Origin of the sequence: Veillonella absiana, from assembly GCF_032970865.1 — a bacterium.
Classification (GTDB): domain Bacteria; phylum Bacillota; class Negativicutes; order Veillonellales; family Veillonellaceae; genus Veillonella; species Veillonella absiana.
In genome coordinates, this window is record NZ_JAWJZB010000005.1 from 1 (window position 1) to 115,343 (window position 115,343).

At 39.7% G+C, this 115,343-nt stretch carries 99 protein-coding genes, 1 tRNA gene, 1 rRNA gene and 2 pseudogenes; 90 read left to right on the forward strand and 13 right to left on the reverse strand.

All coding sequences use genetic code 11. From position 1 onward, the window contains the following. Positions 1-2 precede the first annotated feature (2 nt). Positions 3-119 (forward strand): 5S ribosomal RNA (gene rrf / locus RVY80_RS04660). Between the two features lie 72 nt (positions 120-191). Here rrf and RVY80_RS10210 read toward each other — a convergent pair. Continuing rightward, a pseudogene (locus RVY80_RS10210) lies at positions 192-1,052 on the reverse strand (esterase-like activity of phytase family protein); the annotation flags it as partial. A gap of 169 nt (positions 1,053-1,221) precedes the next feature. On the opposite strand from RVY80_RS10210, the gene RVY80_RS04665 reads away from it, so the two are divergent. Both RVY80_RS04665 and RVY80_RS04670 read left to right on the forward strand, forming a co-directional pair. Then, entirely contained in the window at positions 1,222-2,106 is an 885-nt protein-coding gene (locus tag RVY80_RS04665) for a M48 family metalloprotease (protein ID WP_317329809.1), read from the forward strand. 77 nt (positions 2,107-2,183) lie between these two features. Further along, positions 2,184-2,438, forward strand: a pseudogene (locus RVY80_RS04670) (transposase); the annotation flags it as partial. Positions 2,439-2,587: 149 nt separating this feature from the next. On the opposite strand, the gene RVY80_RS04675 reads toward RVY80_RS04670, so the two are convergent. Continuing rightward, positions 2,588-2,661, reverse strand: a tRNA-Gly gene (locus RVY80_RS04675). 269 nt (positions 2,662-2,930) lie between these two features. Here RVY80_RS04675 and nhaA (RVY80_RS04680) point away from each other — a divergent pair. From nhaA (RVY80_RS04680) to RVY80_RS04790, 23 genes are all read left to right on the forward strand, one after another. Further along, positions 2,931-4,100, forward strand: a complete 1,170-nt coding sequence (gene nhaA / locus RVY80_RS04680; protein WP_295194102.1) for a Na+/H+ antiporter NhaA — start codon at positions 2,931-2,933, stop codon at positions 4,098-4,100. A gap of 151 nt (positions 4,101-4,251) precedes the next feature. After that, on the forward strand, positions 4,252-5,415 hold the full coding sequence (gene nhaA, locus RVY80_RS04685; protein WP_317329810.1) for a Na+/H+ antiporter NhaA: 1,164 nt from the start codon (positions 4,252-4,254) through the stop codon (positions 5,413-5,415). Between the two features lie 275 nt (positions 5,416-5,690). After that, positions 5,691-6,152, forward strand: coding sequence for an IS200/IS605 family transposase (gene tnpA, locus RVY80_RS04690; RefSeq protein WP_317329811.1), 462 nt, complete (start codon positions 5,691-5,693; stop codon positions 6,150-6,152). A 283-nt stretch (positions 6,153-6,435) separates the two neighbouring features. Next, a complete protein-coding gene (locus tag RVY80_RS04695) occupies positions 6,436-7,047 on the forward strand; it encodes a peptidoglycan-binding protein (RefSeq protein WP_317329812.1) in 612 nt (203 codons plus the stop codon). Positions 7,048-7,289: 242 nt separating this feature from the next. Then, positions 7,290-8,105, forward strand: coding sequence for a pur operon repressor (gene purR / locus RVY80_RS04700; protein WP_295189037.1), 816 nt, complete (start codon positions 7,290-7,292; stop codon positions 8,103-8,105). 99 nt (positions 8,106-8,204) lie between these two features. Beyond that, positions 8,205-9,581, forward strand: coding sequence for a bifunctional UDP-N-acetylglucosamine diphosphorylase/glucosamine-1-phosphate N-acetyltransferase GlmU (glmU, locus tag RVY80_RS04705; protein ID WP_317329813.1), 1,377 nt, complete (start codon positions 8,205-8,207; stop codon positions 9,579-9,581). Between the two features lie 262 nt (positions 9,582-9,843). Then, complete coding sequence (locus RVY80_RS04710) at positions 9,844-10,797, forward strand: ribose-phosphate diphosphokinase (protein WP_295189043.1); 954 nt, start codon at positions 9,844-9,846, stop codon at positions 10,795-10,797. Positions 10,798-10,807: 10 nt separating this feature from the next. After that, on the forward strand, positions 10,808-11,386 hold the full coding sequence (pth, locus tag RVY80_RS04715; RefSeq protein ID WP_295189046.1) for an aminoacyl-tRNA hydrolase: 579 nt from the start codon (positions 10,808-10,810) through the stop codon (positions 11,384-11,386). Positions 11,387-11,666: 280 nt separating this feature from the next. Next, positions 11,667-12,644 (forward strand): TAXI family TRAP transporter solute-binding subunit, encoded by a 978-nt coding sequence (locus RVY80_RS04720; protein ID WP_317329814.1) that lies wholly within the window; start codon positions 11,667-11,669, stop codon positions 12,642-12,644. Then, positions 12,634-13,152, forward strand: coding sequence for a DUF1850 domain-containing protein (locus RVY80_RS04725; RefSeq protein ID WP_295189052.1), 519 nt, complete (start codon positions 12,634-12,636; stop codon positions 13,150-13,152). The genes RVY80_RS04720 and RVY80_RS04725 overlap by 11 nt, the downstream gene beginning before the upstream one ends. A gap of 15 nt (positions 13,153-13,167) precedes the next feature. Further along, positions 13,168-15,138, forward strand: a complete 1,971-nt coding sequence (locus RVY80_RS04730) for a TRAP transporter permease (protein WP_317329815.1) — start codon at positions 13,168-13,170, stop codon at positions 15,136-15,138. Positions 15,139-15,344: 206 nt separating this feature from the next. After that, entirely contained in the window at positions 15,345-16,955 is a 1,611-nt protein-coding gene (locus RVY80_RS04735) for an aminotransferase class I/II-fold pyridoxal phosphate-dependent enzyme (RefSeq protein WP_317329816.1), read from the forward strand. Between the two features lie 103 nt (positions 16,956-17,058). Continuing rightward, positions 17,059-17,757: a dTMP kinase gene (locus RVY80_RS04740; protein WP_295189061.1), complete on the forward strand. Its 699-nt coding sequence runs from the start codon at positions 17,059-17,061 to the stop codon at positions 17,755-17,757. A 162-nt stretch (positions 17,758-17,919) separates the two neighbouring features. Beyond that, positions 17,920-18,960: a hypothetical protein gene (locus RVY80_RS04745; protein ID WP_317329817.1), complete on the forward strand. Its 1,041-nt coding sequence runs from the start codon at positions 17,920-17,922 to the stop codon at positions 18,958-18,960. Beyond that, entirely contained in the window at positions 18,961-19,806 is an 846-nt protein-coding gene (locus RVY80_RS04750) for a PSP1 domain-containing protein (RefSeq protein ID WP_295193388.1), read from the forward strand. Then, on the forward strand, positions 19,799-20,605 hold the full coding sequence (locus tag RVY80_RS04755; protein WP_317329818.1) for a tRNA1(Val) (adenine(37)-N6)-methyltransferase: 807 nt from the start codon (positions 19,799-19,801) through the stop codon (positions 20,603-20,605). The genes RVY80_RS04750 and RVY80_RS04755 overlap by 8 nt, the downstream gene beginning before the upstream one ends. After that, the gene (gene rsmI, locus RVY80_RS04760) at positions 20,595-21,449 is read left to right on the forward strand and encodes a 16S rRNA (cytidine(1402)-2'-O)-methyltransferase (protein ID WP_295189072.1); all 855 of its coding nucleotides are present in this window, start codon (positions 20,595-20,597) and stop codon (positions 21,447-21,449) included. The genes RVY80_RS04755 and rsmI overlap by 11 nt, the downstream gene beginning before the upstream one ends. Before the next feature lie 38 nt (positions 21,450-21,487). Then, positions 21,488-23,500, forward strand: a complete 2,013-nt coding sequence (gene metG, locus RVY80_RS04765) for a methionine--tRNA ligase (RefSeq protein WP_310746205.1) — start codon at positions 21,488-21,490, stop codon at positions 23,498-23,500. Beyond that, a complete protein-coding gene (locus RVY80_RS04770) occupies positions 23,501-24,271 on the forward strand; it encodes a TatD family hydrolase (RefSeq protein ID WP_295193380.1) in 771 nt (256 codons plus the stop codon). Positions 24,272-24,558: 287 nt separating this feature from the next. After that, on the forward strand, positions 24,559-26,097 hold the full coding sequence (gene ppx, locus RVY80_RS04775; protein WP_295189082.1) for an exopolyphosphatase: 1,539 nt from the start codon (positions 24,559-24,561) through the stop codon (positions 26,095-26,097). 9 nt (positions 26,098-26,106) lie between these two features. After that, on the forward strand, positions 26,107-27,675 hold the full coding sequence (locus tag RVY80_RS04780) for a Ppx/GppA phosphatase family protein (RefSeq protein ID WP_317329819.1): 1,569 nt from the start codon (positions 26,107-26,109) through the stop codon (positions 27,673-27,675). After that, complete coding sequence (locus tag RVY80_RS04785; RefSeq protein ID WP_317329820.1) at positions 27,675-29,819, forward strand: RNA degradosome polyphosphate kinase; 2,145 nt, start codon at positions 27,675-27,677, stop codon at positions 29,817-29,819. The genes RVY80_RS04780 and RVY80_RS04785 overlap by 1 nt, the downstream gene beginning before the upstream one ends. Before the next feature lie 620 nt (positions 29,820-30,439). Further along, on the forward strand, positions 30,440-31,420 hold the full coding sequence (locus tag RVY80_RS04790) for a 3D domain-containing protein (protein WP_295189091.1): 981 nt from the start codon (positions 30,440-30,442) through the stop codon (positions 31,418-31,420). A gap of 3 nt (positions 31,421-31,423) precedes the next feature. Here the strand turns inward: RVY80_RS04790 and RVY80_RS04795 are convergent, their stop codons facing one another. The 5 genes from RVY80_RS04795 to msrB all read right to left on the reverse strand — a co-directional run bounded on the left by RVY80_RS04795 (position 31,424) and on the right by msrB (position 35,360). Then, complete coding sequence (locus RVY80_RS04795; RefSeq protein ID WP_317329821.1) at positions 31,424-32,272, reverse strand: TIGR03943 family putative permease subunit; 849 nt, start codon at positions 32,270-32,272, stop codon at positions 31,424-31,426. Between the two features lie 101 nt (positions 32,273-32,373). Beyond that, the gene (locus RVY80_RS04800; protein ID WP_317329822.1) at positions 32,374-32,565 is read right to left on the reverse strand and encodes a permease; all 192 of its coding nucleotides are present in this window, start codon (positions 32,563-32,565) and stop codon (positions 32,374-32,376) included. After that, complete coding sequence (locus RVY80_RS04805) at positions 32,523-33,383, reverse strand: permease (RefSeq protein ID WP_317329823.1); 861 nt, start codon at positions 33,381-33,383, stop codon at positions 32,523-32,525. Before RVY80_RS04805 ends, RVY80_RS04800 begins: the two co-directional genes overlap by 43 nt. Next, positions 33,371-34,249 carry a CobW family GTP-binding protein gene (locus RVY80_RS04810; protein ID WP_317329824.1) on the reverse strand — a complete coding sequence of 293 codons (879 nt, stop codon included), beginning with the start codon at positions 34,247-34,249 and terminating at the stop codon, positions 33,371-33,373. Before RVY80_RS04810 ends, RVY80_RS04805 begins: the two co-directional genes overlap by 13 nt. Before the next feature lie 154 nt (positions 34,250-34,403). Further along, complete coding sequence (gene msrB / locus RVY80_RS04815; protein WP_295189105.1) at positions 34,404-35,360, reverse strand: peptide-methionine (R)-S-oxide reductase MsrB; 957 nt, start codon at positions 35,358-35,360, stop codon at positions 34,404-34,406. Between the two features lie 323 nt (positions 35,361-35,683). Between msrB and RVY80_RS04820 the strand changes: the two genes are divergently transcribed. The 5 genes from RVY80_RS04820 (at position 35,684) to ygiD (ending at position 39,726) form a co-directional block, all read left to right on the forward strand. Further along, on the forward strand, positions 35,684-36,340 hold the full coding sequence (locus RVY80_RS04820; RefSeq protein WP_317329825.1) for an ABC transporter ATP-binding protein: 657 nt from the start codon (positions 35,684-35,686) through the stop codon (positions 36,338-36,340). Further along, positions 36,340-37,104: an ABC transporter permease gene (locus tag RVY80_RS04825; RefSeq protein WP_295193363.1), complete on the forward strand. Its 765-nt coding sequence runs from the start codon at positions 36,340-36,342 to the stop codon at positions 37,102-37,104. The genes RVY80_RS04820 and RVY80_RS04825 overlap by 1 nt, the downstream gene beginning before the upstream one ends. Positions 37,105-37,187: 83 nt before the next feature. Further along, positions 37,188-37,727: a ribonuclease M5 gene (gene rnmV / locus RVY80_RS04830; protein WP_317329826.1), complete on the forward strand. Its 540-nt coding sequence runs from the start codon at positions 37,188-37,190 to the stop codon at positions 37,725-37,727. A 90-nt stretch (positions 37,728-37,817) separates the two neighbouring features. Further along, positions 37,818-38,669: a 16S rRNA (adenine(1518)-N(6)/adenine(1519)-N(6))-dimethyltransferase RsmA gene (gene rsmA, locus RVY80_RS04835; RefSeq protein ID WP_295189116.1), complete on the forward strand. Its 852-nt coding sequence runs from the start codon at positions 37,818-37,820 to the stop codon at positions 38,667-38,669. Positions 38,670-38,937: 268 nt separating this feature from the next. Then, the gene (ygiD, locus tag RVY80_RS04840) at positions 38,938-39,726 is read left to right on the forward strand and encodes a 4,5-DOPA-extradiol-dioxygenase (RefSeq protein ID WP_317329827.1); all 789 of its coding nucleotides are present in this window, start codon (positions 38,938-38,940) and stop codon (positions 39,724-39,726) included. Positions 39,727-39,845: 119 nt separating this feature from the next. On the opposite strand, the gene RVY80_RS04845 is transcribed toward ygiD, so the two are convergent. Further along, on the reverse strand, positions 39,846-41,093 hold the full coding sequence (locus RVY80_RS04845; protein WP_317329828.1) for a sodium/glutamate symporter: 1,248 nt from the start codon (positions 41,091-41,093) through the stop codon (positions 39,846-39,848). Between the two features lie 257 nt (positions 41,094-41,350). Beyond that, a complete protein-coding gene (locus RVY80_RS04850) occupies positions 41,351-42,946 on the reverse strand; it encodes a peptide chain release factor 3 (protein WP_295193353.1) in 1,596 nt (531 codons plus the stop codon). Positions 42,947-43,302: 356 nt separating this feature from the next. Here RVY80_RS04850 and RVY80_RS04855 point away from each other — a divergent pair, with 356 nt between their 5' ends. Further along, a complete protein-coding gene (locus RVY80_RS04855) occupies positions 43,303-45,681 on the forward strand; it encodes a DNA topoisomerase 3 (protein WP_317329829.1) in 2,379 nt (792 codons plus the stop codon). A gap of 179 nt (positions 45,682-45,860) precedes the next feature. On the opposite strand, the gene RVY80_RS04860 is transcribed toward RVY80_RS04855, so the two are convergent. Next, positions 45,861-47,156 (reverse strand): DEAD/DEAH box helicase, encoded by a 1,296-nt coding sequence (locus RVY80_RS04860; RefSeq protein ID WP_295189132.1) that lies wholly within the window; start codon positions 47,154-47,156, stop codon positions 45,861-45,863. A gap of 488 nt (positions 47,157-47,644) precedes the next feature. On the opposite strand from RVY80_RS04860, the gene RVY80_RS04865 reads away from it, so the two are divergent. The 37 genes from RVY80_RS04865 (at position 47,645) to nrdG (ending at position 87,114) form a co-directional block, all read left to right on the forward strand. Further along, a complete protein-coding gene (locus RVY80_RS04865) occupies positions 47,645-47,878 on the forward strand; it encodes a FeoA family protein (protein ID WP_295189948.1) in 234 nt (77 codons plus the stop codon). A gap of 12 nt (positions 47,879-47,890) precedes the next feature. Then, positions 47,891-50,260, forward strand: coding sequence for a ferrous iron transport protein B (feoB, locus tag RVY80_RS04870; RefSeq protein ID WP_317329830.1), 2,370 nt, complete (start codon positions 47,891-47,893; stop codon positions 50,258-50,260). Between the two features lie 262 nt (positions 50,261-50,522). Then, positions 50,523-50,747, forward strand: a complete 225-nt coding sequence (locus tag RVY80_RS04875; RefSeq protein ID WP_295189942.1) for a FeoB-associated Cys-rich membrane protein — start codon at positions 50,523-50,525, stop codon at positions 50,745-50,747. Between the two features lie 113 nt (positions 50,748-50,860). Then, positions 50,861-51,145: a DUF6110 family protein gene (locus tag RVY80_RS04880; protein WP_317329831.1), complete on the forward strand. Its 285-nt coding sequence runs from the start codon at positions 50,861-50,863 to the stop codon at positions 51,143-51,145. Between the two features lie 2 nt (positions 51,146-51,147). After that, a complete protein-coding gene (locus RVY80_RS04885) occupies positions 51,148-53,295 on the forward strand; it encodes a heavy metal translocating P-type ATPase (RefSeq protein WP_317329832.1) in 2,148 nt (715 codons plus the stop codon). 127 nt (positions 53,296-53,422) lie between these two features. After that, positions 53,423-53,830: a hypothetical protein gene (locus RVY80_RS04890; protein WP_317329833.1), complete on the forward strand. Its 408-nt coding sequence runs from the start codon at positions 53,423-53,425 to the stop codon at positions 53,828-53,830. Then, complete coding sequence (locus RVY80_RS04895) at positions 53,823-54,677, forward strand: hypothetical protein (protein WP_317329834.1); 855 nt, start codon at positions 53,823-53,825, stop codon at positions 54,675-54,677. The genes RVY80_RS04890 and RVY80_RS04895 overlap by 8 nt, the downstream gene beginning before the upstream one ends. A 142-nt stretch (positions 54,678-54,819) precedes the next feature. Beyond that, positions 54,820-55,452 carry an ECF transporter S component gene (locus tag RVY80_RS04900; protein ID WP_295189954.1) on the forward strand — a complete coding sequence of 211 codons (633 nt, stop codon included), beginning with the start codon at positions 54,820-54,822 and terminating at the stop codon, positions 55,450-55,452. 162 nt (positions 55,453-55,614) lie between these two features. Then, positions 55,615-55,758, forward strand: a complete 144-nt coding sequence (scfA, locus tag RVY80_RS04905; protein ID WP_004693318.1) for a six-cysteine ranthipeptide SCIFF — start codon at positions 55,615-55,617, stop codon at positions 55,756-55,758. A 266-nt stretch (positions 55,759-56,024) separates the two neighbouring features. Then, positions 56,025-57,434 carry a thioether cross-link-forming SCIFF peptide maturase gene (scfB, locus tag RVY80_RS04910; protein WP_317329835.1) on the forward strand — a complete coding sequence of 470 codons (1,410 nt, stop codon included), beginning with the start codon at positions 56,025-56,027 and terminating at the stop codon, positions 57,432-57,434. Positions 57,435-57,551: 117 nt separating this feature from the next. Further along, on the forward strand, positions 57,552-59,885 hold the full coding sequence (gene hypF / locus RVY80_RS04915; protein WP_317329836.1) for a carbamoyltransferase HypF: 2,334 nt from the start codon (positions 57,552-57,554) through the stop codon (positions 59,883-59,885). A gap of 118 nt (positions 59,886-60,003) precedes the next feature. Continuing rightward, positions 60,004-60,255 carry a HypC/HybG/HupF family hydrogenase formation chaperone gene (locus RVY80_RS04920; protein WP_295193336.1) on the forward strand — a complete coding sequence of 84 codons (252 nt, stop codon included), beginning with the start codon at positions 60,004-60,006 and terminating at the stop codon, positions 60,253-60,255. Further along, positions 60,215-61,333, forward strand: coding sequence for a hydrogenase formation protein HypD (gene hypD / locus RVY80_RS04925; RefSeq protein WP_317329837.1), 1,119 nt, complete (start codon positions 60,215-60,217; stop codon positions 61,331-61,333). The genes RVY80_RS04920 and hypD overlap by 41 nt, the downstream gene beginning before the upstream one ends. Position 61,334: 1 nt before the next feature. After that, complete coding sequence (hypE, locus tag RVY80_RS04930; protein WP_310746302.1) at positions 61,335-62,342, forward strand: hydrogenase expression/formation protein HypE; 1,008 nt, start codon at positions 61,335-61,337, stop codon at positions 62,340-62,342. Between the two features lie 166 nt (positions 62,343-62,508). Further along, positions 62,509-62,955, forward strand: a complete 447-nt coding sequence (locus RVY80_RS04935; RefSeq protein ID WP_295189914.1) for a hypothetical protein — start codon at positions 62,509-62,511, stop codon at positions 62,953-62,955. A gap of 119 nt (positions 62,956-63,074) precedes the next feature. Further along, positions 63,075-64,259: a hypothetical protein gene (locus RVY80_RS04940; protein ID WP_317329838.1), complete on the forward strand. Its 1,185-nt coding sequence runs from the start codon at positions 63,075-63,077 to the stop codon at positions 64,257-64,259. A gap of 27 nt (positions 64,260-64,286) precedes the next feature. Then, positions 64,287-65,891, forward strand: a complete 1,605-nt coding sequence (locus RVY80_RS04945) for an LptA/OstA family protein (RefSeq protein ID WP_317329839.1) — start codon at positions 64,287-64,289, stop codon at positions 65,889-65,891. Positions 65,892-66,167: 276 nt separating this feature from the next. Beyond that, a complete protein-coding gene (locus RVY80_RS04950) occupies positions 66,168-66,725 on the forward strand; it encodes a hotdog family protein (protein WP_295193329.1) in 558 nt (185 codons plus the stop codon). Beyond that, complete coding sequence (locus tag RVY80_RS04955; RefSeq protein ID WP_295189902.1) at positions 66,718-67,233, forward strand: biotin transporter BioY; 516 nt, start codon at positions 66,718-66,720, stop codon at positions 67,231-67,233. The genes RVY80_RS04950 and RVY80_RS04955 overlap by 8 nt, the downstream gene beginning before the upstream one ends. An 81-nt stretch (positions 67,234-67,314) precedes the next feature. Further along, positions 67,315-68,472 (forward strand): acetyl-CoA C-acyltransferase, encoded by a 1,158-nt coding sequence (locus RVY80_RS04960; protein ID WP_295189900.1) that lies wholly within the window; start codon positions 67,315-67,317, stop codon positions 68,470-68,472. Further along, the gene (locus tag RVY80_RS04965; protein ID WP_295189898.1) at positions 68,456-69,811 is read left to right on the forward strand and encodes an AMP-binding protein; all 1,356 of its coding nucleotides are present in this window, start codon (positions 68,456-68,458) and stop codon (positions 69,809-69,811) included. The genes RVY80_RS04960 and RVY80_RS04965 overlap by 17 nt, the downstream gene beginning before the upstream one ends. 79 nt (positions 69,812-69,890) lie before the next feature. Continuing rightward, positions 69,891-70,889, forward strand: coding sequence for a nucleoid-associated protein (locus RVY80_RS04970; protein WP_317329840.1), 999 nt, complete (start codon positions 69,891-69,893; stop codon positions 70,887-70,889). Between the two features lie 67 nt (positions 70,890-70,956). Continuing rightward, the gene (ybaK, locus tag RVY80_RS04975; RefSeq protein ID WP_317329878.1) at positions 70,957-71,448 is read left to right on the forward strand and encodes a Cys-tRNA(Pro) deacylase; all 492 of its coding nucleotides are present in this window, start codon (positions 70,957-70,959) and stop codon (positions 71,446-71,448) included. A gap of 100 nt (positions 71,449-71,548) precedes the next feature. Then, on the forward strand, positions 71,549-72,265 hold the full coding sequence (locus tag RVY80_RS04980) for a ribonuclease H family protein (protein ID WP_317329841.1): 717 nt from the start codon (positions 71,549-71,551) through the stop codon (positions 72,263-72,265). Between the two features lie 152 nt (positions 72,266-72,417). After that, on the forward strand, positions 72,418-73,347 hold the full coding sequence (locus RVY80_RS04985; RefSeq protein WP_317329842.1) for an NAD-dependent epimerase/dehydratase family protein: 930 nt from the start codon (positions 72,418-72,420) through the stop codon (positions 73,345-73,347). Then, on the forward strand, positions 73,348-73,620 hold the full coding sequence (locus tag RVY80_RS04990) for a DUF1294 domain-containing protein (RefSeq protein WP_317329843.1): 273 nt from the start codon (positions 73,348-73,350) through the stop codon (positions 73,618-73,620). It begins immediately after the preceding gene. A gap of 13 nt (positions 73,621-73,633) precedes the next feature. Further along, complete coding sequence (gene galE / locus RVY80_RS04995) at positions 73,634-74,626, forward strand: UDP-glucose 4-epimerase GalE (protein WP_295194025.1); 993 nt, start codon at positions 73,634-73,636, stop codon at positions 74,624-74,626. Positions 74,627-75,079: 453 nt separating this feature from the next. Continuing rightward, positions 75,080-75,685: a hypothetical protein gene (locus RVY80_RS05000; RefSeq protein WP_317329844.1), complete on the forward strand. Its 606-nt coding sequence runs from the start codon at positions 75,080-75,082 to the stop codon at positions 75,683-75,685. A 158-nt stretch (positions 75,686-75,843) separates the two neighbouring features. Further along, positions 75,844-76,914, forward strand: coding sequence for a type II secretion system protein GspD (locus tag RVY80_RS05005; protein WP_295189878.1), 1,071 nt, complete (start codon positions 75,844-75,846; stop codon positions 76,912-76,914). A gap of 30 nt (positions 76,915-76,944) precedes the next feature. Then, positions 76,945-78,927: an ABC-F family ATP-binding cassette domain-containing protein gene (locus RVY80_RS05010; RefSeq protein WP_317329845.1), complete on the forward strand. Its 1,983-nt coding sequence runs from the start codon at positions 76,945-76,947 to the stop codon at positions 78,925-78,927. Between the two features lie 325 nt (positions 78,928-79,252). Next, entirely contained in the window at positions 79,253-80,404 is a 1,152-nt protein-coding gene (locus tag RVY80_RS05015; RefSeq protein ID WP_310746200.1) for an ABC transporter substrate-binding protein, read from the forward strand. A 20-nt stretch (positions 80,405-80,424) separates the two neighbouring features. Then, complete coding sequence (locus RVY80_RS05020; RefSeq protein ID WP_317329846.1) at positions 80,425-81,306, forward strand: branched-chain amino acid ABC transporter permease; 882 nt, start codon at positions 80,425-80,427, stop codon at positions 81,304-81,306. After that, entirely contained in the window at positions 81,306-82,325 is a 1,020-nt protein-coding gene (locus tag RVY80_RS05025; RefSeq protein WP_317329847.1) for a branched-chain amino acid ABC transporter permease, read from the forward strand. The genes RVY80_RS05020 and RVY80_RS05025 overlap by 1 nt, the downstream gene beginning before the upstream one ends. A 10-nt stretch (positions 82,326-82,335) precedes the next feature. Beyond that, complete coding sequence (locus RVY80_RS05030) at positions 82,336-83,097, forward strand: ABC transporter ATP-binding protein (RefSeq protein WP_317329848.1); 762 nt, start codon at positions 82,336-82,338, stop codon at positions 83,095-83,097. Between the two features lies 1 nt (position 83,098). After that, on the forward strand, positions 83,099-83,809 hold the full coding sequence (locus RVY80_RS05035) for an ABC transporter ATP-binding protein (RefSeq protein WP_317329849.1): 711 nt from the start codon (positions 83,099-83,101) through the stop codon (positions 83,807-83,809). Positions 83,810-84,448: 639 nt separating this feature from the next. Further along, positions 84,449-86,599, forward strand: coding sequence for an anaerobic ribonucleoside-triphosphate reductase (nrdD, locus tag RVY80_RS05040; RefSeq protein WP_317329879.1), 2,151 nt, complete (start codon positions 84,449-84,451; stop codon positions 86,597-86,599). 17 nt (positions 86,600-86,616) lie between these two features. Then, positions 86,617-87,114 carry an anaerobic ribonucleoside-triphosphate reductase activating protein gene (nrdG, locus tag RVY80_RS05045; protein ID WP_295189662.1) on the forward strand — a complete coding sequence of 166 codons (498 nt, stop codon included), beginning with the start codon at positions 86,617-86,619 and terminating at the stop codon, positions 87,112-87,114. A gap of 130 nt (positions 87,115-87,244) precedes the next feature. Here the strand turns inward: nrdG and RVY80_RS05050 are convergent, their stop codons facing one another. Together RVY80_RS05050 and RVY80_RS05055 are read right to left on the reverse strand one after the other, a co-directional pair. Continuing rightward, positions 87,245-87,793, reverse strand: a complete 549-nt coding sequence (locus tag RVY80_RS05050) for a gamma carbonic anhydrase family protein (RefSeq protein WP_295189665.1) — start codon at positions 87,791-87,793, stop codon at positions 87,245-87,247. Positions 87,794-87,810: 17 nt separating this feature from the next. Next, positions 87,811-88,755, reverse strand: coding sequence for an NAD(P)H-dependent flavin oxidoreductase (locus RVY80_RS05055; RefSeq protein WP_317329850.1), 945 nt, complete (start codon positions 88,753-88,755; stop codon positions 87,811-87,813). 343 nt (positions 88,756-89,098) lie between these two features. Between RVY80_RS05055 and RVY80_RS05060 the strand changes: the two genes are divergently transcribed. The 20 genes from RVY80_RS05060 (at position 89,099) to uvrC (ending at position 112,404) form a co-directional block, all read left to right on the forward strand. Next, positions 89,099-89,233, forward strand: coding sequence for a rubredoxin (locus RVY80_RS05060; RefSeq protein WP_295189671.1), 135 nt, complete (start codon positions 89,099-89,101; stop codon positions 89,231-89,233). Between the two features lie 98 nt (positions 89,234-89,331). Further along, positions 89,332-89,859: a YceD family protein gene (locus RVY80_RS05065; RefSeq protein ID WP_295189674.1), complete on the forward strand. Its 528-nt coding sequence runs from the start codon at positions 89,332-89,334 to the stop codon at positions 89,857-89,859. Between the two features lie 25 nt (positions 89,860-89,884). Next, the gene (gene rpmF / locus RVY80_RS05070) at positions 89,885-90,061 is read left to right on the forward strand and encodes a 50S ribosomal protein L32 (RefSeq protein ID WP_005376859.1); all 177 of its coding nucleotides are present in this window, start codon (positions 89,885-89,887) and stop codon (positions 90,059-90,061) included. Positions 90,062-90,395: 334 nt separating this feature from the next. Beyond that, positions 90,396-90,956: a transcription factor FapR gene (fapR, locus tag RVY80_RS05075; RefSeq protein WP_317329851.1), complete on the forward strand. Its 561-nt coding sequence runs from the start codon at positions 90,396-90,398 to the stop codon at positions 90,954-90,956. A 3-nt stretch (positions 90,957-90,959) separates the two neighbouring features. Beyond that, positions 90,960-91,988 (forward strand): phosphate acyltransferase PlsX, encoded by a 1,029-nt coding sequence (gene plsX / locus RVY80_RS05080; RefSeq protein WP_317329852.1) that lies wholly within the window; start codon positions 90,960-90,962, stop codon positions 91,986-91,988. Further along, positions 91,972-92,967, forward strand: coding sequence for a beta-ketoacyl-ACP synthase III (locus tag RVY80_RS05085; RefSeq protein WP_317329853.1), 996 nt, complete (start codon positions 91,972-91,974; stop codon positions 92,965-92,967). Before plsX ends, RVY80_RS05085 begins: the two co-directional genes overlap by 17 nt. 14 nt (positions 92,968-92,981) lie before the next feature. After that, positions 92,982-93,926: an enoyl-[acyl-carrier-protein] reductase FabK gene (fabK, locus tag RVY80_RS05090; protein WP_317329854.1), complete on the forward strand. Its 945-nt coding sequence runs from the start codon at positions 92,982-92,984 to the stop codon at positions 93,924-93,926. A gap of 9 nt (positions 93,927-93,935) precedes the next feature. Next, positions 93,936-94,877, forward strand: coding sequence for an ACP S-malonyltransferase (gene fabD / locus RVY80_RS05095; protein ID WP_317329855.1), 942 nt, complete (start codon positions 93,936-93,938; stop codon positions 94,875-94,877). Between the two features lies 1 nt (position 94,878). Continuing rightward, positions 94,879-95,622, forward strand: a complete 744-nt coding sequence (gene fabG / locus RVY80_RS05100) for a 3-oxoacyl-[acyl-carrier-protein] reductase (protein ID WP_317329856.1) — start codon at positions 94,879-94,881, stop codon at positions 95,620-95,622. A 49-nt stretch (positions 95,623-95,671) separates the two neighbouring features. After that, the gene (locus RVY80_RS05105; protein ID WP_295189699.1) at positions 95,672-95,902 is read left to right on the forward strand and encodes an acyl carrier protein; all 231 of its coding nucleotides are present in this window, start codon (positions 95,672-95,674) and stop codon (positions 95,900-95,902) included. 77 nt (positions 95,903-95,979) lie between these two features. Next, positions 95,980-96,936 carry an NAD(P)H-dependent flavin oxidoreductase gene (locus RVY80_RS05110; protein ID WP_310746073.1) on the forward strand — a complete coding sequence of 319 codons (957 nt, stop codon included), beginning with the start codon at positions 95,980-95,982 and terminating at the stop codon, positions 96,934-96,936. A 36-nt stretch (positions 96,937-96,972) separates the two neighbouring features. Further along, positions 96,973-98,217, forward strand: a complete 1,245-nt coding sequence (fabF, locus tag RVY80_RS05115; RefSeq protein WP_295189702.1) for a beta-ketoacyl-ACP synthase II — start codon at positions 96,973-96,975, stop codon at positions 98,215-98,217. After that, on the forward strand, positions 98,217-98,960 hold the full coding sequence (gene rnc / locus RVY80_RS05120) for a ribonuclease III (protein WP_295189704.1): 744 nt from the start codon (positions 98,217-98,219) through the stop codon (positions 98,958-98,960). The genes fabF and rnc overlap by 1 nt, the downstream gene beginning before the upstream one ends. 52 nt (positions 98,961-99,012) lie before the next feature. Next, positions 99,013-100,296 carry an elongator complex protein 3 gene (locus RVY80_RS05125; protein WP_310746074.1) on the forward strand — a complete coding sequence of 428 codons (1,284 nt, stop codon included), beginning with the start codon at positions 99,013-99,015 and terminating at the stop codon, positions 100,294-100,296. 139 nt (positions 100,297-100,435) lie between these two features. Then, positions 100,436-103,990: a chromosome segregation protein SMC gene (gene smc, locus RVY80_RS05130; RefSeq protein WP_317329857.1), complete on the forward strand. Its 3,555-nt coding sequence runs from the start codon at positions 100,436-100,438 to the stop codon at positions 103,988-103,990. Then, complete coding sequence (gene ftsY / locus RVY80_RS05135; protein ID WP_295189713.1) at positions 103,990-104,925, forward strand: signal recognition particle-docking protein FtsY; 936 nt, start codon at positions 103,990-103,992, stop codon at positions 104,923-104,925. Before smc ends, ftsY begins: the two co-directional genes overlap by 1 nt. Next, a complete protein-coding gene (locus RVY80_RS05140; RefSeq protein ID WP_295189716.1) occupies positions 104,912-105,298 on the forward strand; it encodes a hypothetical protein in 387 nt (128 codons plus the stop codon). Before ftsY ends, RVY80_RS05140 begins: the two co-directional genes overlap by 14 nt. 11 nt (positions 105,299-105,309) lie before the next feature. Continuing rightward, entirely contained in the window at positions 105,310-107,604 is a 2,295-nt protein-coding gene (gene uvrB, locus RVY80_RS05145; RefSeq protein WP_295189719.1) for an excinuclease ABC subunit UvrB, read from the forward strand. A 108-nt stretch (positions 107,605-107,712) separates the two neighbouring features. Continuing rightward, a complete protein-coding gene (gene uvrA, locus RVY80_RS05150; protein WP_317329858.1) occupies positions 107,713-110,562 on the forward strand; it encodes an excinuclease ABC subunit UvrA in 2,850 nt (949 codons plus the stop codon). 12 nt (positions 110,563-110,574) lie between these two features. Then, the gene (gene uvrC / locus RVY80_RS05155; RefSeq protein ID WP_317329859.1) at positions 110,575-112,404 is read left to right on the forward strand and encodes an excinuclease ABC subunit UvrC; all 1,830 of its coding nucleotides are present in this window, start codon (positions 110,575-110,577) and stop codon (positions 112,402-112,404) included. A 310-nt stretch (positions 112,405-112,714) separates the two neighbouring features. Here uvrC and RVY80_RS05160 read toward each other — a convergent pair whose 3' ends face one another. Next, entirely contained in the window at positions 112,715-114,055 is a 1,341-nt protein-coding gene (locus tag RVY80_RS05160; protein ID WP_295189728.1) for an MATE family efflux transporter, read from the reverse strand. A gap of 373 nt (positions 114,056-114,428) precedes the next feature. Between RVY80_RS05160 and RVY80_RS05165 the strand changes: the two genes are divergently transcribed. Beyond that, positions 114,429-115,139 (forward strand): YjbE family putative metal transport protein, encoded by a 711-nt coding sequence (locus tag RVY80_RS05165; RefSeq protein WP_317329860.1) that lies wholly within the window; start codon positions 114,429-114,431, stop codon positions 115,137-115,139. Positions 115,140-115,343: the final 204 nt, after the last annotated feature.

Here is a 115,343-nt window from a genome sequence, read left to right on the forward strand (position 1 = left end):
GATTCAGTGGCGATAGCTACGAGGCTCCACCTGTTCCCATCTCGAACACAGTAGTTAAGCTCGTAAACGCCGAAAGTACTTGGCTGGCGACGGCCTGGGAGGATAGGAAGCTGCTGATTGAAGAAATAAAAAAGCTCACCCTTATGGGTGGGCTTTTTTATTTTCCTGCTCGGCAGTTTCCTATCGAGCAGGTGTACCTCACCTAATTTAGCGTCATTATTTTTCTTGTATGTTGCTTCAATAGGGTATGCATAGGTTGTATATTGTTGTGTCTTAGGATTCCAGTCAAATACGCGGCAGATGGTTGCAGTTTTTTTAGTTTCGTTGTTAAGGTTCAAAATACTTTGAATGAAGAACACTACATGACCATTAGGTAATACTGTCACGCCTTCAGCACCACGGTTAGGTGTACGTTGGCTAGCGATTTTTGGTAGACCATTAGCAGGACTGAATTTTTCTATGATTTTACCGGATTTGTCTACTTTTATAATGAAAGGACCGTATTCATCACTAAGCCAGAAGTTGCCATCAGCATCAGGGGCGATACCCTCTGGATCAAGGCCATTTTCATCGTAACCAATCACTGTAATGTCAGTAGTGAGGGCTTTTTCATTGCTGCTACCTACTTGACCGGATGGGATAGGTAGACCAGTAACAGCAGTACCGTTTGGATTAAGGATTGGTTTAGAGGAAACAACAACGGCTTTGTTGTCTTTCAAAACGATAGTGGCAATTTGAGGTTTAAAATCAGGAGCTGGGAATATTTTGGACGGATATGTTTTATTGTTGTCCTTCACATTGAGACCGTCCAAATTTGGACCGCGGTCTGTTACCGACACCAAACGAATGGAACCATCCTTTTCATAGCCATCAAATGCCAGACCTGAACCGTAAGCTGTGTTCATTCCTTGCGGGAATTGAGATTTGTCGAGACTAGCATTTTGAATGTACTGCTCTGCACCCATAGTCAGTGGATACATTTGATAATTTGTTACAGTATTAGCACTGCCAAAACCTACACATAGAGTACCGATGATAGCGGATAGCAACATTTGTTTAGGTTTAATATTTGATGGGACTGAGAAATCTTTGGTAGATGGCGATGTAATGTATGATAAAATAGTAGTAATATTGTTTTGAAATTATGCATCAAATAGATGCCTAGTAGAAATGCTAGTCCTGTTTAGAAAGATAACCTTCCCCGTGGAGGTAGAGGCGATTATGTTTGTTACATTTCTTACCTTTATAGTGAATTTTGTGGTAGTGACGTGGATTTTACTATGGACCCAAACTGTATATCCATTTAAATTCCCTGAGTTGCTACAATTTATGCAATGGGCAGATATTCCTTATAATATTGGTAACACCAGCATGATTGTGGCAACGGTGATTTTGATGGTGCCCTTTATGTTGTCGCATACGAGACTTATGCAATATGTACTCGTTAAAACATTAGGGTGCCGCACGCCGAGCGCTGATGAACGTCAATATTTGGAACAAATTGTGGAGTTTCTTTGTCAGCGTTCTGGTGAAAGCCCCAATAAATACCATCTCTACGTCAAACGCGATGATACATTAAACGCTTTTGCGGTAGGACGAGATAATATCTGTGTTCACACAGGTCTACTAAACGTGATGAATGCACCACAAGTAGCAGCCATCGTGGCTCATGAAATGGGGCATATTCAAAATAATGATACCATCTACGGTGTTGGCTGTGGCGCTATCGCTTGGGCAGGGAATGGAGTGGTGCAACTGTATGTGACATTCATTCGAATTTTGAGTATCTTTGCATCCCTTCCCATTATTGGATGGCTCATCGCTATCATTATTCTCTTCGTGAATTTGCAATTGTGGGTGATGCAGTTCTTCCTCAATTTGCCACTGCAATTGATTGATATGTTCTCTAGTCGTCAAAACGAATATGCGGCCGATCGCTATGCCTGTGAAATTGGGCTAGGTCGTGAACTTTATGAGGGCCTAGCCATTTTGATGAAATTCTCTGGTGAAAGTAAAATGGGTTTCTTCTCTAATTTGATGAGCACTCATCCAGCAACACCAAAACGATTGGCTAGAATACAGGAGTATTTAAATGGGACTGTTTGATATATACTTTAAAAATAAATACGAAGTAGAAACAGAACTTTCCGTAGAAGAAATGAATGAGTTACTCACACAGGAAGTCGAGTTTTATGGGATATTTGAAGGGTAAAAGTGATCTGATGATATTTGATAAGCACGCCAATTTAAAGTATAAATATGGAAATAGACACTTTTGGGCTGAGGGATACTTTTGGGCTGAGGGATATTATGTATCAACAGTAGGACTAAATGAGGCTACAGTTAAAAAGTATATCGCTGAGCAGGAAATACATGGCAAGATGTCGGATAAAATTAGTATTAAAGAATATGAGGACCCTTTTAAGGGTGGCAAGTAGACAATATGCCCTTTAGGGTTTAGCTAAAGTGGCAAGGGCAATGTGGCTTGAACGAAGTGAAAGCCAGCGTCTTAAGGCGCTGGCCGGTAACTCAGGCTTATAGCCTGTGAGCAAACCACCCGTTAGACGGGTGGTCATGATTTTATCTATGGAGCGGGCGAAGGGAATCGAACCCTCCTCTCAAGCTTGGGAAGCTCGCATTCTACCGATGAACTACGCCCGCATAACGTGTTTATTTTATCATAGTTTTACTAGGATTTCTAGAGTGATAGGAAAAAGTTATTCGGAATGTGTAGAAAAAGTTACATAAATATTAGTCAAATAGATAAAATTCGATGTATAATATAGGTATCGGATAGAAACATTTGTGTATACATAGTGGATTTATTGGAAAAACACAAATTGATATGATAAAATAAATGTATAATAAATCTGAGAATTCAGCATATTTATCAAATGATTGTATGTATAGTTATGTAGGGGACATGAAATATGAACAGAGTAGTCCGAATTATTCATTCCGATTCTGCAGGTGGGATTTGTTTGCTCATTACTGCAATACTCGGGGTAATAGCAGCAAATTCTCCATTTGCACATCAGTATTTTGAATTATTAGAATTCCACATAGGGCCAATGCCACTGCTAGAGTGGGTAAATGATGCCCTGATGGCGATATTCTTCCTATTTGTGGGTATTGAAATTAAACGCGAAATGATTTGTGGTGAACTTAATACGAATGCAAAACGGTTTTTACCAGTGATTGCCGCTTGTGCTGGGGTATTAACACCAGCAGCAGTGTATTATTTGATTGCAGGTCATGATCCTGCATTTGTTCATGGTTGGGGGATTCCAACAGCCACTGATATTGCCTTTGCCATTGGCGTTATGACCATGCTAGGTGACAAAGTACCATCTGCTATGAAGGCATTTCTGTCAGCGTTAGCCGTAATTGATGACTTAATTGCCATTATTGTTATAGCTATTTTTTACGGTGGTGGCGTATCATTTCAGTTCTTATTGTATGCGGCCATCGTTACCGCCGTATTGGTATACTTAAATAAAAATGGTTATGTACGACCTGTTCCATATGCTGTATTAGGCTTTGTACTTTGGTATTGCGTATTAAAATCTGGTATACATGCTACCATTGCTGGTGTAATTCTTGCGATGACATTACCTGCTACTGGGGTACATCAAGGCAAGGAGGTAACACCTATGGCTGATTGGGATCATGCATTGGATAAATGGGTTACATTCCTTATTATTCCATTATTTGCCTTCTTTAATACGGGCGTATCCTTTGGTGATTTCACCGTGCAGGATTTATTCCATCCTGTAGTATTTGGTGTTATATTTGGTTTGTTGATTGGTAAACAATTGGGTATCTTCACAACTGTCTATGCTTTGGTAAAAGCTGGCGCTATCAAAATGCCAAACAATACAAAATGGATTCATGTATATGGTACATCCCTTGTATGTGGTATTGGTTTTACTATGAGTTTATTCGTAGCAGCTTTAGCTTTTGATCCTGGTATCGTTCAAGAACGAGCCAAAGTTGGTATTTTTATTGGCTCAATTCTATCTGGGGTAATAGGATATGCAGTTCTCGAGTTAGCTCATAAATTCCGTCATAAACATGATAAATTGGAACTTTCAAATTAGGATGACAAAGTTTTTACAATAGTAAAATTTATAGTAATTACCTATTGTAATATAATACATATGTGGCTTACACATTTGGTAAGATTTTTGATACTTGTTGGTAAGTTTAGAAAATACTATTTAATAATAATAGAATAGAGAAAGGAATTTGATGGAACGAATTTTTGTTTTTCTAAAATCTCCGTCAGCTGGTAGCGCTATTTTACTTGGTGCTACATTGATCGGTGTGTTGCTTGCTAATACAGCATTAGCAGCTCAATACTTTTCATTAATCCATATTCAGTTAGGGCCATTATCGGCTATTGAATGGGTAAATGATGCATTAATGGCAATCTTCTTCTTGTTTGTGGGGTTAGAAGTAAAACGTGAACTCGTAAGTGGAGAACTCAATACAAATGCTAAACGTATCATGCCTGGGATTGCAGCCCTTATGGGGGTTATTGTGCCAGCTGTTATTTATGCAATCATTGCTGGTGGGTCTGAGGAATATGCAAAAGGTTGGGCTATTCCAACAGCTACAGATATTGCCTTTGCCATTGGTGTTATTACATCATTGGGGTCTAAAGTACCAGTTGCTATGAAAGTATTCCTTACAGCGCTTGCGGTTATTGATGACTTGATGGCTATTGTTGTGATTGCTATATTCTATGCATCAGGCATTAATTTTTTGTTTTTATTTTTTGCAGCGGTAATTACTTGTTTATTGGTTTTAATTAATAAACAAGGCTATGTACGCCCTATGCCATATGCAATTTTAGGTGTGGTATTGTGGATATGTGTCCTAAAATCCGGTTTACATGCTACCATGGCTGGTGTTGTGCTCGCTATGACTATTCCTGAACAAGGTTTATTTGAAGGTAAAACAGTACGACCTATGACCCAATGGGAACATGGTTTATCTAACTGGGTAAGTTTCCTCATTGTACCAACATTTGCATTCTTTAATGCAGGCGTATCTTTTGCAGCCATTTCTATTGGAGATCTTACAAACCCTGTTGTAATTGGCGTTGCCACAGGCCTCGTAATTGGTAAACAAGTTGGCATATTTGGGGCTGTATTGTTAATGGTTAAAACTGGCCTTGTACCAATGCCTAGAAATACATCTTGGCTTCAAGTATATGGTACGGCGATTCTTTGTGGTATTGGTTTTACCATGAGTATCTTTGTATCTATTTTGGCATTTCCTCCAGGACAAGCCCAAGAAATGGCTAAGGCCGGTGTATTTATTGGGTCTTTAGTGTCTGCCCTTATTGGTTACATTATTTTGCGTGTTACTGGTAAATGGACTGAGTTAGGCGAAGAATTTGAAAGATAATAACTCTTTGAATTATGCTATATCTACAGTTTGTGGATAGGATAGCTAAAAAATTAGTACAGTCTGTTATATAAATAGTGCATAATACCCCTTACCATATATGGTAGGGGGTATTCGTATTATTGTCTTTAGACTGGTTCGCGATGTAATCGCGAATCATAAAACCACCCGCTATGCGGGTGCGGAAACGATAGTTATACTAAAAAATCACCTCTGAATCGTTATATAATGAAGGTGTTCAAGCCGCATTATATGCAAATAAAGAGGTGATTTCTATGGCGACAAAGGCACAAAGCCTAGCGCACACGAGATGGTTATGTAAATACCATATCGTATTTACTCCTAAGTATAGACGTAAAGCTATATTTAATCAATATCGAGAAAGTATTGGAGAAATACTTTCTCGATTATGTGAATACAAAGGAGTTAATATAATTGAAGGACATCTAATGATCGACCATGTTCATATGTTAGTGACGATTCCACCAAAAATATCAGTGTCGAGTTTTATGGGATATTTGAAGGGTAAAAGTGCTCTGATGATATTTGATAAGCACCCCAATTTAAAGTATAAATATGGAAATAGACACTTTGGGGCTGAGGGATATTATATATCAACAGTAGGACTAAATGAGGCTACAATTAAAAAGTATATCACTGAGCAGGAAATACATGACAAGATGTCGGATAAAATTAGTATTAAAGAATATGAGGACCCTTTTAAGGGTGGCAAGTAGACAATATGCCCTTTAGGGTTTAGCTAAAGTGGCAAGGGCAATGTGGCTTGAACGAAGTGAAAGCCAGCGTCTTAAGGCGCTGGCCGGTAACTCAGGCTTTATAGCCTGTGAGCAAACCACTCGTTAGACGGGTGGTCATGATTTTAATACAATCAATCAATATGTGGGAGAATAATTGCTAAAATTGAATGAAAGTGGTGCCAAAGCGCAACCTAAGGGGCCTAAATTTTGACTATTTCCCTAAAATAGTGTAAAATGACCCTATGAAAGGTATGAGGTGCTTATGTTGAAAAAATACTTATTAGCATTAGCCTTATGTATTCTCTGTGTTGGTATAACTACAACAGCTATGGCGGAAACCTTAGATAGAGGAAAAAGAGGCGATCAAGTACGTTATGTACAAGACCTATTAGTTACGCAAGGATATTTAGTTGATGAAGCAGATGGCGTGTTTGGTAATAATACTGAATATGCAGTGCGTGTATTCCAAAAAGAAAAGGGCTTAGATGTAGATGGACGTGTTGGTCCAGCAACTCTAGCTGCATTAGAAAAAAATCATAATAAATTTGCTAAGGAAGGCAAGAAAATTAAAAAGAGCGCAGGAGCACCTGATAGGTACTCCAAAGTATTAACCATGGAAGCTAGTGCATATAGCGCATATAATCCAGGTAATTCTTATTATACTGCTCGTGGCAATTTACTTTGTCGTGGGCTTGTATCTGTTGATCCAGATGTAATTTCATTAGGTACAGAATTATACATCGAAGGCTATGGTTATGCTGTAGCAGATGATACTGGCGGGGCCATTCGTGGTCACAAAATCGATTTAGCTGTGGATTCTTATGATGAAGCAATCCAATTTGGCCGTCGCGATGTAACAGTGTATGTATTGTAATAGGTAAAGTATTTGCGTAAACAATAGAATAAACCCCATTATCTCAATACTATGTTGAGATGGTGGGGTTTTTATATATCTGAACATTATCGATAAATTAATACATATCATTCATATTTTAATGGATAGTTAGCATTCATAGATGATATAATAAGACAGGATAAATAAGGTATATATATTATGATGTAGACTACATATATTTATTGGTATGTAGTTTTAGTGATGTGGAATAGAGGGCATGTATGGAAAAAGTACGTCGCGTAGAACGCATGGTAGCAATGACAAAACTTTTAGTGGACTCACCACAAAAATTAATTCCATTAAATTACTTTTGTGATTTCTTCGGCATTGCTAAATCGACCGTTAGCGAGGATTTAACTTGTGTACGTCAATCTATGGAACACTTCCAATTGGGTACATTAGAAACCGTTGCAGGAGCAACAGGAGGGGTACGTTTTATTCCTCATCGCAAAGGGCCACAGGCCAATGATATCTTGCAGGAGGTTCGCGAACGATTGACCGAACCCGATAGAATTATTCCTGGCGGATTTATTTATATGTCTGACATTTTATATGATTGGCATGTAATGACACGATTGGGCGAAATTATTATGACCCGGTTTATGAATCGTAAACCAGATTATATTTTGACCGTCGAAACAAAGGGAATTCCTCTAGCGGTTATGGTTGCCCGAGCTTTCAATAAACCCCTAGTTATTGCACGACGAGATAGCAAAGTAACTGAAGGGTCAGCGATTAGTATTAATTATGTCACCGGCTCATCGGGACGTATTCAAACGATGACATTGACGAAACGAGCAATTCCGGCTAATTCGAGAGTCCTTATTGTGGACGATTTTATGAAAGCTGGCGGTACGGCCAAGGGATTGATGGAACTAGTTGCTGAGATGAATGGTATCGTTGTAGGCACTGGTGTGTTGGTGGCCACAGAGCTACCAAATCCCAAACTCATTGATGATTATGAAGCGTTATTTACATTCCGTGGCATTAATGAAACTACAAAGGAAATTAACATTGAACCAGTATATGATTCCTAATTCTGTGGTTTAATCTATTTATATTATATAATAATGAAGATTATCAGGCTTATGATCAGGATACTAGAGACAAAGGTATGTTTATATAGGAGAGATACTATGAAACAATTAGCCGCATTAGTGTTGGCAGCCGGAAAAGGCACACGAATGAAATCTAAGTTACCAAAAGTACTACACAAAGTAGGTGGCAAAGCTATGGTGGAACGTGTCCTTGATACGGTACAAGATCTAGGAGTAGAACGTAATGTTGTCATCATTGGCTTCGGAGGCGAAGCTGTTCAAACCTATTTAGGTGAACGTGCAGAATTTGTAGTGCAAGCAGAGCAAAATGGTACAGGTCATGCTGTTAAAATGGTACAACCTGTATTGGGGCAATACGAAGGTACAGTATTATTGCTTTGTGGTGATACACCACTAGTGACAAAAGCTAGTTTAGAGGCTCTACTTGCAGAGCACGAATCTACTGGAGCAGCTGCAACGATTTTAACAGCCCATATGCCAGATCCAACTGGGTATGGTCGTATCATCCGTAATGCAGAAGGTCAAGTAGAACGAATTGTGGAACAAAAAGATGGCAAACCAGAGGAACTTGTGGTACAAGAAGTCAATACTGGTATGTACGCATTTGATAGTAAAAAATTATGGCCCTGCCTTGATCAATTATCCGCGGATAATGCACAAGGCGAATTGTATATTACAGATGTAGTAGGAATTCTAGTAAATGGAGGAGAGCGGGTGAGCGCGTATATGACTAAAGATTTTGAAGAGTCCCTTGGTGTTAACTCTCGTGTACAGTTAGCAGAGGCAGAATCTATTTTACGTCGTCGTAAAAATAAAGAATTGATGGATGCTGGTGTAACTATCATCGATCCTAATAATACCTATGTGGCACCAGAGGTTACGGTGGGGCCAGATACAATTTTACATCCTGGTACAGTACTTGAAGGTACTACTGTTATTGGCTCTAATTGTGAAATTGGACCACATACACGTTTAACAAATGTAATTGTTGGTGATGACAATGTAATTCACTTTACCTATGGACATGATTGTGAAATCAAAAATGGCGTAGATATTGGTCCATATGTACATTTAAGACCAAACACTGTTGTGGGGGACCAAGTACATATTGGTAACTTCGTAGAGGTGAAAAATAGTAATATTGGTACTGGTACAAAATTCCCACATCTTTCTTATATTGGCGATAGTGATGTTGGACCTGGTGTAAACATTGGTTGTGGTACTATCACTGTTAATTATGACGGTAAAGTAAAACATCGTACAACAATTAGTGAAGGCGCTTTTGTAGGCTGTAATAGTAACTTAGTGGCACCAGTAACCATCGGTAAATACAGCTATGTTGGTGCAGGATCTACGATTACTAAGGATGTTCCTGATCGTGCATTAGCCGTAGGTCGCGCTAAACAAATGGTGAAAGAAAATTGGGTTACTGACGAGACTTTCAAAAAGAAATAGGTCTCTGGAGCTAGTTTTCATTAATTAGCGGTACAATATATAGTTTTTGTACTTTCAGATTCATTTATAACAGTAGTTCATATTTCGTGTGATAAAGAGTTATAGGAAATTGGTCATTCCTTGCGATTTTTTGTAAAAATTTCCACACAAGATAGTAAAAATAGTATACAATAATAGAGCAATGAGGTGTTGTTGTATCATTTAGAGATAAGGTTATAGTCATAAATAACCGGTATGAGTACATGTATGAAAGGGTATCAAAATGGCATTTGAAGATGGCAAAAAGCTTAAGATTTTCACAGGTAATGCGAATCCAGCATTAGCAAAAGAAATTTGTGACTATTTAGGATTGCCTTTGGGTGAAGCATTTGTAGGTCGTTTCAATAATGGCGAAGTACAAATCATGATTGATGAAAGTGTACGTGGTAAAGATGTATTTATCATTCAGCCAACAAGTTACCCTGTAAATGATAATTTAATGGAATTGATGATCATGGCTGATGCATTACGTCGTGCGTCTGCTCGTCACATCACAGCTGTAGTTCCTTACTATGGTTATGCTCGTCAAGACCGTAAAACACGTGGTCGTGAACCAATTACTGCAAAATTAATTGCTAACTTATTACAAACATCTGGTATTACTCGTTTGGTAACAATCGATTTACATGCTGGTCAAATTCAAGGTTTCTTTGATGTACCAGTAGACCATTTGTTCGGTGCGTCCATTATCGCTAAATATATTAACGATAAAAAAATGGAAGATACTATTGTAGTATCCCCAGACTTGGGTGGCGTTACTCGTGCTCGTGATTTGGCTGACCGCATCGGTGCGCCTATCGCTATTATCGAGAAAAAACGTCCTGAACCAGGCGTGGCTAAAGTAATGAATTTGATTGGTAATGTAGAAGGTAAAAATTGCATTATCATCGACGATATCGTGGACACTGCAGGCTCCTTGGTAGAAGGTGCGAAAGCGTTGGAAGAATTTGGTGCAAAATCTGTTACTGCTTGTGTAACACATGCAGTATTAACAGATCCAGCAAGCGAACGTATTAGAAATTCTAACATCAAAGAGTTGATTGTTACTAATACAATTCCATTGCCAGAAAACTGCAATATTCCAAATATTACACAATTGTCTGTAGCTCCATTGTTGGGCGAAGCAATTATGCGTATCTTCCACGAAGTTTCTGTAAGCAACTTGTTCGATAAATAATAGGTGCGTTTTGAAATTAGTAGTAGGACTAGGTAATCCTGGTAGACAATATGAAGCAACAAAACATAATATCGGTTTTATGGTTATCGATGCTATTGCAGAGGCGGTAACGCATACTCCATGGCGCGAAGAACAAAAGGCCGAGGTATGTAGCTTTACATTAGATGGTGAAAAGATTTTGTTGGTGAAACCACAAACATTTATGAATGCTAGTGGTGAAGCTGTAGGACCGTTGATGCGGTATTATAAAATTGATCCATCCGATGTGTATTGTATCTATGATGATATGGATTTGCCAGTCGGTAAATTGCGCATTAGACCTAATGGTAGTTCTGGTGGTCATAATGGTATTAAATCTTTGATCGCTCATTTAGGAACGGAAAATTTTCCTCGGTTCCGTGTTGGCATCGGTCGACCATTACCACAATGGACAGTGGTCGATCACGTATTAGCACCATTTGGTGAAGATGTACAAGACAAGGTGGTAAAGGGAATCAAAGATACCACAAAGGCGCTGTTAGGGACCTTAGAGGTAGGAATCGATAAAGGAATGAATTTATATAATCCTAAAAAGAAACCTCGGCATTAATTGTATATAGAACATGTTAAAAGCATGAGTTCGAATATGAGCTCATGCTTTTTGTATTGGTATGTTAATATATTTCATTTGTGGTGGTACTTATACTAATACATTTGATTATGTATACAAGATACTTTTACAAAACTATTGAAATTATATAGATAAATATAGTATAGTATATTTATTAAGATTTAATTCTATAGAATATAGATTTAATGGTGACATTATTGTATTGTATATTTTAATACATCTGATCAAGAGCAGATGGTAAAGAAAGTGGGGGAGCCATATGAAGTTATTTAGCAAAAAAGCACTAGTTGTTGTATCTATGTGTATTGCTACAGCAATTGGTGTTGCTGGTTGTGGTGGTAGCGGCGGAAGCTCTGACAGTGGGACTAAAAAATTTGTAAATATTGCCACAGGTGGTACAGCGGGTACTTATTATCCTTTAGGTGGTGCGATTGCTGAAATTTTAAATAAAGCTATTCCAAATATGAATGCAAGTGCACAAAGTACTGGTGCTACTGTTGCCAATATTAATATGTTAAAAGATGGTTCTGTGGATATGGCTATCGTACAGAATGATATTGTATATTATGCAGCAAATGGTTTAGAAATGTTCAAAGATAAGAAGGTAACTAATCTTAGAGGTATTGCATCCTTATATCCTGAAACAGTTCAAATCGTTACATTGGCAGGTAGCAATATTACCTCTGTTGATCAACTCCGCGGTAAACGTGTAGCTGTAGGCGCTGCAGGTAGTGGTGCAGAAGCAAATGCACGTCAAATCTTAGAAGCCTATGGATTAACATACAATGATATTAATCCACAATATTTATCTTTCGGCGAAGCTGCTAGTGCTTTAAAAGATAATAATATTGATGTCGCTTTTGTAACAGCTGGTGCTCCTACTGCAGCTATCCAAGATATTGCAGCATCCAATAAAGTAGCGTTAGTTCCATTGGCTGGTGATAAAGTTGATCAATTGATTCAAAAATACCCTTACTATGCCAAACAAACAATTCCTGCAGGTACATATGCTGGTATCGATAATCCAATCGATGGTGTAGCTGTTAAAGCTGTTCTTGTTGTAAGCGATAAAGTAGATGATAGCCTTGGCTATGAAATTACTAAATCCATCTTCAGTAATTTGGATCGTTTGACTGCAGCTCATGCAGTAGGCAAATTAATCCAAAAAGCAACTGCTACAGAAGCAATGCCAATTCCTCTAAACCCAGGGGCTGAAAAATTCTACAATGAAAAATAATTTTGGCCAAAGTGTAGGTAAAGGCCGACTCCTTATTGGAGTCGGCCTTATCCTTCTTATTACAGGTTTGTTAGCAAGTATTATATGGTTTTTGTTGCGACCATGCCTATATATTACTTCTGATAAACATGTATTTTATAATCAACCTGTAACAACAGGCAAGACCTTTTCTACCCAATTTATTCATTCTGTGCAGAAGACCCCAGTATTGGAAAACTTTGTGGTAGATGTGGAACATAAAGAGATTATTTTAGACTCTACAAAATATAAATCATTTGCTGTAGGATTGCCTTTTTTAAAAAGTGATGGAGCATTTCAGCTGAATGATGGCTATTTTTTAATGGAACATATGGATCGACATTTTCCATCTATAACTATGCGGACTGGAATAGGTACAAAATTAACATTGTTTATTGATGGTGAAGAAATTCGTTTTTATGAAGCTATACCTGATGGTACAGCCATACAGTTTTATATAGCTCCATATTACGAGCGTTTTTTTAATTAGAAAGGGGGACCGATGATGGATAATAAAGACTTGAATAAAGAAAGTTTAGGACTAGAAGAACATGAGGCAGAAACCATTAAAGAGTCTCTAAAAGAGTTGGAAAATGAAAGTATTGTAAAACAATATGTTGGAATTATTGCGAAATTTATATCCATTTTCGCTATTTGTTTTTCCATATTTCATATTTATACTGGTATTTTTGGTTTATTAGATGCACAGTTGCAAAGAGCCGTTCATTTGAGCTTTGGTCTAGTGCTTGTATTTATATTGTATCCTAGTAGAAAAGCGTGGAGACATGATCATAAACTTCACATTCCGGATCTTATCTTGGCTATTTTAGCTGGTTTATCACCACTTTACATTGTTACACAATATCAAGAACTTGTAATGCGTGCTGGTGCTATGACTGATATGGATTTAGCAATTGGTATATTAGGCGTAGTCCTTGTTATTGAAGCAGCACGACGCGTTGTAGGCCTTCCTATCGTATGTGTTGTGTTATTCTTCTTGGCATATGCCTTCCTTGGTCCCTATGCACCAGGGATTCTTGCTCATAGAGGATTGACAATGAGTCAATTAATAGGGCACTTGTATTTTACAACTGAAGGGGTATTTGGTATTCCTTTAGGTGTATCCGCTACATTTATATTCCTATTCATTTTGTTTGGTGCGTACCTAGAATCTACTGGGTTAGGCCAATTCTTTATCGATTTGGCTAATGCTTTAGCTGGTTGGGCTCGTGGTGGCCCAGCGAAAGTTGCCGTGTTATCTAGTGGCTTAATGGGGACCGTATCTGGCAGTTCCGTTGCTAATGTAGCTGGGACAGGTAGCTTTACCATCCCTATGATGAAAAAATTGGGATATAACAAAAACTTTGCTGGTGCAGTAGAGGCTGCATCATCTACAGGTGGTCAGTTGATGCCACCAATTATGGGAGCTGCGGCTTTCTTGATGGCAGAATTCGTTGGCATTCCATACATGGAAATTGTAAAAGCGGCAACAATTCCCGCCTTATTGTATTTCCTTGGCATTTGGTTAGGAACACATTTTGAAGCTCGCAAAAACAATTTACAAGGTATTCCAAGAGATTTATTACCAAAGTCGTGGGTTATTTTTAAAGAACGTGGTCATTTGGCAATTCCTTTAGTGGTAATTGTATATTTACTCGTTGTTGGCTATACACCAATGCGTGCGGCATTGATGGGGATTTTCCTCTCTGTAGTAGTAGCGATGTTCCGTAAAAATACACGTTTAACATGGCGCCAAATTGTATTTGGCCTAGAAGCTGGTGCTAGAGGTGCTCTTGGTGTATTAGTGGCTTGTGCAGCAGCTGGTATTATTATTGGTGTAGTAACAAAAACTGGTGTAGGTTTAAAATTAGCATCTGCTTTGATTGACTTTTCTGGTGGTGTATTAATTCTTATGCTTGGTTGTGTTATGTTGACTTCTATTTTATTAGGGATGGGTGTTCCAACGACAGCAAACTATGTTATTACATCTACTGTAGCGGCTCCTGCATTGGTACAAATGGGCGTACCAATTTTGGCGGCTCATATGTTTGTGTTCTATTTTGGTATTGTGGCTGACGTTACGCCACCAGTAGCATTGGCTGCCTTTGCGGGCGCTGCCATTAGTGGTGGTAATCCATTACGAACTGGGGTAGAGGCCTCAAAATTGGCTATTGGGGCATTTTTGATTCCATACATTTTTGTGTATAATCCAGAGATGTTGATGATTAATGCTACACCACTCAACTTGTTATCTGTAACAGTAACAGCTATTATTGGTATGGCTGGTGTTAGTGCTGCTATGATTGGGTTCTATATTACAAAATCCTCTTGGTGGGAACGTATTCTTATGTTAGCTGGTGGTTTAATGTTAATTAACCCTGGTTCTTTAACAGATATTACTGGGTTAGTGATATTAGCATTAATTACACTATATCAATGGCGGAAAAATAAATCTGCTGAAGCTGTTGTTGAATAAGTAAAGTTTAATTAAATACAGGTCCTATACTATATGTTGAGGAATCCTAATATGTACTATGGAATGTAAATAAACCCCAAAGGAGGTAATAGTCATTTTGCTATTACCTCCTTTTTGGTATAATTTTATATTAGAACATTTATGAATTTGGAGTTCTAGTGAATTAAGCTTGAGCTCTCATTAATATAATAAATATAGGATTACTAATGAATCAGGATAAAATGCCTTTTGTTGAGGCTTTAGAAAATTATAAAAATGAACATTTCGTGCCGTTCCATACACCGGGTCATAAAATTGGACATCGTGCTCCGTCACTCTTAACAGAGTGGATGGGACCTGCGTTGCCCTATGATTTAGGTGTTATGTATGCCTTAGACGATTTACATGAGCCAGAGGGGTGTTTAAAGGAAGCGCAAGACTTGGCAGCCGAACTATATGGTGCGGCTCAGTGCTGGTTCTCTGTTAATGGTACGACGGGCCTCATCGAGGCTATGATTATGTCCGTAGTAGGTCCAGGGGATACTATTATTATTCCCCGTGAAGCACATCGTTCTGTCATGAGCGGACTTGTATTATCTGGAGCTAAACCAGTGTACCTGGACTGTCGGTTTGATGTTAATTGGGGGGTGCCACTGGGGGCAAGTGTAGAGAATGTTGTAGAAACACTAGAAGCTCATCCCGAGGCGAAAGCCATTTTGCTGGTGTATCCTAATTATTATGGTATTGGTGTCGATCTGGAACGTATTGTGGTGGAGGCCCATAACCGTGGTGTTATTGTTTTGGTGGATGAGGCCCACGGACCTCATTTGCCATTTTCAGCGCGTTTACCTCGGGAGGCCCTTGAATTTGGTGCTGATCTTGTGGCACAGAGTACGCATAAATCTGTAGGGGCCCTAACACAAACATCGATGCTCTTCGGTCAAGGAAATCTCATTGATTATCGTCGTGTTACGCAAATGCATCAGATGTTACAAAGTACAAGTCCTAATTACATTTTTCTCGCCTCTCTTGATATGGCCCGTCATCAATTGGCGATGAATGGTGAAAGTATCGTCAATGAGACAGTAAATTTAGCTCTACAATTACGTCGGGAATTAGCAGAGATTCCTGGTATCCGAATTATGGACTATTCCAGTAATACGATTGTAATCGATGATATAAATTGCCAAAGTACAAGTGCTTCATCTACTAACGCAGCTAATTATGATGTAACAAAGGTCCTCATTGATGCTCGTGATTTGGGGTTAACAGGGGTGGAATTTGAAAAATTACTCCGCCTAGAACACATCGAGGTGGAGCTTGTACAAGCGCATCATGTATTGGTGCTTATCACCATTGGAGATTCTCAGGATAGTATTCGCGCTTTGGTAGAGGTAGTACGTCATGTGAGCGAAACTATTTTGCAATCGTCTGAGGATGGCAAAGAAATGTTGAGAAGCATGGACATCCCAAATGGAACTAGTGGTGTAAACGAAAATGAAACTTTTGGTGTAAAACAAGATTCAAATAGTAATCTAAAACATGATACGAGTAGTATTGAGGATACACAGTATCTACCTATACCTGAAGTGGTACTTTCACCACGACAGGCATTATATAGTGAACGTGAGCGTATAGCTATCGCTGAGTCATATGGACGCATAAGCGGGGAAACTATCAGTTATTATCCACCGGGCATTCCATTTGTAGGTGTAGGCGAACGAATTACCCCAGACGTGTTACAATATATAGAGATGAAACAATCACAAGGATATATTCCCAATGGTGCCGATGATGCGAGTTTAGAGACATTGTGGGTGATTAAATATTTAAGGTGAAATTACTAGTCACCTGATTTGTGCTAATTAGATGAATTTAATTGGTTATTTGCAAAATGGGTGGCGGAGATAAACAAGTTTAACCTAGTTATGAGGAGATACTATGGGAATATTAATTATTCTAGAGGGCGGCGATGGCAGCGGTAAGGCTACGCAAACAGCGCGATTGAAAGAGCGCCTTGTCCAAGAAGGATATCGGGTAAAGGCTGTAAGTTTTCCTAATTATGATAGTGGGGCGGCTATGCCTATCAAAATGTACTTGGCTGGTGAATTTGGTAAGGATGCGAGCGATGTGAATCCTTATGTGGCGAGCTCCATGTATGCTATTGATCGTTTTGCATCATTCCGCCAAGATTGGCAAGAATTTTATGAACAAGGTGGCATTATTTTGGCAGATCGCTATACGACATCCAATATGGTACATCAAATGGTGAAATATACAAATGCTACAGAGCGTACGGCATTTTTAGATTGGCTAGAGGATTTTGAATTTGGTAAATTTGAATTACCTCGTCCTGATGCGGTGTGTTTGCTCGATGTGCCTCTGGCTACTAGTGAGGCCTTGATGGCTGAGCGTAAGGGAAAAACCGGCGGTGAAACGGGCGATATTCACGAGAAAGATCGTCATCATTTAGCGGCTGTTCATGGTGCTTATGATGAACTAGTAAATCGTTATGGATGGCATCGTATTGCTTGTACTGAGGCACAAGCAGCGGATACAGTACCACAAATGCGATCTGTTGAAAGTATTCATGATGATGTGTATTCCATTGTGATGCAGATCATTAAAAGCAATGTATAGTTCTTGACATCATCTAGTAAAGTTCATAGGATGTTTACTAACATTGTTGCTAAGCTATATTCATAGGGATATAGTATATAGTTATTCTTTTAAAATATAGGCTTTTCCTGTATAATATAAACGTTAAGCATATCTAGTAGGACGATGAAATAGGAGGCTTTGATGGGATATTTTGATACCGTCATTGGACAAGATACAATCAAAGAGCAATTAACTGAACTCGTTCAGCGCCAAGTATTGCCACATAGCTTGTTATTCTATGGGGAATCAGGCCTAGGAAAACTAGATATGGCTTTTGGTCTAGCCTCGACATTAGTAGGGAGACCAGTGTTTTCCTCTCATAAAGGGCATGCCTATTTGGAACAAACCGCTGAGGCTCGTTTGGCTAATGGGGAATCACAAAAGAAAATTGATGCAGAGGGCTTGCCTCTCTACATGGATAAGGGCGATGTATTCTGGCTGCGGCCGATGAAACAGACTCTTAAGGTGGAGCAGTGGTATTCCTTACTACAGGACCATCTGAATGTGGCTGGTAATGGCAACCGAGTGGTCATTGTTGAGGACTTTCACACGGCTAATGCCATTATGGCGAACGCTATGTTGAAAACCATAGAGGAACCGCCTAGCCAGGTGTATTTCATCATTGTGACGGACAAAATTAATACCGTGTTGCCCACTATTGTATCTCGATGCATGGGCGTAGCATTCCGGGCCGTCGATGATGACAGTATCCGCCAAGCCCTTATGAAAGAGGGTATAACACATAATATAGATCAGGCCTTGTTAACAGGCCATGGAAATCCAGCCTTGGTACGTCAATTGGCAGAGGAGCAAAATATTGCCATGCTCGATTTGGCCATTAAGGTGATGGATGCGCTAGCCTATGAAAATCGATGGTTTACATTGATTTCCTTGTGGACAGAACAACTATCTCGCGAGGATCTTGGTGAATTACTCCATTGGTTGCGTCTCGTTGGACGCGATATGCTAGCTCTAAAAAATGGGGCTACCCAGGCAGAATTACAATTGCCTACAAAGACCGTTCAATTAACAAAACTATTATCTCGGTGGAGCACAAAGGCTCTCGCTCGTATCGTTCCAGAAACGCTACAGGCGGAATCGGCTCTCCGTTTACATATCAAGACAGCTCTTGTGATGGATGGCATAAGTATTGCCCTTCACAAAGCTCGACAGGAGGATTAGATGGTAACCATCGTTGGTGTACGCTTTAAAAAAGCGGGTAAAATATATTACTTCCTGCCAGATACATTTTCATTAGCAGCTGGAGATGGCGTGATTGTAGAAACAGCACGTGGTCTTGAATTTGGTACCGTTGTCATTGGACCAAAGGACGTTAAAGAAGATACACTGGCAACACCGCTTAAAAGCGTTGTTCGTAAGGCTACAGAAAAAGATCTCAAACAAATTGAGAAAAACAAAGAGCGCGAAGAAAAGGCTTTCGATATTTGTTTGGAAAAAATCGAAAAGCGTAAATTACCGATGAAGTTAATCAATGTAGAATATACATTTGATATGAATAAAATTATTTTCTTCTTTACTGCGGACGGACGCATTGATTTCCGTGAGCTCGTAAAAGATTTAGCGACGGTATTCCGTACGCGTATTGAGTTACGCCAAGTTGGTGTACGTGATGAAGCAAAGGTTCTTAATGGTATTGGCGCTTGTGGTCGGCCATTATGTTGTGCTAATTTCCTTGGTGATTTCACACCTGTATCTATTCGTATGGCGAAGGATCAAAACTTGAGTTTGAATCCTACTAAAATCTCTGGTGTATGTGGACGCTTGATGTGCTGCCTCAATTATGAAGATGATTTGTACAAAAAAGGTGGCGACTTGTATGTGAAAAAAGAACATACCCAAGCACCACGAGATGTGGAACCACCAGGGATTGGTAAGGAAGTCGTTACTGATGAAGGTATCGGCAAAGTGTTGCGTATTAATTACAACAAGCATACTGTTAAGGTTCAATTGGAGGCCGGTCGTACCATCGATTTGAAATGGTCTGAAGTGGCATTACCTGATGAGTGAATATAATTTAGAGCGCTTGGATGATTTAATCATTGATAATATGAAAATCTATCAACGAACAGATCAATTCCGATTCTCTATAGATGCTATTCTACTGGCTCACTTCCCGAAGTATAAGGGAAAAGGTCGTTATGTAGAATTAGGAACGGGCACTGGGGTGATTCCATTAGTAGCTACGAGCCTTGGAGCCGGTCATGTAACGGGGATAGAAATCAACCCCGTTACAGCCGAACTGGCAGAGAGAAGTGTGCGGTACAATCATAAAGAACAACAAGTTGAAATTATCTGTTGTGACTATCGGACTATGACGTTACAAGCGTTGAAATCAGGTGGTCAATCATTGGATGAATCGTGTTCAATAGATACAAACAGTCAAGCAGAAAAAAGAAATGTACCAGATAATCTTCCCTTTGACGGTGTCCTCATCAATCCTCCTTATTATGGAACAAATACCGGTCATGTGTCGGTGAGTTCTGATGTGGCTAAGGCCTTACATGAAGGGACAACGATGCTCGGTGAAGCATTAGAGTCTGCTAAAAAACTTGTGAAGTTTCGTGGTTATTGTTGGATGATTTATACCGCAGAGCGGTTGGCCTATGCGTTAGATCAGCTCAAGTTACAACAGTTTGAAGTGAAGCGAATGCGGTTTGTACATAGCTTTCACCATAGTGAGGCAAAATTAGTTCTCATTGAGGCCATGCAAGGTGGCAAGCCAGGCATGACGGTGGAAGCACCATTAGTAATTTATAAAGAACAGAATGTGTACAGCGAGGAGGTGGCTAGTTGGTATGGCCGATAATACTAGAGGTACACTCTATTTAGTGCCGACGCCGATTGGCAATCTCGAGGATATGACCTATCGGGCGGTACGCATTTTAAATGAGGTAGATGCCATTGCTGCGGAGGATACTCGGCACACAGGCATATTGCTGAAACATTTTGACATTCAAAAACCGCTCATTTCCTACCATGAACATAACAAGGAGGAAAAGGGCGGTTATATCATGGACCTCCTGGAACAAGGACAGTCCATTGCGTGCGTTAGTGATGCGGGGATGCCGGCCATTTCTGATCCTGGCGCAGACCTAGTGACCCGCGCCATTGAGAGGGGAATAGACATTGTGCCATTACCGGGATGTAATGCAGCGCTCACTGCACTCATTGCATCGGGGCTTGATACGAAACAATTTACCTTCTTTGGTTTTTTACCAAAACGAGGGAAACATCGCATCGAGGCCTTGGAGGCGATGGCGAAACAAACGGGAACACTCATGCTCTATGAGGCTCCACACCGTTTGAAAGAGGTTCTCACGGATATGCATTCCGTCCTAGGCAATCGACAAATCGTTGTCGCTCGCGAGGTGACGAAGAAATTTGAAACCTTCTTGCGCACTGATTTAGGGGCCCTCGTGGAGGATCTCGAACAAATCACCTATAAGGGTGAATTTGTGCTTTTAATCGGAGGCTGTGACACTGTGGAACAGTATGATGATGAAAGCAACGAAGCAGAACCTGTATCCTATGAGGAAGCAGTGCAAGCCTTGGTTGACCAGGGCATACCTAAAAAAGAAGCCATTCGAGAAGTGGCAAAGCGTTTTGGCGTTTCTCGTCGAGACGTATATAATGTAGTAGAAAGACAGTAATTGATTTTCTCATTCGAAAATCACAGAGGAGGCTCATCATGGGAGATAAAAAAACTTACTATATTACAACACCGATTTATTATCCAAGTGCGAAACTGCACATTGGTCATACATACTGTACATCCATTGCCGATACTATTGCTCGTTTCAAACGATTAGCTGGTTATGATGTACGTTTCTTGACTGGTTCTGATGAGCATGGTCAAAAAATTCAACGTGCTGCTGAGGCAGACGGTGTAACACCATTAGAATACACAACAAATATTGTTAATGGATTCAAAAATCTTTGGGAAAAATTACATATTTCCAATGATGATTTTATCCGTACCACAGATGAACGTCATGAAAAAGTAGTACAAGCTTTATTCCAAAAAGCCTTTGATAAAGGTGATATTTACAAAGCTGAATATGAAGGTTGGTATTGTACACCAGATGAAACATTCTGGACTGAACAAAAACTTGGACCTAATCATACATGCCCAGACTGCGGTCGCCCTGTAGAACGAGTTAAAGAAGAAAGCTATTTCTTCAAAATGGGTAAATACACAGAACAATGGTTAAAATTTATCGATGAAAATCCTGATTTCATTCAACCAAAATCTCGTCGTAATGAAATGATTCAATTCGTAAAACAAGGTTTGGAAGACCTTTGCGTATCTCGCACATCCTTTGATTGGGGTATCAAGGTACCATTCGATCCAAAACACGTTGTTTATGTATGGTTTGATGCATTAGTAAACTATATCAGCGCATTGGCTCCATTTGATGGGGATGGCGAGCTGTATAAAAAATACTGGCCCGCAGATTTACACCTAGTGGGTAAGGAAATCGTTCGTTTCCACTCCATTATTTGGCCGATGATGCTCATGAGCCTTGAATTGCCAATTCCTAAAAAGGTATTTGGCCATGGCTGGATGATCGTAGACGGCACAAAAATGAGTAAATCCTTGGGCAATGTTATTGACCCAATTCCGTTGATTGAAACATACGGTGCTGATTCCTTGCGTTACTTCTTGCTCAGCGAAATCCAATTGGGCAACGATGGTAATTTTACATTGCCTAATTTCGTTACAAAAATTAATGCGGATTTGTCCAATGATTTGGGTAACTTGTTGAACCGTACAGTGGCTATGATTATTAAATATCATGGTGGTGTGGTTACAAAACACGAGGCTATGGATGATCTTGACCGTGACGTTGAGACTTTGGCTGTTCAAACAGCTAACGATTTTGAAAGCTACATGGAAAACATGGAACTCAACAAAGGTTTGCGCACAGTTTGGAACTTCATTGGTCGTATGAATAAATACATCGATGAAACAATGCCTTGGGTATTGGCGAAAGGTCAAAATGACGGTGATGCAGAACGATTGCAATCTGTTATGTACCATTTGGCAGAGGCACTTCGTATTATAGGTATCTTGGTGAGTCCAGTCATTCCTGTAGGGGCTCCTAAAATTTGGGAACAATTGGGCTTAACTGGTTTTGAATCGTCTACATTAGCTGATGCAAAACAATGGGGGGGATTAGCGACTGGTACAACTGTTGTGAAAGGTGAACCAATTTATCCTCGTTTCGATATTCCAGAAATGGTAGAAGCTACCAAAGAAGTAGAACAAGCTGCTACAGAAGCAAAATCAGTAGCTCGTGATGCAGCACCAACGGCAGGTGATGCAAAAGTAGCTGATGGTGCAGCGATTGAAGAAGGTACAATTGCTCCACTAAAAGAACACATCACATATGATGATTTTGAAAAGCTTGATCTTCGTGTGGCAAAAGTATTAACTTGTGAAAAGGTTAAGAAATCCAAAAAATTATTGAAATTCACATTGGATATGGGTATTGAAGAACGTACGGTAGTAAGTGGTATTTCCCAATATTACGAACCAGAGCAAATGATTGGCAAGAAGGTTATTTACCTTGCGAATTTAGCGCCTAAAAAATTAATGGGCATCGAGTCCTATGGCATGATTTTATCTGGCTCTGACTGGGCGGACCATTTAGAAGTTACGAATATCGAATCCTTACCTGCAGGAAGTTTGGTGAAATAAATGCGTTTATTTGACACACATGCTCATATCAATGATGAACGATATGACAATGACCGCGCTGAAATGCTACAAAGCTGCTTTGACGCGGGTGTAGAGTATATCTTGATTCCCGGTGTTGATCGGGGCACTGTGGAATCTGGTATTGCCCTGGCAGAACAATACCCAAATCTGTACGCAGCGGTGGGGACACATCCTCATGAATCCAAGGATTTTACAGATGATGATTATGAATACTTCAAGGACCAAGCCTTGTATAATGATAAGGTTCGTGCCGTAGGTGAAATCGGTTTGGATTATTACTATGATTTCTCCGACCGTTCTACTCAAAAGAAAGTATTCATCCGTCAACTTGAATTGGCGCGTGAAGTGGATTTGCCAATCCTCATTCATGACCGTGATGCCCATGGCGATTTAATGGATATCCTTCGTAATGAAGGTAAAGACAATTGGGGGATTTTACACTGCTACTCTGGTAGTTGGGAGATGGCAAAAGAACTCATTAAGATGGGTTTTTATATTTCTTTTGCAGGTTCCGTGGTATTCCCTAAATCCACATCCTTAAAGGAAGTGGCTAAACAAGTACCGTTGGATCGTATCCTTATAGAAACAGATTCCCCATATTTGACACCACCACCATTTAGAGGTCGTCGCAATGATCCAAGCAAAACACAATTTGTAGCGGAAGAAATTGCAGCCTTAAAAGGTATGGATGTTGATGAATTTGCCCAAATTGCATTGGAAAATGGGAAACGCGTATTTGGAATTGAATAAACACAAAACGACTGTAGTCATGAGCCTGCAGTCGTTTTTTTTATTATAGTACCTTTTTTATCTATTATCTTATGGCGTAAGATCTAGATAGAATATATAGGCATAGGCATCTCTTTACATGTTCTTTACAAGAAATAGGCAGAGATTTGAATGTTTTTTGATACGCTAATGAATGCCTGATAGATAGAAATGTATCTATTTCAGGGGAATCAGTCTAAACAGCACTATATATGGTATACTAATAGATATGATATATAGTATTAAGTTTTATAGTAAGGAAGAATATAATGGAACGTATCTCCTTTATTGATTTAGGCTCGAACTCTGTTCGATTTGTTATATCTGAAATTTCTAGTGCCGGTAGCTACTCCTTGATATATCAAGAGAAGGAAAGTATTCGCTTGAGTGAAAATATGTGGGGTGAAAATAAACTCACAGAGGAAGCGATGTCTCGTGCTATACGATCTCTGAAGGCCTTTGCTCATATGGCCGAGGCTATGGAGTCTAACAAAACATATGCAGTGGCCACAGCGGCTGTACGTCTTGCAAAAAATGGTGATGATTTTATTGCACGTGTTCGTAAGAAAACCGGCTTTAATCTTCATTGTATTTCGGGAGAAGAAGAAGCCCGATTAGGGTTCCTAGGTGTTATTAATACCGTTGATCTAGAGGATTTCGTAATCTTTGACTTGGGTGGTGCCAGTACAGAGGTGACCCTGGTTAATAATCGCCAACCTGTAAAATCTGTTAGTTTGCCAATCGGTGCATTGACCTTGACAGGGAACTTTCAAAAGGGCGATGAAATGGGTGAGAAAGAGTACGAAAAAATGGTGAATGCCATTCAAGATATCTTGAATGATAACAAATGGCTCCATGATTTGAAATTACCGCTTCTTGGTATTGGGGGTACGGCACGTAATATTGCAAAAATGGATCAGCGCCGTATCAATTACCCAGTGACACGATTGCATAATTACGAGGTTCCAAGAGAACGATTCCATGATATCGTTGAGATGGTGAAAGATAAGCCCTTGGCACAGCGAAAAAAAATACCTGGCCTTTCATCAGAACGTGCTGATATTATCGTGGCCGGATTAGCTATTGTGGAGGAACTCATTAACTATTTAGATGCAGATCGTCTTGTTGTAGGCGGCTGTGGTTTACGTGAGGGACTCTTTTATGATTATTATGGTCAAGAGTATATGGGGGGGAATCCCATCATCAATGACATTTTAATTCATTCTGCTGAAAATGTATTATTAGGTATTAATAAACGAGAACTTATTCATGGTAAATATGTTTCTCAATTGGCAAATACCTTATTCGAACAAATGGAACCTATGCATGGTTTTGGTGAAAGATTCCAAAAACTTTTAACCGTATCTGCTTTGTTACATGATATCGGGAAAAAGGTTAATTATTATAATCATGCGCGTCATGGAGCCTATGTATTGATTAATAGTAATTTATATGGTATTAGCCATGTAGAGCAGGCCTTGTGTGGGTTTATCGTTATGAATTCTCATGGATTGCTCACAAAGGAATATAGGAATTTCATTTATGGACAGCTGATGACAGGTGAGGATAAATCAGTGGGGCAAAAATTATCTGCCATTCTTGCATTGGCAGAGGCCCTGGATGAAAGTCACGAACAATTCGTTACATCATTGGCGACTACGATTAAGGAAAATCAAATTATTATCACTGCTTGGATTCGTAAGGATTGTGATACATCTGTAGCGAATGCAGCAGTTGAAAAGGCAGTAAAAATATTCAAGAAAGAATTCAAAAAACAATTAGTGGTACAGTGGAAAGAATCACTATAGGAGGCAACTATGGGTATACCCAAAGTATTACGCTACGCTGTGTTACACGTAGGCTCAAGTAGTATGAGTATCACCATTTTAGAATATGCAGGTATTGATGATGTTAAGGTCATCGATCATGCATCCCGAGAAGTTACGTTTGGGGAAGAACTATTCCAAACATCTCGTCTTAGCTTTAAAACAATAGAAGAAATTTGCCAAATCCTTAAGGGCTACAAACAATTGATGGCTGATTATGGAGTAACTAAATCCAAACTATATGGAACAACCGTTATTCGAGAGGCTCAAAATCGTCGTAGTATTTTGGATCAAATTTTCATTCATACAGGTATGCGCGTTGAGGTTATCGATATGCCTAAGGAAGTATATTACAAATATTCCTTATTGCATTATGATATGACCCATCATCATCATATTTTTGATGATTCTGAGGCCCTCATGTTCCTGGATATTTCTTCTGGTGGTGTAGGCATCACTGTGTGGAAGGGTGGAGCTATGTTATTCCAACGTAATATGCACAGTGGTTCTTTGCGTGTTATGGAATCCTTTAAACGGAACGAACGAGCATCCTCGTCTTTTTCTACGGCTATTTCCGAATATATGCGCCGTATTATTTCTCCTTTGAAAGAAGAATTACAAGAATTCAATATTAAGAATCTTGTATTATCTGGTGATGAAGCACGCTTAATTGCTTCTTTGATGGGATATAAGGCTGAGAAAAACTCCAAAGAGAATAGTATGCTTATGGTGTCGCCTTACGATTTTAATAAATTTGTAGACTCCTTAGAGGGTGTAACAGCTACTAAATTGATTAATCGTTATAATTTACCTGAATTTAAGGCGAACATCTTAATGCCAACCATTATTTTATACCATGAAATTATGGATATGGTTGCGCCAGATAATCTGTTAATCAGTGGTGTATCATTCTCGGAAGGTCTCAGTTGGTTTCATGGTGTAGAGATTGAACAAAATCCATATGTCTATAAATTGCGAGAGCAAAATATTCAATTGGCTCGTGCTATAGCTAGACGGTATCATACTGATGCGGTACATGATCATGAGGTGGAACGTTTTAGCTTGAAATTCTGTAATGTCTTGAAAGATAAAGGGTTCCCAGAACGTTGGGGGTATTTATCGCAAATTGCGGCCAATCTCTGCAGTGTAGGTAAATTTATCAACTTGCGTAATCATGGGGAACATTCCTATCATATTGTGATGGGTACTGATATTTTTGGACTTTCAGAACAGGAAAAAGAAGTCATCGCCAATGTGGTGTATTACCATTACAAAGGCATGCCATCCGATGATGATGCCTATTTCCGCAAATTGACAGAATTGCAAAAAATTCAAGTTACTAAATTGGTAGCGGTAATCCGTATGGCTTGTTCTTTGGATGCAGGCAGTAACCAAAAGATTAGTGATATCGATATTACTGAACAAGATAACATTATGATTGTCACAGCCTATACAGATCAAGACATTTCATTAGAGTCATGGACGTTTAAACGTGATGCCGTATATTTTACTGAAATTTTCGGTATGGAAATCAAGTTAATTATAGGAGGAGCTAGATAATGTTTACTAATTCAAAGTATTATTTTAATCGTGAATTATCATGGTTAAAATTTAATCAGCGTGTCCTCTTAGAATCGGTAGATAAAAGCAATCCATTATTGGAACGTTTACGTTTTATTGCTATAACGAGCTCTAATCTAGATGAATTTTTTATGATTCGTGTGGCAGGGCTTCGTCATCAGGCGATTAATGGTATTGTAAAATATGATGCAGCCCATATGGATGCAAAGGCACAATTAAAGGCTATTGATGAGTCCGTAAAACGTTTGGTGAGTATGCAATATACTTATTTGCATCAAGTTATGGATTTGTGTGAACAAGAAGGCTTAACCTTTGTAAAACCAAAGGAACTCGAGGTGGAAGCAGCAAATTGGTTGCGCCATTACTTTGAACAGAATATTTATCCTGTTGTTACACCACTAGCTGTTGACTCAGGTCATCCATTCCCATTTTTGGCGAACCATACGATAAATGCTATTGTGCAAATTACACCAAAACAAAAATTTGCTGATGTATCAGCTAAGAAATCTGATGATGATGAAGAAAAGAAAGTTGCTATTTTACCGATTCCATCAGTATTAGATCGTATTATTGAATTGCCTACTAAGGAAAAAGGTCAACATCGATTTGTGTATTTAGAGGATGTTATCACACATTATGCAGATGAATTCTTCATGGGCTATGATATCGAAAAGACGATGATTTTCCGTATTACTCGTGATGCGGATCTTGAAATTGATGAAGAGGATGCAAAAGATTTACTTACAGAAGTGGAAGCTTCCTTGCGTCGTCGCCGTCGTGGTGATGCAGTTCGTATTGAAGTGAGTGGTACTGGTGAAAAAGATTTATTAGAATTTATCCTTGAAAGTGTAGAGTTAGAAGAAAAAGATGCTTATCTCATTGATGGTCCACTTGATTTACGTATGTACTTTAAATTCTGTGACTATCCAGGGGATGATCGTCTTCGCTACGAAGCCTTTGAACCTAAACGTGCCATTGAATTAAAGGATACGGACTCTAGTAATCTCTTTGAAGTAATTAAAGAACGAGATATTTTTGTTCATCACCCCTTTGAATCTTTCACAGTAGTAGAGAAATTTATTGCTCAAGCTGCCACTGATCCAGATGTGTTGGCTATTAAGCAAACTCTATATCGTGTTAGTGGTAATTCGCCAATTATTGCAGCCTTAATCCGGGCGGCCGATAATGGGAAGCAAGTTACCGTATTGATGGAAGTTAAGGCTCGTTTCGACGAAGAAAATAACATCATTATGGCTCGTCGTTTGGAAAAAGCCGGTTGTCATGTAATTTATGGTTTAAAAGGTCTTAAAACACATTCCAAAATTACCATGGTAGTACGCCGTGAAAATGATGGCATTCGTCGTTATGTTCACTTGGCAACAGGTAACTATAATGGTAAAACTGCACGTATGTATACGGACTGTGGCATCATGACATGTAATGATGAATATGGTGAAGATGCGTCTCGTTTCTTTAATTTAATTTCTGGGTATTCGGATCCACCGGTTTGGAATAAATTGATTGTAGCGCCGTTGAATTTACGTGAAAAAATTATCGAGCACATCGATGAAGAAATTAAATGGGCTGAAAAAGGTGAAGATGCCTATATCATTGCGAAGATGAATTCTTTGTTGGATAAGGCTGTTATTGCTAAGCTCTATGAAGCATCATCTAAAGGTGTAAAAATTGATTTAATCATTCGTGGGATTTGTACATTACGTCCAGGTATTGAAGGTGTTAGTGATACGATTACGGTTCGTTCCGTAGTTGGTAGATTCCTTGAACATCATCGTATTTTCTACTTCCGTCATGGAGGTAATGATAATATCTTTATCTCCAGTGCTGACTGGATGCCTCGTAATTTGAATGAACGCGTGGAATTGATGATTCCAATCGAAGATCGTAATCATAAAGTACGCATTAAGGGCATTCTTGATTTATATCTCGCGGATAACCAAAAGGCTCATATTATGAAAGTTGATGGCTCATATCGTAAGGTAGTAGCTAAAGAAAACCCAATTTCTGCACAACAAGTATTGATGCAGGAAGCTATTCGTGGGGAACATAAAGAGACTATGACTGTTATTGAACGATTACAACCAATGTTTAAAGTTGATGAATAACTCTTTCATTTATAATGAATCGTAGTAGATTATATTTTCTACTATATAAACCTCTTGAATAGGCTGATAGCATTGCTATCGGCCTATTCGTCTATCATGATAAGTCTGATGCAGTGTAGTGAGAGTATATCCCAAAAAAATGATTAATTATTATGATAAGTGGGGGAGACTATATAGGTTGAATGGATTAATTGTAACATGAGTGGAATATTATAAAATAGAACATATGTGAAGGTTTTGCATTAAAATTAATATAAAATATTTTATAATTATAAATGTGTGAATATAAATACAGTAAATGTAAGGGCTTTCAAATTCACAAAAACTTCATTTAAGATGAGGTAACAATACAAAAACTCATAAAAATATAAAAATATGAATATTTAATCATTATATACTATATGTTGTAATGAACGTATATAATACATTGGATTTTAGCTTATATAGTATAGTGTTAGAAAAGCTTGATTTGTTTTTGTCTGGTGGACAAATTGTAAAAAATGAATTGAGAAAGTGATGATAAATATATATAAAATGAAGGTTTTTCTGCTATTGTTAACCTATTGAGTTTGACAGGTTATATCTACCTGTAGTAGAATTGTGACTACAGGAGGGATTAGATGATTCAAATTCAAACAAAGCACAACCGAATTGTTTCGCTTGTGTTGGTACTCTTGATGGTATTGACCATTACCCTAACAGGTTTTGCCTATAATGACAAAACCGTTGTAGTTATGGTGGATGGTGCAGCACATACTGTTAAGACGCACCTAAACTCCACAGAAGGTATTGTACGTGAAGCCGGTATTAACCTACACACTAAAGATCAAGTTGTTATTGATACTGAAACACTACAAGATGGTTCTATATTAACTGTAGTTCGAGCATTTCCCGTAACTGTTATAGTCGATGGTAAGACTAAAACTGTTATGACCGTTCAACGAACTGCTCAAGGCCTTGCTGACGAGTTAGGATTTAAGGCACCTAATTATACACCGGTAGGTGAAAATACGGATAGTTTACAATCTGGTAGTACTATTAGAATTGCTCATGTTACGAGCCGTTCTGTAAAAAGTGCAGAACGAAACATTGATGTACAAGTGGTTCGTGAAAAAGATGATACACTAGCAAAGGGCGATGAAACTATCGTTCAAGTTGGTCAACCTGGTGTCGAAAAAGTACAAGAAGAAACTTTATATGAAAATGGCATTGCCGTAAAAACACATATTATTTCTAGCGAAGTAACACAAGCTATGGTACCCACTATCGTAAAAGAAGGTACACGCGATATAGTTACATCTCGTAATGTAGCTGGTCGTGCAAGTCGTGTCCTTACTATGGAAGCGAGTGCCTATCTACCAGGAGATGGTGATGGAAGAGGCATTACAGCTACTGGTATTCCCGCAACACGTGGTGTTGTAGCCGTGGATCCTAATGTGATTCCACTGGGTACACGTTTATTTATCCCTGGTTATGGTGAAGCTATTGCAGCTGATACTGGCGGGGCTATCGTAGGTAATAAAATTGACTTGTTAATGGAATCTTATTCTGAAGCTATTAGCTTTGGTCGTCAAGATATTACTGTTTACGTATTAGATTAATAATTAAAACAATAAGAAAGAGCACTTCTGCGGAAGTGCTCTTTCTTGTCCTATAACCCATATTGGATACGGATATACATAACCAAGAATTGGCTCTGCAGTTCGGATTTTACTAACCTCTATATATGGTTGTGTACGTCCATAAAATTGACGTGTTTTCACAGTGCCTTCAATAGTATACCAACTACCAGCTGGCAGTTCATCGCCTGTTTTGTAATGCATGGTGAGGCCCATGGGCGCCATGTCAGCGATACAGCAAGCCATAACCATGCAAGAAAGGGTGAATTCGTTAGCTTGTAATGTTTTGTCATCTCTTAACACGTAGCCCGTATAATCGACTTTATATCCTGTATAGTCGTTGACCTTGGTGCTGAGACGAATCAGTGTCTTGTAAAAGTTATCTGACGTTAAGAAAATACGTTTTTTGCTTTCATCTATACCAATAGAATCATCTCTAGATTCAGTGGCCATTTTCACAATGTTAGATACCTCATCATTAGAAAAGTCAAAACTATCCTCACCGGAACGATTTTGCAATGCATTGATCTGATTGGCCTCTACAGATGGTGTCATTAGTAATGGCGGAAATGAAAACAGGACTAATGGAATTAATAAAATAGGGAGGCCCGTCCAATCGTGACGGTATTTGCGTTCTGGTGCAATATACCAGGAAATGAGTCCCCATAGAATCATAACGATGGATGAGGCCAAAAGAATATATTCATAGCGTGCTGCTATGTAGAGTTTATAAGTATCTGTCACAATCAAGTGGAGCAAACAGATGCCGAGTAATAAAAATCCAAGGCCTTTGGTCATATAGAAAGGACTCTTGGCTTTCCAAGATGTAAACATAAATATCTCCTTTACACACAAATAGGGAGTTTTTGTACAGCTAACCAGTGTATAAATTCACTACTGTACAGATAACAACTGTAACTGGGGGATTACATTAATTATAATGCATTATATAAAAAAGTATCGTACACCATAGCAGCTATAAACGATAAAACAGCCGTGGTGATGAGCAGTCTTGTTACGAATTCCTTGGGGAAGAAGGATTGCAAAATCCATACGTTTTTTACATCCATCATAGGCCCGAAGATTAGGAAGCCCAGTACACTTGGCAATGGGATGCTATTGGCCAATGTGCGCCCGATAATGGAATCCGATGTGGAACATAGGGGAGACCTGCTAATAGAGCTACAATCGCACCTAGGATAAAGCGACTCCAGAAAAATTCCAGATGGTCTCCAAAGGCGTACCAGGTGGATATTAGCACAATGGGATTTAATAGTGGGCTAGCTAGCATAAATGTGATGGCTACTGGCAGTTTTACCTTTCTAAGAAGAAGTGACCTAAACATAGGAATGGCAGCACGGTCGCACATAGGGAATATCATGCCACCTAGGAGTGCAAATCCCATAGAAGGTAATTGGTTATAATAATTTTCCCCGGTGGATTCCAGGCTTTTAATAGAGCCATACTCGGCTTGTTCGCGTGAACGATTTTCGTGCCGCAATAGAATGCTATCTGCATTCATGAGTTGTGAGATAGGTGCCAAACCTGTAGGTCCTAGCATGGTATCAACAAAATCGCAGGTCGTCATAAAATAGACGTGTTGAATATGGACAATCCTAGATAATTGTGTTTGGTAGATTAGTGTTTCTAGTTGTTGAAAGCTAGTCATACCATTCCATTCGAGCCAAATTTCACGAACTGGCTTTTTTTGGATCGCATCTTGAATCGTATGAGCCACCGTCTTTACTTGCTCAGGCGTCATCGTATTGTCCAGTTGAATGGACAGCGTATCCAGATTATGATGGCTGATATCATCCTCACCGCTGATGACTAATGTAGCAGAGGGCATTTTGCGTAGCTTGATTTGTTGATTAATAAATGTAGTTTTGCCAGAACTTAAAAAACCTGTGACTACAAATATAGGGATGGTACTTACTGATGACATAATTCGTTTGCTAACTCCGCTTGGTGTATATCGGTACCGATGACTGTTAATCCAATGGTTGAAAGCTCGGTAGGCGTAATATTCGTATAGTTTAGACCATGTTGTATTTCTACATTGCCGGTGTCAGTAGGTAGAACACCTTTGGCACGTAAAATAGTGGATGGAAGGTCTTTGAAATAGTTAGCCCATTGTTCTTCACTACGAGGTGCAATGTCCGTAAAGCTGAAGGTAGAAAAGACATGGTCGGCACTATGGCCATGATGGTGTGCACTATGGTGCTCATGACAGCATTCGTGATTGTGCTCATGGTGATGGTCACTGTGACAAGTTTCCTCGGAGTATACCGTGGGCTGCAATGACTCTGTAATGTACTCGAGTACATTAATATCTGCCCAATCCTCTGTGTGGATAGGGGCTGATGGATTGAGTTCTCGCAATAAGTTTATGGTAAGCTCAACTTGCTCTGGTAATTCTTGATGTGTTAGGAATAGGGCGTCCCCATGAGCCACCTGATCCTTGAAGAATTCACCAAAGTTTCGGATAAACAATGGCGCATTTGTAGCATCGATGATAGTAATAGCTGCTTGCACATGTGCGATGGCGGTGATTTCGGGACTTTCACAGGCGGAGAGAATATCACTCAATTTACCAACGCCTGATGTTTCGATATAAATGGCATCTACGTCCAGTTGATCTAATGTTTGTAAAAGGGCCGTTTTAAAGTCCCCTTGGAGGCTACAACAAATGCAACCTGAGGTGAGTTCACGAATGTTGACGCCTGTCGTTCCCAACAGTTGCGTGTCGAAGTTAACTTGGCCAAAATCATTTTCAATGATTAAAATGCGACAAATGCGACTGAGTTGCATATAGAGAATATATAGAGTTTGTAAAATAAAAACAGCCGTACTGTCATGACGGCTGTTGATAATGTAAATAGACGGGCTTGTATTACCCGTAGTTTTATAGATTTATACCTGGTGAGATTTATAGTTTTATACGTATGGCTATACTTGTGTTGCATTATCCGTGATGACGGCTCACATAACCCGTTAAATAGCCGTAGCCTTCTCGGTCCATATCCTCTAGCGGAATGAATCGAAGGGAGGCGCCATTAATACAATAGCGAAGTCCACCCAGTTCTCTTGGACCATCCTCGAATACATGACCAAGGTGGGCATTGCCAATGCGACTACGCACTTCGAAGCGTTCCATGCCATGGGTGGAGTCGCGATAATAATTCATCACCTCAGAGCTGATAGGGGCAGCGAAACTTGGCCAACCACAGCCAGACTCAAATTTATCATTAGAGAAAAATAGAGGCTCACCAGAGGTAATATCCACATAGATGCCTGGCTTGAATTCCGATGTATATTCATGGGTGAAAGGACGTTCTGTGGCACTATGTTGTGTTACTTCATATTCTAAATCCGATAGATTTGCTTGTAACTCGCTTTCACTCATTTTTTGATACGTATCGAGGTCGATGAGTGGTTCCTCAGCTTTGGTTAAATTAATGTGACAATAGCCACCAGGATTTTTCTCCAAATAGTCTTGGTGATATTCTTCAGCTTTTACGAAATTTTCTAATGGTTTAACCTCAATAGCGAATGATTGGGCATAGAGGTCTTGTAATTTCTTTAATACGTCCTCTATGACGGACTTGTCAGTATCATTAGTATAATAGAGACCACTGCGGTATTGGATACCTACATCATTGCCTTGTTTATTAATGGTGAAAGGATCTACCACTCGGAAATAATATTGGATGATATGACGGAGAGCGAGTACATCAGCATCGTAGATGAGTTTGATAGTTTCAGCATGACCGCTACCATGGCATACTTCTTCATATGTTGTAGTATTTGTAGGACCATTTGCATAGCCACTGTCTACAGAGATAACTCCAGGAATTGCTTTGAAATAGGCCTCAAGGCCCCAGAAACAGCCTCCGGCTAAATAGATTGTTTGTGTATTCATTGTATATACCTCATAGAAAAGCAAATGTATAGGACGGCAAAATAAGATACATAGGAACGTAAATTTAATTATTTGATAGGACAGTAAATTTAATTATTTAGATGTATTAATCATATACTGAATGGATTGACTATGCAATACTTGTGTAGGTATACAAGCTCAGAGAATATACGTATAATGAATATATTATTGAAACAGGACATTGTTCCTGTTCCTGGTTTGTAATTACTTTGATTACCAGTAGTTATTTGTTGATAGCATTATTGTAAATCGTAATCATAGTTGAAGCATTTGGAGTACCTAATGTTGGGGTAAGAGGAGTTATGGCATATTTAGAATTTGATCATGTATCCTTTGTAGATGGTCCTATAAAGGTATTACATGATATATCGCTTACCATAGATAAAGGTGAGTTTATTTCCATTGTGGGCCCATCTGGCAGTGGTAAAAGTACATTTTTGAAACTTTGTAGTGATTTGATTAGTCATACAGAGGGCACTATCATGTTTGATGGTAAAAAAATAGAAGACTATGAACCTTGTGAATATCGTGGGCGTGTGGGGTATTGTTTTCAAGAGGCCTATTTATTTGGTGAAACTGTGGAGGATAATATCAAGTTTCCGTACATCATTAAAACTAAAGATATAGATATGGAACGTGTCACAAAATTATTTGACTTATTTCATATGTCATTAGAGTATTTACATAAGAAAAATACAGCCTTATCAGGTGGGGAAAAACAGCGTATCTGTTTGATTCGTAGTTTGTTATTTGAACCAGAGGTGTTATTGGTGGATGAAGTAACATCTGCCCTCGACCAGGAAAATACATTGCTCGTGGAATCTGTGTTAGAGCATTTGCATAAACAACATGGTATGACAATTCTGATGGTTACTCATAATGAAGAACAAAGTAGACGACATGTGAATCGTAGAATCACCATTGAATCTGGTCATGTGGCAAAATGGGAGGAGTTTTAATGGAAAACTTTCATGCTATATCCTTTGAAAACCTCTTGTTAGCCTCTAGTTTGGTACTCATTACATTATTATTTTCCTATCGCCAGCACTTGCATTTGGAAAAGGATATTATCATCAGCGCTTTGCGTGCCACAGTTCAGCTCGTTATCATGGGGTATATTTTAAATTATCTCTTTAGTTTCAAACATCCATTATTTACATTAGGAGTACTCCTAGTGATGATGGGGAATGCATCCTATAATGCAGCTAAACGAGGTCGGGGCATCAAGAATGTACAAGCTATATCTTTTGTGGCTATAGCCGTAGGTGCGACCATTACATTGTCGATTTTGGTGTTGTCTGGTATTTTGCAATTTAATGCCTATCAAATGATTCCAGTAGGTGGCATGGTCATTAGCGGTGGTATGATTGCTATTGGTTTGTGCTATCGTCAGATGCTAAATAGTTTCCAATCTCGACATCAAGAGGTGGAAATTAAATTGGCCCTCGGTGCTACGGTGAAAGAAGCATCTATGGATATTTTGCGTGATGCTATAAAAACAGGTATACAACCGACCATCGATTCGGCCAAAACATTAGGCATTGTATCATTACCTGGTATGATGACTGGCTTGATTCTAGCTGGGTTACCTCCGGTGGAGGCTATAAAATACCAAATTATGGTTACATTTATGTCCTTAGCCACAACCTCTATGGCATCCTTTATTGCTTGTTATTTGGCCTATAAAGGGTTCTTTAATGAAAGACAACAATTAGAGAAGTAATTTGACAGGAACCTTCCCAGGAGGGTTCCTTTTAGTTTACCTTTGAAATATGGTACAATAAATCGATAGAAAGGGTGACACACATGATTAAACAAGTTCTCGTAGTAGAAGGAAAATCTGATATTCAACGTATAGCACAAGCGGTAGAGGCCGATTGCATTGCTACAGAAGGGTTTACCCTTCGCAAGGCAGTACTTGAAACGATTCGTGTGGCCTATGAAAAACGAGGTATTATCATTCTTACAGATCCTGATACAGCAGGAGAGCGGATTAGGCGGTTTTTGACGAAGAAATTCCCTAATGCACAACATGCCTTTGTACCACGAGACGAAGCCTTCGCCAATGATGATATTGGCATTGAACAGGCATCACCAGAATCCATTCGCAAGGCCCTAGAGGTCCTACATATCGAATTATTAGAGTCATCCTATGAATTTACTAGCCAAGATATGGTGCGTTATGAATTGTCTGGATTTCCCAATAGTGTTGCAAATCGCGCTCGTGTCGGTGCAGCACTTGGCATTGGTTATGGCAATGGGAAACAGTTTTTATATCGATTAAACCATTATGGAATTACTAGAGAGGCTTTCACCAAGGCTGTAGAATTTATACAAGAAGCATAATTGATATAGTATGCCATTAGTGTAGTTTTGTGTAGTTTTAATACGTAGAAGATTATTATAAAGTAACTGTAGAACAATAGAGGAGCAATTATGTTAGAATCAATTATCGCAAGTCCAGAGGTTGTGCATTATGTGTGCAAACGTTTTGGCATTCACATGAGTAAAAAATTGGGCCAAAATTTCCTCATTAAACGTGGGGTTGTAGATGAAATCGTGCATGCAGCGGATTTAAATGCAGGTGAGCCGGTTCTCGAAATTGGTCCTGGTATTGGTACATTGACACAAGGGTTAGCGCAGAGTGGGGCCGATGTGACGGCCATTGAGCTAGATCGTCGTTTGCTTGAGGTCCTCGACACGACGCTTGCAGCCTATGATAATGTGCGCATCATCCATGGTGACGTATTAAAGCTTGATGTGCCAGACATCATGAATCACAAACAATTCAAGGTGGTGGCCAATTTGCCATACTATATTACAACGCCAATCATTATGTCCCTATTGGAAAGCAGATTACCTATCGAGCGCATGGTTATGATGGTGCAACGTGAGGTAGCCCTTCGTATGGTGGCAAAACCAGGAACGAAGGACTATGGTGCTTTGTCCGTGGCGGTTCAATATTACACAGAGCCAGACATCGTTATGGATGTACCGCCTAAGGCGTTTTTGCCAGCTCCGTCTGTAACTAGCGCTGTTATCCGTTGTGTGTTACGCAAGGAACCACCAGTAGATGTGGTTGATGAAAAATTATTCTTCCGCGTGGTGAAAGCTGGCTTTGAACAACGTCGTAAAACATTCTCCAATACGATGAAAACTACAGGACTATCCAAAGAAGAAATTGAGATGATTTTGGAAAAAGCTAATATTGATGGTCAACGTCGAGGGGAAACTTTCTCCTTGCAGGAATTTGCAGATGTAGCCAATGCATGGCATAGCATTAAATAGGTAAATCTTTTATTATATAGAAGAAAACTTTTATTGATGTGGTGAATGTATTACATTTATAAAATGTAGCCAGTATAGCCTCAGTGGGAGTATGAACTACTGCTAATATTAGACTGAATTAATCTAATGGTAGCGAGATAGTTTTATATTCCGGCTGAGGCTTTTTTGATATTAAAAATATATATTGAAATATCTCGATGTAGAGGTTATAATGAGGTTAGAAAAAGTTGTATGCAATATATCCAAATAGTTGAAAGAAGGTTATACAATGAATAGAAAAATGCCTGTATTATTTATCGGTCATGGATCACCGATGAATGCCATAGAAGATAATCAAGCTAGTCGCAGTTGGACGGCCTTGGGGAAAGATATTACAGATAACTATGGCAAGCCTAAAGCCATTGTAGTAGTGTCTGCCCATTGGGCTACTAAAGGCACGTATGTGCGTGTGGCTGATAAGAATCCGCAAATTTATGATATGTATGGATTTCCACAACCTTTATATGATATTAAATATGAACCTCCAGGGGAACCAGGACTGGCTAAACGTGTATTAACAATGCTTGATGGTATCGCTGTTGGTACAACAGACTGGGGTATTGATCATGGAGTTTGGACAGAACTCATGTATATGTACCCTGATGCGGATATTCCAGTGGTCATCATTAGCACAGATATGACATCTGGGCCTGAGATTTTGGTGGAAATTGGTAAACGATTACAGTCGTTGCGAGATGAACAAATTTTAGTGATGGCTAGTGGTAATGTAGTACATAATTTGAGAGATATTTCTTTTGAGACACCGGAAGGTTTTGATTGGGCAAACCAATTTGATGAAAGTATCCGCGACGCCATTTTGAATAAAGCATATGATGTACCAGTTCATTATAACCAATTAGAGGGGGCTCAAAAAGCTGTGCCAACACCAGACCATTACTATCCGTTATTGGCTGCCATCGGTGCTAGTGCTGACGACGATATTATTAGTGTATGGAATGATTATCGTGAACTGGGATCTTTATCTATGACATCGTATCGATGGGATACAGTGAAATAAATAGGGGCGCTATAATGCATGGTGCGGTTGCCTTGGTCATTGATAGAAACTCTAAATTTAATATAGAAGAAAAGCCCTCGGCAATGCCGAGGGCTTTTACTATAGGAACATTACATATGTTAAATAACTAAATTACCCATGAATGTGATAAGGAAGGCATTAGTAAAGTCAATCAAGAATGCACCAACGAGGGATACAACGAGCCATGCACGAGGGGATGGACCGTGAACACCAGCAAGGGATAACATATTAACTAATGCATTTGGTGTCGCACCAAGGCCAAAACCTATGGCACCAGTACCCATCATTACAGCATCGTAGTTACGACCGAAAATCCAGAATATGAGGTATGCGAAGATAACAATAAGAACCATTTGTGCCAACAAGATCGCTAGGAGTGGTAATGCTAGATCCACAAGCTGAACTAGTTTCAAGCTATTGATGGCCATAGTTACGAATAAGCTAAGTGCTACATTGGATACTGCATCCAGAGCCGTATCATTTACTTTATATGTTCCAGAGAAATCGCCAAAGTTACGAATACATGTAGCAACGATCATGGAACCGATGTAGGCAGGAAGAGGACCAACGGCTACCGATAAACCAGCACTTACCAGTGTACCGATACCAAGGGCTAAGCCAATCCACATACAAATAGTTAATAAGTCTTGAGAAGTAAACCCTCTGGATGGTTCGATTTTGTCTTCGATATCTTGGATACCTTCATTATCCAATGTTTCAGGTGTATCGTACGGTGTCTTTACCTTGTGCATTTTAATAATACGTTCACCTACTGGAGCACCTAGAACAGTACCGGCTACCATACCGAAGGTGGCTGCAGCAATGGCTGCTGTTGCGGTACCAGGGACTCCTGATAGGGTTTCGTAATGAGGTCCAAAAGCGCTAGCTGTACCTAATCCGCCCATCATGGATACGGAACCAGCCATGACACCTAAGATTGGTTCAATACCCATAGATTTGGCAATAATGATGCCCGCACCATTTTGAAATACAATCCAGATGGTACAAACAATCCAAAAGAAGATGATACCAATACCACCCTTTTTGAGGACCTTTAAACTAGCCATTAAACCGATTGTTGTAAAGAATGCCAACATTAAGAAGGTTTGTAGGGAACTGTCAAAGGAAATATTGACAATTTTATAATACGATAATGCCGCTGCAATGAATGCAAATGGCAGGCCCCCTACAGCTGGAGCTGGCATACAAAGGCGTTGCAGTGTCTTGGAATGTTTATTTATCCAAGTGCCAATGAACAATGTGATAACTGCAAGGCCTACAGTTTGAATCATGGACAACTTGAGTGCCCAGACTCCGTCAACTAACTTTAGATCAATTAGAGACATAGAATCACTCCTTTTCTATACATATGTTGATTTTATTTTAGCATAAAAATACCGTCTATTCCATAAGGACAATTGATGAGAGTGATAACATTATTTTATAGGCGGTATAACTGAAAGGAGATAAAACTATAATAAAAATTATAGAAATAAAACGTGCATTCCCAATGTACAAATGTGTGATTGGAATAGAGACCTAATAAAAAGAAAAAGAGACTCTATTGGTTAAGATAGAGCCTCCCTTTAAGAGGAAAGAGTCCTTAGTCAGCAATATGCAATTTTGGTGTTGTTAGAAATGTTACATCTGGATTACGCTCTTGAACCCAACCCATTTGCCATTCATTGGAGATGAGGATTACCGTGCGTTCACGATTATCTTTTACTACCATAGCATTGTCTAAACCTTTTAATGTGGTAGGATCCACATCGCCATCTACCCAACGTGCTACGCTGTATGGGAGGGTATGGTTTAATAAATCCACACCATATTCATTTTTCAAGCGGTATTCTAGAACTTCAAATTGAAGCATCCCAACGGCACCAACTACATAGGAGTCGAGGGAAAGCTGTTGCTCAAAAATTTGAACAGCCCCTTCTTGAGCCAATTGTGTCATACCTTTGATGAATTGTTTACGCTTCATGGTATCTTTTGGAGATACGCGGGCAAAGAATTCAGGAGGGAATACTGGGAAATCGCCAAATGTAACCTTGTGGTTTGCTGCACACAGTGTATCACCTACGCCCATAGTACCAGCATCGAAGACACCGATGATATCACCTGGGTATGCATCCTCTACAATCGTACGTTCTGTAGCCAAGAATTGTTGTGGTTGAGATAGGCGAATGGATTTGTTGGATTGCTTGTGCAATACAGTCATGCCTTTTTCGAATTTACCAGAGCAGATGCGCATGAATACAATGCGGTCATGATGGTTTGGATTCATATTAGCTTGGATTTTGAATACGAGGGAGGAGAAATCTTCGCTTGTAGGCTCCACCGTTTCCTCCAATGCTTTACGTGGAGCAGGGGATGGTGCTAGTTCCAAGAATTTTTCAAGGAATGGCTTTACACCAAAGTTTGTCATAGCGGAACCAAAGAACATTGGTGTTAACTCGCCGGAACGAACCTTTTCAAAATCAAAGGCATCACCAGCCACATCGAGCAATTCGATATCATCAATGAGGGCTTGGTGCAACTCTTCGCCAATGAGTTCTTTGAAGATTGGATCATCTACAGAACCTTTTTGGGATTCTAATTTTTCCTGACCATGTGTTTCGTCTTTTGCAAATAATTCAATGGTGTTATGTTCGCGATCAAAAATCCCTTTATACTCGCCATTGATACCTACTGGCCAGTTCATGGGAACGGCGCGAATGCCAAGGACGTTTTCAATTTCTTCCATCAAATCAAATGGGCTTTTACCAAAATGGTCCAATTTGTTAACAAAGGTGAAGATTGGAATTCCTCGTTCTTTACAAACGGCGAATAATTTTTTTGTCTGTGCTTCCACACCTTTGGCGATGTCGATCAACATGACAGCGCTGTCTGCAGCCATCAATGTGCGGTATGTATCCTCGGAGAAATCCTGGTGACCAGGGGTATCCAAAATATTAACGCGACAGCCGTCATAGTCAAATTGCAAGACGGAACTCGTTACGGAGATGCCACGTTGTTTTTCGATTTCCATCCAGTCGGATACAGCATGTTTATTGGTTTTTCTAGATTTAACGGACCCAGCTAAATGGATAGCACCTCCGTATAGCAATAATTTTTCAGTTAATGTTGTTTTACCCGCATCCGGGTGAGAAATGATAGCAAACGTACGACGACGATTTACTTCCTCTAAAAATGTCATGATTCACCTCATATAATTACATATCATATCTTTAAAATTATACATGATTTTGAAAGTATTGACCATAGATGAATAGTGCTTTCACGATATGTGTATGAATACATCTGATAGTATTTCAGAAAAGAGGTCATGATATGTAACAAGATATATACGGGTTAGGAACTGATATGTATGGTCTAGATGCCATTAATATAGTATAATATATGTTCGAAACAGAACAGGTTGTGCTTATCTATATTGACGCAACAGCATTAGAGATTGTGAAAGTATCAACTAGGGCGTATAAAAGAGACTAGTTTATAACCATTAGCTACTATTTTACAAAATCTGGACTTTATGTAATAAAAGGAGGTACTATGCGTTTATTTATTGCCGAAAAACCATCAATGGCACGAGAAATCAGCAAGTGCCTGCCAGAAAATAAAAATATCCAAAAGCGAAATGGCTATTTCATCCAAGGTGATGATGTGGTGACTTGGGTTGTGGGCCATGTGCTACATCAAGCAGAGCCAGGGGATTATGACGACAAATATATTCGTTGGCGTCCTGAGGATTTGCCCATAGTGCCGAAGGAATGGAAATTGCTCGTTACGGATAGCAGCCGTTCCCAATTTGAGGTGGTAAAGGATTTAATTAGCAAAGCGGACCTCGTAGTTAACGCAGGTGACCCGGACCGTGAAGGTCAGTTGCTTGTGGATGAAGTGTTGGAATTTGTAGGGAATACGAAACCAGTGCAACGCATTCTGCTAAATGCATTGGATGAAAAATCCATCCATAGTGCGTTGAAAGGTTTGCGAGATAATAAAGATTTCTACAATTTATACCAATCTGCTTTGGCGCGTGCTCGTGCAGACTGGCTCATTGGGATGAATTTGTCTCGTGCCTATACCTTGTCGGAACGTCGGAAAGGCCATAAGGTGACATTGCCAATAGGCCGTGTAAAAACACCAACATTAGCTCTCGTAGTGCGTCGTGAACGTGAGTTAGAGGCCTTTAAGCCAGTAGATTATTTTACAGTAAAGGTATTATATGAACACACTAATGGTAATTTCTGGGCCACGTGGCAACCAACGGATGAGCAAAAGGGCCTAGACCCAGATGGTCGTCTCATCAATAAGGCCATTGCAGAAGGTTTAGTAGAGACTCTGTCAAATTCCCCTCAAGGTAAGATTAAGCAAGTTACTAAATCCAAGAAGAAAGATCCTCAACGATTGCCGTTGGCGCTTTCATCATTACAAGTTTTAGCAGGTAAAGCATTTTCCTATGATCCACAGACCGTTCTCGATACGGCGCAAAAATTATATGAGAAGAAATTGACCTCCTATCCGCGTTCGGATTGTGAATATTTACCACCAAACCAATTTGAAGATCGATTGCCAATTCTACGTAATCTTATGAATTGTGGAGATAATCGATTACAAGGTTGGGCCCGAGGGGCTAATCCGAGTATTAAATCTCGTGCGTGGAATGAGAAAAAAATCACCGCCCATCATGCCATTATTCCAACGACGGTACCATGTCAATTGGGCACGCTCACCGAGACAGAGCGAAATATTTATTTCCTCATTGCCCAATCCTATATTGCTCAATTTTATGGGGAACATGAATACGAGCAAACGAAAATCACCGTAGAACAATGTGATGAAAGCTTCGTAGCAAACGGTCGTGTCGTTATTGAAGAAGGCTGGAAACTCTTGTATAGTCGCCAAAAATCTCAAAAGGATGGGTTGGCCAGTGTAGATAAACAGGATGACGAAGATTTAACGGATGATCGTGGTGCTGAATTGACTGGCAAGGAAGAGCAAATCGAAGAATCTGATCATTTGCCAAGCGTGAAAAAGAATGATCCTGTTACGTATCGGGATTCGTCTATTGATGCAAAGCAAACGAAACCACCATCTCGTTTCACACCGTCCACATTATTGCAAGCCATGAAGGAAATTCATAAGTTTGTAAAAAATGAGGATTTGAAAAAGCAATTAAAGGCTGTATCTGGTATAGGTACAGAAGCAACGCGGGCCAATATTATAGACGAGCTCATTAAACGTGATTTCATGAAGACTAGTGGTAAAAAGCAAGTATTGTCACCAACACAAACGGGATATTTGCTAGTAGATGCTTTGCCTGAGGAGTTGTTATATCCTGATGAAACGGCAATTTGGGAAGAACGATTAGCCCTTGTTAGTGATGGGGAAGACACGCTAGAGGCCTTCTTAAGTGATCAAATTGCATTTTTACAAAAACTAATCGATAAATTATCCTTTGGCAGTTCTGTACCCGTTGGTGCTATGCAACCAAATGTGGTTCGCACCATTACATCGAATCAAGGTAATCGCCCGATGAGTGGTAATGCCATAGCTCCAGAGGAGTTGGCTAAATTCAAGGATTGCCCTCAATGTAAAGAGGGAAAACTCATACCTCGAAACGGTAAATTTGGTGAATTCTTAGGATGTAACAATTACCCTACCTGTAAATATACAGAGCCTGTAGGGGGACCTAATTCATCAAGTGGTAGTGGTTCATTCAATGGTGGACGTAATCGCACAGAGCCACCGGTGAATATTGATGTGCCACCAAGCGAGCAGAAGTATAAATGCCCACGGTGTGGTAAAGGCTTCTTTGTTCCCGTCGAGCAACGAGGTAGAACCTCTTGGGTATGTAGTAATCGATCTGAGTGTCGGACTACGTGTAGCGATGTGAATGGAAAACCAAGTATTTATGCTAATGAAACGTAAAGCATAATGAAAAAATATTAAGATACATATATATGTTGTTTAAAGGGCTGAACCGTAATTTAATGGTTCAGCCTTTAGTGATTAATAGATTAAAAGGCGCTACCTGGATATTCCAGATAGCGCCTTTTGATAAGCAATCAATTAAGATTGTTTATATTACAACTCTTTTTATATTGTCATTATTTTTTACGTCGTCTGCCGCTATTAGCCGTAGATGTTTGACGTTGACGACTATTGGCGCCTTTATGGCCGCGAGCTTTGTGAGCTTTTGCTTTTGTAGCTTGGTAGGTACTCTTAGGGCCAGTTGCCTTTGTAGGTCGACCTCGTTTCGGGGCAGCATTTTCGTTGCCTTTTACTTTGACTTGACCATCCTTGGTGTATTTAGTTAAGGTAGCTTGGATAGCACGCTCGATGCGACGAAGCCAGCTTTCATCAGCTGGGGCCGCAAATGTAACGGCGATGCCCGTGTTGCCGGCACGACCTGTACGACCGATACGATGAATATAATAATCTACATCATGAGGTACATCATAGTTATAAATATGACTGATACCCTCGATGTCGATACCGCGAGCGGCGATATCAGTGGCCACGAGGATTTGAGTTTTAGCCTTGGCAAAGTCTCGAAGAATTTGTGTGCGGCGACCTTGTGTTAAATCACCATGCATTTCTGCAATATTAAGACCAGCCGCTGTTAGTTCGTAGGAGAGACGGATGGCACCTTCTCGTTTGTTACAGAAAACGATGGCAAGATACGGGTTATCATCTTGGATCATTTGAATGAGACGAGGTGTTTTTTCCTCTACATTCATCATATATACGCGTTGCTCGATGGCATCTAATGTAATGTGTTCACCCTCTACAGTAACAGATACAGGTTTATGCATGTACGCCTTAGCCAAATTTCTGATTTTATCTGGAATAGTCGCAGAGAAAAGCAATAATTGGCGGCTTGCATCAGTTTGTCCAATTAAGGACTCTATATCGGGTAAGAATCCCATATGTAACATTTGGTCCGCTTCGTCGAGCACTACGCGACGAATTGAATCTAAATGAAGGGAACCACGTTTTGCATGATCGAGAAGTCGGCCGGGCGTACCTAAGATAACTTGTGGGCGACGGCCTAATTGTTGTAATTGGGACTCGATAGTTTTACCACCGATGAGTGGTAGTACATCTACGCCGATAACATCGCCTAATACTTTGGCTTCATCAGCAATTTGTTTAATTAATTCTCGCGTAGGGGCGATGATGAGTACTTGCTCTTGATGTACGTCTGTATGTACACGTTGTAGCATGGGCAATAGGAATGCTAATGTTTTGCCAGTACCTGTTTGGGCACGGGCTATGATATCATTGCCTTTAAATACGACGGGTAATGATTGCTCCTGAATGGGGGTCGGTTCTTTTATGCCTTGTTTGGCTAAGGTTTCGATAAGAATATCAGAAACGCCTAGGGATTTAAATGATTTCATGGGTCGTCCTTTCATATATACATATAGATTAATTATAGCATGAAACATAGAATCTGGCGAAAATGGAGATACTAGGTTAATTTCACATTTTCATTTTCAATAATCATTATCAACATGAGAATTAAATTAACATAATTTGGAGAGTAGATAAAATTTTCTGATTAACATTTAATGAGAATAAAGTGAGAATAAAAGGAGACGTGTATAGTGTATACAAAAGTGTAGAATCTGATATAAGAAAATATTATAAAATAAGATAATATATATATTTGAATATTATGTGAAAATCTAATATGACTAAAAAGTATAGAAAATAAAGAGAAATTTTACTGTTTAAATGATAGTATCTATTGATATTATCCTCGTGAGTGTTATAATGAGTAGTAAGTGTTATAATGAGTATGAATATTAATACAGGTTATAAGTAAGCCTCTTAGATTGTATTGGTATAGGTTGTTAGTTTGCTTTATTGAGTAGGAGGTGTTAGCATGGCTATCAAAAAGCTTAAGGACATGAAGCCTGGTGAGGAAGGTACAATTGTCACTTTACACGGTAGTGGTAACATCAAGCATCGTCTCATCGACATGGGACTTGTAAAAGGTACAAAGATTCATGTTGTGAAATTTGCACCACTTGGTGATCCAGTGGAAATTAAAGTAAAAGGCTTTGAATTGGCTCTTCGCGTCAGTGAAGCAGGCACGATTGATGTTGATGTACAGTAGGAGGTTGATTGTATGGCATCAGGCAATAGCGTGAGAATTGCCTTAGCGGGGAACCCTAACTGTGGTAAAACCACAATATTTAATAATATTACAGGATCCAAGCAACACGTAGGTAACTATCCAGGCGTAACAGTAGAGAAAAAAGAAGGGGAAACTACCTTTAATGGACAAGAATTACTCTTCATCGATTTACCAGGCACATATAGTTTAACTGCACGTTCTATGGATGAGTTAGTAGCGCGTAATGTAATTATTAATGATGAACCAGATGTAATCGTAAATGTATTGGATGCATCTAACTTGGAACGTAACCTGTATTTAGCGGCACAGTTAATTGAATTGGAACGTCCAATGGTAGTGGCTCTGAACATGGCTGACGTAGCAGAGGAAATGGGTATTAAATACGATATCCGTACATTGAGCGCTCGTACTGGGGCTACTGTTGTTAATACCGTAGGTCGTGATAATGTAGGCACCCAAGACTTGTTAGAGGCTACTGTGGCTGTAGCGCAGCAAGGCAATGTAACCCCTGTGAAAGTAAGCTATGGTGAAATTTTAGAACCTAAGATAGATGAACTAGAATCTGAAATCAAAGCAGCGGGTACTATTACATATCCATTACGTTGGGTAGCTATTAAATTGCTTGAAAAAGATCCTGATGTTGTAGGTAAAATCATGCGTATTGATAATACGGACGCAGTGATTGCGAAAGCTGAAGCATTACGGAATGAATTGAAGGATCAAGTTGACCTTGATGTAGTATTCCAAGAATACCGTCATCGTTTTGCGTTGGATGTATACAACGATATGTTGATTCAAGGTCCTACAGAGTTAGAAACACGTTCTGATAAATATGATAAAATTTTAACCCACCGCATTTGGGGGTTACCAATCTTTATGTTTATCATGTGGTTACTATTTAACTTCGTAAATACTTTGGGTGCTTATCCACAAGATTGGTTAGACCAAGGTTTTACTGCCTTAGGTGAATGGTGTACAACAGTGATTCCCGAAGGTCAGTTACAATCTTTGGTTGTGGACGGTATTATCGGTGGTGTAGGGGCCGTATTGAGTTTCTTGCCATTAATCGTATTATTGTTCTTGGGTATTTCCTTCTTAGAGGATACTGGTTACATGGCTCGTGCTGCGTTCGTAATGGACCGCGTGATGCGTGCTTGTGGTTTACATGGTAAATCATTTATTCCATTATTATTAGGTTTTGGTTGTTCCGTTCCTTCTGTAATGGGTGCTCGTATTCTTGATAATTACAAAGACCGTATGGTTACAATCTTTGTAACACCGTTCATGAGTTGTAGTGCTCGTTTGCCAGTATATGTATTGTTTGCAGCAGCATTCTTCCCACCAGAAATGGGTGGCACAGTAGTAGCAGCGATTTATTTTTTGGGTATTATTTTTGCGATTATCTTTGCAAAAATTTTCCGTTCCTTCATCTTCTCTGGTGAAGCCGATCCATTCGTAATGGAATTACCTCCTTACCATATGCCTACATTAAAATCTATATTCATGCATATGTGGGAACGCTCTGTATTATATGTTAAAAAAGCAGGTACTTTCATCTTAGCAGCATCCATCCTTGTATGGTTCTTGATTGCATATCCACAAGATGTACAGTATACACAAGATTATGATGCAGCTCGTGAACAGGTAACTCAAACGTATGAAGCACAAGATGCAGCTATCTTTGCACAATTTGGCTTAGCCGCGGAAGATCAACAAGAAGCTATTAATGGTATTGTTGACGAAATGACGGCAGCTAAAGAAGAGGAAGATGCAGCAGCTGAAGAAGCGGAAGAAGATCCAGTAGAACTTGATATGGCAGAAGGTGCTCCTATTCCTGAATTGTTTGCTGATATTCAAAAAGATCACGAACAAGAAATGACAGCAGCTTGGGCATTGTATAAAAACCGTGTAGGCATGAATGAAGAAATTGGTGTGCTTGATGAAATGCAAGCATCTGAAAAAATTGAAGCTTCTTATGCAGCACAATTTGGTAAGGCTATTCAACCGATCTTGGCACCACTTGGCTTTGACTGGAAACTTGGGGTAGGCCTTGTAGCAGCGATGGCAGCGAAAGAAGTATTGATTAGTACATTGGGTACTATTTATGCAGTAGGTGGCGATGATACTCATCAACAACCAATTGTAGATTATTTACAACAAGACCCTAACTTTACTCCTTTAATTGCAGTAGCGTTGATGGTGTTCGTATTGGTATATCCTCCTTGTATTGCTGCATTAGCAGTTATTAAACGTGAAACTAACTCTTGGAAATGGATGACATTTATGTTCGTATATGAGAATGTATTGGCATGGATTGCGGCATTTATCGTGTACCAAGGTGGCTTGTTGTTAGGTTTCTAATAATACAATTTCTATTATATTGCGTATAGTGAAAGGCTTTAAAAGCCTTTCACTATACGCATATATATATGAGCATGAATATTGTAATTTACATTGTAAAAATTAAATATGATAATTGTAAAAATAATATTTGCGAATAATCAATATTCGTGGTTAAATGATAATGAGAAAAGGAAAAATCCTAAAATGCCTTGTAAATTCTCATTGTTCATTGATGGTTTCTAAATGATAATTTATGATAATGAGAAAGTTGGTATAATATATGGATAACCTTATTGTGGGACTCATAGGATTATTAGCATTGGTGTATGTAGGTAGTAAAATCTACAAGCAAATGACTGGTACTGGTGGTTGTGGCTGCGGTGGCGGTGGATCCACCAAAAGTTCTAGTAAAAAAGATACAGCATCAAGTGGATGCGGCTGTGGTAGCGGTTGTAGCTGTGGCGACAATTCTGCATTAGGACTAAAACCAGCTAATAAGCAATAATTCTAACAATCGTTAGTAGCAATGTGCGAGGAGTCTCCGATAAAAGGGAGGCTCCTTTTTATTTAACTTAATTATTATAGTAGATAACTATGTATATGAAAGGAAGTATTACTATGTTCAAGATTAAACCAGAAAGTCTTAAATCCGCTAACTTATTTGCAGCAGGCCTTGCTTTGGGTACTGTAGGGTTACAAATTCTAACTAGCAAAGACGCTAAAAAAGTATATGCTGGTGTTGTAGCTGCAGGTCTTCGTGCAAAAGAAACAGTTCTTGCTACTACTGAAAAAGTACAAGCTAGTGCTAGCGATATCTTGGCAGAAGCTCAAGAAATCAATGAAGATCGCAATGAAGAAATTTTTGAAGAATCTGAAGAAGAGTCCGAAAAGGAATCTAAATAATTATGCTACAGTTTTCTGTAATCAGAAAACTTAGAAATCGACTCCATGTGAAAGTATCTGGTCATCGTTTTACAGAAGCGGAAGCTGCTTATATAGAGGATATACTGCTTTCACATGAAGCCATTTCTCAAGTAACGTTCTACACAAGAACATGTCAAATTGCTATTTCTCATAACGGAAATGAATCTGCCGTTCGCGATGCAGTATTGGCCTTGCGTAATCTTGATTTAACGCAAGCTGTAGAACTAAGAGAGTATTCTCCACGTTTGGTGAATAAAAAATACCGTGAAATGATGATTCAACGCACGGCTGTGTATCTTGGTAAAAAAGCAGTATTGCCAGCACCAATTGCGGCAGCGTGGACTTGGTTTGACGGTTTGAAATTCATCGGCACAGCGATTAAAACGTTGTGGCAACGTAAATTAACGGTGGAAGTATTAGATGGTGTAGCTATCGGTGCTTCTTTGTTAATGAAGGATTATCCTACTGCTGGTGCGGTTATGTACTTGCTCGGTATCGGCGATATTTTGGAAGAATGGACTCACCGAAAATCCGTATTGAACTTAGCTCAAAGCATGTCTTTGAACGTTGATAAAGTTTGGGTGTTGGTAGACGATGTAGAAATTAGTAAGTCGGTTAACGAAATCGTAGAAGGCGATCAAGTTATCATTCGTCAAGGCGAAGTTATCCCATTGGATGGCGTCGTAATTGACGGTGTAGTACTTGTTAATGAAAGTTCTATGACAGGTGAACCAGAAGCTGTACGTCGGGACAAAGATACTTCTGTATATGCCGGTACTGTTGTTGAAGATGGGAAAGCTATTATCGAAGTTCGTAGTACATCCAAGACCTCTCGTTACGAAAAAATTGTTAACTTGATTGAAGAATCAGAACAAATGAAATCTGGCATGGAACAACAAGCATACCGTATGGCAGATAAGCTTGTACCGATTAGTTTCATTGGTGCTGGTTTGACATATTTGTTAACACGCAACACATTAAAAGCATTGTCATTTGTAATGGTTGACTTCTCATGTGCCTTAAAATTAAGTATTCCATTGGCAGTCTTGTCTGCAATGCAAGAAGCATCTAAACGAGGGATCACGGTTAAAGGTGGTAAATTCCTAGAGCAAATTGCCGCAGCTGATATGATTGTATTTGACAAAACTGGTACATTGACGAAGGCTGAACCTGAATTTGAAGAAATTATAGCCTTCAATGGTCAGGATCCAGATGAGATGTTAAAATTAGCAGCTTGTTTAGAGGAACATTTCCCTCATTCTATGGCAAAAGCTGTAGTAAGAGCGGCGAAGGATCATCATTTGCCACATAAAGAGATGCACTCTGATGTAGAATATATTGTGGCTCATGGTATTGCCTCTAAAGTAGGTCGCTATCGGGCTCGTATTGGTAGTGCTCATTTCATTTTTGATGATGAAAAAACTAAGATTCCTGAAAATGAAAAGGAAAAATTTGAAAACTTACCAAATACATCTTCTCATTTATATTTAGCCATTGGTGGCACTTTGGCGGCAGTTATTTGTATTAAAGATCCAGTTCGTGAAGAAGCAAAACAAGTTGTAGATGATCTTCATGCATTAGGTATTAAAAAAGTTGTGATGATGACGGGTGATAGCCGTCGAAATGCAGAACGCGTAGCTGCTGAAATTGGCATTGACGAAGTATATGCTGAAGTATTACCAGAAGATAAAGCCTCTTATGTTAAAAAAGCAAAAGAAGAAGGTTATACCGTGATGATGGTCGGGGATGGTATTAATGACAGCCCTGCTATTTCTGAAGCTCATGTAGGTATCGCTATGAATGAAGGTGCTCCAATTGCACAAAAAATTGCGAATGTCACTATATCTTCCGATCACCTTCAAGCTTTGGTTGACTTGCGTAGAATCTCTTTGGCGTTAATGAAACGTATTAAGGCTAATTATAATGGTATCGTTGGTTTCAATGGTGCTCTTGTAGGCGCCGGTGTAGTTGGTGTGTTGCCAGCAGCGAATGCGGCTTGGTTGCATAACTTGTTCACATTAGGCGTGGGCCTTGAAAGCATGACTCCATTATTAAAAGAAGAGCAGAAAACGATAAAAGCCACTGATGACCATACTATTGATGTGGTTGCTGAATCAGTTTCGGCTTAATCACTTAACCTCAATACTAAAAGCCTTATGATTCCTTGATCGGAGCCATAAGGCTTTTAATTTTTTTGTAGTAATTTATGGCTTGTTAGTGTACAATAACTAATGGATTAATTATTAGGAGAGGTATATGCAAACCATTGTAGATATATGTAAACAAACATTTTATATGGGCCTATTTGTTGTCATGATACCACTTATTGCGTACATGATTCATAATGGCTCTAGTGCTGTAGTGGCACTCGTAACGTATTTGATTTTCTCGTTCCTTATTCCATTAGGCTATGTGGGGGCGGAGATAGCCACATTTGGACCGCATAATCGCAGAATTAGTCGTTTCGCCTATATGTTAGGGTGGCTCGCTGTACAAGGTGGCACATATGCTAGTATATTTCTTGGTGTAGATTTATCTATGCTATGGGGATGGCCTACAATTGGCCGAGATATAGCATTCTTGGTAGTCATGTTTGTCCAAATTGCGGTGGCCCTTATGATTGGCTATGTGGTGAGTCGACTGGTAGGTGGACGTCATGAATAAACATTTTTGGACTTTCACCGGATTAATTGCGTTAATTTGTAGCAGTTTTGCCCTTGTGCAAGGGCAGGGACATTTGACATATACTGGAATTTTGATGTTCACGTTGTTATCCCTGTTTGTTCCATTGGTAATTCGTCGCATGGCTCGCTTTGAGTTTGCCGTTGGATTCACTATGAATATGTGGTATCACGTATATGCTTGGGCGTGGTGGAATTTATTTTTCTTTATGGGTACAGGTGGCGTGTTACAACTAGCTATCCCTACGGATAATGTTCTAGCTATTGGTGCCTTATGGTTTGTCGTATATGTGGCGGTGGTGGTGTTAATTGAGTTGACAGCCCTATTATTAACAGCATTCTTTGGTCGTGAAAGAAAACATGATCTCATTGATACTACATTAGACTTGTCTATGTATACATTACCAGTTCCATTATTACTTACAGGCAATGTATTATATGTAGACATGTATAGCAATCCTATGATGGCGATGTATTTGAGCCAAACAATGGCCAAGATGTTGCAATTATGCGCCTATGCACTGATTTTTTTGACTATGATGAGTACTGTATTTTATCTATTCCCTCGTAATGGGGCAGATAAATTCCCACGTCTCGTTCGTATCTTTGTAACAGCTCTTATGTGGCTTGCTATTAATGGTCATATGTTATATGGCTATATTCCTCCAATGATGTTAGATTGGATTTTTGTAGCTGTACCAGTATTTAGAGCAAACCCATTAGTCTATGTAACACCAGCTATTTTTGAAGTTGCCGTTATCTTTATTTCGGTAGTGCTTGGGTATTATGTAGAAAAATCTATTATACAATATAAATCTAAAGGTATTTAATGTATTTAATTTTACTAGTTTCGACTTGTATCCGTAAGGAATGAGAGCGAAGGAGGTAGCAATGACAAATCAAAATGGTACATCTAATTTGGAGGATAACAAACAAGTATCTAGCCATGACCAGGATGTACAAACAGTGGGAATGGATCGCACTGTACTAAATCAAGAAGAAGTTAAAAAGGTTAAGTCAGAGAAGAAAAAAGATTCTAAGTTTAGTCTTAGAGAATTAACTATTATTGGTTTATTAGCGGCTATAACAGTTATTTTAGGGATTTCTGGGTATGGACTCATACCTATTGGCCCCATTAATGTCACAACATTACATGTGCCAACATTAATCGGTGCTTTAGTAGAGGGCCCTAAAGTTGGAGCTTTCGTGGGCTTGATTTTTGGTGTTTACAGTTTCTGGCAAAATATGACAGCTCCAACATTGTTGTCCCCAGTATTTATTAACCCCATCATCTCTGTACTGCCTCGTATTATTTTCCCTGTATTAGCTTGGATTATCTATAAATGCATACCAATGAAATCCCAAGGTCCAAGATTTATCATTGCCGCATTTTTAGGGACTGTGCTTCATACGACGATGGTAATGGGATTGATTTATATAATGTATGCTGATTTATTTGCTAATGCATTGAAAATGAGTCATGAGAATGTTGGCATTGGTATACTTACATTGGCCGTAACTCATGGTATTCCAGAAGCTATTTTTGCTGGGGTGATTGTAACACCGGTGGCACTAGCTTTGTATAAGGCCTTGCGTAAATCTTAAAATCTCCTTTGTTGCGTTGGGATATTTGCATTACTGGTAGTGTGATAGTAATACATAAAAATATTTTATAATGCCCATAGAACCTTACTGCTTTTGTTTACAGAGAGCAGGGGGATATGCTAAAATAAAGAAAAATACAATAAGTATTGAGGAGGAATTATCATGGCTAAACGTATCCGTACTATCAACACTGAATCTTTACAAAAAACTGCAAAAACTGGTGGTTGTGGCGAATGCCAAACATCTTGCCAATCTGCTTGTAAAACAAGCTGTACAGTAGGCAACCAAGTTTGCAAACAAAAATAAGAATCTACTTCTTTGATGTAGAAACTTAGAAACTAGGTGTTCGACGATGTCGAGCACCTAGTTTTTTTATGGAACCATGTTGGGGATATTTGAAAATAAACAGGATATATTTATGGTTAGTGTTCTATAATATGTAGATTAGACAGAGGTCAGATAGCATATTTTATATGAATTGTAACGGTACATTTAGCTAAAAATATGCTACAATAAATAAAGATGAATTTCGATATAAGAGAATTCATCAATTGTAACTGTATGGAGGTACCATGTTAGAATTAAAACCTATGATCCACAAGTTTCGGATGAAGGATACATATTATTGCCTAGACGTGAATAGCGGTATTATTCATGTCATTGATGAATTGATAGACCGCGTGCTTGATACGTATGATGGCACAAATCGTGAAGCTGTACATGCTCAGTTAGATGCTACAGAAGATGCAACGGAATTAAATGAAATCATGGACGAGTTAGATGAGCTCATCGCAGCAGAGCAATTGTTTGCACCTATGAGCCGTGAATTTAAGCTTGTTGTAGGTGAAAAACCTATTGTTAAATCCTTGTGTTTGAACATTGCTCATGATTGTAATTTAGCATGTAAATATTGTTTTGCTAGCCAAGGTGATTATGGCGGGGTAAAACGTGAATTAATGAGCTTTGATGTGGCAAAACGGGCGGTAGATTTCCTCATTCAAATGAGCGGTAATCGTCAACACTGTGAAATCGACTTCTTTGGTGGTGAGCCCCTCCTTAACTGGGAAGTGGTAAAACAAACCGTTGAATATATCGAAAGAATTCAAGAGAAACATAATAAGATTTTCAAATTGACCTTAACGACGAATGGTATGTTATTAAATCAAGAAAAAATTGATTATGTAAACGAACATAAAATGAGCCTTGTACTATCTCTTGATGGTCGCGAAGATGTACATAATTCTATGCGTCCAGTAGCAGGTAGTGGAGCTGAGTCTTACCAATATGTTGCTAAGAATTTAGTGAATGCTGTAAAACAACGTCATGGTTTAGAATACTATGTACGTGGTACATATACACATAAAAATTTGGATTTTACAAAAGACGTATTAGCTATGTCTGATTTAGGTTTTGAACATTTATCAATGGAACCAGTTGTTGGTGAAGACGGAGATTATGTACTTCGTGAAGAAGATTGGCCAATATTGGAAAAAGAATACGAAAAATTAGCTGATCTGTATTTAGAGCGTCAAAAAGAAGGTTGGGGTGAGAAATTTAATTTCTTCCACTTCCGTATGGATCTGTATCGTGGACCATGTATGGCGAAACGTTTACGCGGTTGTGGTGCTGGTCATGAATATATGGCCATCGTACCAAATGGTGATATTTATCCATGCCACCAATTTGTTGGCAAAGAGGACTTCATCTTGGGCAATATCTACGAAGGTCTAAAGAATACAGAGATTCCTACACAGTTCCGTAATACTCATGTGTTTACAAAACCTACTTGTGCTGAATGTTGGGCTAAATTCTTCTGTTCTGGCGGTTGTCATGCTAACAATATAACACTAGGTGGTGACTTAGATACGCCTTATGAATTTGGCTGTCGCTTACAAAAGAAACGCATTGAATGCGCTATTATGATTCAAGCAGAGCTTGAAGCGGCTGGCATTGATGGGAGTATTCCTGTTGCGTTAGGCTAATCAATTAACAATATGTCTTGAGCGAATCAATAATAAATAATATCTTAGATTAATTAATGCAGGATATTTGTTGAAATAATTAAACGTGATTTAAGTCAGCTTTGTAAAGGAGCCACTATGGAAAATAGATTGGATGAAACACAAACTATTGAACGTTGGGGAATCCGCTTTACTGGCATCGTACAAGGGGTCGGATTCCGGCCCCTTGTTTCTGTATTAGCACATCAACTTGCATTGAGTGGATTCGTTTATAATGATGGTCATGGTGTGTATGTGGAGGCTCAGGGGACAGTAGAGGCTTTAGACTTATTCCTCGATGCTGTGAAAGTAGAGTCTCCACGATTAGCACGTATTACATCGGTGAATATTACGAAAATGGATATTCATATGGATGACTGTATCGACCGATCCCAACCAAGTCCTGAGGAGGCTTTTGTGATAAAACCGTCTCCAAAGGGCATGAAGGTAAAAACTTTCATCAGTGCTGACACGGCGCCTTGTGAAGACTGTTATAAGGAATTGCATGATGCTAATGAACAGCGGCGTCATGAGTATAGTTTTATTAATTGTACTCATTGTGGTCCAAGGTATACCATTATTAAGGCAATGCCTTATGATCGTGAACGAACAACAATGAATGATTTCCCTATGTGTCCTGATTGTGAACGTGAATATGAGGATATAGAAGGTCGCCGCTATCATGCGGAACCAAACGCTTGTCATGTGTGTGGACCTCAGTATCAGTTGCTTGATGCGCATGGAACTGTAGTTGAAACTGATGAAGTAAAGGCTTTTGCTCAGGTTAGGCACATGATTGCGGATGGTTATATTGTAGCTATTAAAGGTATTGGTGGATATCATCTAGCCTGTGATGCCTTTAATGAAACTGTGGTACAACGTTTGCGGGAACGTAAACAACGGCCCATGAAACCATTGGCAATGATGGCAGGGTCTTTAGAGATTTTAGATGATATTGTCACAATATCTGATGCAGAGTTAGATGTGCTTATTAGTCCCGCTCGGCCTATTGTCTTGTTACAATCAAAGCCGGAGGTACCTAGCGTTCCTGCACCATCCGTAGCACCAGGGTGTCAGTCTTATGGCATAATGTTGCCGTATACACCTATGCATATGGTATTGTTACCCAAGGATGCCCTATGGGTAATGACTAGTGGAAATCATAGTGGAGAGCCTGTACTATATAAGGACGTAGAAGCCTTAGAACAATTAAGTACTGTAGCTGATTATTTCTTAACCCATAATCGTCAGATTTGGTCCCCTGTGGATGATTCTGTAGTAGCAGTGTGTGATAAACATATATTACAATATCGTCGGAGTCGTGGTTTCGTGCCGGAACCGATTCATTGTAGTGGACTGCTTAATAATACCATGTTAGCAATGGGTTCAGATTTAAAAAATGCTTTTGCTATGAATCAAGATCAAGAGGTATTGATGGGGCCTCATATTGGTGATTTGGAACATAGCTCTACCCATGAAACATTAGAAAAAACCATAACACATTATGAAAAACTATTTGATGCGACACCTACAGAGATTGTTGTGGATGCACATTCTCAATATTTTTCCTCTCGTCTAGGCTATGCTTACGGTGAAAGGCATAATATTCCTGTATTGGAGGTTCAACATCATCATGCCCATATTGCATCAGTCATGGCAGAGCATAACTTACAAGGACCTCTCTTAGGTATATGTTTTGATGGTACAGGTTATGGCGATGATGGTACATTATGGGGCGGTGAGTTTTTAATCTGTCAACAAGGTGGATATAAAAGGGTAGCACATCTTCAAACGGCACCATTACCGGGCGGTGAAAAGGCTGTACGTGAACCGTGGAGACAGGCTTTGTGGTATGTGCGACAACATTATGGGACAGACATACCTGCTGTATATAAAAAATGGCTGCACACATTGCCAGAGGGCTGGGAACTTTTAGATCAGGCTCTAAATAGTGATATGGTATTTTCCTTATCATCTGGCGCAGGTCGTTTATTTGATGCACTAGGCTGTTTATTAGGTTTAGGGAATATCCATGCTTATGATGCTCATATTGCTATGGCATTGGAGCAGGTGGCATTAGGTCAACGTGGTAATGTTCGAGAATTTAATTATGATGGAACGACACTTGATTTAACCCCTACTATATTTTCTTTAATGGATGAATATGCAGCAGGTGCAGATGTAAGTGCGTTAGCAGCAAGCTTTCACCGGACGTTGGCTATTGCTATCTGTGAGGTATCATCGGATATATGTAGCCGCTATAATATTGATCAAGTAGCTATTAGTGGTGGGGTGTTCCAAAACCGTCAGTTATTACAAGAGTTACATCGTACATGGCATCGTAGTAAACTTTATATGAATGAAAAGGTACCGTGTAATGATGGAGGCCTTGCGTTAGGACAATTATGGATTGCTCATCAGTTGAAAAAATAAGGGAATTTAATAAGGGAATTTATTGATTTTTAGTATTATATCAATAGCAAATAGTTGAGTTTATACTAGAAATAATAAGTATATTATTAGAATAACCGTTGTGATATAAGGAGGTACTATGTGTTTAGCAGTACCAGCACAGTTAATCAGTATTAATGAGTCCATAGGGACCATTGAATTAACAGGGGCTACTCGTGATTGTAGTCTATTATTAGTGCCAGAGGCCAAAGTTGGTGACTGGTTATTAGTGCACGCAGGATTTGCGGTGCAAATCGTAGATGAAGAAGAAGCGCAAGCAACATTAGAAGCGTTTCGGGAGCTAGAAGAACTTGAAGAAGCTTACTTTGCAGGAAAAACAGCTAACAGCTGAGGCCTTAATACATAAAATTAAAGAATTACACACCCCTGGTGAAACTGTTCGTCTTATGGAGGTGTGTGGTACTCATACAGTATCTATTTTCCGTGAAGGGTTACGACAATTATTACCTGAGGGAATTGAGCTCGTCAGTGGACCAGGCTGTCCCGTATGTGTGACAGATCAAACGTACATGGACAAGGCACTTGCCTATGCAGATCGAGATGACGTGATTATTGCTACTTTTGGGGATATGCTCAAAGTACCAGGCAGTTATAGCAGTCTCAGTGAAGCGCAAACTAAAGGAGCTCACATTCATGTAATTTATACTCCTCTAGAAATTATTGAGCTAGGCAAACAACATCCAGATAAACATATCATATTCTTAGCCATTGGCTTTGAAACGACAATTGCTGTCATTGGCGCTACTGTGAAAGCCGTGGCTGCCTCTGGTTTAGACAATGTATTTTTCTTGGTATCTCATAAATTGGTACCACCCGCATTGAGGGCGCTACTAGATCGACAAGCAGGTCATATTGATGGTTTTATTCTTCCTGGTCATGTGAGCGTTATTATAGGGGAAGAACCCTATCGATTTTTAGCAGAGGAATATCATATTCCATCCTGTATCGCTGGATTTGATGGCGTAGAAATTTTGTCGGCTGTTGTGAATATATTAGAACAACGAAAAATGCAACACTTCTATGTGGGGAATACGTATCATTCCGTAGTGATGAAAGAGGGGAATCCTGTAGCTCGTCAAATTATGAATGAGGTCTATGAACCTTGTGATGATATTTGGCGTGGTATTGGTATGATTCCTGAGTCTGGCCTCTCCTTAACTGGGGAGTACGCAACATATGATGCAGAAATAGCATTGCCTATTACTTTAGATAGACCGTCAAAGGAAATCAAAGGTTGTCAATGTGGTAGCGTATTACAAGGGTTGATTAAACCAAATGAATGTCCACTCTTTGGTACTAGCTGTACCGCTGATCATCCTGTGGGTGCCTGCATGGTATCCGTAGAGGGCAGTTGTGCTGCGTGGTATAAATATGGCTATGCTAGTGGTGGCCTTTCTTGGGAGGATTAATATGGAACGAGTTCGTTTAGTTCATGGTAATGGCGGTCGCTTTAGCCATGAATTAACTGAAAAATTTATATTGAAATACTTTACGAATTCTCTGCTAGCACCTTTGCATGATGGTGCTCAATTTGATGTGCCTGCTGGACGTATGGCTTTCACTACGGATTCTTATGTGGTACAGCCCATAATGTTCCCAGGGGGCAATATCGGTAAGCTCGCTGTCTGTGGTACCGTTAATGATTTAGCTATGAATGGGGCTGTCCCACAATATTTGAGTTGTGGCCTAATTTTAGAAGAAGGTCTACCTTTTGAAATGTTAGATACCGTTCTCGCTACAATGGCAGATATGGCGAAGCAAGCAAATATTGAAATCGTTACAGGGGACACAAAGGTCGTAAAAAAAGGTGAGGTAGATGGTATTTATATCAATACTGCCGGTGTTGGTATGATCCCAAGCGGTATTTCTATTGCACCGAGCAATGTGAAAGCTGGCATGGATATTATTTTGTCGGGCTCTATCGGTGATCACTCCATTGCCGTGATGGGACAGCGCTTTGGCTTATCCCTATCCGAATCCATTAAGACTGACTGTGCTCCATTAAATCATATGGTCCATGATGTACTTTCAGCGGTGGGAGATAAAGTAGCCTTGATGCGAGATCCTACACGTGGTGGTTTAGGTACAGTCTTAAAAGAAATTGCCGACCAAAGCCAAGTTGGTATTCGTGTAGATGAATCTGCCATTATCGTCCATCCAGAGGTACAATCTGTGTGTGATATTTTGGGCTATGATCCACTCTATTTAGCTAATGAAGGCAAAGTAGTTCTCGTTGTGGATTCATCTGTGACAGAGCAAGTTCTATCCATAATGAAAGAGCATGAAGAAGGTCGTGAGGCTACATGTATTGGTCGAACTCTAGATAAAAATATTGGTAAAGTGGGACTACAAACAGCATTGGGTGGTATTCGATTACTCGATTTATTAGGTGAAGATCAAGTACCTCGGATTTGTTAAGGTCAATAGATGAAGAGAATAGTAGTTGTATCTAATTTGCTTCATAGGATATTCATGGATAGAGAGTATGTTATGTATGTGAAAGTATAGGTAATACAGGGATAACTCTAGTATCTATAGTGATAATTTGATAAAATAGTACTATTAAAGAATAAGGAGGCTCACTATGAAAAAGAAACTTCTTTCCGCAACGCTTGGTATTTGTTTGGCTGTAACAGCTTTTGGTGGTATCGTACAGACAAATGCATCTGGTTTGAGCAGTATTTTAGGTGGCATCGCAAAGGTTGGCGGTGTTGGCTATGTAATTGATAAGTTTGGTCCTCAGATTGACTCCTTTTTAAACAGATTATTGAAACAAAATAATTTAAGTACAACCTATTCAACAGCTGTTGTCCCAATCGTTAGTATTGGCACTAATGGATATATTGGTATGGCTCAAGTAACGGGTCCAGCCTCTGAAGTTGAACGTGTAAAAGCTGTCGCACAAGTAGAGGGTAGCTTTAATGGCATGATTCGAGTGAAAGGTTTAGTGCCAATTGATAGTGAAAACCCTACGAATGCATCTCGTATTCAAGGCGTTGGCGTATCAGCTATTATTGATTTGAAAATCTAATATCTTATTTGTAAAGCTTTATCTTTTATAATAGTAATATGGAAGTAAGATATTTTTTATGAGTATACTGATACATATTGTGTAAGCAATGTATATCATAACTATATGTGGAGGAATTTATGAAGAAGCAAGTACTAAGTGTTATGATCGCCTCTTTAATGGCAACCACTGTTTTGGCTGCAGAACCAACAACTGTATTGGAAAAAACGAATGCCTTGGAAACAACGGTGTATGGTTCTGTACAAGAAGGGGCTATCGTTGACCGTGTAGACCAATTAGATACGACCGTATATGGTACTGAATTTGGTTCTACTACTGGTAACACTTTGAATAAAAAAGTTGATTCTTTATATGATTCCGTAGAAGGTACTACTACAAAGGTATCCCTATTAGAACAGTTAGATGCTTTAGAGTATAGCTATCAAAATTCTGTTACATCAGGCTCCATGGTATCTCGTGTAGAACATTTGGAACGAAGTGTGAATGGCCGCATTGGCACCGGATCTTTGCAAAATCGGATTAAATCATTGAATACTAAAATCAATGGTGGTAGTACAAAGGTAGTAAAACAAATTGGTACACTAGAGTCTACTCATGTATTTAAGGTTACTTTGAATGATGCGCTTAGCACAAAAACAAATAAAGAAGGCGACACTGTTGCTTTCACAGTAGCCGAAAACATTGTGGATGGTAACGTATTGTTAGTTCCATCTGGTACGACTGGTACTGCAACTATTACAAAATTGAAGAAAGCTCGTTCTTTTGGCCGTAATGGTAATATTGATATGACTTTCGATAATTTGAAAGCCATTGATGGTACAGCGTTTACCGCTATTCAAGGTGAAGAAGCAAAAGAAAAAACTAAGAGTGAATTAAAAGCAGCAGGTGCTTCTGTTGCTGGAGCTGTATTATTGGGACCTGTAGGATTAGTAGGTGGTGCTTTTATCAAAGGTAAAAGCGTAGAATATCCAGCGGGGACTGAAATGTACATTCAACCACAAGATACAGTGACTATTCAAGGTCTTGTTATTGGTGGGGATGGTCAAGCGCATAGTGATGATGAGTTAGCGGATGCTGTTACTTCAACACCTATGAGTGTAACTAGCGATACTACAGCGGAATCTACTGTGGATACACCGGCAACGGATATGCCAGAAGTTGATGCTATTAATGGTGAAGCTATTACATCTGCTGATGAGACAGTAGCATCTGCTGATAGTGCTACAACAACTGAAGTGGTAGCCGATGATTCTACAGAGGCTGAAAATGGATCACAACCAATCGTAGTAGTTAAGCGTACATAATGGTAAGAGATGGGAGCTTGTATTTATATGATAAGACATAAAGCACGTTGGGCCGTAGCAGCATGTATGATTTGTGCTATGCAACCATGGACGGTTTCTGCGGACATACCTGTAACAGCAGGAGATGCAACGGTATACCAAACGGATTTGGATCGTGCTCAAGAATCGTATCCTGGAGAGTTGACGGATAATTATGAGGCTCGATATAGCACTATTCGTGTTGTAAAACGAGGTAATAATGCGACAAGCGCTTCAAAAGATAAAAATGTCATAGCGGTACCTGCTGATCGTGTGCCAACACGTGTAGATGCAGATAAAATGAAATATACATCTAGTACTGGTGATGTATATGCAGAGGGAAATGTTATTCTTCGCAAGGATAATCAAGAATTACAAGCTCCTCGTGTAGAAGGTAATACCAATACCACAGAATATAAAACATCAGGTGGTTCCTATCGTTATAAGGTAGATGGGGGCCGAACAAAAGATTTAACGGGTAAACAATTGACCTATAGAAGTAGTGATAGCTATATGACTGCTGATTCGGCGGATGGATGGTCTGATCCATACTATATTACAGGTACAGATGTCGTATATGATGGTGAAGTAGGACATATTAAAAAAGGTTCGATGACAACAAAAAATGCAAAAGCTTTTGTACATACATCAGACTATCGTATTGAAGGTCAAGATATAGTTGTGTATCCTGGTGATAAAGCCGTTATAAAACATGCATCTTTCTTTATTAAGAACTTTAGATTGTTTTCTTTGAAATCCTATACTGTATCTTTACGCCATGATAAAGAGGGGCAATTCAATATTTTCTCCTTATTGCCAAGACCTATGTACAATAGTGATGATGGATTTGGATTTAGAGGGAATACAGCGTATCCAGTGGGCCCAAAAGGTGAAATTGCTTTAGATTACGAATGGTACTCCCAAGAAGGCTTTAAACCATCCTTAGGGTATCGTCATTCTGTACCTTGGGGCAATATGTCTTTGGGATATAAAAACGAAAAAGATACATATAATGATGAAACTGTATGGATTGAAAAAACTCTTGAATTCCGTGCTGATACACATGCTTATCATGTAGGCCATACTCCATTTACCGTTCGTGGTGGTGTGAATGCTGGTTATTGGAAGGAAGACGAAGTCCGTGATGTTCGTGGTATGCATTATCAATATTATGGCGAGTTATCTCATGATGCAATTCGACCATGGAAAAATGCAACATTAAGGTTCTTTATGGGGTACGAACGAGATTACTATAAATATAATGATACGGTTCGTAGTATGCCATATTGGGGCGTTACATTTAGAAACAAGATTACCAATCGCTTAACTACTTTTGCAAGTTATAATCAGCGTAATATTGATCGCAATAATTCTCCTTACTTCTTTGATACCATTGAAACACCAAAAGAATTTAGATATGGATTGAGTTATAAAGTATCACGCATTGATGATTTTACCGTGTCTGTGAAAGTTAATGTAGAGACTGGTGAATCTGAAGATATTAACTATACATGGCATCGTGATTTGCATTCCTTTGACTCATTCTTAACATATAAGTCAAAATCTAGTGGTAGTAAATGGGAATTTAAAATTATAGCACGTGACTTTAGTTAATATACTAGTTAGCCGTTAACAATATTATAATTTGCTTCAAAAAGGTGGCCTACGGGTCATCTTTTTTTGCTACAGGTATATGCGGCTAAGTGATATATGATGCTATTCTATAATGGATAATAATATAACAGTATATAATATAACAACTTAGGGTTTATAAACTCTTTGATAATTATATTGTCAACTATATTGTTAACTTAATAAAACTTATGACTGTTGACTAATGTGCGTATATTGATTATAATCAAAGTGTTATAAATATACAACGAGGTGACAATGCGTACATTATTTAGAATGTTGACGAGTGATGCTATTGTATTTCCATCAGAAGCGATGATAACTACATTAGAATATGTCAACGAGGTTAGTGAATATCCTTTCGTGGAAATCTGTGGATCTTCAACACGGCGAATAAAATGTAAAATCCAAGATAGATCTGGAACATTAGTAGTTTCTATGATTACCTTACCAAAGATAAACAACAATAGTAGTGAGGAGCTCAATCATATCTGTGAAACTCCAAACCATCAGAATTCTAGTCATGATGTTATGACATTTACAGTAGAATCAATTCTAGCATTCGTAGATGATGTGAAGGATACTAATTCGATTCATCGCAAAGCACCGTATATTGTCCCCGGTTGTTTATTACTAGAGAAAATATGGCAATATGTTAATCAACTTACATTGGTACAATCGATTAACATTAGATTTTTGAGTCCCGTCCGAGCTAATGAAGTGGTTACATTAGAACATGATGAACAGCATGTTATTGGCAAGGTAGAGGATACAATAGTTTTTAAGGTAATATATAAGGAAGAGTCTCATGAATAATACACAACGTTTAACAAAAATGGCTTTATTAACTGCTTTATTATGTATTTCTGCATACATTTCATTTCCATTACCTTTTACACCGGCTATGGTTACAGCCTTGACATTGGTGGCAACCTTAATAGGGTTGATGCTATCACCTAAGGATACATTTATCGTTCTCATCGTTTATGTATTGCTTGGTGCTGTTGGTCTACCAGTATATGTCGGAGGTACGGCGGGTCTTGGTAAATTATTAGGACCTACAGGTGGTTTTATTTTTAGTTGGCCTATCGCGTATACAGTGTTGAGTATATTCAAAGGTAGTGAACGTAGTTTCTGGCAATATGCATGGAGATCTATTGTCATTACTATTCCTATCGTATATGCCTTCGGTATTGCTGGATTTATGTTGGTAGGTAATTTTACATTTGAAAAAGCCGTATGGGGGGCAGCCATCCCATTCATCCCTGGTGATGTAATTAAATGTATTGTAGCTGCTTGGCTAGCCTCTAAGGTTAAAATCTAAATTTTTATTACGCAAGTTACTAGATTACGGTTTTACAGGTATGAATATTATATTCTAAATTTGATAATACGAGGTGTGCCTATGACGCAGACTAAGATTCAAGAAAACAATAGAATACAAGATGTATATATCATGGGCGGCCTTCGGACGCCCATTGGTGTTATTGGTGGACAATATAAATCAGTTCAGCCAGAATTATTGGGGGCAAAGGTGCTTGATGCACTGCTAGATACCTATGAGCTAGAATATGTGGATAGTGTGTTTTGTGGTAATGCAGTAGGTACTGGTGGCAATATCGCGAGATTAATGACATTATCGAGCAATTTACCCATATCCGTCCCTGCTGTAACAGTAGATATGCAATGTGCCTCTGGAGCCATGACTATAGAAATGGCCTATGCACATATCCGTAGTGGTCTGATGAATACGGTTATTGCTGGTGGCATTGAGAGTTCCTCATTGCAGCCTACACGTACCTATGCAGAGGGCGATGCAAGAACGGGTGAGTACCTAGTAGCTCAATTTTCACCAAATGAAAATGATCCATTAGCTATGCTGCGAGGCGCAGAACGAACTATTGATAAATATGGTGTGTCCCAAGACACCTTAAATAAACATGTCTTGCGTAGCCATGCTTTGGCGGTGCAGGCAATGACGAATCCACATTTGAAAGAAAAAATTTTGCCCTTACGTTTTGATGATATTGATTGCACAGATGAAAGTATCCGCCCACGGATGTCAGAAAAATTATTACATAGAATGAAACCTTTGCTAGGACCAGGTACTGTGACTACTGCAGGAAATGCTTGTCTTACACATGATGGGGCTGCCTTTGTGGTAGTGTCCTCTAAACCAAGTGCCTGTAAAATTATAGGCTCTACTGCATGGGCCGGAGAACCTCAATATAGTCCAGAGGGGGCTTGGCAGAGTACAGAAGCATTGCTATCTAAATACAATTTAACTATGGATGACATTGATGTAGTGGAATGGAATGAGGCTTTTGCTGTCATTGACGTATTGTTTGAGCGTGCCTATCCAGAGGCATTAGATCGATATAATCGATTAGGCGGTGCATTGGCCTATGGACATCCTTACGGTTGCTCTGGGGCGATGTTAGTATTACATGCTATGGCTGCCTTGGGGACTGTGCAAGGCCGTTATGCCATTTGTGCTATTGCTGGCGCTGGTGGTACGGGTACGGCATTATTATTGGAGTATAATCATGAGTATCATCGTTAATCGATTACAATATTGGGCTAAAGTACAGCCTAATCATATAGCCATCGTTATGGATGACACTGAATATACATATGCCATGTTATGGCATATGGTGAAAGCTAGTGTTACTGATGGTTATATATTGAAATCTAATGCCGTTGCTAGTGACGCTTCTATGACTGTTATAGATTCCAATACAGACATTTCGGTGAAACCTCATTTAGAAATGGAAAATGGCGTTCATCTCATCGAATCAGAATATCTATTGGAACAATGTGTAGCCTGGTTATCGGATTTAGCGCAAGGTATATATCCTCTGGTGTGCCATAAGAATTTAAGCCAAGAACGACGTGAAGCCATTATTGATACGTGCACCCGAAGTGATTATATAATTCCTGAAAAGGCTAATTTTGGTGTGTTAACATCGGGGACGACGGGAACACCAAAAATACTGTGGCGTTCTGAGCAGAGTTGGGCCGATTTCTTTGATGAACAAAACAAGGTTTTTCACATTGATAAAGACACGAGCATGTTTGTACATGGCAGTTTTAGTTTTACTGGCAATATGAATATGATTATTGGTGTATTGTGGGCGGGTGGAACGATTGTTAGCACGGATTCCATTATGGACCGAAAATGGATTCAGTTAATGCGCAATCGAGCTGTATCTCATGTGTACATGTTGCCTACGAAATTGCGCATGATTTTACGTCATTATAAGGAGACTCTTGACTCCGTACAATATATTATTGCGGGATCCCAAACACTAGACCAAGAATTGTTAGAAAATTTAAAAATTGCTTTTCCACAAATGCAGTTTATCGTCTATTATGGCGCATCTGAGTTAAATTATATTACTTGGTGTACCGATGAGGAGTGGCTCAAGCATCCCGGTACGGTGGGAAAACCATTTGATGGTGTTCAGATAGTAGAGCGTGATGGACTTATCTATGTGGATACGCCTTATGGCATAGAAGGCATAGAGCGACCATTTACCGTTCATGACCGTGGATATATTACGGATGAAGGTTTCTTGATGTTCCAAGGACGACAAGGGGAAGTTATCAATCGCGGAGGCTATAAACTCTATATCAATGAAATCGAGCAAGCTATCCAAGAACTTAACTCTGTTGATCAGGTTGTTGTCATAGGGATTCCTGATTTATTGCGGGGCGAAGAAATGGTATGTTATGTAGTACCGAAACCTACGGCTCCGGAAGAAGTGGTGAAACAGGATATTCACGGACGATTGATTCCGGCGGAACGGCCAAAGGAAATTATTTACGTTTCTGAAATTCCTTTGACAGATTGTGCAAAAGTTAATAAAAATCTTCTCAAAGAATGGTATAATAAAAAGTAATACCGAAGCACTGACTCGTGGTAGGTCAGTGCTTTTTACTTGCAAGATATACTATTCATTTACTTTCATAGGTGAGACTATGCAAATTAATAAAGCAATTTTAGAAATATTTGATTTTACATCCTCCTTGGCGGTGTATTCAGAGCATGAACTCAAGGTAGGTGACGAATCTATACAGGAATATATTGGGGCTCATGTAACAAAAGCCATGAAAGATTCAGGTTTACGATTAGGTACATTACATGAATATAGCCCGATGGGTAAGGAGATTGTAGCCTATCGTCAAGGGGATAAATCCTTTGTGGAACTTTCAAAAGAGCTATCGGAACGAACATTTGATTATATGAAGCAAGCCACTGATGCAGTTGTCATCGATGGCATTATTTGTGAAGCCGTAACAGATGTGAATTATTTATGCATTTTGTTATGCCAGGCTCATGATGCATATACACATCAATTGTTCAGTGAAGAAGATGGTACGTTAGCCACAGAATTAGTGCCACATAAGGCTGTATTGCCAAATCCATCTCAAAAATTACGCTCCTTTGTAGCCATTCGTTTGGATGATTTGTCGGTGCGTTTATTTGAGCCTAAAGGGGAATATGATGGAGAAGTGGCCTACATATTAGCAGATAAGGTATTACAAGTGGGCACAGACCAATCCTCACGAGATACGGTGCGCAAAGTAAAAACAATCGTGGATAAAGTATCTGAAGCCTATGAGTCGGATGGTGTGAAAGCTATGGCCATGGTGAAACAGCTGATTTCTAAAAATGCAGAAGTATCTGATACGGTAGATCCTGTGCGCATTGTAGAACAAGTATTCTCCACAAATCCTGTACAACAAGAGGCGGCTAAAAAAGAATTGGCTGAACAAGATATGATGCGGCCACTGCCAGTAAATCGTGAATTTGCAACGAAGGTGGGACAACAACATAAAATTAAAACCGATACGGGCATTGAAATTAGTTTCCCTGTGGAATATATGAAAAATAGAGAGTTTATTGAAATACTCACTAATGATGATGGTACATTGCGGATTGAAGTGAAGAACATCAATAAGATTATGAATAAATAAAGGCATTAAATCTGTAGGTATGTACCTATGAGAAGTATTGCTGATGATAGAGTTAGTAGGTGTAGACATGGCAAAGGAAAAACATAAGAAAACGAATGCCTTGCGTATTTTGGATACAAATAAAATTCATTATGAAATCCATGAGTATGAATGGTCAGAGGAAGGCCATGCGGGGATTCATGTAGCTGAAGAATTAGGCCTAGATAGTGCGCAGGTTTTTAAAACATTGGTAGGTAAAGGGGATAAAACGGGACATGTAGTATTCTGTATCCCTGTAGAGGCCGAATTAGATATGAAACAGGCTGCACGGGTGAGCCATAATAAATCAGTAGAACTTATTGCTGTAAAGGATTTACTGGGTCTTACTGGCTATTTACGGAGAGGTTGTTCCCCAGTAGGTATGAAAAAGGTGTTTCCTACTTATTTTGATGAGACAATGACAAATCATGAGCAAGTATTTGTGAGTGCTGGCCTACGAGGCATGCAAATGAAGGTGGACCCAAAGGCATTAGCCTCTGTGGTACAGGCTGAGTTTGATCACTTAACCATGGACCATTAATGAATTAATAGTTGTATATTGGGGAGTTATGAATATATGCAGCTAGTCAATATGAATAGGCAACATTACAAAATAACTATTAATGATTATGAGGATATAAATGGCAAAGAAATTTTATGCAGTACAACGTGGTCGCGCACTAGGAATTTATCTGACTTGGGCTGATTGCGAACAACAAGTCAAGGGCTTTAGTGGGGCCGTTTATAAATCCTTCCCCACAAAGGAAGAAGCTCAAGCATTTTTGGGGGATGACAAAGTTGTTATTAATGAACCTACGGGGGATAGTAAATCGGCAGGACGAAGTGGAGCGACTTCAGTAAAAGGAACACCCTCTACTGCAAAAAATACTTCATCGAATACCGGCACTGTAATGGATGTGTTACAGTCAACTATCACGGAAGGCGCTCTGGTTGCCTATATTGATGGTAGCTTTAATAAACATCTCGGTTCCGTTGGCGCTGGGGGTGTTATGTTTTATAATGACAAACAAATACCATTTTCCTTTGGTACAAAGGAGCCCATGTATACTGAGTTCTGGAATGTATCAGGAGAGCTCTTAGCATCTATGCATGTACTGCAATATGCCGTGGATCATGGTATCGCGGAATGTCATTTGTACTATGATTATATGGGCATCGAAATGTGGGCTACGAAAAAATGGAAACGTAATAACAGATTAACCCAGGCTTATGCAGCATTCTGTGATACCGTATTGCCTCAGGTACGAGTTCACTTTCACAAGGTGGCAGCTCATACGGGCGACACCTATAATGAAATGGCTGACCAACTAGCGAAACAAGGGACGATGAAAGCCTAAAAATAACGTAATATATTTGTTAGTGGATTGTATTAGATTAGCAGTACGAGGAATGATATAATACAACTAGTTAGTAAAAACAATAGTTATATTTAATTAATTCTTGGTTATCCAAATGTATTTGGAAATAAGAGATATGGAAAGGATTATCTATGAATATATGTGTAACTGGTGGAGCTGGGTTTATTGGGTCTCATTTGGTAGATAGACTCATTGCATTAGGCCATACAGTATTAGTTATTGACAATTTAACAACAGGTGTAGAGGCTTTTGTGAATCCAAAGGCTATCTTCAAGAAAATGGATATTCGTGACAAAGAGCTTATTAACGTATTTCATGATTTTCAACCAGTCTATGTATTTCATGAAGCGGCCCAAACGATGGTAAATAGTTCTATGGATGATCCAGCGAATGATTGTGATGTTAATTTGATGGGTCTCATTAATGTATTGGAGGCGTGCCGTCATAGTGGTGTTAAGAAAATCATTACCCCATCGTCAGCTGCGGTTTATGGTAATGCAGATTCTTTGCCATTAACGGAAGATATTCATGGTGAACCATCTTCTTTTTATGGACTTACAAAATTGACGATGGAAGGCTACTTAACGGTATATGAACAGGCATTTAATTTGCCATATATATGCTTTAGATATTCCAATGTATATGGTCCTCGTCAAGGTGATGGCGGTGAAGGTGGCGTCATTAGCATATTTGCCCGCTTAGCAAGTGAAGGAAAAGCTTTTACTGTGTTTGGCGATGGCGAGCAAACGCGCGATTTTATTTATGTAGATGATGTTGTACAAGCAAATATAGACGCTATGAATCATGAGTCAATAACAGGGATTTATAATGTATCTACGAATACAGCTACCTCTGTAAATGAATTGATTCATCACTTTAGCAAACTGAACGGTAAAGAGATTGATACTGTTTACGCACAAGAACGCTTGGGGGACATCAAGCATTCTAGATTGAGTAATATAAAGGCTCAGAAGGATTTGAATTTTGTAGCTACTATGAATCTAGCGGAGGGGTTAACTAATACCTATCAATATTTTCTAGATGAACAAGGAGCACAATAATTGGAAAATAATTTTTTAATTGGCATCGGTGTATGGAATTGCATCGTGTTTCTCATCTATGGTTTGGATAAATGGTTAGCAATTCAGGATAAACAACGTATTTCTGAATTTACATTGATTTTCTTGGCCTTCTCCTTTTCTGGCGTAGGAGCCTTGGTAGGCATGGCCTTATGGCGTCATAAAACATTGAAATGGAAATTCCGTATTTTAATTCCCATAGCCTTTTTGTGGCAAGTCTTTGCCATGGGGTATAGGTATGCATTATTAAGTTAGTAGGGGGCTTATTATGAAATTACTAGTTACCGGCGGTGCAGGATATATCGGTAGTCATACAGTTCGAGCATTACAAAAAGCAGGGCATACACCAATTATCGTAGACAATTTTTCTCGTGGTCATCGTGATTCAGTACCAACTGATGTACTATGCATTGAAATGGATATTGCTGATTCTACTTTGGTAGAGGTGATGAAGGAACATGAAATCGAAGGTGTGATGCACTTTGCAGCGCACTCCCAAGTAGGTGAATCCATGGTCAATCCATCGATTTATTATGATAATAATGTGGTGGGTTCTTACCGTTTGATTGAATCTGCTCGTCAAGCTGGGGTAAAACATTTTGTATTCTCTAGTACGGCTGCTGTATATGGGGAACCGGAAATTGTACCAATTAAGGAAGATGCTAAATTAGAACCTACTAATGTATATGGTCGTACAAAATTGATGATTGAACAAATGCTGAGTGACTATAGCAAAATTTACGGCATGACCTATGTGGCATTGCGCTATTTCAATGCAGCTGGTGCAGATCCATCTGGCGAAATTGGTGAGGATCATACACCTGAAACACATTTGATTCCATTAGTGCTTGATGCGGCTTTAGGTAAACGCCCTCATATTACTGTGTTCGGTACAGATTATCCTACAGAGGATGGCACATGTGTGCGCGATTACATCCATGTGAATGACTTGGCTAGTGCTCATGTATTAGCGATGAATTATTTACATGATGGTGGCGAGTCTACTGTATTTAACCTTGGGTCTGGCAATGGCTTCTCTGTGAAAGCTATCATTGAAACAGCTAAAGAAGTAACAGGCATTGATATCCTTGTTGAATATGGTGACCGTCGCGCCGGTGATCCTGGTACATTGATTGCATCGTCTGACAAAATTAAATCCGTATTAGGATGGAATCCTGTGTTCAGTAATGTGAAAGATGTCCTTAAAGATGCGTGGGGCTGGCACCAATCTCATCCAAACGGATACGACGATAAAAAATAGTGGCAGGCTAACTCACATACAGACGAGTACTCATCTATGTTTATATCAGTATATATACTCATTAGTTCTGTGTGAATCAGAGATACCTATGTGACTCTCAGTCAACAATGTGACTAATGGGAGCAAAGTTGACCAATGGTGAACAACTAAAAAAAGGAATTCCTACAAGCTCTTTCGAAATACTTATAGTATAAGTGTTTTGAAAGGGCTTTTTGTGTATTTACACTGGCTAATGTAATGGATGTTTAGGACCATGACTACTATGAATGTGTGAGTGCTTGAAATGGGTGTGAAATTATGAATCTATGTAAGGAGAAATTTTATAGTTATATAGGTCGTTTTAAAATCTCTTGGAGACGACATAAGGGCCTATATATTGTCATATTTGGAATTTTTTGTATTATAGTAGGACTGAGTCTATTTAAAACACAATCTACGAAAGTAGGTGCTACAGTGACGGATTTTTCTACAGCAGATTCATGGGAGGACTCACTAGATAAATCTTCATCGTATAGAGGCAAATATGATAAAGAAAAATATGATAAAGAAAAATATTTCAATACTAAGTATGATTCAGGAGAGGAGAGTGATAGCCATGGTAAACTTATATTTTCTGTCACATCAGCACAACGACCGTATGCATTAACGAGTCCCTTTGTAGAATTGCCACAGTCTAAGAAGAACGATGCTAAGAACCCTAGTAAAAATCATTCAGAACAAACAATGGATCCGAGATATACAAATGGGGGCATACCGAATCAAGGGACTATACATAATGGTTTAGAATCTAGAAGTGATAGAGTGGAATCTAATGGCAATATAAAAAATAACAAGCGACAATCATCAGGTAATACACAAGAACCTTCAACTAATAGAGAACCGAGTATTGCATTACAAGGTATTATCCAAGGTAGTACTAAACAGGCGGTATTACAGATTAATAATGCGTCTGTAGTGCTTGGTGTGGGCGAGACGTACGGACATGTGCGTGTTACTGCTATTACAAATGAGTCTGTATCTGTGAGTGTGTTAGGGGTGGAGCAATGGCTAGGAATATAAGAAATATAGCGCTTATGAATAAACGGAGTAAAGTTTTACAGCTAGCATGTACTATGATGCTGTGTTTTTTCTGTATGACAATAAACACTATAGTAAATTGTACATATGCTACGTCGCCAAATGAAAATATAAACTTAGCTCAACCTATAACTCTTAATGTGGTAAATGCGCCATTACAAGAGGTTGTGCTAGGCATCAGTAAATCACATCATTTAGATGTGATAGGTCTCGAAAGTCTTGAAGGAACGGTTACGGCTAGATTAAATGGCCTTGATGCGGTCGATGTGATCCGCCAATTAGGTGAGTTAAAACATTTTACAGTACGTCAAGAACAGTCTGTACTCATCATTGATGGGTATGGTAAATCCGAGGAACAACGACAACTGATGGTACTGGAGCCTAGCTATATGAGGCCCGAAACATTAGAATCTGCATTACAGGGGGTGGTGCCAAATGAGCGGATGACGGTGGTGAAAGAACGCAATCAAGTGCTCGTCTATGGAACGCCCCGTGAGACCTATGCCATTCAATCTGTGATGCCACGGATAGATACGGAACCTAAACAAGTACAGTTAGAAGCCACTATCATTGCCATGGAATCATCATTCGTAAAAGAAGTAGGTCTAAAGTGGTCCTGGCTTTCATTAACATCACATGGTGAAGATACGACAAATAGTTATGGTTCCATTCAATTTGGAAAGTTGTCAGATGGGTCGAGTTATAAATTCTTTTACAAGCCAGAGTTATCAGCAATGGAAACATCTGGCAAGGCCGCTATTATTGCAAGGCCCTCCATTATGACCATGAATGGTGAGGAAGCAAAGATTTTGATTGGGGAACGCATACCCGTAGTGGAAGAAACGCGGTCCGATGGGGAGCGGTATAGTTCGGTCCGCTATGAGGATGTAGGGATACGGCTCACCTATACGCCGTACATTGGTATAGATAATACCGTAGATGCTACTATTAATGCGGAGGTGAGCTCACCTACACTCGTTCCTGAAATGAAAGCCTATAAAATAACAGCCCGTGAGGCCAAAACGAGGGTGCGCATGAAACCAGGAGAGGTTCTTGTCATTGGGGGGCTCATGGACAATCGTAATCAGAAACAATTGGAGAAAATTCCGCTGTTAGGGGATATTCCACTGGTGGGAAAATTATTTAGGCATAGTAGAAAAACAAAGGATACTGTAGAGATGGTCATTCTTGTGAAAGCGACTGTGGTATAATAAGACAGTATTGTATCATAGGAGGCAGGAATGGAACGCATTCGACTGATAGGACTGGGGAAATCCTTTGGGGTACGCCAAGTATTTTCTAATGTGTCCTTTGAAATAAAAGAAGGTGAACGACTCGGTTTAGTAGGCCCTAATGGGGCTGGCAAATCGACGCTGTTAAAATGTATATTAGGTTATGAGGAACTTGATGAAGGTCAAGTCGTCAAATCCAGCGTTGCTACTATTGGTTATTTACAACAAGATGTAAATCTCGGCGATGAAAGTTTAGCCGAAGAAATTCAAAAGGCCTGGACCGATGTACATCGTTTGGAGGATCAGTTAGCAGAGCTGACAAAGAAATTAGAAGTCGAGGAAGCTACTGAATCAGATTTATCTAGGCTGGATTATTTACAAAATAGACTAGAGTGGCTTGGTGGTTATGACTATGAAGCGAAAACGAAACGCATTGTGTATGGGCTAGGCTTTACCGATGAGGATTTAGATAAACCGGCGAATTCGTTCTCGGGTGGTCAAAAGACTCGTATCAATTTAGCAAAAGCTTTAGTACGTCGTCCAGACTTTCTATTCCTAGACGAACCGACGAACCATCTTGATATGGAAATGTTGGAATGGCTTGAGGGATATTTATCTGCTTATCCTGGTGGTATTTTGGTGGTCAGCCATGACCGGTATTTCCTTGACCGTATTATTAATGGTGTAGTGGAATTAGAACATCATAAGGCCACTACATTCCGTGGTAATTATAGTCGTTATATCGCGCAACGTGAAGAACGTCAAAAGGCTGCGCTCGCTGCCTATGAAAAGCAACAGGAATATATCAAAAAAACAGAGGAATATATTGATAAATACCGGGCCGGTATTAAATCCAAGATGGCCCGTGGGCGTCAATCTCAATTAAATAGATTAGAACGCCTCGATGCACCGGAAACGACGAGCTCCTTGCGATTCCAATTTCCACCGGCTGCCATGAGTGCCGATAAGGTGCTCGTATTTGATAAGGTCAGTGTGGGCTATGCGGATAAAAAGCAAGGAACGAAAACCATTGCGAATAACTTATCCTTTGTCATTCGTCGTGGTGAAGCTGTTGCCTTGATTGGTCCTAATGGGGCAGGTAAATCTACTATTGTGAAATCCATCGTAGGGGAATTACATCCCCAGGAGGGGCATATAGACGTAGGCAATCGTGTACAGATTGGTTACTTCTCACAGGAGCATGAGGAGTTACATCCAACGTGGCAAGTGGTGGATGAGATTATGAATAATTTCAACTACTCAGAGGAAAAGGCTCGTAATGTTCTTGGAATGTTTATGTTCAAGGCTGATGATGTCTTTAAATTGGTGGGCGATTTATCTGGCGGTGAACGAGCACGGTTGGCATTATTAAAACTATTCCTTCAAGGCGATAATTTCCTAGTTCTTGATGAACCGACAAACCATTTGGATATTCCTACGAGAGAAATTGTAGAGCAAGCGCTCCAACAATTTGGAGGAACTTGCTTTATCATTTCTCATGATCGGTACTTCCTTGATCAAGTATCTACGAGAACATTGTCTTTGGAGGATGGTGTTATTACCGAGTACTTAGGTAATTATTCGTACTATAAGGAAAAACTTAAACAAGAGGAAGATTTGTTAGCATTAGCTAATGAAGGTCAAGACGATAATGGAACTAGTGGAAAAACTATTGTGAAATCCAATGATAGTATTAACAGTACTAGTTATGCAAGTGCTAACAAAAATGGGGCAACAACTGAGTCTAATGCGGGTGATGCGGAAGTAGCACCTAAGAAGCAAAATTCCTATATGACAGAAAAAATGCTGGCTGAAACAGAATCTGAGATTGCTCGATTAGAAGCGACGATGAAAATGTACGAAGTACAATTGGCAAATCCTGTAGTACAACAAGATGTAGAAGAATTGGCGAAGCTTTCACAACAAATGGAGCAGGCACAACAAAATCTTGATGAATTATATGAAAAATGGGAGCGTTTGGCTGCGGAATAGACACTCTATATATGTTAATTAAATTTATCTTATTTATTAAAATAAAATGAAATGAAATGTATATATTTCGGCATTAAGAAAATTCAATAATAATATATTGTTTGTAATAAAGTGTTTTTTACAGTGGACGAATGTTGTCTATACTCGTATTTTTTATTGACAAATAGTAGTGTTTCAGTGATAATTAAGAGTAATATAAATACAGTATCCCTGTATAGTTAGGGTGCGCCCCTGTGAGGATTGCTCCTTCATAGGGGTGTTCTGTTTGTATATGATTATATCTTGTATGTATAGTGCATGAGCACAAGAGAAGGAAGGGTGTAACATGAAGAAATCCATGTTGAAAAAATTAGCCGTAATGGGCCTTGCCGGTGTAATGGCAATCGGTATTGCCGGTTGTGGTAGTGATAAAGGTGCTTCTAGTGGTAATGCTAATGAAGCGAAAATTGCGTTGTTAACAACTACATCTGGTGCAGCAGCAGCGTATGGCGAATCCATTAAAAATGGTGCAGAATTGGCAGTTAGCCAAATTAATGCAGATGCTAATAATGTGAAAATCAACCTATTGGTAGAAGATACTAAAGGTGATAAAAACGAAGCTATCAATGCAATGAATAAAGTTATCTCCAAAGATAAAGTGGTAGCTGTAGTAGGTCCTATGTTATCTGGGGAAATGATGGCGGCTGGTCCTATTGCGAATAAAAACAAAGTAGTAGCACTTGGTACTTCTACAACTGCAGAAGGTATCACTGATATCGGCGATTACATTTTCCGTAATGCTGTGCCAGAGTCCCTTGCAGTAGATACAGCAATCAAAGAAGCACATAAAGTATTGGGCTTCAAAACAGCAGCTATTATGTACTCCAATAACAATGACCAAATGGTATCTGTAAATAACACAGCTAAAAAAGCATTGGAATCTGAAGGTGTACAAATCGTAGCTACTGAAACATTTGCAGATAAAGATACTGATTTCTCTGCACAATTGACTAAGATTCAACAAGCTAAACCTGATGTAATCGTAGTAGCGTCCTTGTACCAAGAAGGCGCTTTGATTATGAAAAAAATGCGTGAATTAGGTATCAATGTACCAGTTATTGGTTCTAACGGCTTTAATAGCCCTGCATTCATTAAAAATGCTGGCGCTGCCGCAGATGGTTCCATCGTAGGTACTCCTTGGTTCCCTAACAAAGATGATCAAAAAGTTAGAGACTTCAAAAAAGCATATGCTGATAAATATGGTCATGAACCTGACCAATTTGCAGCACAAGCTTATGACGCTATGTACATGGTAGAAGCAGCATTGAAAAAAGCTGGTTCCACAACTGACCGCGAAAAATTCAAAGAAGCTTTGAAAAATATTGCTGACTTTGTAGGCGTAACTGGTAAATTCCAATTCGATGCTAAAGGCGATCCAAAAATGGACGTTCAAGTATTACAAGTACGCAATGGTCAATTTGAGGCATTACAAAAATAATCATACGAGGTGAACAAACAGTGTTTTTACAACAATTAGTGAATGGGTTAACCCTCGGCAGCTTGTATGCTGTTCTCGCTATTGGTTTGACACTAGTGTTTGGCGTATTGAACATAATCAACATGGCTCACGGAGGCATCTTTATGATAGGTGCCTTCGTTGGTCTTTTTATGGTCACTGTTCTTGACGTTAACATTTTTGTGGCAATCCTTGGCGCCATGATTGTGGGTGCAATCCTAGGTTATCTATTAGAATTCGTAGCGCTTCGTCCGTTACGTCGTCAAAAAGTATCTCATTTAGCACCATTGATTAGTACCATTGGTGTTTCTATTTTCCTTGAAAGTGTAGCTTTACTTGTGTGGGGCCCACAAACGCGTTCATTCCCACCTGATTTCATCGGTGGATTGATTGATTTTGGTACTTTCAAAATTTCTATGGTTCAAATTATTGGCCTTGGTGTATCCGTAGGTTTGATGTTAATTTTGAACGTGTTAATCAAGAAAACTAAAATTGGTAAAGCCATTCGTGCCGTATCTCTCAATACAGAAACAGCTGCATTGTTAGGTATCAATCCAACACTAGTTATTTCCGTTACTGTTATGCTCGCATCTGCATTAGGTGCAGCAGCTGGCGTATTGGTAGGTTTATCCTTCGATGCGGTAGAACCTTTGATGGGTGTTATCATAGGCTTTAAAGGTTTGGCTGTATTAATCCTTGGTGGTCTTGGCAATATTACTGGCGCCATGGTAGGTGGCTTGATACTCGGTATTGCAGAGGTATTCTCTGTAGCTTATGGTGCATCCTCCTATCGTGATGCTGTGGCCTTTGGCCTTATTATCTTGCTCTTATTCTGGAGACCACAAGGCCTCTTTGGTTCTAAAGATAAAGGGGGTAGACCATAATGGATTTATTGAACCCGTATTATCTTCAGATTGTGATGTTCTTTATTATTAATGCGATTATGGGTATTTCCATTTATTTCACATTAACAACCGGACAATTGAGTCTTGGTGCGGCCGGCTTCATGAGCGTTGGTGCTTATGTGGCGGCACTGATTACTTTGAAAGCTGACTTACCAATTGCTGTAGGTATTTTGGTAGGTGGCTTTGTGGCTGCACTTGTGGCATTCATCATCGGTTTCCCAACGGTACGCCTTCGTGGTTTGTATTTGGCTATCGCTACACTTGGCTTTGGTGAGGTTGTACGCGTTATTTTCCTAAATATGGAAGTAACCAATGGCGCCCTTGGCCTTTCTGGTATTCCTGCTATTGCTCAAGAAATGACAAACTATTTCTATGAATTAGATTTAGATGATGTTATGGGCCTTGATGCGATGACATGGGGTAACCTTGTAACTATCTTTATCTTGTTGGCTATCTTAGCATTGATTCTTGCATTCTGTATTCGCATTAACAATAGCCGTGTGGGCCGTGCTTTCACAGCTATTAAAGCAGATGATCATGCAGCAGAATTGATGGGGATTAATGTGGTGTACTACAAAATGGCGGCCTTTGTTATCGGCGCGTTTATCGCTGGTATCGGTGGTGGTTTGTATGCACATATTACAAACTTTATTAACCCCACAGATTTCAGCTACCACAAAGTAGTCCAAATTTTGTTATTCCCAGTATTTGGTGGTACCAATGTTGTATGGGGTTCCGTGCTCGGTTCTTTCATCCTCACATTGTTACCAGAAGTATTGCGTTTCCTTGCGGATTACCGCGATATCATTTACGGGGCATTGCTCGTTATCTTGATGGCTGTTCGTCCTGATGGTATTCTTACTGAAAGTATGATGGATACAATCAATCGTAAATTAGGTTTCAAAAAATCTCCATATATTCCTGAAACTCAGGTATTAACAGAACGTTTTGAAACATATAAACGTAAAATGGCCGCGCAAGCGGAAGAGAAGGAATAGGAGGTGTACCATGTTATTAGAACTAAATAATGTTAGTAAAAACTTTGGTGGCATTGCTGCTTTAACTGGTATTACCTTCGGCGTAGAACAAGGTGAAATTTTTGGTGTTATCGGACCAAATGGTGCTGGTAAAACTACTTTGTTCAACTTGATTACCGGTGTGTTTCCTGTCAGCGAAGGTGAAATTGTATTCGACGGTATGTCCGTAGTAGATATTAAACCTCATCGTACTGTGGAAATGGGGATTTCTCGTACATTCCAAAATATTCGTTTGTTTGGTAATATGACGGCTCTTGAAACTGTATTAACTGGTATGCATTGTCGTACAGGCTCTGGATTCTGGTCAAGTTTCGTCCGTACAAAACGTCAACGTATAGAAGAAGAACGTTGTCGTGGGATTGCTTACGAATTCTTGAAACTCGTTGATTTAGCAGATGATGCAGAGGAAGTAGCTACTTCTTTGCCATATGGTAAACAACGTCGTTTGGAAATTGCTCGTGCCTTGGCCACACATCCGCAATTAATTTTGCTTGATGAACCAGCCGCTGGTATGAATGATAGCGAAACAGAATCCCTTCGTAAATTAATCGGTCGTATTCGTGATTTGGGTATCACTGTTGTGGTAATCGAACATGATATGGCGTTGATGATGAATATTTGTGATCGCATGGTTGTATTTAACTTCGGTAAAAAAATTGCAGAAGGAACTCCACAAGAAATCCAACAAAATCCTGCAGTAATCGAAGCATATCTTGGTAAGGAGGATGCGTAATATGTTAAAACTAGAGAACGTAGTAGCTGGTTATGGTCATATTATAGCTCTTAAATCTATCAGCCTAGAGGTACCACAAGGTTCCATCGTGTCCTTAATCGGGGCTAATGGTGCTGGTAAATCCACTACCATGAAAACGATCATGGGTCTTGTAAAACCAACAGAAGGTAGCATTACTTTCGAAGGTCAAGATATCACGGGTATGAAAACGCACAATATTGTGAAAGCTGGCATATCCCTCGTTCCAGAAGGCCGTCAAATTCTCTCAGATATGAGCGTTTACGAAAATCTTGAAATGGGTGCATATATCCGTAATGATAAAGAAATTGAAGACGATATTAAAAAAGTATTCAAACGTTTCCCAATTCTTGATGAACGTAGTTACCAAATGGGCGGTACATTATCCGGTGGTCAACAACAAATGTTAGCCATTGGTCGTGCGTTGATGGCGAGACCAAAATTGCTTTTGTTGGATGAGCCGTCCATGGGTTTAGCACCATTAGTAGTTAGTGAAATCTTTGAAACAATCAAAGAAATCAGTGCTGAAGGCACAACTGTATTACTAGTAGAACAAAATGTACGTCAAGCTTTGAAAATTGCTGATTATGCGTATGTATTGGAGACGGGTAAAATGGTTCTCGATGGTAAGGCTGAGGACGTGCGGACGAATCCGCGTGTCATGGAGGCGTACTTGGGTGGTCGTGTAGATTAGTTTCGCTATGAAAATTTAATAGATATCAAAGAAGGATACCCTGTAAAAAGATTCCGAACGCTGAGGCGTAAGTCGCTTTTTACAGGGTATCCTTCTTTTCATACCAAATTGCTTGTGCGAAACTAATCTACACAAAGCCGGCGTACTTAGGGGAATTCCGAACGATTAGGCGTAAGTCACTTTTTAGAGGGGGACTCATTTTTTTATCAACCTAAGCGAGAATTAGTCTACACGCGCACCTGCGTACTTAATTTAATCTGTACAATCTTAGGGGGATTTTTGAAAGAGTGATGGTTACTGAATTACATGTTTTTGTCATATGCATATATCAAAAATGTATAAGTTAAAATTAGAAAAATTACTTTATGTTGTGTTTTTGGTTGAAGAGTCACACAATATGTTGTATACTAATAAAGGTACAAACAATGGGTAGGATTACCGTGAGGACGTTGTTTTACGCAAGTGCTAAAAAGTGTGGTTTACCATGCTTTTTTTCATGATTATATAGTAGAGCTGGTTGTCTTTATAGGAATGCAGATATGTATCTGCCACAAGGTATAGGGAACAGAATATCTGTATCCCTATAAAGATACTGGAAAAATGCAACTATAACTAGATAGCTTATAGGAGGGATTAATGATGTTGCAAGTTATCAAGCGTGATGGAACGAGAGCGCCCTTTGATAAGGCAAAAATTGCCATTGCTATAGAAAAGGCAGAACATAGTAGTACTGGATTGTATGAGGAAGGTTTAGCAGAACGTATTGCGGATGAAATTGAAGCATATGCTATCAAACTTTCTAAAGATATGACTATTAATGCTATTGAAGATCAAGTATATTATAAATTACTTGAATATCATAATCCTGCTACTGCACGTGCTTATGAAGGATACAAGGCTGTGCAAGCTTTCAAAAGAAAGCAAAATACTACCGATGAAGGTGTCATTGGTTTATTAGACCAAAGTAATATTAGTGTATTGGATGAGAATTCCAACAAAGATGCAGCTATCGTATCTACACAACGCGATTTGATTGCTGGCGAAGTTTCCAAGGATATTGCACGTCGCAAATTGATTCCTACAGGTATTTTAGAGGCTCATGATAGCGGTGCTATTCATTTCCATGATATGGATTATATTATTCAACCGATGTTTAATTGCTGCTTAATCAATTTGGAAGATATGTTGACGAATGGTACTGTTATTAATGGTAAGAAAATCGATACGCCAAAATCCTTCCAAGTAGCATGCACGGTAACGACACAAATCATTGCACAAGTAGCATCTGGTCAATATGGTGGACAAAGTATCAATGGTATCGACCGCATTTTGGCGCCATTTGTTCGTAAATCCTACGAAAAAATCTTGAACAATGTTATCGAAGAACAAGTGGAAATCTACGGTATGGAACCAAATATGGAAAAAGCCCGTGAAATCGCTTGGAAACGTACGCGTAAAGAAGTAAAAGATGGTATCCAAACTATTCAATACCAAATTAATACATTGATGACTACAAATGGTCAATCCCCATTTGTAACATTGTTTATGTATTTTGACGCAACTAGCGAATATGCTAAAGAAGCAGCTATGATTACAGAAGAAATTCTTCTTCAACGTATTAAAGGCGTTAAGAATGAAGCTAATGTATATATTACGCCAGCATTCCCTAAATTGATTTATGTTCTTGATGAACATAATGTAAAACCAGGTACACCATATTATTATTTGACTGAACTAGCTGCACAATGTACAGCTAAACGTATGTACCCTGATTATATTTCCGCTAAAAAAATGCGTGAAAACTATGAAGGGAATGTATTTAGTCCGATGGGGTGCCGTTCCTTCTTGGCTCCATGGAAAGATGCAGCTGGTAACTATAAATTTGATGGCCGTTTCAATATGGGCGTTGTGAGCTTGAATTTACCACAAATTGGAATTTTAGCACGTGGTAGTGAAGAACGTTTTTTCGATATCTTGAATAAACGCTTGCAACTTGCTGAAAAAGCATTGATGTTACGTTATGAATTGCTAAAAGACGTTGTGAGTGATGTATCTCCGATTCATTGGCAACATGGTGCCATAGCACGTCTTAAAAAAGGTGAAAAAATCGGCAAATTCCTTACTGGTGGTTATGCCACAATTTCCCTTGGTTACATCGGCATCTATGAGGCCACACGTTTAATTACGGGGGAATCTAATACAGGGGAACATGGTCGTGAATTCGCTATGAAAATTATGGATCGATTGAATGATGCAGTTAAGTTATGGAAAGATAAACATAATATTGGTTTTGCTTTGTATGGTACTCCTGCTGAAAGCTTGACACATCGTTTTTCTTCCTTGGATCGTGCACGTTTTGGCGAAATTGAAGACATTACAGATAAAGGCTATTATACTAATAGTTATCATGTAAATGTTCGTGAAGAAATCAATGTATTTGATAAATTCTCTTTTGAATCTGAATTCCAAAAGAAATCTACTGGCGGTTGTATTTCCTATGCGGAAATTCCAAATATGAGTAACAATATCCCCGCTGTATTGACTATGGTGCAATATATTTATGACCATATTTCCTATGCAGAATTCAATACTAAATCTGATTACTGCCATGAATGTGGCTTTGATGGAGAAATCAAGGTAAACGAACATAATGAATGGGAATGTCCGCGTTGTCACAATACAAATCGTGATAAATTAACTGTTATCCGTCGTACATGTGGTTATCTTGGTGAAAACTTCTGGAATGAAGGTCGTACAAAAGAAATTAAAGATCGCGTAATGCATATCTAATTAAGGAGGAGTCGCCTATGCGGTATGGTCAAATTCGACAATATGATATCGCCAATGGTCCTGGCATCCGCGCATCCATATTTGTAACTGGATGTACACATTGTTGCTATAATTGCTTTAATGAAGAATACCAAGATTTTAGAGCTGGTCAAGAGTGGACGGAGGAGCAGACCCAATTAGTGATTAATTATGTAACCGATCCTAACTGCTCCGGTTTGACGTTGCTTGGGGGTGAGCCATTTCAAAATGTGAAGGGTCTCATTCCCGTGGTGAAAGCAGTTCGTACAGTGGCACCAGAAAAATCAATTTGGGCCTATTCTGGTTATATATGGGATGATTTATTAGCTGATGAAGAACGCAAATCTCTTGTGGAATTAGTCGATGTAGTGGTGGATGGACGGTTCATGGATGAGTTAAAGGATCCGAGCTTACAATTTAGAGGTTCATCAAATCAACGACTCATTGATGTAAAGAAAACACTAGCTACAGGTGATATCATTTTGTATAGCAACTAATTGTAAGGTTATACAATACATAGACATAAAAAAACAGACATATATCAGAATTTTCTGACATATGTCTGTTTTTTATGTCTATGTTGTTTTGTAGGCGAGTGTATTAATCCTTTATATACATGGTATAGGCTTATACGATTTTAGAACCCTTTGTATATTGTTCGCCATCAGCATCTGGAAGTAAACCGTATTCTTTTGTCCATAAGTTTTTATATTTTAATGCTTGATTATGGATGCGTTCCATCATACTTTCATCAGTACGAACGATACGAGCAGGAATACCTACAACCAATGAATGAGGAGGAATAACTGAGTTTTCTTTCACTACAGCGCCGGCAGCAATAATAGAGCCTGTCCCAATATGACAGCCACTTAATATAATGGCGCCCATGCCTACCAGAACATTATCCTCTAAGGTAGAGGCATGGATAATCGCACTGTGGCCAATAGTAACAAAGTCACCTAGCACACAGGGTTGTTCGTCATCTACATGAAGAACGGAGTTGTCTTGTACATTGGAATAGCGACCTACAATAATTTTATTAACGTCACCACGAGCAGAGACATTTAGCCAGCAGGAGGCGAATTCTTTTAATTCTACATCACCCATAAGTTCGCAACCTGGCATAACACAGCTTTTGGCATCGAGTTTTGGATATTTTCCGTGATATGGTCTCATTTGTTCTCCTTTATATTTTATAGGAAACGTTGTACGTTCTTAATTGCCTCTTGTGCTTCTGAGATTACAGAAGTTACAATCTCTTGTGCGGATTCAACTTTTGTAAGGCGATTCAAACCTTGACCAACTTGGACAACACCATTTACTACATCACCATCTACGGCCGCTAATTTATTGGTACCTTTAGACATGTTTGTTAATTCTTCTTTTGTAGCTGTACCAGAGAATTCAGCAGCAATATAGCGTGTAGTAAAGTCACTTTTCAATCCACGTACACCGCCGTGACCAGATGTTAATCCTGTTACAACAGAGTCTGTATCTGTAGCGTTGATGATAGCTTGCTTCATATTTGGATGTACCTGACACTCTTCAGCTAATAGGAAGCGAGATCCCATTTGTACACCTTGAGCACCCATTAATAGAGCAGCTGCTAAGCCGCGACCATCAACGATAGAACCAGCTACGATAATTGGAATATTGATTTCAGGTAAAATATTTTCCATTAATGCCATAGTAGTTTGCGTACCAATGTGACCACCAGCTTCTTGGCCTTCAATGATCATCGCGTCAGCACCAGCGTCAGCAATGCGTTTAGCTAATTTTAAACTTGGCACAACAGGGATGGCCTTGATACCTGCATCTTGTAATGGTTTGATAAAAGGTACTGGATTGCCCGCACCTAATGTCACAAATGCAGGTTTTTCTTCTAAAATAACTTCTAACAATTCATCTTTATTAGGGGCCATTAACATAAGGTTAACACCGAATGGTTTGTCCGTTAATTCGCGAGTATCACGAATTTCTTGGCGAGTCCATTCTGCATCGCGACCACCTAATGCGATAACACCAGTTGCGCCAGCATTCGCTACTGCAGCGACTAATTTGTGTTCTGATACCCAGGCCATAGCACCTTGGATAATAGGATATTGAATATTGAGTAATTCGGTGAAAGTTGTTTTCATAGTACCTCCATAAATAAAATCTATAATTTGAAAAGAGGGCTCCTTAGTTTTGCCCAATCCTTATGTCGATGGATTAACCATACACTATATATTATATATAAGGTATAGTTAGATGTATAGCCATATACATGATAAAAATGGGTAAATGGTTTTTATTGTTTAAATAATAATTGTTTTCAATAATGATGATGTATGATATTGTGAGATATTGAGTATGTGAAATAAACAAAAAAAATTTTAAATAGAGTATTGAAAAGTTTCGATACCTTTGCTATACTAATCTCAGATAAAGTATCTGTATGATAATGACGATATAAAAAAACAAGTGAAGGAGGATTTATCAATGGACAAATATGTATGCGTAGTATGCGGTTGGGTTTATGATCCTGAAGTTGAAGGCATGAGCTTCGAAGAACAACCTGAAGATTATGTATGCCCACTTTGTGGCGTAGGCAAAGACCAATTCGAAAAAATGTAATTTCGATACATAATGGACTATCTCGGGTGACCGAGGTAGTCTTTTTTATTGACAAAGCGACTAGCGATGTTTATAATATTATAAGTCGAGGTAAGATTATGAAACTGCAAGTAGAGCAAGCAAAAGAACATATAGGAAAGAAATTCCCTTATAGCTATACTGAACCGGCATCTGTGCTTGGGAATGTAACTGCTTTTCCTTGGAGCCGTCATGATATAACCATTAGTGGTGAGTTTTGGTTTGATGGTCAAAATTACATCGTTATGGGCACTGTAGAATCACATGGTGATTATGAATGTTCGCGTTGTTTACAACCGACAGAACATAAACAACTTGATTCGTTCGAAGAAACCTTTGTAGCTGATCCTCGGGGTCGGATGCAAGCGGATGATAGCGATATCGTCCCTTTCGATGGAGAGACCATTGATTTAACCGAACTGATTCGGGATACATTAATCATCAATGAGCCTTCTCAAGTGTTATGTCAGGATGATTGCAAAGGATTGTGCGTTCATTGCGGAGCAAATTTAAATGTTTCACCTTGTTCTTGTGAATCCTTTGTGGTGGATCCTCGATTTGCAGCTCTTCGAGCGTTGCTTGATGAGAAAGATGATAGATTGTCCTAATGATTATGTTAAGGAGGTGCAGATAATGGCAGTACCTAAGCGTAGATTGTCTAAATGCCGTCGCGACCGTCGTCGTGCTAATTGGAAATTAGAAGCTCCTGGTTACGTAGCGTGTCCTCAATGCCACGAACCTATGATGCCTCATCGTGTTTGTCCTACATGTGGTCACTACAAAGGTGAGCAAGTAGTTGCAAAAGCTTAATAAAAGCGGAGAATTACCCTATTGCGTAAGCGATAGGGTCTTTTTTGTTTATTAAGCCCTGTGTGTATGTAGTTTAGTCTTTTGACTCTAGGGTGAACTAATTTTGAATACTGGAAAAGTAATAGTGTATGAATGTGTGGCTTTCATAGACGAATACCCTATATTAATGATAAAATCTATATAGAAAATATTATATCTATTGCATTTGGTTTGGGCTATATTTTGTGGTTATATGTAATACATATTACAATATATGCGAAAAGTCTTGCATTGTGGGGATTTATCATCTATAATTGATACGTAATATTATTACTTGGTCATAAAAGGTGGTCCCATGAGTCGATTAAAGAAACAAGAGCGACAACTCCAGTTAGCAGAAAAACTGAATAATACGCCATTTCTTACAGACGAAGAATTAGCCAATCACTTTAGTGTGAGTGTGCCTACCATTCGTTTGGATCGATTAGAATTGGGTATTCCTGAATTGCGGGAACGTATTCGGGCGATGGCAACTGAGAACAATCAAGAGGTCAATGAATCTTTGCATTATGATGGGTTCGGTGAATTGATTGATGTCACAGAAGGTAAACAAGCTCTATCCATAATGAAAACTACACAGGATATGGTTGATCGCTCTGGATATATTGATCCGCAATTTTTATATGCTCAAGCAAATTCTTTGGCAAAAACAGTTATGGGTGTCCCTGTAGCTCTGGCTGAAGTAGGTAATATCAAGCATAAAAATCCTGTAAGTGTAGGTACTAATTTGATTGCTAAAGCAGAAATTGTACGGCAACGAGGTCCTAAATACTTTATATGGGTGACGATAAAAGATAAAGTTCAAGAAGTCTTTAGAGCTAAATTTATTATGGAGTCCGTAGATACTAGGGGTTAAGCTATGAAAATTGCAGTAGACGCAATGGGCGGGGATTTTGCTCCCTTAGAAATTGTGTTAGGATCTATCGAAGCAATTCGTGAAAATCCGCATATGGAAGTTGTCCTTGTCGGTGACGAGCAACAAATTTTTACTATTCTCAAAGAGAATAATGAACAAAAGAATCCGCGTATTACTGTGCATCATGCTAGTGAAGTGATTGGTATGGATGAACATCCAGCACAAGCGTTGCGTAAGAAAAAAGACGCGTCAGTAGTAGTTGCAACAGCATTAGTAAAAGATAAACAATGTGATGCAGTTATTGCACCAGGTAGTACTGGCGCAGCGGTAGCTGCTGCATTATTTGGTTTGGGTCGTATCAAAGGGATTGATCGTCCTACTATTGCTACACCGATTCCAACAGTTAATGGTGTTACAGTTATGTTGGACTCTGGTGCTAATGCAAATAGTAAACCTAAACATCTTGTTCAAGGTGCCTTAATGGGTTCTGAATATGCTAAACTATTGTTAGGCAAAGCGAATCCTACAGTTGGCTTATTGAGTATTGGTGAAGAAGCGAGTAAAGGTAATGAAGTTGTCTTAGCAACGTATCCATTTCTCAAAAAGTTAAAAACTATTAGTTTTTATGGTAATGTAGAAGGCCGAGATATACCTAAGGGCACTGTGGACGTGGTTGTCTGTGATGGCTTTGTAGGTAATGTAGTGCTTAAATTTGCAGAAGGACTTGTCACTGCTGTAACTCAATTGGTGAAAGATGGCATTATGGCAGGTGGTATTTTTGCTAAATTAGGTGCATTACTAGTTAAACCAGCTATTAAAAAAATCGGCAAGCGATTAGACCACACAGAAAATGGTGGTGCTCCATTGCTTGGTGTTAATGGTGTTTTTATTATTTGTCATGGTAGTTCTAAAGCTAAAGAAATCAAAACAGCTATCAATATTGCTGGCGATTTAGTGGATAGAAAAATTATTGAACATATACAAAAAACGATTGAAGTAGAAGGAGCCTTTAAATATGAGTATGATGAATAAACCTGTGGGTATTATTGGCACGGGCAGTTGTGTACCTGATAATGTGGTAACCAACTTTGATCTTGAAAAAATCGTTGATACAAATGATCAGTGGATTCGTGAACGTACAGGTATTGAAGAACGTAGAATTGCTCCAGAAGGTGTCAATACATCTGACCTTGCTACAGAAGCTGCTAAACGGGCATTACAAATGGCTAATTTAGAACCAGAAGATATTGATTGTATCATCATGGCTACATTGACTCCAGATATGCCGCTACCATCTACAGCTTGTTTAGTACAAGCAAATTTAGGTGCTGTAAATGCAGCTGCTTTTGACTTACAAGCGGCTTGTTCCGGTTTTGCTTATGGTTTGGTAACCGCGGCTAGCTATATCAATACTGGTATTTATAAAAATGTCCTTGTTATTGGTGGCGAAGTTTTATCTCGTATCTTGAACTGGAAAGATCGCTCCACATGTGTTCTTTTTGGTGATGGTGCTGGTGCTGCTGTTGTTTCCACAGTAGAAGAAGGCTATGGTATTAAAGGTGTAGATATTGGTGCTGATGGTAGCAAAGGGATGGCATTAGCGATTCCTGCTGGTGGTATTGCTATGCAAGCCAATGATAAACGCATTGAAGAAGGCTTAACCTATGTATATATGGATGGCCCAGAAGTATATAAATTTGCTGTTAAGGTCATGGGCCGTACAGCATTAAAATCTTTAGAACGTGCTGGTATGGCATTAGAAGAATTAGATTTCTTTATCCCACACCAAGCTAATATTAGAATTATTGAATCTGCTGCAAAACGCTTGAATTTGCCAGATGAAAAAGTATTTGTTAATTTGCCAAAGTATGGTAATACTTCAGCAGCCTCCATTGCTATTGCTTTAGATGAAGCAGTACGTGGTGGATACTTGAAACGTGGCGATAACGTGGCGTTTGCAGGCTTTGGGGCTGGATTGACTTGGGCTAGCCTAGTCATGAAATGGTATTAAGGAGGAATAATCAGATGATTAAAACGGATATTTGTGACTTGTTACAAATTGAATATCCAATTTTCCAAGGTGGTATGGCTTGGTTAGGTACTGCAGAATTAGCAGCAGCTGTTTCTGAAGCTGGTGGCCTTGGTATTATTGGTGCTGGTCACATGCCGCCTGATGTATTCCGTAATGAAATTCACAAGTTGAAAGAACGTACGAATAAACCATTCGGTTGTAATATTATGTTGATGTCTCCTTTTGTGAAAGAAGTTATGGAAGTTGTTGTGGAAGAACGCGTTCCAGTGATTACAACTGGCGCAGGTAATCCAGGTGTATATATCCCAGCTCTTAAGGAGATTGGCACAAAAGTAATCCCAGTAGTAGCATCCGTATTGTTAGCAAAACGTTTGTTACGCGGTGGAATTGATGCGATTATCGCAGAAGGTACTGAATCTGGCGGTCATGTTGGGGAAATCACAACTATGGCGTTGATTCCACAAGTTGTGGATGCTGTCGATGTGCCTGTTATTGCCGCTGGTGGTATTGCTGATGGTCGTGGTGTAGCTGCTGCCTTTGCATTAGGTGCCTCCGCAGTTCAAATGGGTACTCGTTTTGTACTTTCAGAAGAATGTATTGCTCATGAAAACTATAAAGCTGCTGTATTAAAAGCAAAAGATCGTGCTACTGTTATGACAGGTTTGACGACTGGGCATCCAGTTCGTATTCTTGATAATGCATTGGCACATCAATATAAATCACTAGAGTTTGGTGGTGGTTCTAAAGAAGAACTAGAAAACTTGGGTGCAGGTACCCTTCGTAAGGCTGCTATTGATGGCGATGTAAAAGAAGGTTCTGTAATGATTGGTCAAATTGCAGGGATGTTAGACTCTGTAAAAACATGTGATCAAATCATTAAAGATATTATGAGTGAAACAGAAACAGTAATTGCTAATTTACAAAAAATTGGCAAATAGGAGGCATTCATGAAAACTGCATTTGTTTTTCCTGGACAAGGTTCCCAAAAAGTAGGTATGCTACAAGATTTATATAATACATACCCAATTGTAAAACAACGTTTTGAAGAAGCTGATGAAGCGCTTGGCTATTCTATTACTAAATTGTGCTTTGAAGGTCCTGATACAGAATTAGTTAAGACTGCAAATACACAACCAGCTATTTTGACAGCTTCCGTAGCATGCTACGAAGTATTAAAAGAAAAAGGTTTTACACCTGATATTGTTGGTGGTCATAGCCTTGGTGAATACAGTGCATTAGTAGCTGCGGGTGTATTGAATTTTAAAGATGCTGTATCTGTAGTACATAAACGTGGTGAGTATATGCAAGAAGCTGTGCCGATTGGCGAAGGTGCTATGGCGGCTATCTTGGCATTACCTCGTGAACAAGTAGTGGAAATTTGTGCCAAAATTGATGCTACTGTAGGTTCTGTACAAGCAGTAAACTTTAACTGCCCAGGTCAAATCGTTATTGCTGGTGCAAAAGCTGCTGTAGAAGCCACTGCAGAAGAAATGAAAGCAGCTGGCGCTAAACGTGCGGTTATGTTGCCTGTTAGCGCACCATTCCATAGTCGTTTGATGGAACCAGCAGCACTTCGCTTGAAAGAAGAACTCGATAAAATCGAAGTGAGAAATGCACAAATCCCTGTAGTTGCTAATGTAACTGGTAACATTTTGACGGATGCAGAAGAAATTAAAAAATCCTTAGTTATTCAAGCGGCCAACCCTGTATTATGGGAAGATTGCGTAGCTGAGATGGTTAACTTTGGTGTAGAAGCTTTTGTTGAAGTAGGCCCAGGCAAAGTACTTACTGGCTTTACTAAAAAAATCAACAAAGAAATGCAATTAGCGAATGTTGAAGATGTTGAATCCTTAGAAAAAACTCTTGAATTTTTGAAAGGGGTTAGATAAAATGCATTTAAGTGATAAAGTAGCACTAGTAACTGGTGCATCTCGTGGTATTGGCCGTGCGGTAGCTATTAAATTGGCTCAAAATGGCGCTGACGTAGTAGTTAATTACAGTGGTAGCGAAGCAGCTGCTCAAGAAACTGTAGATGCTATTGTAGCTTTAGGCCGTAAAGCAATTAAAATAAAAGCAAACGTAGCTAATGCTGAAGAAGTAGCGGCTATGGTTGAAGAAACTCATAAAGAATTTGGCCACATTGATATTCTCGTGAATAATGCAGGCATTACTCGTGATGGATTATTGATGCGTATGAAAGATGAAGATTGGGACGCTGTTATGGATATCAACCTTAAAGGTGTATATTTAGTAACAAAAGCTGTTTCCAAGATTATGATGAAACAACGAGCTGGTCACATTATCAATATGACCTCTGTAGTAGGTGTAATGGGTAATGCAGGTCAAACTAACTATAGTGCTTCTAAAGCCGGTGTTATTGGCTTTACAAAATCTTGTGCCAAAGAATTAGCGAGTCGTGGTATTACTGTTAATGCCATTGCTCCTGGTTTTATTAACACCGATATGACGGAAGTACTTCCTGAAAAAGTAAAAGAAGTTATGGTAACTGAAATCCCATTAGGTCGTATGGCTGAAGCTGATGAAGTTGCTAATGTAGCGACGTTCCTTGCTAGCGACTTTGCTAGTTATGTTACAGGTCAGGTCATCAATGTTGATGGTGGCATGGTAATGTAATTAACAATGTAGACTATATAAATCTCAATTGAAAGGAGGTGAACCAACAATGAACACTTTCGATAAAGTTAAAGCGATCGTTGTGGAACAATTAGGCGTTGATGAAGCTGAAGTTACCATCGATTCTACATTCATCGACGATTTAGGCGCAGACTCCTTGGATATCGTTGAATTAATCATGGCATTTGAAGAAGAATTCAGTGTAGAAATCCCTGACGATGTTGCAGAAAAAATCAAAACCGTTAAGGATACAGTAGAATTTATTGATTCTGCTAAATAAGCTGTATAAGCTGACATTCAGCCGTACGGGAGACCGAGTGGTCTCCCAAACGGTTTTGTTTACAGGAGGAATTGATAGTGAAGCTCCCTGAACTTCGCATTGGGAATCTAGTGGCTAAGGTGCCTATTATTCAAGGTGGTATGGCCATAAGATTATCTACAGCTCGGTTGGCAGCAGCCGTTGCAAATGAAGGCGGTATAGGCCTAATTGCAGCATCTGGTTTGCCGTTTGATGAATTAAGATATGAAATACAATTAGCTAGAAAATTATCACCTACGGGTATTATTGGTATAAATGCAATGGTAGCGGCTACGCAATTTGCGGGGCTAGTAAAAACTGCCATCGATGAGGGCATTGATCTTGTAGTGGCGGGGGCCGGTTTCTCAAGAGATATGTTCGCAATGGGCAAAGAATCTGGTACACCTATTGTGCCGATTGTTTCTTCTGCCAAATTAGCAAGAATTTCTGAAGGTCTTGGCGCTTCTGCTGTTATTGTAGAAGGTTGTGAAGCTGGTGGTCACTTGGGAACAAATCGTTCATCTCGTGAAATCGTACCTGAAGTAGTGGCGGCTGTAAAAAACATCCCTGTCATTGGGGCAGGCGGTGTATTAGATGGTAAAGACATTGTAGAAATGTTAAAACTTGGTGCAAATGGTGTTCAAATGGGCAGTCGTTTTGCAGCGAGTGATGAATGTAATGCCTCTGATGAATTGAAAAAAATGTATGTTCGTGCAACAAACCCTGAAGATATCGTATTAATTCAGAGTCCTGTTGGTTTACCAGGTCAAGCCATTCGCAACCGCTTTGCGGAAAGTGTATTGGATGGTACCGTTGCTCCACCAACAGTATGTGATAATTGTCTAAAACATTGCTCACATAAGTTCTGTATTATTCGCGCTCTTTCAAGAGCACAACAAGGGGATGTGGAAACTGGATTAGTATTCTCTGGTAATAATATGCGTAAAGTTGAAAGCATTTTACCAGTTAAAGAAATCTTTGCACAGTTAACACAACAAGTAGCAGAAATAGATTAATATAAATCCTATATATTGCTTATAAGAGGTGGAAAATTGGAAAAACGTGTTGTAATTACAGGCTTAGGTGCAATCACACCAGTAGGTAATGGTAAAGAAAACTTTTATAATGCATTGTTAGCGGGTCAATCCGGTATCGGACCTATCACGCATTTTGACGCATCTGAATATGCAACTCGCATTGCTGGCGAAGTTAAAGATTTTGATGTAACAGAATTTGGTGTGGATAAAAAAGATGCTCGTCGTATGGACCGCTCTTCTGCATTAGCAATTGGTGCAGCTGTTATGGCTGCAGATGATGCAAAATTAGCATTAGACGAAGAAGACCTTGATCGTTGTGGTACAGTTGTTGGTACTGGTATTGGCGGTATTGACTCTATCCACGATGTATATGTAACTTTGTTTGATAAAGGACCTGGTCGCGTTAGCCCCTTTGCAGTTCCTATGATGATTGCAAATATGGTAGCTGGTCGTGTATCCATTCGTTTGGGCCTTCGTGGACCAGCGATTACTGATGTTACTGCATGTGCGTCTGGTACAAATTCTATTGGTGATGCATTCCGTATCATTGCTCGTGGTGATGCAGATATTATGTTCGCCGGTGGTACAGAAGCTGCTATTTCTCCTGCAGCTGTAGCTGGTTTCGCTGCTATGAAAGCAATGTCTACTCGTAATGACGAACCTACTAAAGCATCTCGTCCATTTGATAAAGATCGTGATGGCTTTGTAATGGGTGAAGGCGCAGGTATCGTTGTTCTTGAAGAATTAGAACATGCTAAAAAACGTGGTGCTCATATCTACGCAGAAGTAGTAGGTTATGGTACAAATGGTGATGCTTACCATATCACAGCTCCAGCTCCAGGTGGTTTACAAGCTCGTAAATGTATGGAATTGGCAATTAAAGATGCTGGTATTGATCCATCTGAAATTAACTACATCAATGCTCATGGCACATCTACAGGTCTTAATGACTTGAACGAAACAAAAGCAATTAAAGAATTGTTTGGCGATCATGCAAAAGACATCGTTGTTAACTCTACAAAATCTATGACAGGTCATTTGTTAGGGGCTGCTGGTGCTATTGAAGCTATCGTAATGGCTATGGCTATTGAAACTGGTAAAGTTCATCCAACAATCAATTGTGATAATCCTGATGAAGGTCTTGATTTAGACTACATTCGTGAAGGTGCTCGCGATTATAAAGTTAATTATGCTCTTTCTAACTCCTTTGGCTTTGGTGGCCATAATGCGACATTACTTGTTCGTCGCTACGAGGACTAATGAGTGCCGCAAGGTCGCATAAGAATAAAATGACACAAGCTCGTGAAGTTTCCCTTCAGGAGCTTGTTAGTCGTTTACAATTGCCGACTCAAGATATTTCCCTATTGAATCGAGCTTTTACACATACATCTTATGCAAATGAACATAAATCTAAGAAGATTCAGCATAATCAAAGGCTAGAATTTTTAGGTGATGCTGTATTAGATTTAATTGTAGGGGAGCATTTATTTAAAACATATCCTCAAATGACTGAGGGTGAACTGACTAAAATTAAAGCGGCCACTGTTTGTGAGGATTCTTTAGCCTCTTGCAGTCGTGCTTTAGGGCTGGGTGAGTATCTATTATTAGGCCATGGGGAAAATAGCTCAGGTGGACGTCGACGTAACTCCATTTTAGCGGATACTTTTGAATGCTTGGTAGGATGTATTTATATTTCTACTGATTATGCTACAGCCATGCAGTTTGTATTGAGTCATTTGCAAGGATATATTGATCAAGCCATTGCCGGCAAGCGTGGTAAAGATTATAAGACTTTGTTACAAGAGTTTGTGCAACGAGATGGGGAAAAACATATTCACTATCAACTGTTAAGTGAATCTGGTCCCGATCATGCAAAAACATTCTGTATGGAGGTTCAAATTGATGGACAGTCCTATGAATCAGGGTCTGGTAAAAGTAAAAAATTAGCCGAACAACATGCAGCAGAAATGACATTAAAGTCATTAGATGCTATGAACGATTAAGGAGTGGATATCCGCTCCTTTTTCTTATATAGTGGGATGATAGGAGGAGCACATGACTACACCAGTTAAAAAAAAATATGGTATGATTCCATTCTTTATTCCTCATTTGGGTTGTCCTCATATTTGTGTCTTCTGTAATCAGACTAGAATTGCAGGTCATAATGATGTGTCGAAACATGAATTAGCTAGCAGTGTGGTGGTTAGTACAGAACCTATTTACGGAGAAGTAGATAATAAAGCTGGTGAAAGTATTAACTTGATTCAGATGCCACCAGGATTATCCCGTGCTGAGATTGCCCATACTATCCGCGAATATGTAGGAGATAATCGATCAAATAAATTCTGGGAAGTTGCTTTTTATGGTGGTAGCTTTTCGGCTATTTCACGTATATTACAAACAGAACTCTTGGTTGAGGCCAAGCGGGCTCTCGATGTAGGTCTCATTGATGGCATTCGATGTTCTACACGACCTGATGCGCTCTATGATGACGATATTGATTTCCTCTATGAACATGGTATTCGTACTGTGGAAATTGGTGTACAATCTATGAATGATGCTATTCTAGAGACATCCAAGCGCGGTCATACGGCACAGGATGTACGTGATGCAGTTAAACGCTTACGGAATAAAGGAATTAAAATAGGATTACAACTTTTACCCGGATTACCAGGTGAAACGATGTATACTATTGTTGAAACAGCAGTTGAAATCTCAAAGCTACAGCCGGATTTTGTACGTATTTATCCTGTATTGGTGATTGAAAACACTGAATTAGCTACTATGTATAGACAGGGATTATATGAACCACTAACGGTGGAGCAGGCAGTTAGATACTCTGCGTTTATGAAGACCTGGTTTGAAGACCATCACATAGAAGTTATCCGTACTGGCTTGCAAAGTACGGAAGAGCTTGATTTCGGGACAGGCCTTGTGGCAGGTCCTTATGAGCCGGCTATGGGTGAACTGGTTGTGAATGAACAATGGAGAATACGCATTGAGGATTGTATAGTATCACATGAGCAATATTTTGAATTTCTGCGAAGCGCTATAAAATCGGGGTTATTTATACCGTTAAACCAAGATGATAATGTGGTAGATGACGTTTTAAGAGGTATTAGACCTCGATGTGTTAAGCCTCAGATTGTGATTACTTACCCCCAATCATTGACCTCAAAGATTCGTGGTGTTCGTCAATGTAATATGAAATACTTTGCTCAGTACTATCCAGATTTTCAATGGTGTTGGCAGGTTAGAAAATCAGATGCTCATCATAGATTGAGTGTAAACAATCAAAGTGTATCTATTGATATAGATGATATACGATATGTGATATAATATATGGATAAGACTCTATATAAAAATGAAAATCATCGTTAGCATATATTCTGTACAGTAGTAAAATTTTGATTACTAGATGGATATTTTCTATAGAGAGATATTTCTGATTTAATAGTTCAAAGGAAAGGAGGCAGCCATGCAATTATTGCGTCTTGAGTTAAAAGGCTTTAAATCCTTTGCAGACAAAACAATCGTTAAATTTTCACCAGGCATGACTGCCGTTATTGGTCCTAATGGTAGTGGCAAGAGTAACATCACTGATGCCATGAAATGGGTATTGGGCGAATCCAATGTGCGTAATTTGCGTGGTCAAAAGGCGGAGGATATCATTTTTTCCGGTACGGAAAAACGTAGACCTATGGGCGCTGCAGAGGTCACTTTGGTATTTAATAACTCCGATGGCCAACTTGATATAGATGTGACAGAGGTGGCTATCACTCGTCGCATTTACCGCAGTGGTGAAAGTGAATTCCAAATCAACAAACGCAATTGTCGATTAAAGGATATTCACATGCTTTTGGCTGATACGGGTCTTGGTCGTGATTCCATGGCTATCATCGGTCAAAATAGAATCGATGCGATTTTGAATAGTAAGCCAGAGGAACGCCGTTTAATCTTTGAAGATGTGGCGGGTATTTCTCGATTTAAATTAAACAAAGAAGATGCATTACGTCGTATTGCTACTACAGAGCGTAATATGGAGCGTATTCAAGACGTAATGGCTACCATTGAGGATCAATTAGAGCCATTACAAATCAAGGCGGAAACGACGAAAAAATATATGGTCTTGAGTCGAGATAAACGAAATTACGATGGCGCATTGGGCTTTCACCAATATAAAACGTCAGATCGTTTGTTAACGCGTTTTGAAAATGAGCATATATCCTATAATGATGAAGATAGCCAGTTACAAACGGAATTGTCCACATTGGATGCGAAACGTCATACATTGCAAGCCTCTACGAGTACTGACCAAGAACAGTTGAAGCAATGGGAAGCGGAATTTGCCCAGTACCAACGCGAGGAAGAACGCGTGGCGGGTCATCTTCGTTTATTAGAGGAACAGTTGAGTACAGCGCGTCGCGAATTTGAGGAAACCACAGCTCGTTTAAGTGAGCTGGAGGCCATCAAACAAGGTGAGGCGCAACAAATTCAAATCTTGGAACAGTTGATGTCTAAGGATACTGCTGAATTACAGGCGAAGGAATCTTCTTTAGGTACATTGGAATCTGACTATCAACAGGCTATGGCGGCAGTCAATGCTGAACAATCTCAGTGGCAGGCGGCACAGGATAAAATAGATAACCGTCAAGCAGAACATATGAATCTCGTGACCTCTATTGAATCCAATAAGGCAGCTATTCGTTCCCTAGCGGAACGTCGTCGTGAAACACAAGTGTTGGAAGCAACGCTAACAAAGGAAATTCAAGATGTTCAAGTGGAATTAGATGCAGCTAAACATGAGTTTGCCAATATCCATAACAAGTTTACTGAATTGGGTGATCGACGCAAGTCCTTCATGGACGAAGAGCAACATGTGACAGTAACGATTCGTGAACAGCGTAAAGAACTGCAGAAATTGCGCAGTGATTTACAAAAGGCGCAAGGTCGATTGGAACTATTAGGCCAATGGGCAGAGCAACATGAAGGTTATCTAGAAGGTACGAAACATGTATTGAATGGTAAAGGACCGTGGCGTTCTGAATTAAAAGGTGCTGTTGGGGATGTATTTACTGTAAACGATACATTCGTAGTCGCTATTGAAACGGCCTTGGGTGGCAGTGTTAACCATGTTATCACTACTACGTCTAGAGCGGCGGCAGAGGCTGTGAATTACCTGAAATCAACGCAAGGCGGGCGTGTAACGTTCTTGCCGATGGAATCTGTGAAAGGGCGGCCTTTTGATACACCAGCCCTAAAGGAACCAGGTGTTCTAGGCACTGCGATGGATTGTATTTCCTTTGATACGAAGTACAAGGATATATTCCAATATTTATTGGGCCGTACACTTGTTGTAGAATCCATGGAGCAAGCTATCCAAATTCAAAAAAAATACCATCAACAATTGCGGTTAGTAACGCTTACAGGGGAACAATTCCAACCTGGGGGTTCTCTTACTGGTGGTGCTACCAAGCGCAAACGTAGTTCTGTGTTAAGCCGCAAGGATGAAGCACAACGTTTGGAATCAGATATTCAGAAATATATAGACTCTGAGGCGAAGATTACTCATAGCCTTCAGGAACTAGAATCTCGCCTCGTGATGATGCAAGAAGAACGTCGCGAAGTAGATGAACAATACCAACACATGAATCTCATCGTCGTTTCCAATGAAACGAAGGTAGACAATATAACTAATCAAATGGCTCGTAAAGAACGTGTGTTGCAAGAACAAGTACAGAAACTCGCTCAATTCGATGTAGAACAGACTACATTAGAACAGGCTATTGAAAGTACGGAACAAGCACTACAGGACCTAGCTGGTGATGGAGAAGCTGGTTTAAACCAAGTGGAACGGATGGCCAAATTGTCAGCGTTGCAACAAGCTCAACAAGAGGCTTATGAGGCTTTCACTAATATGCGAATGCAATGTGAACAATTGCGTCAGAACATGACGAGTCGGGAACAGCAACAGCGTGAACGTGAAGCATCGTTAGCATCCATGGATGAGCGTATGACACCATTACAAAGTTCATTGCTAACTATTCAGACTCGATTAAATGATACATTGCCACAGGAGCAACAGAAATTGCAAGCGGAACTGGAAACGGTAAGCGCCAAGGTTCAAGAACTAGGCAAATTACGTGATGAGGCGTATACGAAGACCTCTGGGGCTCGCAAGGAATTGGAAGATATTCTAAGCACTCAAGAGGAACTGAATAAGCGGCATAAATTAGTGCAGAGCCGATTGCTCGATATGGAGGGCAAGCTGACACGATATCGCATGGAATGCGAGCGTGCTGTGGAAGAATTACAGGCCATGGGCTTTACCCTTGAGGAAGCGGCGCAATTATCCCTGGTTGGCTCCGTGAATGACTGGAAAGATGAGCAAGCTCGTTTGCTAGCTGAAATCACCGAGTTGGGCACGGTTAATCCGAACGCCGTAGAGGAATACGAGGACACACAAAATCGCTATGATTTCCTTAATACGCAACATATGGATCTAGTGACGGCGAAGGAACAATTACAGGCCGTTATTGCGGAAATGGATAAGGCTATGAGTACACAGCTCTTAGAGGTACTCGATATTGTAGGCATACGATTCCAAGAGGTATTTAGTAAACTCTTTGGTGGTGGTACAGCACAAATCGTGCAGACAAATCCTGATGACATTTTAACGGGTGGTATCGATTTCTATATTCAACCGCCGGGGAAAAAACGCCAACAGTTGAGCCTGCTCTCGGGTGGTGAAAGAGCGCTCACGGTTATTGCTTTATTATTTTCGTTCTTGGATTATCGTCCAGCACCATTCTGTGTGCTCGATGAGGTTGATGCTGCACTGGATGAAGCCAATGTAGAACGATTTAGTCATTATTTGCATCAAGTGAATGGAGAAACGCAATTTATTGTTGTATCTCATCGTAAGAAAACGATGGAGGCAGCGGAAGTATTACAAGGTGTTACCATGGTGGAACGTGGGGTATCTCGTTTATTGACAGTAGCATTTGAAGATGTGAAAGGGGATCTAGCATAATGGCATTTGGATTCTTTAATAAGATTAAGGAAGGTTTGGAAAAGACTCGCAAGTCTTTTGTATCGAATGTAGAACGCGTAATTATTGGTTACGCTCAAATTGATGATGATTTTCTAGATGATTTGGAAGCAGTCATGCTTCAAGGTGACTTAGGAATTAAAACAACAGAGTATTTGATGAAAGAAATCCGTCGTGGTGTTACAGAAGGTATTATCAACAATACTGGAGAGGTTATGCCATTTATGGAAGATCGTATTTCTGAAATGCTTGATGCACAAGAGGATGATATCACCTTGCACCATCCTGAGGTAATCCTTGTGGTTGGTGTTAATGGTGTTGGCAAGACTACTACAATTGCTAAATTAGCTAACTATTATACTAAAGAAGGGAAGAAGGTTATCATTGCGGCAGGTGATACATTCCGTGCCGCTGCGGCAGATCAGCTTTCAATATGGGCAGATCGTGTAGGTGTGCCTATTGTAAAACATCAAGAAGGTTCAGATCCTGCAGCCGTTGTCTTTGATGCAATGGTAGCGGCTAAATCTCGCAATGCAGATTTAGTTATTGTTGATACAGCTGGCCGTTTACATACAAAGGTCAACCTCATGGAAGAGTTAAAGAAAATTGGTCGCGTTGCTAATAATCATGTGGAAGGTGCACCGCACCAAACACTGTTAGTACTTGATGGTACAACAGGTCAAAATGCGGTAAGCCAAGCAAAATTATTTGGACAAGCAGTACCTGTAAATGGTATTGTAGTAACGAAGCTTGATGGTACCGCCAAGGGTGGTGTAGTTATTTCCATCAAGGAAGAATTAGGTGTTCCTGTACGTTGGATTGGCGTAGGGGAAGGCATGGATGATTTGCGTCCTTTCAATGCGAGGGAATTTGCAAATGCACTATTTGATAAAGGAATGATGAGTGGTGACAAATAAATTTAACCGTCCATTTCTTTTAGAATACGTAGAATCTGAAAATACAGCCAATGGCTATAATGTATGTCTAGAAGATATGAACAAAATTGTTGATTTAATTGAACATTTTGGTATCGAGTTATATCGACCTATTACACGTTTGTTGTTATCAAACTGGGCAGAGGTTAGTGAGCGTATTAATCACTATACAGAAGAAGAATGGGCTTTGGCTACAGAAATTCAAAAGAGCACACCAAAGCTTGATCGTTTTTCCGTAGCTATGCTTATGGAGGTCTTGGAAGGTGAAGATACTTATAACCAAGGCGAAAATGTAGGTACACGACTAACAGAGGCCGAAATGAAAGCTATCCGTAAAGCACAGGATGAGCAATAAGCAGGCAATATATGAAAAAAACAATCATGCAATCTATTGAAGGGGGCCAACCATTTAAGGTGGAGGCGCCCTTTGTGCCTAGTGGGGACCAACCGCAGGCCATCGAATCCCTTACTGAGGGCATTAATCGTGGCGAGTGGGCACAAGTCTTACTCGGTGCTACTGGTACTGGTAAAACCTATACAATGGCAAAGGTTATTGAAGCCGTTCAAAAACCGACACTCATCATTGCGCACAATAAAACATTGGCCGCGCAATTATGTAGCGAGTTTAAGAGCTTCTTTCCTAATAATGCCGTAGAATACTTTGTATCCTACTATGATTTCTACCAACCAGAGGCATATATTCCATCTAGTGATACCTATATCGAGAAGGATGCCTCTATTAATGATGAAATCGATAAATTACGCCATAGTGCGACCATGAGCTTGTTCGAGCGCCGTGATGTCATCATCGTGGCCTCTGTGAGCTGTATTTACGGCTTGGGTGACCCTGAGGACTATTCGAAACTCGTATTGTCCTTACGATTGGGCCAAACGAAATCTCGCGATGAAATTTTGTCCAAGCTTGTAGATATTCAATATACTCGTAATGATATGAACTTTGTGCGTGGCACATTCCGCGTGCAAGGGGATACCATCGAGATTTTCCCAGCCGCCTATAGTGAAAGAGTGGTTCGCGTGGAACTCTTCGGTGATGAAATCGACCGCCTCGTGGAGGTGGATTCCCTCACTGGTGATGTCATTGCGGAACGTAAACACGTAGCGGTCTATCCAGCCTCTCACTATGTAACAACAAAAGAGAAAATGGATATTGCGGTACAACGTATCGAAGAAGAATTAGAAGATCAACTAGCAATGTTGAAATCCAAGGACCGTTTGCTCGAGGCACAACGATTGGAACAACGCACGCGGTATGACATAGAGATGATGCAGGAAATGGGATATTGCTCGGGCATCGAAAACTATTCCCGTCATATGTCTGAACGTAAGGCAGGGGATGCACCGTATACGTTAATTGATTACTTCCCTGATGATTTCCTCATCATGGTGGATGAATCCCATGTGACGATGCCACAGGTGCGCGCCATGTATAATGGCGACCGAGCTCGTAAGGAATCCCTTATTGAATATGGTTTCCGTTTGCCGTCAGCACTGGATAACCGACCATTAAAATTTGAGGAATTTGTAGAGCGTATTAATCAAATCGTATACGTATCTGCTACGCCAGGTCCCTATGAAATGGAAGTGGAAACGAATATTGCGGAGCAAATCATTCGTCCTACAGGCTTATTGGATCCAACCATCGAAATGCGTCCTATTAAGGGCCAAATGGATGACCTTTTGGGGGAAATTCATGAACGAGCTAAGAAAAATGAGCGCGTTCTAGTAACGACATTGACTAAAAAAATGGCTGAAGATCTAACGGAATTCCTCAAGGAAATGGGCGTTCGCGTTCGTTATCTCCATTCCGATATCGTGACCATCGAGCGGGCTGAAATCATTCGTGATTTGCGTGCCGGTGTCTTTGACGTATTGGTTGGCATTAACTTGCTTCGTGAAGGTCTCGACATGCCAGAGGTGTCCTTGGTGGCTATTCTAGATGCGGACAAGGAAGGGTTCTTGCGTTCTGATACGGCTATGATTCAAACCATTGGACGTGCCGCTCGTAATGAACACGGTCACGTTATTATGTATGCGGACCGCATCACGGGTTCCATGCAACGTGCTATGGATGAAACAGAACGGCGTCGCGAGGTTCAACAGGCCTATAATACAGAGCGTAATATTACACCTACCACAATTAAAAAGGACGTTAAGGATCTCATTGAATTAACTAAATTGGATGATGATGGTACGGATATGATTGATCAATTATCCGATGATACCATGGCTGATGCGTATGGTTCTGGTGAAAGCTCCGCCACACGCTCTAAATCTGGTGGACGTGGTCGCAAGACAGCTAGTAAATCGGGCGCCAGTGGCGCTAGTGCGTCTGGTTCCACTAATGGGCGTGGATCATCTAACGGTGGTACGCGAGGGGCAAAAGAAGTCTTGGTATATGACCAAGTCGCAGAATCTGCTTATGTGGCTGAATTAACGCCAGAAGAGTTATATAATAAAATTGAAAAAATGGATCGCGATATGAAGGCCGCAGCAAAACAATTAGACTTTGAACTGGCTGCAGAATTACGTGATACCTTAGGCGAATTACGCCAGCAATGGGCCGATATGCATAGTGCAAAGGACGGTAAACTGGTAAAACCAAAATCGACGACCCGAAAACGGACTACGCCGAAAAAATAAAATAAGTAACGTGACTAGAGCTACTGATAGATTGTGATACATCCTGTATACTAGTTACGTTACTTTTACTATAGTTATTACCATATACACATATATGAAAGGTATAACATGAAGGACCAATTAATTGTTAAAGGGGCGCGTCAGCATAACCTTAAGAATATAGATATCGCTCTACCAAGGGACAAATTTATTGTCCTCACTGGTTTGAGTGGTTCCGGTAAATCGTCACTCGCCTTTGATACGATTTACGCGGAAGGGCAACGAAGATATGTAGAATCTCTATCTGCCTATGCCCGCCAATTTTTGGGGCAAATGGATAAGCCTGATGTAGACTACATTGAGGGGCTTTCACCAGCCATATCCATCGACCAAAAAACAACGAGCCGTAACCCTCGTTCCACGGTGGGGACGGTAACAGAAATTTATGACTATTTGCGTTTGTTATTTGCACGTATCGGTCATGCCCATTGTCCAAATTGTGGTAAACCCATCACACAACAAACGATTCAACAAATGACGGATGATGTAATGAGTTTCCCAGAGGGGACAAAAATCCTCATTTTGGCACCTATGATTCAGGGCAAAAAAGGTGAACATAAATCCATATTTGAACAATTGCGTAAGGAGGGCTTTGCCCGTGCTCGCGTGGATGGTCAAGTGCGCACCTTGGATGAGGACATCTATTTAGAGAAAAATATAAAACATACCATCGACATTGTCGTTGACCGTCTCGTGGTGAAAGAAGGCATTGAAACGCGTCTCGCCGATTCCATGGAAACCGCCGGCAAATGGGCGGAGGGCCTTGTGGTCGTGCAAGAGGTGGACGGACCTGAACACCTGTACAGCCAACATTTTGCTTGCTCAGATTGTCATATTTCCATTCCTAAAATCGAACCGCGTATGTTTTCCTTCAATAGCCCCTTTGGTGCCTGTCCTGCCTGTGCAGGTATTGGTAGCACCATGGAGGTCGATGAGGAATTGGTGATTCCAGATGGTTCCATTTCCTTTGCCGACGGTGCGGTTCTTGCCTTGAGTTCCAATCCCAATGCGTGGTTTATGCGTCAATTAGAGGGCTTGTTGAAAGCCAATGGCTACTCGTTAGATAATTGCTACGATGAATTGCCTAAGGCGTTGCAACATAAAATCATGCATGGCACAACGGACAAAGTTGAATTTGACTACGAAAACATGCGTGGTGAAATCAAGACATTCTTCACAGAATACGAGGGCATTTTGCCAATGATAAAACGCCGTCACAGTGAAGCTAGCACGGATACGATGCGTGAAGAATTTGAAAAATTCATGTCCATTAAACCATGTACGACTTGTCATGGCGCTCGTTTGAAACCAGAAGTATTGGCTGTCTTGGTGGATGGTAAAAATATTGATGAAGTCACTGATTTTACCATTAAAGAAGCATTGGAATTCTTTACGGGTTTAGAATTGAGCGAACGTGAAAAAATCATCGGTGCTCAAATTTTGAAGGAAATCAATGCCCGTCTTGGCTTCTTGAACAATGTAGGCTTGGATTACTTAACCATGAGCCGTAGCGCTGGTACATTATCTGGTGGGGAGGCCCAACGTATTCGTTTGGCTACCCAAATAGGTTCTGGTCTTGTAGGCGTATTATATATTCTTGATGAACCATCCATCGGTTTACATCAACGAGATAATGATCGCCTCATCGAAACATTGAAAGGCCTTCGTGATTTAGGTAATACATTGCTCGTTGTGGAACATGATGAGGATACGATGCGCTCCTCTGATTATCTTGTGGACATTGGCCCTGGTGCTGGTGAACACGGTGGTCAAATCATCGCCCAAGGTCCTGTAGAAGATGTGATGAAGGTGGAGGAATCCATTACTGGACAATATCTGAGTGGGAAACGCTTTATTGCTCTCCCAGAAGAGCGCCGTAAACCTAGCAAGGCTTGCATCGAAATTCGTGGGGCCAAGGAAAATAACTTGCAAAACATCAATGTGAAATTCCCTATCGGTCTATTCAATGTCGTTACAGGCGTGAGTGGCTCTGGTAAATCTACATTGATTAATGAAATTCTCTATAAAGGTTTAGCGAATAAATTGTATCGTTCCTATCATCGCGTAGGGGAACATAAGGAAATCAAAGGCTTAGAGAATATTGATAAAATCATTAATATCGACCAAAGCCCAATCGGTCGTACACCGCGTTCCAATCCGGCCACCTATACAGGTGTATTCGATGCCATTCGTGAATTGTACAGTCAAACCCCAGAGGCCAAAATGCGTGGCTATAAACAAGGGCGCTTTAGCTTTAACGTAAAAGGTGGCCGTTGTGAGGCCTGCCGTGGTGATGGTATTATCAAAATCGAAATGCATTTCCTACCTGACGTATACGTGCCATGTGAGGTATGTAAAGGTGATCGCTATAATCGCGAAACCCTTGAGGTAAAATATAAAGGTAAATCCATTGCTGACGTACTCGATATGACCGTCGATGATGCTGTGGAATTCTTCGCCGCTATTCCTAAAATTTACCGTAAAATGGTGACACTCCAAGAGGTAGGCCTTGGCTATATTCGGTTAGGTCAACCAGCAACGACATTATCTGGTGGTGAGGCACAACGTGTTAAACTCGCAACAGAATTGGCACGTCGCAGTACAGGCAAAACACTATATATCTTGGATGAACCGACAACAGGCCTTCACGCTGAGGACATTCGTAAACTATTATCCGTATTACAACAACTTGTGGATGGTGGCGATACAGTTGTGGTTATCGAACATAATTTAGACGTTATCAAAACGGCGGATTACATCATCGACCTTGGCCCAGAGGGCGGTAACCGCGGTGGCACTATCGTAGCCACAGGTACACCTGAGGACATTTGCAAGGTGAAAGAAAGCTATACCGGCAAATTCCTAAAACCTGTGTTGGAACAAACCAAGAAATTTATGAAAGTTGCCGCTAAGAAATAAGAAAGGACGTACATGGTTTCTGAAGAATTATTAGAAAAGGTGAGCCATCTGCCAACGACACCCGGTGTGTATCTGTGGCATGATAAATACAATCGAATCATCTATGTAGGCAAAGCCATCAATTTGCGGAATCGTGTGCGTTCCTATGTTCGTCAGGATGCAAATCGGGCGCCGAAGGTAACGGCTATGATGCGCCGCGCCGTAGATGTGGAAATTATCCAAACGAAAACGGAGATGGAGGCACTCATCCTCGAAAACACCCTCATTAAGGAGCATCATCCAAAATACAATATCATGCTCCGCGATGATAAAACCTATCCGTACATCAAGGTGTCCGTGCAGGAGGATTTCCCTCGCGTGTACATGACGCGCCGCATGGAACGAGATGGGGCCAAATATTTTGGACCTTTCACAGACGTAACGGCGGTGCATCAAGTGCTGAAATTACTGTACCTCTATTATCCATTGCGCACATGCCGTTCCATGAAGGTGGACCGTCCGTGTCTACAGTATCACATGCATTATTGCGAGGCCCCTTGTGTGGGATTGGTGAAAGCTGAAAAATACCGCACCTACATCGATGAGGTAATGCAGTTATTTGAAGGCAAGCATACACCATTGCTAGATACAATTCAGAAAAAAATGGAAGATGCGGCAGAGCAGTTGGAATTTGAACAGGCTGCCAGATATCGTGATCAATTGACGAGCATCGGTAAAATCCAAGAAAAACAACGTATGGTAACCCAGAGAGGTGATCTGGATGTGCTTGGCATTGCCATGGAAGGTAATTTGGCATGCGTTCAATTGCTCTTCATCCGTGGTGGGCGTCTGCTAGGTCGTGAGAACTATTTCGTCAATACTGAAGGCGATGAAGCTGAAATAATTATGACGGAATTTATCAAACAATACTATGGTTCTACCACATTCATTCCGAAGGAATTATTGCTGCCTATGGAAAGTTCCGAGCAACAATTATTTACGGAATGGTTTACTGATATGAAAGGCCAAAATGTAGATATATCCGTGCCACAGCGTGGTTACAAGAAGGATATGATCAACATGGCCCATGAAAATGCTCAAACCTTCCTCAATGAACGCCGCCGTCAGTGGCAACATGAAATCGATAAAACTGGTGGTGCTGTGAAACGCTTGGCAGAGGTACTTGATTTACCTCGTTTGCCGGAACGTATGGAATGCTTTGATATTTCCCATACCCAAGGTGCGGAAACGGTGGCATCTATGGTTGTATTCGAAGGTGGTAAACCAGCAAAGAAGGAATATCGTCGCTTCAAGTTGAAAACCACCCAAGGCAAGCCAGATGACTTTAAATCCATGGCTGAAATCATGGAACGTCGTTATGGCAATGAAACAGATTGGCCTATGCCAGACCTCATCGTTATCGATGGTGGTAAAGGGCAGTTAAATGCTGCTTTGCCATTGATTCGCCAAGTAGGTGTTGTGGATGTACCAGTTATTTCCTTGGCAAAACGAATCGAAGAAGTATTCGTGGAAGGTAAATCAGATAGTATTATCCTGTCTCACCATACGCCAGAACTACAACTACTCCAACAAATTCGTGACGAAGCCCATCGCTTTGCTATTACCTATCATAGAAAACTCCGTGGTAAACGTAATCTTGAATCCATCCTTGATCATATCGAAGGCATTGGACCAAAACGCAGACAAGCACTGTGGAAAGAATTTGGTACGTTGGAGAAGATGAAAGAAGCGAGTGTGGAGGAATTAGAGCAGGTGGAATCTATGAACCGGAAATCCGCACAGACGCTTTATAATTTCTTCCGAATGAGCAAAGCCGAAAAACAAGAGGTGCTTAGACCGTAAATTGCTATAAGCTGTAACATAAAATTCCTCTTTCTCCTACATACCTAAATCACCACCAACTAATCTTGGACGATGTTCAAGTGTGTACCGTGCTTGGGATTTTATTCTATCGCCAAGGAGGCTTGTAAATCGCAACATAAGGAATAAGGTAATAATTTGTCAGAGTTGGGATAGGACTAAATTAATCTCAAAGTATAAAAGGATAGCCCCCTCTTTTTAACGCGCCTTAGAGCTTTGCTCTTTGAAGCGAGAAAATGAGGGGGCTATCCTTTTGATTGAATTTGATTAAACCAACTCTGACAAATTATGGTTATCTCTTATGTTGGATATACCAGGCCCGAGCCGTAAATAAAATCCCAGCCACGGACACACTGGAAAGGAGTCCAATCCAGACACCATACGGCCCATACTCCGGCATCCTACTTAATATATACGCCACAGGGAAGCATACGCCCCAATAGGAGAATAGTGAGATATAGGAGATGATGCGTACATCTTTGTAGGCTCGTAAAATACCTTGTAATGGTGTACCGAAGGCATCGATAACGGCAAAGAATACAGCATAGGATAGAAAGCTCATAATCAAATCGAATACTACTGGATCGGAGGTGAATAGGCCGGCAATGTTTTCCATATGTGTGAAGGAGTAGGAGCAGAGTAATGTAGCTACGATTAGTGCAAAAATACGTGCAATGTAGGCGTATTGGCGCGCTTCTTTTGGCTTGCCTGCACCTAGTTCATAGGCAACCGCGATAGTGGCAGCCATACTAATGCTCAATGGGAAACAGTAAAATATATTGGTGAAGCTCAAGGCAGATTGATGAGCAGCCACAACAGCGGTGCCGAATTGAACCATCAATAGACCGGCAATACTAAAAATACTTGTTTCAAAGAAGATGGAAAAACCAATAGGTAAACCGATTTGTAATTGTTCACGAATATAGGTCCAGGAGGGTAATTTCCAGTTGGAGAAAATATTATATTCTTTAAATGTAGGATGGAAAATGAGGACTAAACTGTAGAGAATAAAATTACTCCAACAAGTAATAGCTGTGGCATAACCTGCGCCGATGCCACCAAGCTCAGGAAGGCCAAAGTGGCCAAAGATCAAGGCATAGTTAAAGAATACATTAAGGACAAATCCAAAGACTACGATGGCCATGGAAAAATGAGTTAATCCATGAGAGTCGATAATATTCCGTAATGTGCAACCCCATAAAATAGGGAAGAGGCCGATAGAGAAAGCTTTCAAATAGAAGACGCAAATTTCATAAGCTGCTGGTTCCATATTAAGATATAGTAAAAATGGCTTCATTCCAAAGTATCCCAGTAACCATAGTAATAGAGCTAGACCAGTGGCAATATAGAGACCCTCTTTAGTGATGTTGCCGATATGTTTGATTTTTCGCCCCCCTAATAGTTGGGATACGATTGGTGTGATGCCTAGTAATATGCCCATCATAAAGGTGTAGAGGGCAATCCAGATATTATATCCGATGGATACGCCGGCTAGATCGACGGTGCCGTATTGCCCGGTGAGAAAGATGGCAATGAATGAGCCACCTAGCAGCGCAAATTGTGTCACTGCCATCGGTGTAAAGAGGCGGATAAACATGATTATTTTATCTATAATCGTATTAGTTGGATTCATGAAATCTCCTTAATCCAAAATAAAAAGCAAACTATGTGTAGGCACACAGATTGCTATGATTGTACTTTCAGCATTACGCTTTTAATTGATATATATAGTATAGCAGAGTAGATGGAAATAAGGTAGCATTGAGAAAACTATAGAATTTATTGTGCTGAAGGTATTAAATAATAATGATGTAGTATGCATTATTTATTGATATGTAAATTTTGATAAAACCATTGATTTAATATCTATTTTTTTAGTATAATTAATATATTCGATATAGTCATGAGGATACACTGAAACCATGTTCAATGGATTATGAGCAGGATAACAGTGTAATACATCTGCGTGAAATTGCTACAGATGTGATTAATTAGGAGGAAAATCATTGGATTATTTTAGTGCAGCCGGTATATTAGCTATTGTTCAAATCATTTTGATCGATATTTTGTTAGCCGGAGATAATGCTATTGTTATTGGTATGGCGGCTCGTAATTTGCCAGCACATTTACAAAAGAAAGCTATTTTCTGGGGTACATTTGGTGCTATCGCGTTGCGTTTAATTATGGCATTCCTATTCGTAGAGGCCATCAACAATATTCCAGCATTACGTTTAGTGGGCGGTCTTTTGTTATTATGGATTGGCTACAAACTTGTAGCTGGTGATGATTCTGAGCATAATGTAGAGGCTAAGGATAATCTTCGTGCAGCTATTACAACAATCGTTATTGCCGATGGTATTATGGGCATAGATAATGTATTGGGCGTAGTGGGTGTCGCAGGTGGCGACATGATGCTTGTAGCTGGAGGTATGCTTATCACTGTACCTATCATCGTATACGGTAGTACATTGTTCGTGAAAATCATTGAACGCTTCCCAATTATCCTATACGTAGGTGGCGGTATTCTTGCGTGGGTTGGCGCGGCTATGAGTCTTGAGGATAACTTGATTAAACATACAGTGGAACCATATGCATTGGCGATTAAAATTGCCGCAGTGGTGCTTGTGTTAGGTATTAGTCTCTTGGTGAAAGCTAAGCTTGTGTTAGGTATTAGTCTCTTGGTGAAAGCTAAAAAGAATAAGCAAATAGCTGAATAATAATTGGAAATATTCAAGTAAGTATGTGAATAACAATTCCAATATGTTCATGAATTACCTGAATAATAAATACAATATGATTCAGGATAATTAATACGATTCAACATAATTAATAGGATCCCTCTTAGTGAAAGCTAGCTTTCACCAGGAGGGATTTTTCTATACTACCTATAGTCGATAGCACTATAATTATGCTATACTACA

Bases quoted from the DNA above. Each gene is read 5' to 3' on its own strand.
- RVY80_RS04665 (WP_317329809.1), top strand. From the start codon at position 1,222: ATGTTTGTTACATTTCTTACCTTTATAGTGAATTTTGTGGTAGTGACG.
- nhaA (WP_295194102.1), top strand. From the start codon at position 2,931: ATGAACAGAGTAGTCCGAATTATTCATTCCGATTCTGCAGGTGGGATT.
- nhaA (WP_317329810.1), top strand. From the start codon at position 4,252: ATGGAACGAATTTTTGTTTTTCTAAAATCTCCGTCAGCTGGTAGCGCT.
- tnpA (WP_317329811.1), top strand. From the start codon at position 5,691: ATGGCGACAAAGGCACAAAGCCTAGCGCACACGAGATGGTTATGTAAA.
- RVY80_RS04695 (WP_317329812.1), top strand. From the start codon at position 6,436: ATGTTGAAAAAATACTTATTAGCATTAGCCTTATGTATTCTCTGTGTT.
- purR (WP_295189037.1), top strand. From the start codon at position 7,290: ATGGAAAAAGTACGTCGCGTAGAACGCATGGTAGCAATGACAAAACTT.
- glmU (WP_317329813.1), top strand. From the start codon at position 8,205: ATGAAACAATTAGCCGCATTAGTGTTGGCAGCCGGAAAAGGCACACGA.
- RVY80_RS04710 (WP_295189043.1), top strand. From the start codon at position 9,844: ATGGCATTTGAAGATGGCAAAAAGCTTAAGATTTTCACAGGTAATGCG.
- RVY80_RS04720 (WP_317329814.1), top strand. From the start codon at position 11,667: ATGAAGTTATTTAGCAAAAAAGCACTAGTTGTTGTATCTATGTGTATT.
- RVY80_RS04725 (WP_295189052.1), top strand. From the start codon at position 12,634: ATGAAAAATAATTTTGGCCAAAGTGTAGGTAAAGGCCGACTCCTTATT.
- RVY80_RS04730 (WP_317329815.1), top strand. From the start codon at position 13,168: ATGGATAATAAAGACTTGAATAAAGAAAGTTTAGGACTAGAAGAACAT.
- RVY80_RS04735 (WP_317329816.1), top strand. From the start codon at position 15,345: ATGAATCAGGATAAAATGCCTTTTGTTGAGGCTTTAGAAAATTATAAA.
- RVY80_RS04740 (WP_295189061.1), top strand. From the start codon at position 17,059: ATGGGAATATTAATTATTCTAGAGGGCGGCGATGGCAGCGGTAAGGCT.
- RVY80_RS04745 (WP_317329817.1), top strand. From the start codon at position 17,920: ATGGGATATTTTGATACCGTCATTGGACAAGATACAATCAAAGAGCAA.
- RVY80_RS04750 (WP_295193388.1), top strand. From the start codon at position 18,961: ATGGTAACCATCGTTGGTGTACGCTTTAAAAAAGCGGGTAAAATATAT.
- RVY80_RS04755 (WP_317329818.1), top strand. From the start codon at position 19,799: ATGAGTGAATATAATTTAGAGCGCTTGGATGATTTAATCATTGATAAT.
- rsmI (WP_295189072.1), top strand. From the start codon at position 20,595: ATGGCCGATAATACTAGAGGTACACTCTATTTAGTGCCGACGCCGATT.
- metG (WP_310746205.1), top strand. From the start codon at position 21,488: ATGGGAGATAAAAAAACTTACTATATTACAACACCGATTTATTATCCA.
- RVY80_RS04770 (WP_295193380.1), top strand. From the start codon at position 23,501: ATGCGTTTATTTGACACACATGCTCATATCAATGATGAACGATATGAC.
- ppx (WP_295189082.1), top strand. From the start codon at position 24,559: ATGGAACGTATCTCCTTTATTGATTTAGGCTCGAACTCTGTTCGATTT.
- RVY80_RS04780 (WP_317329819.1), top strand. From the start codon at position 26,107: ATGGGTATACCCAAAGTATTACGCTACGCTGTGTTACACGTAGGCTCA.
- RVY80_RS04785 (WP_317329820.1), top strand. From the start codon at position 27,675: ATGTTTACTAATTCAAAGTATTATTTTAATCGTGAATTATCATGGTTA.
- RVY80_RS04790 (WP_295189091.1), top strand. From the start codon at position 30,440: ATGATTCAAATTCAAACAAAGCACAACCGAATTGTTTCGCTTGTGTTG.
- RVY80_RS04795 (WP_317329821.1), bottom strand. From the start codon at position 32,272: ATGTTTACATCTTGGAAAGCCAAGAGTCCTTTCTATATGACCAAAGGC.
- RVY80_RS04805 (WP_317329823.1), bottom strand. From the start codon at position 33,383: ATGTCATCAGTAAGTACCATCCCTATATTTGTAGTCACAGGTTTTTTA.
- RVY80_RS04810 (WP_317329824.1), bottom strand. From the start codon at position 34,249: ATGCAACTCAGTCGCATTTGTCGCATTTTAATCATTGAAAATGATTTT.
- msrB (WP_295189105.1), bottom strand. From the start codon at position 35,360: ATGAATACACAAACAATCTATTTAGCCGGAGGCTGTTTCTGGGGCCTT.
- RVY80_RS04820 (WP_317329825.1), top strand. From the start codon at position 35,684: ATGGCATATTTAGAATTTGATCATGTATCCTTTGTAGATGGTCCTATA.
- RVY80_RS04825 (WP_295193363.1), top strand. From the start codon at position 36,340: ATGGAAAACTTTCATGCTATATCCTTTGAAAACCTCTTGTTAGCCTCT.
- rnmV (WP_317329826.1), top strand. From the start codon at position 37,188: ATGATTAAACAAGTTCTCGTAGTAGAAGGAAAATCTGATATTCAACGT.
- rsmA (WP_295189116.1), top strand. From the start codon at position 37,818: ATGTTAGAATCAATTATCGCAAGTCCAGAGGTTGTGCATTATGTGTGC.
- ygiD (WP_317329827.1), top strand. From the start codon at position 38,938: ATGAATAGAAAAATGCCTGTATTATTTATCGGTCATGGATCACCGATG.
- RVY80_RS04845 (WP_317329828.1), bottom strand. From the start codon at position 41,093: ATGTCTCTAATTGATCTAAAGTTAGTTGACGGAGTCTGGGCACTCAAG.
- RVY80_RS04850 (WP_295193353.1), bottom strand. From the start codon at position 42,946: ATGACATTTTTAGAGGAAGTAAATCGTCGTCGTACGTTTGCTATCATT.
- RVY80_RS04855 (WP_317329829.1), top strand. From the start codon at position 43,303: ATGCGTTTATTTATTGCCGAAAAACCATCAATGGCACGAGAAATCAGC.
- RVY80_RS04860 (WP_295189132.1), bottom strand. From the start codon at position 47,156: ATGAAATCATTTAAATCCCTAGGCGTTTCTGATATTCTTATCGAAACC.
- RVY80_RS04865 (WP_295189948.1), top strand. From the start codon at position 47,645: ATGGCTATCAAAAAGCTTAAGGACATGAAGCCTGGTGAGGAAGGTACA.
- feoB (WP_317329830.1), top strand. From the start codon at position 47,891: ATGGCATCAGGCAATAGCGTGAGAATTGCCTTAGCGGGGAACCCTAAC.
- RVY80_RS04875 (WP_295189942.1), top strand. From the start codon at position 50,523: ATGGATAACCTTATTGTGGGACTCATAGGATTATTAGCATTGGTGTAT.
- RVY80_RS04880 (WP_317329831.1), top strand. From the start codon at position 50,861: ATGTTCAAGATTAAACCAGAAAGTCTTAAATCCGCTAACTTATTTGCA.
- RVY80_RS04885 (WP_317329832.1), top strand. From the start codon at position 51,148: ATGCTACAGTTTTCTGTAATCAGAAAACTTAGAAATCGACTCCATGTG.
- RVY80_RS04890 (WP_317329833.1), top strand. From the start codon at position 53,423: ATGCAAACCATTGTAGATATATGTAAACAAACATTTTATATGGGCCTA.
- RVY80_RS04895 (WP_317329834.1), top strand. From the start codon at position 53,823: ATGAATAAACATTTTTGGACTTTCACCGGATTAATTGCGTTAATTTGT.
- RVY80_RS04900 (WP_295189954.1), top strand. From the start codon at position 54,820: ATGGATCGCACTGTACTAAATCAAGAAGAAGTTAAAAAGGTTAAGTCA.
- scfA (WP_004693318.1), top strand. From the start codon at position 55,615: ATGGCTAAACGTATCCGTACTATCAACACTGAATCTTTACAAAAAACT.
- scfB (WP_317329835.1), top strand. From the start codon at position 56,025: ATGTTAGAATTAAAACCTATGATCCACAAGTTTCGGATGAAGGATACA.
- hypF (WP_317329836.1), top strand. From the start codon at position 57,552: ATGGAAAATAGATTGGATGAAACACAAACTATTGAACGTTGGGGAATC.
- RVY80_RS04920 (WP_295193336.1), top strand. From the start codon at position 60,004: ATGTGTTTAGCAGTACCAGCACAGTTAATCAGTATTAATGAGTCCATA.
- hypE (WP_310746302.1), top strand. From the start codon at position 61,335: ATGGAACGAGTTCGTTTAGTTCATGGTAATGGCGGTCGCTTTAGCCAT.
- RVY80_RS04935 (WP_295189914.1), top strand. From the start codon at position 62,509: ATGAAAAAGAAACTTCTTTCCGCAACGCTTGGTATTTGTTTGGCTGTA.
- RVY80_RS04940 (WP_317329838.1), top strand. From the start codon at position 63,075: ATGAAGAAGCAAGTACTAAGTGTTATGATCGCCTCTTTAATGGCAACC.
- RVY80_RS04945 (WP_317329839.1), top strand. From the start codon at position 64,287: ATGATAAGACATAAAGCACGTTGGGCCGTAGCAGCATGTATGATTTGT.
- RVY80_RS04950 (WP_295193329.1), top strand. From the start codon at position 66,168: ATGCGTACATTATTTAGAATGTTGACGAGTGATGCTATTGTATTTCCA.
- RVY80_RS04955 (WP_295189902.1), top strand. From the start codon at position 66,718: ATGAATAATACACAACGTTTAACAAAAATGGCTTTATTAACTGCTTTA.
- RVY80_RS04960 (WP_295189900.1), top strand. From the start codon at position 67,315: ATGACGCAGACTAAGATTCAAGAAAACAATAGAATACAAGATGTATAT.
- RVY80_RS04965 (WP_295189898.1), top strand. From the start codon at position 68,456: ATGAGTATCATCGTTAATCGATTACAATATTGGGCTAAAGTACAGCCT.
- RVY80_RS04970 (WP_317329840.1), top strand. From the start codon at position 69,891: ATGCAAATTAATAAAGCAATTTTAGAAATATTTGATTTTACATCCTCC.
- ybaK (WP_317329878.1), top strand. From the start codon at position 70,957: ATGGCAAAGGAAAAACATAAGAAAACGAATGCCTTGCGTATTTTGGAT.
- RVY80_RS04980 (WP_317329841.1), top strand. From the start codon at position 71,549: ATGGCAAAGAAATTTTATGCAGTACAACGTGGTCGCGCACTAGGAATT.
- RVY80_RS04985 (WP_317329842.1), top strand. From the start codon at position 72,418: ATGAATATATGTGTAACTGGTGGAGCTGGGTTTATTGGGTCTCATTTG.
- galE (WP_295194025.1), top strand. From the start codon at position 73,634: ATGAAATTACTAGTTACCGGCGGTGCAGGATATATCGGTAGTCATACA.
- RVY80_RS05010 (WP_317329845.1), top strand. From the start codon at position 76,945: ATGGAACGCATTCGACTGATAGGACTGGGGAAATCCTTTGGGGTACGC.
- RVY80_RS05015 (WP_310746200.1), top strand. From the start codon at position 79,253: ATGAAGAAATCCATGTTGAAAAAATTAGCCGTAATGGGCCTTGCCGGT.
- RVY80_RS05025 (WP_317329847.1), top strand. From the start codon at position 81,306: ATGGATTTATTGAACCCGTATTATCTTCAGATTGTGATGTTCTTTATT.
- RVY80_RS05030 (WP_317329848.1), top strand. From the start codon at position 82,336: ATGTTATTAGAACTAAATAATGTTAGTAAAAACTTTGGTGGCATTGCT.
- RVY80_RS05035 (WP_317329849.1), top strand. From the start codon at position 83,099: ATGTTAAAACTAGAGAACGTAGTAGCTGGTTATGGTCATATTATAGCT.
- nrdD (WP_317329879.1), top strand. From the start codon at position 84,449: ATGTTGCAAGTTATCAAGCGTGATGGAACGAGAGCGCCCTTTGATAAG.
- nrdG (WP_295189662.1), top strand. From the start codon at position 86,617: ATGCGGTATGGTCAAATTCGACAATATGATATCGCCAATGGTCCTGGC.
- RVY80_RS05050 (WP_295189665.1), bottom strand. From the start codon at position 87,793: ATGAGACCATATCACGGAAAATATCCAAAACTCGATGCCAAAAGCTGT.
- RVY80_RS05055 (WP_317329850.1), bottom strand. From the start codon at position 88,755: ATGAAAACAACTTTCACCGAATTACTCAATATTCAATATCCTATTATC.
- RVY80_RS05060 (WP_295189671.1), top strand. From the start codon at position 89,099: ATGGACAAATATGTATGCGTAGTATGCGGTTGGGTTTATGATCCTGAA.
- RVY80_RS05065 (WP_295189674.1), top strand. From the start codon at position 89,332: ATGAAACTGCAAGTAGAGCAAGCAAAAGAACATATAGGAAAGAAATTC.
- rpmF (WP_005376859.1), top strand. From the start codon at position 89,885: ATGGCAGTACCTAAGCGTAGATTGTCTAAATGCCGTCGCGACCGTCGT.
- fapR (WP_317329851.1), top strand. From the start codon at position 90,396: ATGAGTCGATTAAAGAAACAAGAGCGACAACTCCAGTTAGCAGAAAAA.
- plsX (WP_317329852.1), top strand. From the start codon at position 90,960: ATGAAAATTGCAGTAGACGCAATGGGCGGGGATTTTGCTCCCTTAGAA.
- RVY80_RS05085 (WP_317329853.1), top strand. From the start codon at position 91,972: ATGAGTATGATGAATAAACCTGTGGGTATTATTGGCACGGGCAGTTGT.
- fabK (WP_317329854.1), top strand. From the start codon at position 92,982: ATGATTAAAACGGATATTTGTGACTTGTTACAAATTGAATATCCAATT.
- fabD (WP_317329855.1), top strand. From the start codon at position 93,936: ATGAAAACTGCATTTGTTTTTCCTGGACAAGGTTCCCAAAAAGTAGGT.
- fabG (WP_317329856.1), top strand. From the start codon at position 94,879: ATGCATTTAAGTGATAAAGTAGCACTAGTAACTGGTGCATCTCGTGGT.
- RVY80_RS05105 (WP_295189699.1), top strand. From the start codon at position 95,672: ATGAACACTTTCGATAAAGTTAAAGCGATCGTTGTGGAACAATTAGGC.
- rnc (WP_295189704.1), top strand. From the start codon at position 98,217: ATGAGTGCCGCAAGGTCGCATAAGAATAAAATGACACAAGCTCGTGAA.
- RVY80_RS05125 (WP_310746074.1), top strand. From the start codon at position 99,013: ATGACTACACCAGTTAAAAAAAAATATGGTATGATTCCATTCTTTATT.
- smc (WP_317329857.1), top strand. From the start codon at position 100,436: ATGCAATTATTGCGTCTTGAGTTAAAAGGCTTTAAATCCTTTGCAGAC.
- ftsY (WP_295189713.1), top strand. From the start codon at position 103,990: ATGGCATTTGGATTCTTTAATAAGATTAAGGAAGGTTTGGAAAAGACT.
- uvrB (WP_295189719.1), top strand. From the start codon at position 105,310: ATGAAAAAAACAATCATGCAATCTATTGAAGGGGGCCAACCATTTAAG.
- uvrA (WP_317329858.1), top strand. From the start codon at position 107,713: ATGAAGGACCAATTAATTGTTAAAGGGGCGCGTCAGCATAACCTTAAG.
- uvrC (WP_317329859.1), top strand. From the start codon at position 110,575: ATGGTTTCTGAAGAATTATTAGAAAAGGTGAGCCATCTGCCAACGACA.
- RVY80_RS05160 (WP_295189728.1), bottom strand. From the start codon at position 114,055: ATGAATCCAACTAATACGATTATAGATAAAATAATCATGTTTATCCGC.